The organism is Cyclobacterium roseum, assembly GCF_010119225.1.
In the GTDB taxonomy this organism is placed as follows: domain Bacteria; phylum Bacteroidota; class Bacteroidia; order Cytophagales; family Cyclobacteriaceae; genus Cyclobacterium; species Cyclobacterium roseum.
This window is the reverse complement of sequence record NZ_WNKF01000021.1, coordinates 1-88300: the sequence shown is the minus strand read 5'-3', so window position 1 is coordinate 88300 and position 88300 is coordinate 1. Positions and strand designations below refer to the sequence as shown.

General features: G+C 45.2%; 65 protein-coding genes. 20 read left to right on the top strand and 45 right to left on the bottom strand.

What is annotated here, in order from left to right:
- Positions 1-714 precede the first annotated feature (714 nt).
- The 3 genes from GJQ68_RS20920 to GJQ68_RS20910 all read right to left on the bottom strand — a co-directional run bounded on the left by GJQ68_RS20920 (position 715) and on the right by GJQ68_RS20910 (position 4107).
- On the bottom strand, positions 715-1323 hold the full coding sequence (locus GJQ68_RS20920) for a CPBP family intramembrane glutamic endopeptidase (RefSeq protein ID WP_162419217.1): 609 nt from the start codon (positions 1321-1323) through the stop codon (positions 715-717).
- 198 nt (positions 1324-1521) lie between these two features.
- Positions 1522-1959 carry an OsmC family protein gene (locus GJQ68_RS20915; protein WP_162419216.1) on the bottom strand — a complete coding sequence of 146 codons (438 nt, stop codon included), beginning with the start codon at positions 1957-1959 and terminating at the stop codon, positions 1522-1524.
- Positions 1960-2232: 273 nt separating this feature from the next.
- Entirely contained in the window at positions 2233-4107 is a 1875-nt protein-coding gene (locus GJQ68_RS20910; protein WP_162419215.1) for a TIGR00341 family protein, read from the bottom strand.
- 369 nt (positions 4108-4476) lie between these two features.
- On the opposite strand from GJQ68_RS20910, the gene dnaA reads away from it, so the two are divergent.
- The gene (dnaA, locus tag GJQ68_RS20905; protein WP_162419214.1) at positions 4477-5904 is read left to right on the top strand and encodes a chromosomal replication initiator protein DnaA; all 1428 of its coding nucleotides are present in this window, start codon (positions 4477-4479) and stop codon (positions 5902-5904) included.
- A 698-nt stretch (positions 5905-6602) separates the two neighbouring features.
- Here dnaA and GJQ68_RS20900 read toward each other — a convergent pair.
- The 14 genes from GJQ68_RS20900 to GJQ68_RS20835 form a co-directional block, all read right to left on the bottom strand.
- On the bottom strand, positions 6603-8615 hold the full coding sequence (locus tag GJQ68_RS20900; RefSeq protein WP_162419213.1) for an FAD-dependent oxidoreductase: 2013 nt from the start codon (positions 8613-8615) through the stop codon (positions 6603-6605).
- 15 nt (positions 8616-8630) lie between these two features.
- Entirely contained in the window at positions 8631-10409 is a 1779-nt protein-coding gene (locus GJQ68_RS20895; RefSeq protein WP_202927987.1) for an arylsulfatase, read from the bottom strand.
- A 5-nt stretch (positions 10410-10414) separates the two neighbouring features.
- Positions 10415-12103, bottom strand: coding sequence for an FAD-dependent oxidoreductase (locus GJQ68_RS20890; RefSeq protein ID WP_394351333.1), 1689 nt, complete (start codon positions 12101-12103; stop codon positions 10415-10417).
- 34 nt (positions 12104-12137) lie between these two features.
- Positions 12138-12407, bottom strand: a complete 270-nt coding sequence (locus GJQ68_RS20885) for a family 16 glycoside hydrolase (RefSeq protein WP_162419212.1) — start codon at positions 12405-12407, stop codon at positions 12138-12140.
- A gap of 39 nt (positions 12408-12446) precedes the next feature.
- Positions 12447-13844: a Gfo/Idh/MocA family protein gene (locus GJQ68_RS20880; RefSeq protein ID WP_162419211.1), complete on the bottom strand. Its 1398-nt coding sequence runs from the start codon at positions 13842-13844 to the stop codon at positions 12447-12449.
- Between the two features lie 11 nt (positions 13845-13855).
- Entirely contained in the window at positions 13856-14092 is a 237-nt protein-coding gene (locus GJQ68_RS20875; protein ID WP_163379804.1) for an FAD-dependent oxidoreductase, read from the bottom strand.
- Complete coding sequence (locus tag GJQ68_RS20870; protein WP_162419209.1) at positions 14067-14309, bottom strand: hypothetical protein; 243 nt, start codon at positions 14307-14309, stop codon at positions 14067-14069. The genes GJQ68_RS20875 and GJQ68_RS20870 overlap by 26 nt, the downstream gene beginning before the upstream one ends.
- Before the next feature lie 66 nt (positions 14310-14375).
- The gene (locus GJQ68_RS20865; protein ID WP_162419208.1) at positions 14376-16085 is read right to left on the bottom strand and encodes an FAD-dependent oxidoreductase; all 1710 of its coding nucleotides are present in this window, start codon (positions 16083-16085) and stop codon (positions 14376-14378) included.
- Positions 16086-16860: 775 nt separating this feature from the next.
- Positions 16861-18441 carry a RagB/SusD family nutrient uptake outer membrane protein gene (locus tag GJQ68_RS20860; protein WP_162419207.1) on the bottom strand — a complete coding sequence of 527 codons (1581 nt, stop codon included), beginning with the start codon at positions 18439-18441 and terminating at the stop codon, positions 16861-16863.
- 12 nt (positions 18442-18453) lie between these two features.
- Positions 18454-21861, bottom strand: coding sequence for a SusC/RagA family TonB-linked outer membrane protein (locus tag GJQ68_RS20855; protein WP_235941826.1), 3408 nt, complete (start codon positions 21859-21861; stop codon positions 18454-18456).
- A gap of 91 nt (positions 21862-21952) precedes the next feature.
- Entirely contained in the window at positions 21953-22948 is a 996-nt protein-coding gene (locus GJQ68_RS20850) for a FecR family protein (RefSeq protein WP_162419206.1), read from the bottom strand.
- 137 nt (positions 22949-23085) lie between these two features.
- Complete coding sequence (locus tag GJQ68_RS20845; RefSeq protein WP_162419205.1) at positions 23086-23682, bottom strand: RNA polymerase sigma factor; 597 nt, start codon at positions 23680-23682, stop codon at positions 23086-23088.
- Positions 23683-23825: 143 nt separating this feature from the next.
- Positions 23826-24602 carry a cupin domain-containing protein gene (locus tag GJQ68_RS20840; RefSeq protein WP_162419204.1) on the bottom strand — a complete coding sequence of 259 codons (777 nt, stop codon included), beginning with the start codon at positions 24600-24602 and terminating at the stop codon, positions 23826-23828.
- An 87-nt stretch (positions 24603-24689) separates the two neighbouring features.
- Positions 24690-25862: a glycosyltransferase family 2 protein gene (locus GJQ68_RS20835; RefSeq protein ID WP_162419203.1), complete on the bottom strand. Its 1173-nt coding sequence runs from the start codon at positions 25860-25862 to the stop codon at positions 24690-24692.
- Between the two features lie 211 nt (positions 25863-26073).
- Between GJQ68_RS20835 and GJQ68_RS20830 the strand changes: the two genes are divergently transcribed.
- Positions 26074-30204: a response regulator gene (locus GJQ68_RS20830; RefSeq protein WP_162419202.1), complete on the top strand. Its 4131-nt coding sequence runs from the start codon at positions 26074-26076 to the stop codon at positions 30202-30204.
- A gap of 60 nt (positions 30205-30264) precedes the next feature.
- Here GJQ68_RS20830 and GJQ68_RS20825 read toward each other — a convergent pair whose 3' ends face one another.
- Both GJQ68_RS20825 and GJQ68_RS20820 read right to left on the bottom strand, forming a co-directional pair.
- Positions 30265-30963 (bottom strand): LytR/AlgR family response regulator transcription factor, encoded by a 699-nt coding sequence (locus GJQ68_RS20825; protein WP_162419201.1) that lies wholly within the window; start codon positions 30961-30963, stop codon positions 30265-30267.
- Between the two features lie 51 nt (positions 30964-31014).
- Positions 31015-31671, bottom strand: coding sequence for an acyltransferase (locus GJQ68_RS20820; RefSeq protein ID WP_162419200.1), 657 nt, complete (start codon positions 31669-31671; stop codon positions 31015-31017).
- Between the two features lie 162 nt (positions 31672-31833).
- Between GJQ68_RS20820 and GJQ68_RS20815 the strand changes: the two genes are divergently transcribed.
- The 6 genes from GJQ68_RS20815 to GJQ68_RS20790 are packed head-to-tail and all read left to right on the top strand — an operon-like array spanning position 31834 to position 39522.
- Positions 31834-32592, top strand: a complete 759-nt coding sequence (locus tag GJQ68_RS20815) for a TolC family protein (RefSeq protein ID WP_162419199.1) — start codon at positions 31834-31836, stop codon at positions 32590-32592.
- On the top strand, positions 32592-34730 hold the full coding sequence (locus GJQ68_RS20810) for a GumC family protein (protein WP_162419198.1): 2139 nt from the start codon (positions 32592-32594) through the stop codon (positions 34728-34730). The genes GJQ68_RS20815 and GJQ68_RS20810 overlap by 1 nt, the downstream gene beginning before the upstream one ends.
- A 3-nt stretch (positions 34731-34733) precedes the next feature.
- Complete coding sequence (locus tag GJQ68_RS20805; RefSeq protein ID WP_162419197.1) at positions 34734-36161, top strand: O-antigen ligase family protein; 1428 nt, start codon at positions 34734-34736, stop codon at positions 36159-36161.
- Complete coding sequence (locus tag GJQ68_RS20800; protein ID WP_162419196.1) at positions 36154-37077, top strand: glycosyltransferase family 2 protein; 924 nt, start codon at positions 36154-36156, stop codon at positions 37075-37077. The genes GJQ68_RS20805 and GJQ68_RS20800 overlap by 8 nt, the downstream gene beginning before the upstream one ends.
- Complete coding sequence (locus GJQ68_RS20795; RefSeq protein WP_162419195.1) at positions 37061-38194, top strand: glycosyltransferase family 4 protein; 1134 nt, start codon at positions 37061-37063, stop codon at positions 38192-38194. Before GJQ68_RS20800 ends, GJQ68_RS20795 begins: the two co-directional genes overlap by 17 nt.
- Positions 38191-39522 carry an oligosaccharide flippase family protein gene (locus GJQ68_RS20790; RefSeq protein WP_162419194.1) on the top strand — a complete coding sequence of 444 codons (1332 nt, stop codon included), beginning with the start codon at positions 38191-38193 and terminating at the stop codon, positions 39520-39522. The genes GJQ68_RS20795 and GJQ68_RS20790 overlap by 4 nt, the downstream gene beginning before the upstream one ends.
- Before the next feature lie 17 nt (positions 39523-39539).
- On the opposite strand, the gene GJQ68_RS20785 is transcribed toward GJQ68_RS20790, so the two are convergent.
- Complete coding sequence (locus GJQ68_RS20785) at positions 39540-40769, bottom strand: glycosyltransferase (RefSeq protein ID WP_162419193.1); 1230 nt, start codon at positions 40767-40769, stop codon at positions 39540-39542.
- A gap of 89 nt (positions 40770-40858) precedes the next feature.
- Between GJQ68_RS20785 and GJQ68_RS20780 the strand changes: the two genes are divergently transcribed.
- Positions 40859-42097, top strand: coding sequence for a glycosyltransferase (locus GJQ68_RS20780; protein ID WP_235941825.1), 1239 nt, complete (start codon positions 40859-40861; stop codon positions 42095-42097).
- On the opposite strand, the gene GJQ68_RS23450 is transcribed toward GJQ68_RS20780, so the two are convergent.
- The 3 genes from GJQ68_RS23450 to GJQ68_RS20765 form a co-directional block, all read right to left on the bottom strand.
- Positions 42079-43278, bottom strand: a complete 1200-nt coding sequence (locus GJQ68_RS23450) for a sugar transferase (RefSeq protein ID WP_162419192.1) — start codon at positions 43276-43278, stop codon at positions 42079-42081. The genes GJQ68_RS20780 and GJQ68_RS23450 overlap by 19 nt on opposite strands.
- Positions 43271-43678 carry a response regulator transcription factor gene (locus GJQ68_RS20770; RefSeq protein WP_162419191.1) on the bottom strand — a complete coding sequence of 136 codons (408 nt, stop codon included), beginning with the start codon at positions 43676-43678 and terminating at the stop codon, positions 43271-43273. Before GJQ68_RS20770 ends, GJQ68_RS23450 begins: the two co-directional genes overlap by 8 nt.
- Positions 43679-43979: 301 nt before the next feature.
- Complete coding sequence (locus tag GJQ68_RS20765) at positions 43980-44927, bottom strand: UDP-glucuronic acid decarboxylase family protein (RefSeq protein ID WP_162419190.1); 948 nt, start codon at positions 44925-44927, stop codon at positions 43980-43982.
- A gap of 174 nt (positions 44928-45101) precedes the next feature.
- Here GJQ68_RS20765 and GJQ68_RS20760 point away from each other — a divergent pair, with 174 nt between their 5' ends.
- Positions 45102-45896 (top strand): NIPSNAP family protein, encoded by a 795-nt coding sequence (locus GJQ68_RS20760; RefSeq protein WP_162419189.1) that lies wholly within the window; start codon positions 45102-45104, stop codon positions 45894-45896.
- A 190-nt stretch (positions 45897-46086) separates the two neighbouring features.
- Here the strand turns inward: GJQ68_RS20760 and GJQ68_RS20755 are convergent, their stop codons facing one another.
- A complete protein-coding gene (locus tag GJQ68_RS20755; protein WP_162419188.1) occupies positions 46087-46950 on the bottom strand; it encodes a type 2 periplasmic-binding domain-containing protein in 864 nt (287 codons plus the stop codon).
- A 196-nt stretch (positions 46951-47146) separates the two neighbouring features.
- Between GJQ68_RS20755 and fbaA the strand changes: the two genes are divergently transcribed.
- The gene (fbaA, locus tag GJQ68_RS20750; RefSeq protein ID WP_162340253.1) at positions 47147-48208 is read left to right on the top strand and encodes a class II fructose-bisphosphate aldolase; all 1062 of its coding nucleotides are present in this window, start codon (positions 47147-47149) and stop codon (positions 48206-48208) included.
- 114 nt (positions 48209-48322) lie between these two features.
- Here fbaA and GJQ68_RS20745 read toward each other — a convergent pair whose 3' ends face one another.
- The 6 genes from GJQ68_RS20745 to GJQ68_RS20720 all read right to left on the bottom strand — a co-directional run bounded on the left by GJQ68_RS20745 (position 48323) and on the right by GJQ68_RS20720 (position 56772).
- Entirely contained in the window at positions 48323-50428 is a 2106-nt protein-coding gene (locus GJQ68_RS20745; protein ID WP_162419187.1) for an alpha/beta hydrolase family protein, read from the bottom strand.
- Positions 50429-50579: 151 nt separating this feature from the next.
- A complete protein-coding gene (locus GJQ68_RS20740; RefSeq protein ID WP_162419186.1) occupies positions 50580-51953 on the bottom strand; it encodes a Gfo/Idh/MocA family protein in 1374 nt (457 codons plus the stop codon).
- A gap of 29 nt (positions 51954-51982) precedes the next feature.
- Positions 51983-52855, bottom strand: coding sequence for a sugar phosphate isomerase/epimerase family protein (locus GJQ68_RS20735; protein WP_162419185.1), 873 nt, complete (start codon positions 52853-52855; stop codon positions 51983-51985).
- A 2-nt stretch (positions 52856-52857) separates the two neighbouring features.
- Complete coding sequence (locus tag GJQ68_RS20730; protein WP_235941824.1) at positions 52858-54060, bottom strand: alpha/beta hydrolase family protein; 1203 nt, start codon at positions 54058-54060, stop codon at positions 52858-52860.
- Positions 54061-54070: 10 nt separating this feature from the next.
- Positions 54071-55339, bottom strand: coding sequence for a prolyl oligopeptidase family serine peptidase (locus GJQ68_RS20725; RefSeq protein WP_162419184.1), 1269 nt, complete (start codon positions 55337-55339; stop codon positions 54071-54073).
- Positions 55340-55359: 20 nt separating this feature from the next.
- A complete protein-coding gene (locus tag GJQ68_RS20720; RefSeq protein WP_162419183.1) occupies positions 55360-56772 on the bottom strand; it encodes a putative oxidoreductase C-terminal domain-containing protein in 1413 nt (470 codons plus the stop codon).
- A 259-nt stretch (positions 56773-57031) separates the two neighbouring features.
- Between GJQ68_RS20720 and GJQ68_RS20715 the strand changes: the two genes are divergently transcribed.
- Positions 57032-58096, top strand: a complete 1065-nt coding sequence (locus GJQ68_RS20715) for a LacI family DNA-binding transcriptional regulator (protein WP_162419182.1) — start codon at positions 57032-57034, stop codon at positions 58094-58096.
- A gap of 3 nt (positions 58097-58099) precedes the next feature.
- Positions 58100-59509 (top strand): tagaturonate reductase, encoded by a 1410-nt coding sequence (locus GJQ68_RS20710; RefSeq protein WP_162419181.1) that lies wholly within the window; start codon positions 58100-58102, stop codon positions 59507-59509.
- A gap of 71 nt (positions 59510-59580) precedes the next feature.
- Here the strand turns inward: GJQ68_RS20710 and xylA are convergent, their stop codons facing one another.
- Genes xylA through GJQ68_RS20695 form a run of 3 tightly spaced genes read right to left on the bottom strand, consistent with a single transcriptional unit; the run spans position 59581 to position 64090 of the window.
- The gene (gene xylA / locus GJQ68_RS20705) at positions 59581-60894 is read right to left on the bottom strand and encodes a xylose isomerase (RefSeq protein ID WP_162419180.1); all 1314 of its coding nucleotides are present in this window, start codon (positions 60892-60894) and stop codon (positions 59581-59583) included.
- Positions 60895-60933: 39 nt separating this feature from the next.
- Positions 60934-62424 (bottom strand): xylulokinase, encoded by a 1491-nt coding sequence (locus tag GJQ68_RS20700; protein WP_162419179.1) that lies wholly within the window; start codon positions 62422-62424, stop codon positions 60934-60936.
- 22 nt (positions 62425-62446) lie between these two features.
- Positions 62447-64090, bottom strand: coding sequence for a sodium/sugar symporter (locus GJQ68_RS20695; RefSeq protein WP_162419178.1), 1644 nt, complete (start codon positions 64088-64090; stop codon positions 62447-62449).
- A 265-nt stretch (positions 64091-64355) separates the two neighbouring features.
- Here GJQ68_RS20695 and GJQ68_RS20690 point away from each other — a divergent pair, with 265 nt between their 5' ends.
- Complete coding sequence (locus GJQ68_RS20690) at positions 64356-65756, top strand: transglutaminase-like domain-containing protein (RefSeq protein ID WP_162419177.1); 1401 nt, start codon at positions 64356-64358, stop codon at positions 65754-65756.
- Between the two features lie 167 nt (positions 65757-65923).
- Here the strand turns inward: GJQ68_RS20690 and GJQ68_RS20685 are convergent, their stop codons facing one another.
- A complete protein-coding gene (locus GJQ68_RS20685) occupies positions 65924-66121 on the bottom strand; it encodes a hypothetical protein (protein ID WP_162419176.1) in 198 nt (65 codons plus the stop codon).
- 192 nt (positions 66122-66313) lie between these two features.
- On the opposite strand from GJQ68_RS20685, the gene GJQ68_RS20680 reads away from it, so the two are divergent.
- On the top strand, positions 66314-66775 hold the full coding sequence (locus GJQ68_RS20680) for a hypothetical protein (RefSeq protein ID WP_162419175.1): 462 nt from the start codon (positions 66314-66316) through the stop codon (positions 66773-66775).
- Positions 66776-66820: 45 nt separating this feature from the next.
- On the opposite strand, the gene GJQ68_RS20675 is transcribed toward GJQ68_RS20680, so the two are convergent.
- The 3 genes from GJQ68_RS20675 to GJQ68_RS20665 all read right to left on the bottom strand — a co-directional run bounded on the left by GJQ68_RS20675 (position 66821) and on the right by GJQ68_RS20665 (position 69809).
- Positions 66821-67504: a DUF2490 domain-containing protein gene (locus tag GJQ68_RS20675; RefSeq protein WP_162419174.1), complete on the bottom strand. Its 684-nt coding sequence runs from the start codon at positions 67502-67504 to the stop codon at positions 66821-66823.
- Entirely contained in the window at positions 67504-68076 is a 573-nt protein-coding gene (locus GJQ68_RS20670) for a hypothetical protein (protein WP_162419173.1), read from the bottom strand. Before GJQ68_RS20670 ends, GJQ68_RS20675 begins: the two co-directional genes overlap by 1 nt.
- A gap of 143 nt (positions 68077-68219) precedes the next feature.
- Entirely contained in the window at positions 68220-69809 is a 1590-nt protein-coding gene (locus GJQ68_RS20665) for a M81 family metallopeptidase (RefSeq protein WP_162419172.1), read from the bottom strand.
- 429 nt (positions 69810-70238) lie between these two features.
- Between GJQ68_RS20665 and GJQ68_RS20660 the strand changes: the two genes are divergently transcribed.
- Positions 70239-71303: a serine hydrolase domain-containing protein gene (locus GJQ68_RS20660; protein ID WP_162419171.1), complete on the top strand. Its 1065-nt coding sequence runs from the start codon at positions 70239-70241 to the stop codon at positions 71301-71303.
- A 23-nt stretch (positions 71304-71326) separates the two neighbouring features.
- Here GJQ68_RS20660 and GJQ68_RS20655 read toward each other — a convergent pair whose 3' ends face one another.
- On the bottom strand, positions 71327-72646 hold the full coding sequence (locus GJQ68_RS20655; protein WP_162419170.1) for an ABC1 kinase family protein: 1320 nt from the start codon (positions 72644-72646) through the stop codon (positions 71327-71329).
- A 3-nt stretch (positions 72647-72649) separates the two neighbouring features.
- A complete protein-coding gene (locus GJQ68_RS20650) occupies positions 72650-73306 on the bottom strand; it encodes a TetR/AcrR family transcriptional regulator (protein WP_162419169.1) in 657 nt (218 codons plus the stop codon).
- Positions 73307-73502: 196 nt separating this feature from the next.
- Between GJQ68_RS20650 and GJQ68_RS20645 the strand changes: the two genes are divergently transcribed.
- Together GJQ68_RS20645 and GJQ68_RS20640 are read left to right on the top strand one after the other, a co-directional pair.
- Positions 73503-74831 carry a S41 family peptidase gene (locus tag GJQ68_RS20645; RefSeq protein WP_162419168.1) on the top strand — a complete coding sequence of 443 codons (1329 nt, stop codon included), beginning with the start codon at positions 73503-73505 and terminating at the stop codon, positions 74829-74831.
- 50 nt (positions 74832-74881) lie between these two features.
- Entirely contained in the window at positions 74882-75898 is a 1017-nt protein-coding gene (locus GJQ68_RS20640) for an alkaline phosphatase D family protein (protein WP_162419167.1), read from the top strand.
- A gap of 129 nt (positions 75899-76027) precedes the next feature.
- On the opposite strand, the gene GJQ68_RS20635 is transcribed toward GJQ68_RS20640, so the two are convergent.
- The 4 genes from GJQ68_RS20635 to GJQ68_RS20620 form a co-directional block, all read right to left on the bottom strand.
- Positions 76028-77542 carry a RagB/SusD family nutrient uptake outer membrane protein gene (locus tag GJQ68_RS20635; RefSeq protein WP_162419166.1) on the bottom strand — a complete coding sequence of 505 codons (1515 nt, stop codon included), beginning with the start codon at positions 77540-77542 and terminating at the stop codon, positions 76028-76030.
- Between the two features lie 25 nt (positions 77543-77567).
- Complete coding sequence (locus GJQ68_RS20630; protein ID WP_162419165.1) at positions 77568-80879, bottom strand: SusC/RagA family TonB-linked outer membrane protein; 3312 nt, start codon at positions 80877-80879, stop codon at positions 77568-77570.
- Between the two features lie 133 nt (positions 80880-81012).
- The gene (locus tag GJQ68_RS20625) at positions 81013-82071 is read right to left on the bottom strand and encodes a FecR family protein (protein WP_162419164.1); all 1059 of its coding nucleotides are present in this window, start codon (positions 82069-82071) and stop codon (positions 81013-81015) included.
- 135 nt (positions 82072-82206) lie between these two features.
- The gene (locus GJQ68_RS20620) at positions 82207-82824 is read right to left on the bottom strand and encodes an RNA polymerase sigma factor (RefSeq protein ID WP_162419163.1); all 618 of its coding nucleotides are present in this window, start codon (positions 82822-82824) and stop codon (positions 82207-82209) included.
- 183 nt (positions 82825-83007) lie between these two features.
- Between GJQ68_RS20620 and GJQ68_RS20615 the strand changes: the two genes are divergently transcribed.
- Both GJQ68_RS20615 and GJQ68_RS20610 read left to right on the top strand, forming a co-directional pair.
- Complete coding sequence (locus GJQ68_RS20615; protein ID WP_162419162.1) at positions 83008-83760, top strand: acyl-CoA desaturase; 753 nt, start codon at positions 83008-83010, stop codon at positions 83758-83760.
- Between the two features lie 191 nt (positions 83761-83951).
- Positions 83952-84317 carry a BlaI/MecI/CopY family transcriptional regulator gene (locus GJQ68_RS20610; protein ID WP_162419161.1) on the top strand — a complete coding sequence of 122 codons (366 nt, stop codon included), beginning with the start codon at positions 83952-83954 and terminating at the stop codon, positions 84315-84317.
- A gap of 88 nt (positions 84318-84405) precedes the next feature.
- On the opposite strand, the gene GJQ68_RS20605 is transcribed toward GJQ68_RS20610, so the two are convergent.
- Together GJQ68_RS20605 and GJQ68_RS20600 are read right to left on the bottom strand one after the other, a co-directional pair.
- Positions 84406-85803, bottom strand: a complete 1398-nt coding sequence (locus GJQ68_RS20605; protein ID WP_162419160.1) for a UDP-glucose 6-dehydrogenase — start codon at positions 85801-85803, stop codon at positions 84406-84408.
- A gap of 593 nt (positions 85804-86396) precedes the next feature.
- Positions 86397-88300: malectin domain-containing carbohydrate-binding protein (locus tag GJQ68_RS20600; protein ID WP_162419159.1), on the bottom strand; the 1904-nt coding region annotated here is incomplete at its 5' end.

Here is an 88300-nt window from a genome sequence, read left to right as displayed (position 1 = left end):
AATCCTGCTGACGTGCACTTCTCGGGGATTACAAATCCCCTTTATCTGACCCACGAAATTACAAATTCCGCGGAGCGAGATGCCACGCTGTTCGGGATTTGTAATTCCGAACCCAGATAACGCAGGATTTGTAATCCTGCTGACGTACACTTCACGGAAATTAAAAATCCCCTTTATCTGACCCACGGAATTGCAAATTCCGCGGAGCGGGATGCCGCTGTTCGGAATTTGTAATTCCGAACCCAGATAACGCAGGATTTGTAATCCTGCTGACGTACACTTCACGGAAATTAAAAATCCCCTTTATCTGACCCACGGAATTGCAAATTCCGCGGAGCGGGATGCCGCTGTTCGGAATTTGTAATTCCGAACCCAGATAACGCAGGATTTGTAATCCTGCTGACGTACACTTCTCGGGGATTACAAATCCCCTTTATCTGACCCACGGAATTGTAAATTTCGCGGAGCGGGATGCCACGCTGTTCGGAATTTGTAATTCCGAACCCAGATAACACAGGATTTGCAATCCTGCTGACGTGCACTTCTCGGGGATTACAAATCCCCTTTATCTGACCCACGAAATTACAAATTTCACGGAGCGAGATGCCACGCTGTTCGGAATTTGTAATTCCGAAACCAGATAAGGCAGGATTTGTAATCCTGCTGACGTGCAGTTCTCGGAGATTACAAATCCCCTTTATCTGACCCACGAAATTACAAATTTCGCGGAGAGGGTTTGTGTCTCATCATCTCTTCGTCTCTAAGTCTCCCAGTCCCTCCATCCCCACCCGTCAACCAAAACAAAAGCACCGCATCAAAAGCCGCATGCGCCAGGATGGACGTGAGAATCCCCACCTGCTGGAACAAGTATCCGAAAAAGGCAATCAGGCCCACCATTAGGATTCCGTACACACTGATCCGCCAATTGAAGGGATTTAGGTACCCGTGCAACAGTACAAAAAGTACGGTTGTCGTCCACAGTCCCAGCAAGGGCTGCAAACCTGCCCGAAAAAACAGTTCCTCGCCAATACCGGCACAAAATGAAATAAAAACGATCCCTGCAGGTGTCCAGGACCACTGATTTATCAGATTCCGGTATTTAATCTTTTCTTTTTCAAAAAATGATCGAAGGATCAGCCACCTGGCAAAAAATCCTGAAATCAGGCCGGCCAGTAGTCCGATAAGTACCTGGATCCAAAGCGGCCCATGTCCGGCCAGCAGCGCCCAAACCGAGGTTTCCTGAAAAAAATACACCAATGCAAGTCCTGCCAGTCCAAAACCCCACAGCGTGAGCCATCCCAATAAGCGCATTTGTTGATTCATAGTTTGTTTAGATTAAGGCTCCTTTGCCTGGAATGGATTAAAAAATGGAACCCTATATCATTGTAATTATAAAAGGTATTAGGAAGAAAGGCAATATGTAAAAGCGTTTTTGAAATTCAAATACCTTGTTGCCGCGGATTTTAAACAAAAAGTGCCAGAGACAGGTCCCTGGCACGTACTATTATTCCCTGGATCAAATCAGGAACTAAAGGAAATATTCAGGCTAATAGGCACTGAGCTCAGGGCCTTGCTGACCGGGCAATTGTCTTTGGCCGCTTCGGCCAACTCCTTAAATTGCGCCTCATCCATACCCGGAACCTTGCCTTTCAAATCCAATACAATTCCGGTAATGGAAAATCCGGCATCGTCTTTTTCCAGCGAAACCGTCGCCGTGGTATTCAGTTCCTCCGGGGTTAAGTCTTTTCCTGAAATCTGAAAACTGAGTGCCATACTGAAACAACCTGCATGGGCTGCGGCAATCATTTCTTCCGGATTGGATCCCTTGGTACCATCCTCATTTTCAAATCTGGTTTTAGCACTATAGGGAGAATTATCAAAAAAACCACTAGGGGCTGATAGCGTTCCGCTACCCTCCAGGCCTGTTCCTTTCCAAATTGCTGTTGCTTTTCTTTTCATGTGTTTGTAATTTGCTTTTTAACGGTCACATGGAATCTTTGACGATTAAAATAATCATTGCCCTGTGTGTTTAATGATGATTTTAATCGTGTCGATTTCATGAATTAGTTATGTTTTTAAATGAATACCTTATCAAGGTATCAATAAATTACCAAAATACCCAAAACAGCCGGAGACAATCCATCAACAGGTATTCCATTAATCCCAGTTCATCTATCGGATACAAGTGGATTCCTCTTTACTTGCCCTCGCTCCTACTTCATCCGGATTTTCTTAAAAAACGGTCACCCCCATGGTTACCTCCAATTCCACTTCCTCACCGAGCAACTGTTCGATCTCATTTTTGATGCCTTTCAACTGGTCTTCATTTAAACTGCTTTCGGCCACAATTTTCACCGCCAACCGAACGGGTTTGATCCCGCGAACGGTAATATCCCGTAAGACCGCCCCTTCTACCCGGTAGCCATCCAGTTTGGAAATCACATCCTTTTCCCGGACCATGTCCATAAAACCAAAAAACAAGGGCAGGCTTACTATGCCAACGACGATAAGCGAATAGGCGATTCCTTTTCTGGCCAAGCGGAACGGGCTAAACCCCAACAACAAAAAGGTAAGGGCCGCTGCCATCACCATACCGGCCAGGTTGGTCATTAGTAATAATAACGCTCCCTGAAAGATGCTCCAATCCATCCAGCCCAGGCCTATTCCGGAAACTGCCAGTGGCGGCACCAGGGCCACTGCTATGGCCACTCCCGCCAGCGTTTTGGCGATCTCTTCCTTGGCACTGGCATAGGCGCCGGCAATGCCTGAGCCGACAGCTATCCCCAGATCCAGTAAATTGGGTCGGACCCGGGCCATGATTTCTTCGTTTGAAAGGTTAAGGGGCGTGAGCCAGGTGATGACCATTGCGCAAAGATACCCGAGGAGCATGCCCCAACCGATGGCTTTGGAGCTGTTGATAATCAAATTTTTATCCTGCCGCAATACGCCCATGGCCAGAGATATGATGGGAGCCATCAGGGGAGCCAGTATCATCGCGCCGATAATCACCGGAGAGGAGTTTCCAAATAGCCCCAGCGTGGCAATTAAGGTAGACAATACCATCAGCACCAAATAACTGCTGCTGGTACGTGAGCTTGCTCGTAAGCTGGAAAACAATTCCTTAAACTCCTCGGTGGAGGCGTGGTTGATTAGCGGAAGCTTTCTTTTCAGCAATTCATCCCGCACCTCGCCCCGGGGAAGTACCCGAACCTTAAAAATATCTTCATCCGAACCCTGACCTTCCAAATCCAGGAATTTCCCGGGGACCATTTTCAAGGCCTTCGGCTTGACTTCCAATTCCAGTCTTTTTGCGCTCAAAAGCGCTCCATCCAGGGAATAATTGATGGCTTCCTCACTGGAAATACACAGAGAGGAGGTTTTAATATGAGCCGCAAAAGGGGGCAGTGTACTTTTTCCCTTTTTCCGGAAAAAACTATCCAACCCAAACCACCATAAACCGGAAATGCTCTTAGGCGAAAGGACCATGGCATGCAACTTTCCATCGTTGATATAGGAATCTTCCAGCACCTTTCGGCTCAGCAAATTGCTCTTACCATGCTGAACGATGACCATCCCGATGGCGGCCGTGTCCAGTTTTTCCTTTTCATGTGCTTCCAGGCAATAGGGATGCGACTCAGCCACCCAAAATAGCTTGAAAAAATAGCTGACTTTCTTCCAGAAACGCCTCCAGCTATTGTTGGCCACAGCCCCTGTCATCAGGCTTAGCGACTCCCCTATCACGACACTATTAAAAACAGGCCGGCCATTCAGCGTAAGCATGTCTACCTTTTCCGTCTCTTCAGCTTCCAGCACCTGATCCAAACATTCTTCCAGGTTGTCATCTACTCCAAACCCTTGCCTGCCATGTAGGAGCTCCGGATGGGGCAGCAGGGCGATTCGCCAGTCCTGCTCCAGGGCCAGCGGAAATAATTCCTTCAATTGATCATCTGACAAATAGGTAACCACAAAATCCTCCTTCCCCAATTCCACCGTCAATTCATTGGTAAAGGGTAATTTGAGTTTCAGATCCGCGCCAAATCGGGGAACGATGGTGGTATCTACGGCCTCCACCATTTTTGGATCGTATAAAAGGATTATGCTTTTCATAGCCATGAGGATAAATGCGTCGGCGAAGGTTCTAGCATCAGGCACTTCGAATCCAAGGTAATGAACAATAGCCAAAGAAACCGTTCCGTATTCAAAAAGATATCGGCAAAACGGGCCGCCTATCGTTCAAAAATACATTTTAATCATTCTCAAACCAAAAACGTTCCGGGGATAAATGGGGGTATAATCAAGTCCCAATTTGATTTTTCAAATAAAAAAAAATTAAAAACCGCCTGAACCAACTTCTTTCCCACAAAGTAAAAAAGTCAAGTAAAAAGCCATTTTTTATTTAAGATAATTTTCCACATTTTTGTTTCCCCTTGTAAAGGAGTAAACACAATTTTTCCACTCTCGGTTAAAACAGATTTGATGAATTCAGAGGCGATAGCTATATGGACTGAATGTTTGCGGGTAATCGAAAAACATGTCAATGAACAGAGTTTTTCTACCTGGTTTAAGCCCATACAACCAGCAAGGATCGATGGATCTGTTCTCACCATACAGGTGCCGAGCCAGTTTTTTTATGAATGGCTGGAAGACAACTATGTGGACGTACTCAAGTTGGCCATTAAAACCGTCATTGGAGCCAATGGCCGCCTGGAATATGCCGTGGTGGTAGACAAGGGAAACTCGAACAATCAACCCTATATGGTAAGCTACCCGCAGGGGGTAAGCAATCCCGCCGCCAAAAAGAAAAAAGAGACCTTGGCGGCAGCGGCTCACAGTCCGTTTGATCTGTCAAGCCTGGATGAGCAAACCACCTTGCAGTCTAACCTCAGCTCCAGCTATACCTTTAATTCATTTATCGAAGGAGACTGTAACCGGCTGGCACGTTCGGCTGGATTTGCCGTTGCCAATAAACCCGGGATCACTTCCTTTAACCCCCTGATGGTCTATGGAGGCGTGGGATTGGGTAAAACCCATCTGGTGCAGGCCATCGGAAATGAAATCAAAAATGGCCCCGAGGACAAATTCGTATTGTACGTATCTTCGGAAAAGTTTGTGAACCAATTCATGGATGGCATCAAAGATGGCAATATCAAATCGTTCACCAATTTCTACATGCAGGTGGATGTACTCATCATTGATGACATTCAATTTCTGGCCGGGAAAGGAAGAACGCAGGAGATGTTTTTCCATATTTTTAACCACCTGCACCAAAACAAGCGGCAGATCATCATGACCTCTGATTGTTCCCCGAAAGACCTGATGGGATTGGAAGAAAGGCTGCTTTCCCGTTTTAAATGGGGATTGACGGCTGATTTGCAAATGCCGGATTTTGAAACGAGGATCGCCATTATCCGGAAAAAAATGCAATCGGAAGGCATCCACATCCCTAACAATGTCATTGAATACCTGGCCTATACCGTGGATACCAATGTCCGGGAATTGGAAGGTGTGCTCATTTCCCTCATCGCACATGCATCCCTAAACCGCGTTGAAATCAGCCTGGACCTCGCCAAGTCCATTATGAAAAACATTGTGAAGGATATTGAAACGGAGGTTAGCATTGAATACATTCAGAAATCCTGTGCTGAATTTTACGGCATAAAGGTAGAGGATCTAAAGGCCAAGACGCGAAAAAAAGAAATTGTTATCGCCCGGCAGGTGGCCATGTATTTCAGTAAGGAATTTACCAACCATTCCCTGAAATCCATCGGATATCACTTCGGAGGAAGGGATCACAGCACCGTGATTCATGCCGTCCAATCTGTAAACGACCTCATGGAGACGGATACTTCTTTCCGAAATGCCGTACAGGAGCAAAAAAAGCAGTTTAAAATCAGGTCGTATTGACCGCTTGCGTTTTTTTAAAACAGGAGACATCACCCCATCCCCAAATCACACCATCAATAACCGTCATTGCGAGCGCAGCGAAGTAATCTGATCCGAAGCGAAACCGCAAGTCCTCTGTAGAGTAACATTCAAAAATGAATGATGGATACGTACTCCGACAGACTGCCGCGGGTGCGACGAGTCATGCGATCCTCTTTTGTCTCAAAACGCACCCTCGCAGTGACGAGAACCCGTCATTGCGAGCGCAGCGAAGCAATCTGATCCGAAGCGAAACCGCAAGTCCTCTCTAGAGTAACATTCAAAAATGAATGATGGATACGTACTCCGACAGACTGTCGCGGGTGCGACGAACGGATGCGGCCATTCGTTTGGACTCCATCTGCACCCTACCGATGACGTATTTTTACCACCCCCTGTCTCCCCCTCCTGAAAACAGGAGGGGGCTGGGGGGAGGTTATTTGATATCGCTCTTTATTTTTTTTAACACGTTGATTTTTAAACAGTTAAAAACAAATACCGTCATCCCGATTTCTGCGTTTTTTAAATGTTAATACTCGCAGTGACGAGAACCCGTCATTGCGAGCGCAGCGAAGCAATCTGATTCGAAGCGAAACCGCAAGTCCTCTGTAGAAAGCAAGTAAAAAAACGAATAGCGCAAACGTACTCCGACAGCATCACATCACCGCATCATCATATCATCACCTCACCGGCACCCACAGCACCGCATCCGCCACCACATTCCCATCGGCGTTTTTATTAGACACTTCCACAAAAGGAGCGGTACCGGGTTTGAAATCAAAATCTCCCAGGTGCACCCATTCGCCGGAGGTCTGCCCCTCCACCCGGACATCTTCTTCCCTGATCACCATTTCGTGTTCCTCAAATCCATCTCCCAATACAATATGAGTTTGGGAACTGGCATCGGCTACCCTGGAAAAATAAACATATACGCTGTATTTTCCTGCATCTTTAATGCTTGGGCTAAAACGGGCGGAATTATTGCCTGCACTGCCTGCAAATAAAAAACTGGGGCCATAGCCTCCCCTACTCATCTTTTCCCAATCTCCGGACAGGCTCACTTGTGCTTCATCGTCATTGTCTACCAATATATCTGCCGTGCTCCCATCTGCCAGGGGGTTGGATTTCAGCTCTTCCTGAAGGGCTGGCACGTCTACTTCCTGGACCGCCTGTCCTGCGTCAATCGCCATACTGGCCGCCACGGCGGCCGACTGACCCAACACCATAAATACCGGCTCCATACGGATGGAACCAAAGGCAATATGACTGGCTGACATGGCTGCCGGAACAAAAAGGTTTTTGGCTTCCTCCCTTTTGGGAATAAGGGAGCGATACGCAATGGGATAGGGTCCAAAACCACCGATCTCCACATTTCCTTCATTTTTGACCATTTTCTTGCCATCCTTTTCGATCACAATCCGCTGAATATTGTGGGAGTCCATGGTATAGGCCGCCATGCCGATGCCATCCTCCACCACTTCTTCTCCTACACAATTGGCCTGAGTCATCACATATTCACCTATCATTCTCCTCACTTCCCGTACATAAAGCTGTGGGGTCCAGTGGTCGTTGTCTACGTATTCGTCTTTGGGATATCCCCATTCCTGGATCTGCTCCTGAAGCTCTTCTGGGACGCGGGGATCAGTCTTGTAGAAATAAAGCAGCGATTTGGTATAATGGGTATGGGCATCGATGATTTCTTGCCTGCGCTCGTAATCTGCCTCCGGATATTCGTGGTTCATGCCTATCATATCCGTAGAAAAACCACCCCTGTTGTTGATATCCGTTTTGTTGTTCGGCATGTGGCTCCATATAAAATAATTGCCGAGACTGCGCCGATCGGGTTGTGCCTCAAACAGCCGCACCAGCAAGTCAAACATGGAAGGATCATAGCCCTCAGGCTCGGTGATTTCTATCCTGTTGGCCGGGTCATTGGTCAGACAAATGCGGTAATTGTAAGCCTGAATCTTATCATCGCCAGAGCCATCAGGCTGCAATTCATCCTCACTGATACCCCACAACAATCCGCTGGAAGGATCACCCGGCGTTTTGTACGGATCGATGCCATCCGGAAACTGGTGCCCGGTCATCAGTTGCACGCCATTATAGGTTTCACCATACACGGAATTGGCCTCTCTTCCAATGGCATAACTTACCCCTGACAAAGCCATCAGGTCTCCCTCATAGGTAGCATCAATTACCATTTTCCCTGCCACCTGCCGGTGATCAGCGGAAGGATTGCCGGACTTTTCCAACTCAATTTCCTGGATAAATCCATCTTCTTTATTGACACCTATGACACGGTAATCATATTGGACATCTATGCCCGCCCTGTCCAGGTAATCCTGAAAGGTTTTTTTGGCCACACTGGGTTCAAAAATCCACTGCTCAAATTTGCCATAATGATCACCCAGCCTGCGGTAAAAATCCCTGGATAAGCCCGTTACGGCATATTTATTACCAATATCCGTATATCCCAATCCGCCGGTGGTCAAGCCGCCTAAATGTTGGCTGGGCTCAATCAGCACTACCGATTTCCCCATGGTTTTCGCCGTGTAGGCGGCCATGATTCCGGCTGAATTGGCTCCATATACCACCACATCATAGCTTTCCACTTCAGGTTCCTTTTCAGTAGAACAGGAAAAGGTCAGCCAAAGGAAGACAAAACAAAGGGATACAATTGGATTTTTCATGATTTTGGTTTTAGGTTAATTCATTCTTTTAAACAGCAGCAGCCTGACATCCATGACCTGGTCGCCAGGGATCTCCAGGGCTTTTAATACCATCTCGGACCTTCCTTTATTCAATTTGATCCTTCCCAGGTTCATGGGCTTAAAATCTTTCACATAGGATTCCATTCTTTCCACCCGGTCGTTTTTCATGCCCCGTATGGGAGGGTCATGCGCCTCCAATACCCGAGCTTGCACCTGGTTTCCCCCCACTGCCAACTGTATCCTGGAACCCAGATTCTGCTCGCTACAGGTGTAATACAGCTGCACCTCAAATTCACCGGCTTCCAGGACTTCCACATCCCAGGTGATTTTATCCGTTGTACTGGTCCAGTTGGTGAAAAATGAATCGTTGGGAAACCGGTTGCTGCGCTGTACATTACCATGGGCTATCCCATCCCGGGCGGGCATTTGGGTGATGGAGGCTCCCGGGTATCCCAGGGTAAATGGCCTGTCCTTCCCATCCAACTCCGCAGCCATTTCCTGGTCCCAACTTGTTTTCGCCTGAACAAGCTGTTGGGCAATTTCCGGATATTCACCAGCGATATCCGTAGTTTGTCCCGGATCATTTACCATATCATACAGCTGGTCCTCCTTGTCCAGGCGGTACTGCTGGGTACGGACACTGGTGTTTCCATTCCAATGGCTGAAAATCATCCGTTCTTCCCAGGACGGATTGTCCTCCACCATGAGCGGCAGCAGGCTTTTGCCGTCCAGTGGCTTAGGGAATGAAGGCTCTAAACCAGCCAAATCCACCAGGGTCGGCAAGAGGTCGATGGCCCCTGCTATCTCTGTAATGGTCTTTCCCTGAGGAATCCTTCCCGGCCATTGGATAAAAAAGGGGCTGCGAACACCACCCTCATCGGTAGCTCCTTTCCTGCCCTTCATGTCTCCATTCCAGCGAAAACTGTTGGGGCCATTATCGCTGAGGTAAATCACAATGGTATGCTCTTCCAGGTCCAGCTCCTTCAACTTATCCATCACCCTTCCCACATTCCAATCTATATTTTCACACATAGCAAGGGCTGCCTTGGTGAATGGAAGGTCTTCATTTCGATCTTCCGGCAAGACCATTTCCAATTCCCTTGTCTCAACTTTTTCCCACCATTGGTCGGGAACCTGCATGGGTGAATGGGGGGTATTGTAGGGAAGATAGACCAGAAATGGGGATTCCCGGTTATTTTCAATGAATTCGATGGCCTTTGTGGTAAAGTCATCCACTACATAGCCTTCTCCCTGTACCATTTTTCCGTTTTCCTCCAGTGGAGGACTGAAATAATCTCCCCAATGGCCGGAACAAAAGCCATAAAAGTAATCAAAGCCCCGCGCATTGGGATGATAGGGATGCTGCGTGCCATTGTGCCATTTACCAAAGGCACCCGTAGCATATCCTGCTTGTTGGAACAACTCAGCAAAAGTGGTTTCGTCCAAATCCAGCCTTTCCGCGCCTGCGGATGTGCCACTAACCCCTCCCCTCAGGTGGTACCTTCCGGTTAGCAATTCAGCCCGGGTTGGAGAACAAACAGGGGCCACATAAAAGCGGTAAAAATTCAGCCCGTTTTGCGCCAGCTGATCGATATTTGGCGTGGATAGGTTGGTGTTACCGCTGTGACTCAAATCCCCCCAACCCTGATCATCTGATAAAAAAATGACCACATTGGGAGCTGCGGAGCGTTCCTGCTGCACAGGCTTTTGACAGCCCATGCAGCACAGAAGGCTCAGGAAAAGAAAGAAAAAAGGCTTTCTCAGCGGGACCATAAACACTAGTTAGATGCTATCCTGTCTTCTAAGGTAAGGACTTGTCCATCCTCCAGCAATCTTGCCTTCAAATCATCATAGGAAAGGTCTTGTACGGGGATTCCCTGCTCCATGGCCATCACAGCCGCCGTAGCGGCGGATTGACCCAATATCATAAATACCGGCTCCATCCGGATGGAACCGAAAGCGATATGGCTTGCTGAAACAGCCACAGGAACCACCAGGTTTTGGATCTCCTCCTTCTTTGGCACCAGGGAACCGTAAGCAATTTCATAGGGCTGTGGCAACGGAACACCAATATCCCCTTCATTGTGTACATGACCGTTCTCATCTACATACCGCTGTATATTGTGGGAATCGATGGTATACGAACCCATTCCTACCGATTCAGGGGTGGGTTTCTTTTGCAACAATTCGTTTTCCGTCATCACGTATTTACCAATCATGCGGCGGGCCTCCCTAACATAAATCTGATGGGGCCAGTTGCCATTGTCGGTAAACTCATCTTTGGCCAATCCCCATTCCTGAAATTCCTCCTGGGTTTCCTTCGGCACCCTGGGGTCATTGGCTACAAAATACAGCAGTCCCTTTTGATAATCCTCGTGCTCTTTGATGATTTCCTTTCTGCGTTCATAGCTGGCTTCCGGATAATCGTAGTTCATGCCAATATTATCCGAACTGAAGGGACCATGGTTATTGGTATCTGTTTTGCGATTCGGGATCATGTCAAATTTCCCGAACCATTCCCTCCAGCCGGCATCAAATATGCGGACCAGGAGCTCATACTGGGCGGAATCGTAATTTTCTGGCCGGGGAAAAGGAACCCGGTTATCCGGATGGTTGGACATGCAAGTACGGAAGCAATACGCCTGTACTTTGTTGTCGCCCTCTCCTTTGATACCCGGGTCTTCTGCGCTAATCCGCGGCAACAAGCCGGAGGAAGGGTCTCCCTTTGTCCAATAGGGGTCAATGGGTTGGTCCAACACTTTGAAATGATGCCTGTGGTGGTAAACACCAGTCTGTACGCCGTTCCATTCTTCATCATAGACACTGTTGGCTTCCCTGCCTACATGGTAACTTACTCCGGCAGCCGCCATCAGGTCCCCTTCATAGGTGGCGTCAATAAACATTTTGCCTTTGAACTTTTTCCCACTAAGGGTACGGATCGCCGTAATTTTACCTTCCTCTACGGTGACACCGCTTTCCCTGTCGAGCCATTCATCCCGCAATACTTCAATACCCAGTTCTTCTACCCACTCATCGTATACTTCCTCAGCCACATGGGGTTCAAAAATCCACATGGTGCGAAATTCACCGTCGATCGCAGGGGTACCTTGCCCTTGATTTCCAAAATCAGCGCGTTCTTCCCATTTCCAGGCATCTTCTTCCTGGTATTTGTCATATACTCGCTGGTAAAATTCCCTGGAAAGCCCACCGATCACTTCCTTCTTTCCCGTATCGGTCCAACCCAAGCCGCCAGCGGTCAATCCTCCCAGGTGGGTATCCGGGGAAACCATAATCACGGTTTTTCCCATCTTCTTAGCCTGAATCGCCGCTGTTACGGCTCCGGAGGTACCTCCGTATACGATTACATCTGTGATTTCTTCCTGATTCTCCGTAGGGCTACAGGCCATAAAAGACAGCAACAGAAAAAAGGCCAGGAGAAGATTTCGTAAATTATCTAACATTTTCATCATTATTTGGGGTTTTTTGGGTACTATTTTCGTGTTATAACTTTCTGATCTTGATATTTTTAAACCATACCGGACCGCCATGACCCTGCAGGCCAATTTTTCCGGACAATTGCATGGCAGTCGAGACACCATCCAACAATACCTCCCATCCTTCCGCTTTTTCGGCATCAGTCAGCCTGTTAGGTGCTTCCGGCCTGGCTGTAAAGGCTCCCTCCGGCATCTCTTTTTCCTTTCTGTCACCTGACCCGCAAGCACTTATGGTAAGGAAGATGAGGACAATATAAATAAATTTCTCTAGTTGCATAAAGTCAAATGTATGGGTAAATGAATCCTATCCAAAGGGTTAAACCTGATGTACAAGCTCCATCTTCTCCGGGTCCCAGCCCATGATTTTTTTCTCAAAATAACTGATATTCCCTGCTTCTGTGGGTCCGGATGCACGAAGTCCGAATACCGCATCCTCTACGACTGGTTTTCCCGTCCGGATGGAGTCAAAGAAATTGACAAAGTGTTCGTATCGATCTCCCTTGTAATCGGAAGGAACCTTGAATTCAAACTCGGAGGGGCCTACCAGAGAGGCTGTAGCTGGGTATTTTTTATGGTGATCTGCTCTTATGGCTTCCTGCATGGCTTCGGGAAAACTGTTGAGGGACATCCCGGGGTCTTTGGGAAAGGGCGTTTTGCGTAAGGTAAGGCCGGTAAAGCCGATGGAAATATCCCCCTCCGACCCTACAATCCGAAATAGAAAATTATCGCCTCCTCCACTGACCAGATTGGTTCTTAATGCCAGGTTAAAAGCCGGATGTTCAGCTGATTCAGGATAGTCAAATAATCCCAGATGCAGATCCGGTACATCCCTGCCATCTTTCCAGTATCGCAGGCCGCCTGTGGCCATTACGCGGTTTGGTCCTTTAGAACCGGTTACAAAGTGAAGCATGGAAAGCATGTGTACATACAGGTCACCGGCCACCCCGGTTCCATAATCCCGGTAATTTCTCCACCGAAAAAACCGGAGTGGATCCCAGGGCCGGTCAGGTGCCTGCCCCAGATAGGTATCCCAGTCTACTGTCTGGGGAGAAGCATCCAGCGGAACGGTATATTGCCAGGCCCCTCTGGCACTGTGCCTGTCGATTTGGGCTTCCGCAAAGTTGATCTCTCCAATTTCCCCGGCGGCAATCAGCTCCTTTGCTTTGGCATGTATAATGGAACTTACGTATTGACTCCCCACCTGAAATACCTTACCGGTCTTTTTTTGCATGGCGATGATGGCATGACCGTCTTCGGATTTTTGGACCATGGGTTTTTCACAATAGACGTGCTTCCTCTTTTCCATGGCATCCAAACATATTTTTTGGTGCCAATGGTCTGTGGTGGCATTGATCACGGCATCCACATCGGATCTTTCCAGGATTTCCCGGTAATCTTTGGTGGTAAACAGGTCCTTTCCCCATAGCTCTTTTGCACGGACAAGCCTCCCATCGTAGAGGTCACAGGCAGCCACCACTTCTACACCTTCCACCATGAGTGCGGTATTCACATCCCCTATACCCATGCCACCGGTTCCGATGACCGCAATCCTAATGCGGTCATTGGCCGTCCTGTTTTTTCTTCTTCCTTTCTCCAAAATTGAAACGGCCACTTTTGGAGAGGCAGTAGCCAGGGGTACTCCTGTGGCCACCACGGCAGAGGCACTGAGTTTTTTGATAAATGATCTCCTGGTGTTATCCGTTACATACTTCATGTGTTCAACGTTTAGGTATTTTCCGGCCATTGGGTTTGGATCCCCTGAGACCGGATGAAATTTTGAAATTCAGTTAATAATTTACTGTTGGCCCTTACTTTCCTGGGGGATATTTTTTTATTTTTTGCAAATGCAATCAACAAACCGACTGCCTCCCCAATACTCCATTCTACTGGTGCCAGGCGGTAACAGCCATTGGTAATATGGGTGGTTCCAATATTTTTACTGGCAGGAATCAGGTTTTCCACCCGAATGGGTAGCAGGGCTCCCAATGGGATCTGAAAGGGAAACGGCCATGGTTGCAGCAAAACCTCCCAAGCCTCCTCCGGCGACGATTATATCTGCTTTCATTTCTCCACCTACATCATCCGATTTTACCGGATTTCCAAAAGTAGAAAACAAGGGGAAAGCGGAAGTAGCTATTCCCCCTGTTGATACAAGTCCTATAAAATCTCTCCTTTCCAATATTCCTTGTTTTATCTGCCTCCACCTTCCAGTCAGGAATGGCTTCTGATTTGGTTAACCAATGTGTTATTCATGGGCTAAAATCTGATTATCATTCAGCAGCTTATCTTTCAAATCCCCGTACGGTACTTCTTGCACCGGTATATTTTGGTCAATGGCCAGTGCGGCGGCCGTGGCAGCAGATTGGCCCAACACCATAAATACCGGTTCCATCCGGATTGACCCAAAGGCCACATGGGTGGAACTTACGCAAACGGGAACGAGTAAATTTTCTTTTTCACCTTTTTTGGGTACAATGGCGCGGTAAGGAATCGGGTAGGGTTCCGGCACATGGGCTTCAAAGTTGCCTTCATTCTGCACGTAGCCATTGTGGTCCACGTAGCGCTGCACCATATGGGAATCCATGCCATAGGCCGCCAAACCCACCACATCTTCTACCGGTGGCTCCAGTCCTTCACAATCCCGTTGGGTGACCACATAATCGCTGCGCATTCTCCTTGCTTCACGGATATAGAGTTGGGGTGTCCATCCGTTTCGTGCTTCAAACTCATCCTTTGCCATTCCCCATTTGGATACCACATCCCTAACTTTTTGAGGAATGCGGGGGTGGTAAGCCAGTGTCCACATCAGGCCTTGCTGGTATTCCAGGTGGCGCTGTGCAATGGCCTCCCGCTCTTCATAACTGGCATCAGCAAAACCGTGATTTTGACCTACAAAGTCAGTAGAAAATCCCTTTTGGTTATTGGTATCGGTCTTTCGGTTGGGCATGGGGGTATTGATCCAGGGTACCAGGGGATCACCGTAATGATACATTTCTTCCAGCGGTCCGGTGGCAGCCTCGTAATTTCTGAACAACAACTCGTATTCCAGTTCTTTGTAGTTGTCGGGCTTTTCAAAAGGAATCCGGTTGTCCGGATGATCGGTCAGGGTCATTCGGAAACAATAGGCCTGAAGTTTATCATCAGCCGAACCATCTATTCCCGGGCCTCCTTCAATGATAAAGGGCAATAAGCCACTGGAAGGGTTTCCTTTCTCCACATAGGGATCCACTCCGGGAATGAAATTATGGTGAATGGCATTGCGGGAGACATTGTTTTTCAGGGTCCGGTTGTAATAATTGGCCTGAACACCATTAAGGGTTTCTCCAAATTCGCTGTTGGCTTCTCTACCGACCATGTAACTCACCCCTGCTGCTGCCATCAGGTCTCCTTCATAGGTGGCATCCATAAAGACTTTGCCTGAAAAGGTTTCCCCACTTTCCATGGTGATGGAGCTGATCCGGTTATTTTGGCTTTTTACCCCGGCGGAACGATCCAGGCGCTTACCGGTGACAAGGGTGATTTTTTCGGCAGCCATCATTTGCTCATAAACCGCTTTGGCAGCGGAGGGCTCAAAGGTCCACATGGCATCTTCTCCTTCTTTGGACCTTCCCTGATCCGGACGGGTAAAATAGTCGGACCGCGCCTGCCAGTTCCAGTTGTCCGGATTGTCGTAGTAGCTTTTGATCCCCTGATAAAACTCCCTGGAAATTCCTCCAATGGCTTGCTTGTTTCCAATATCGGTGGCTCCCAGTCCTCCGGTGGTCAGCCCCCCCACATGAGCAGAAGGCTCGATGAGGACTACAGATTTGCCCATGCGGGAGCTTTGGATAGCAGCTGCTACTCCGGCGGAAGTGCCTCCGTAAATAACGATATCAAAAGATTGGTTTTGCGCCTGAACCGGTGGAAGGGTCAGGAAAGAAAAAACAAAACATAAGGTCAATAAGTAATTTTTCATCTGTTTATAATTTGATTTTTAATGGTCAGATGGAATCTTTGACGATTAAAATAATCATTGCCCTGTGTGTTTAATGATAATTTTAATCGTGTCGATTTCATGATTTTTTATTTTAAAGAATGGAATTTTTATTACTCCAACCGTTGCTTCTGGGCGATTAATGCTGGTTTTAATTTTTTTTAAGGTATGATATCATCGCATTTTTTTGTTTTCTAAGCAGACCCTAATTAATTATTTGAATATCTAACACAACGTCGAATCATTTTATTTTGCGAAATTTATTAAAAATACTCAGGTTAATAATAACCTGAATTAAATTAAAGATTGCTTTAATTTAATAAAAAAAACAAAGGAGGGAAAACTGATTCTCCCTCCTTTGGCATATCAAATGCATTCTATTTTATTCCCGAAAATAAAGACTTAAAACAAAAGAGTTGGGCATAATTACAAGTACTTCCCTACCAAGTAACCTATAACTCTTTCAGTTGGGGATGTGAACTTGGTAAGGGGCTATCCATGAAAGTATTTAGAGTTCACGAATAATGGACACTAGAATTATGAAAAAGACGGTTTTATTGTTGAGATTAGCTTACTGGCAGCTAATACCCTACGTTACCGTCTCATACCCCCCAAGTTGCACTGCAAGAAATGGCTTACTTGGGGCTACTGAAATTACACCTACTAGGGTCGTTATCTTTTTAATTGTCATCTGGATTTTGAAATTTCAATTCTCATAATTTGGTCAATTTTTTAGAAGTTTTCTTCCCATATCAGTTTAATAGTCCAAATGCTGTTCGACATTAGGATTACCCAGAATTTCATTCAAGGGTATTGGCAGCACATAGTCTTCTGGGGACAATTGTCTGTCCACATCATAAGTATCTATGAATTCCTGTATATAATCACCAAGATAATCCTGTTCGCCTCCATACGTACTTTTTCTTTTCAACTCTGCATAGGTTTCCTGTTCAAAAGCAAACTCCAATACCCTTTCTTCTACAATGGCATCTCTCAATTGAGATTGGTCCAAATTGGAAAGAAGGGGTAATCCAGCTCTGTTTCTTACCTCGTTAATCCCAAAATAAGGATCCCCTGTCCCACTTTCATTTGCCGCTTCAGAATGACCCAAAAGGACATCAGCGTATCGGAGATATACAATATTTTTTTCAGTAAGGGAAGGATTTGCAATACCGATTTGCACCCATTTTGAAGTCCAGGCGTTGGAATACACCAAAGTCTCTGGATCATTGGGGTCTGCGCCTGCAGAAACCAAGCCTCCAAACCGGCTCAAATTATAGGAAGTATTGCCACTCCACTTCACTATTGGGTATTCTCCTTCATCGTTCATACCCACACGGTTGCTGGGGTACTCACTGATAAAGGTGCCAGGAATTCGTTTATCATCCGGATCATATTTCATTCTAAATGCTTGTGTACCGTTTAACCAATGCCATCCCTGTCCCCCAATACTATTGGGAAGGTCAGCAGGAACAAAATGAGAATGATGATTGTGGTTTTCACTAATTCCTGCGGATGCTGAAACCTGGGCTTCAAATATCCTTTCTCCTGAATTTTCATGCGCTACATCAAAATTATGGGCAAAATCCTCGAATAGCGTAAAACCTCCCTCTTCCATGATGGTTTCCGCAGTATTTTTAGCATCCACCCATTTTTCATCCAGCAAGTAGGCTTTTACCTGTAGGGCCATCGCAGCCCACTTGGTAGCCCTTCCCAAATTGTCAGCTGAATAAATTCCAGGTAATACATCGGCAGCAAATGTCAAATCCCTTTCAATCAAGTCAAGGACATTACGTTTGCCATCCTGATTGGAAGGCAAATCCTCATCATTGACCGTCATCCTATCCGTATAAGGCACATCATCGAAATACCGGATCAGGTTAAAATAATAAAAAGCCCGTAGAAACATGGCTTCTGCTTTTACTCTTTCCAACAAACCCTGGTTGGGAATCCCTGCTTCCTGCAATTCATCCGCTTTCTCTATCAGTGCATTTGCCCTGTTGATGTTCTCATATGAAATTCTCCAGTAAGTGGCGATGTATACATCAGTGGATGTCACACTTCCATTTTGGAAATCAGAAGGTCCTTTTTCCCACCCCACTTGGTAACCTACCCTGCATTCAAACACAAACCTGTTGTAAAAGTGATTCCAGCCATCTCTTCCTCTTCCTATCCCATCATATATTGCATTTACCCCCAATTCCATCTGTTCGGCTGTGGAGAAAAAATTATCCCTAGTGATAAAATCCGGATTTTCCTCCAATTCTTCGCAGGCCATTAGCATCAGGGCAAAAAAACAGCCCATGATAATTATTGTTTTATTGTATAAATTTTTCATGATCATTTCTAATTAAAGTCCAATATTGACGCCAACGGTATACGTTTTGGAGCGTGGATAAGCATCGTAATCATCTCCTCTGTTGAGATTATTCTGTCCCAGATTATTCACCTCCGGATCAAAGCCCTTGTATTTGGTAAACAGGACTGGGTTTTGGGCACTGATAAAAAACCTGGCGTTTCGAACAAATTTGGTTACCGGCAGGGTATAACCAATCGATACATTCTGCACCCTTATAAAGCTTCCATCTTCAATAAAATAATCAGAGGCCCGGTAAGAATTGGCAAAATCCCGGTTGCCGTCAATTACCGGCCTGCTGGCATTCCGGTTTTCTGGAGTCCATGAATCTTCCAGAATATTGGCTATTTGGTTGATTTTCTGAACACCGTCGCCCAGTTCAGACTGTTGAAGATTTCTAATATCATTTCCATGAACTCCCCTGATAAACAAGTTGAAATCTATTTTTTTATAATTAAGGGTTGTAGTCAACCCCCATGTAAAATCGGGATTGGGATCTCCCATGATGGCGAAATCTTCAGGGGTGATGGTTCCGTCATCATTGGCATCCCTGTATCTAGGATAACCTGGTTTATCCCCCGATCGGGAGGGGTTATTGTCGATCTCTTCCTGGGATTGAAATAAACCCACAAAATGGTAACCTCTCCAAACCCCTATAGGGTTTCCATCCTCTACCCAGCTTCCCGGAATACCTAGATGCCCCGAACTAGTGGAACCAGAAAAGAAAGGAGTGCTGCTTCCCAAATCAGTAATCTTATTTCTCAGAAATGAAACATTACCCGTTATGTCCCATCGGAAATCTGCACGGTTGATCGCTACATAATTCAAGGAAAATTCTAACCCCCTGTTTTCCAAAGAACCGGAATTTTTCAAAATTGAATCAAAGCCCAGACTACTCGGTATGGTAACAAACAAAAGCAGGTCCTCCGTGTTGTTGTGGAAATACTCTGTGGTCAGGTTCAAACGGTTTTCCATAAAGGAAAAGTCAAGTCCCAAATTATACATGGTAGTGGTTTCCCACTTTAGGCCGGGGTTGGATAATCTGGCGTCGGCCAGACCAAGTACCAAATTCCCTCCAAATACATAATTATATTCACTTAAATTGGCTTGGGAGTTATATACTGGAATTTCTGAATTTCCGGTTATTCCCCAGCTGGTCCTGATTTTCAAATCACTGACGACATTCGATAAGGAACTGCTTTGGAAAAAACCCTCCTCTACCAAACGCCAGGCACCCGCAACCGATGGGAAGTTGGCCCATTTATTGGCTGCTCCAAACCTGGAGGATCCATCCCTTCTAAAAGAAAATGTAAGCAGGTATTTTTCCATTAGGTTATAGTTGATCCTCCCTAAAAAAGATTTCAAAAGCCATTCTCTCCGGTTTGAGGATGGTATTTGGATGTCCGTTCCGCCTCCCAAAGTTGCCTGATCCACATGGCTTGCGGATAAGCCCCTATTGGTAGCGGACATGCCTTCATTCACTTCCTTCTGAAAGGTATATCCTGCTACAATATCCAATCGGTGGTCTTCATCAAGTTGATTGGTATATGAAAGAATATTCTCGTTCAGGATGTTTAAGGAGTTTCTGTTTGCTTTGGTCAATTCACCAGCTCTGTCCCTCCCCAATCTGGAATTTTCATTGGGAAAAAAGGTAGTTCTGCCAGCTGAAAGTATATCTGCCCCTATGCTCGTTTTAAAATTAAGACCCTCAGAAATTTTATATGTAAGGCTCGTATTACCCAAAATTCTATTATTAATGTCCCGATCGGTTACATATTGCAACTCCTGCAAAGGATTGGTTAAAAACCTGCCATCATAGGAAGCCAAAGCATAGGTCCCATCCTCGTTTCTTACTGGAACAGTTGGATCCAAACCTAAAGCGGTAATTATGATTCCCCCCGGTCCTCCCCTGTCCGTAGGAGCATTATTGGACTGGGTCCTGTTAATTGACCAACTTGAATTGATAGTCAATCGATCATTTAAGGCTTTATTATCAAGATTAAGTCTGATACCATACCTTTTAAAATCGGTGTTTTCTATGATCCCTTCATTATCAAAGTAATTTCCAACCACCGCATATTGGGTTTTTTCATTACCTCCTGTAAAACTCAACTGGTGGCTACTGATCAAACCTGTTCTTGTGATTTCATCCAACCAATTGGTTCCTTCACCGATAGCTTCAATTTCAGACTGGGTATAGATAGGAGCACCACCCTGACTTTGTTCCATGGTATTCAGGTAGGTGGCATAATCCTTGCCATTCAAAACTCCGATGGGATTGGAAATATTTTGAACAGACATTGAAGCTTCGTAGTCAATTCTACTTTCACCGGATTTTCCCCGCTTCGTTGTGATTAATACCACACCATTAGATCCCCTGGAACCGTAAATTGAAGTAGCTGAAGCATCCTTTAAAATTTCAATGGATTCAATATCATTGGGATTAATTGTGGCCATGACATTGGAGGGCTGACGGCTACCTCCTACCCCATAAGCACTATTGTCTGGATAAATGGGGAACCCATCAATGACATAAAGTGGTTCGCTACCTGAATTAATGGAATTGGAACCCCTAATCCTCACTGATACTCCGCCCCCCGGAGCTGCTGAGGCCTGAGTTACCTGTACACCGGCAGCCCTTCCCTGAATGGCCTGGTCAATTGAGGTAATCGGGAACTCCTTAACTGCATCTCCCTTGATGGAAGAAATGGAACCTGTCAAATCACTTTTTTTCTGAGTTCCATAACCAACCACTACCACTTCCTCTAGGGAAGATTGGTCTTCCATTAAAGTTATGTTTAAGGAAGTTTGATTTCCCACTTCCACCCTTTGGGATTCGTATCCGATAAATGAAAAAACCAACACGCCCCCATCGGGCACATTGATCGTAAATTCCCCATCAATATTGGTGGCGGTACCGGAGGTAGTACCTTCCACCAATACAGTTACTCCAGGAATCCCCTCTCCGTTAGAGTCTATCACTTTCCCGGTGATCGGACGGTTTTCTATCAAAATTTCAATGGGTTCTTCGGGGGTTTGATTCCCCCTAGCCACGTAGATGGAGTTGTCTACCTGCTTGAATTTCAGATTGGCCCCCAAGGCTATATCCAACAGCAGCTCATTCACCGATTGCCGTTTACTCTTTAACTGAAGCCGGGCCGTATTCGTCAAAATTTCTTCGGGAAATACGAACTGATAATCAGTCTTACCTTCCACTGCCTGGAAGATTTCCTCGAGCCCCCATTCCGCCTTATTCAGCCGGATATAGGACTCGTCAATGGGCTTGATTTGCGCGTGAATCTCATGTGCCATCAATGTAGTCATAAACAAACATTGAAGAACCAGCCCGTACAATAGGTTTTTCGATACCATTTCGATTAGGTACAGTAATTTTCTTTTCATAATTTTAAAGGATTTTAATTAGTACAAATTAAGATCTGCAGGGTAAAGCATTTCATTTGCCGATGGGAGTTTTACCCTGCTTTTTGTTAGTTCATAGGCTTTCTTTTTTGATGAATACTACTTTTCCGTTTATTTCAAAATCAAATCCCATGGAAAACCCCAGTCCTGTCAACACATCGGACAGGTTCTTATTTCGAAAGGTGCCGATCACCCGTCGATTTAGGTTTAACTGCGGATCTATTTTCATTTCTACTCCATACCATGACCTCAAGTCCTCCAATAGGACCCTTAGAGGTTTGCGGTCAACCACCAATTGTCCTTCTTTCCACCCAACGATTCTGTCAAAATCAAATGAGTTGACTTTTAAGTCATTGGGATGTAACCTTGCATTCACTGTGGCCATTTGACCGGAAGTTAATTCGACGCTTTGGCTCGCTGCATCAATCGCCACCCTTCCTTCGGTTAATGCCAATGTATACTGATCTGATCGCGCATAGGCATTGAATTCGGTACCCAGTGCAGTGGTAACCATCTCATCGGTAATCACCTGGAATGGACGTAAAGAATCTTTGGCGATAATAAAATAAGCTTCTCCGGAAAGGTGTACCACTCGTTCGTTTTGCCCAAAATGGGAAGAAAAGGAAAGGGATGAATTCGCATTTAGAGTGATTTGAGTGCCATCTGGCAATTCCAGCCTCAGTTTTTCACCGTTTTGAGTTGCTTTCGTAATTGTTTTTTCAATTTTTACCGGGATGGGATGTTGGTGTTCCATGCCCTGCTTCAAAAAATAGGCAGATCCGACAACCAAAATCAGGGAAGCAGCTATGCGAAAAAATGTTGTCCAGGAAAAGATGCGTTTGACTTTTCCCTTCCCTGATCCGGGCTGCACTTTCTCATGAATCCGCTGTAAGAGGGATTCGTAATCCGTCCTATCCGCATCGGAAGGACTGGCATCCTTCCATATTTCCTTTAAATACCGGTCAAAAGTTTCCCGCGCATTCTCCTGCTCCAGCCACTTCAATACCAGGTTCTTTTCGTCCTGGCTGGCCGTTCCATTCAAAAACCGGGATAGTATTTCTTTTTTCACTGGGTTTATTGTGCTTTGGTATAGAAACCATCAGCCAGTCCATTTACTTAATGGAATTCTAAAAAACCCTCAAAAAATTTTATGAAAATCTATTTTTATGAAATTATAGAATATTATTTTGATATTATCGCACGCCTCTAACAAATACCAAAACTTATACTGAGAAACAGAAGTCCGGAAAAGGTAGGATGCTGCAGCAGGTTTTTTTTCAGTGATTTTGAGGCCAGGTAAATGTGGTGCTCAATGGTCCGTTTAGATAAATTCATCTGTGACGCTATTTGATCACTACTCATGCCGTCGAGCTTGTTCAGGCGAAACACTTCTTGTTGCACGGTCGGTAGTCGGCTAATTAACTCCATCGCCCACTCCTCTAATTCGTGGTAGGCCATGTCCTTTTCCTGACTTTGGTCCACAAACTCCGGACGGCCTGCTACCGCTTCCAGGCAACACTCCTTTTTGCGATTGCGAATGTGGTTATATACGTAGAATTTGACCGATTGAAAAAGGTAGCTCTTGAAGGATTTAGACGTATCCAGTTTTTTCCTTCGTTGCCAGATTCTGACAAAGATTTCCTGAACCGCCTCTTCGGCAAGATATTGATCTGTAAAAATAGTACGCGAAAATGCCATCAGCTTTTTAGCATACCTAAAATATAGCTCATCGAAGGCAGCCATGTCTCCCTGCCGGAGACTTGCCAGCAATTCCGTATCTGTATGTTTTTGCAAAACTCCCATGGACTCACAATTGGGGAAAGGGTTTATTACATTGGACAGTAAGCAGGATACTTCAGCAGGTTTGGCAGTTTCGGGAATACAATATACCTTATTTCATTTTAAATAAAAAAATACCTTTTTTAAAGATGCTTTTTACGAAATAGTTACTTTCCCGTTTTTGCTGTAATCCAGCGAATGGCGTAATACTCACATTCCCCCTTACCCACATTGCGAATGCCATGAGGGTCATAGGCGGATAAAAACACCAAAGAGCCCGGTCCCAGCTGGTATTCGGTGCCGTTGATATGCTCGGCTACATGACCCTGCAGCACCAGAATAATTTCTTCATCAGCGTGCACGTGAGGATCGTGACTTTTTTCACCTTCCTTTAAGGTGGTAATATGCATTTCGAGTTCTTGTAACGTTTCCGTCGCTTCTCTCATGATAGCGCGTCTGCCTCCCTTGGCAGTCTCCTGAAAGTCCATGGCTTCGTAATGGAAGATTTTTGGCTCGGGACGAACCGTTGCTGCCTCTTTAGCGCTGCCCTCAACCGCCCATCGTATCAGGTAAACAGAAGCAGTGGAATTTTGCGGAGTCATTTTAACGTTTTTATTCCGGGGCAACCAGGCGATACTCCGTTCTTCCAGGAGCTCCTTAGAACGATCTGTATCCAATTGAAGCGCCCCCTCCAATACCAATACCAGCATTTCCTTGTCGCTTTTTATTTCAATAGCATCTTCCGTTTTCAGATCAAGCTGTTCGACATGAAAATTTTCCAGCGTCTTGGTGGGCCAATCCATCAAATGCCTTTGCGCTGTCTCCTCCCGGGTTGTCACGGGTAACATTTGGTACTCAAAAACAGCCGAGGGATGGGGTTGGTAATGTTGGGCTTGTACCTGGGAAAAAGCCAGAGACAGCAGGAGTAGGGTAAGTATCTTCATAACGGTATTTGGGTTTATTTACCGGTGAAAGTAAAACTATTTCCGTTCCAATGCAACGCGTATGGCAAAGTCCCTATAAGCACCGGCTTACTGTTGTTGCCTCCGTTTGGCTTTTTCCCAGGTGCTTTTCTGACTTCCCTTCAGGAAGCGGATCAGTCCAGCCACCACCGCGTAATTCATCAGGCAAAAGTAAAAGGGGACAAAAAGTGCTTTTATCCTTAATTTTCTGTTTTCGAGAAAATAACCCAAACCGGCAGCCAGGTAAAACAGGATCTGCCCAATCATCAGCAGCTGATAGACCCAACCTTGAGTCCATAAAAACAGATTCGAAATAAAGATGAAAATAAGCAAAAACGGGGTAATGGTCCATCGAAGCACCCGGTGGGAAAGGTACTGGAAAAACAACAGCGGTTGGCTAAATGGCGTAATTTGGAAAAATAACCTTTTCATGGACTGCCAACCGCCAGCACTGATTCTGATCTTTCTTTTTAACTCCTCCGGAATGGAATCGGAGCCTGTTTCCATGGCGTAGGCTTCCGGTTCGTATACAATTTTATATCCTTTCGAGGCGATAAGCATGGATTGCATAAAGTCATCCAAAATGGTGTCTTCCGGAAGCGTCTGGTAAAGGGTAGCGCGAAAAGCTACCAGCTCACCGGCCGCTCCTACTGCGGAATAGAGGCTACTATCCAGTTTCTTAAGAAAGGATTCGTATTTCCAATACATGCCTTCACCAGCCGCACTGGCCGATTCAGCCGATTCCATGAGCACGCGTTTTTCTCCGGAAACACAACCCACTTTATCGGAAGAAAAATGACGGATGATGTTTTTCAAGGCCATTTTATTGAGAAGGGTATTGGCATCGGTAAAAACGACAAATGGGCTTTTGACTTGGGTCATGGCCCGGTTTTCAGCAGCCGTTTTTCCTGCCCTGCGGTCCTCATGCAGGATTTCCACCTGCGGGTATTCCGCTAATACTTCCCGAAAGTTATCGGTGGATCCATCGGTGATAAAAACAACTTTATAGTTGGAATTGGGATAATCCAGGGCGAGCGAGTTTTCAGCCTTAATCCGGATGACATCCGCCTCATTGAAGCAGGGGATTACCAAGCTAACTTCCGGCCAATTTTCAGGAAAAGACACTGAAGGATTGCGCGTAAAAATTCCTTTAAGCTTCACCAGCAAATACAAAATCACTCCGTAACCTAAAAATGCATACCAAACAACGACAATCGACATCCAAAATAGAACCTCTAGCATAAGATATAAATTTGCGACTGAATTTGATTTTTAAATTTTAATATCGATTTTGTAAAAGTAAGTGGAATGATTGAAATGGATTGTTGAAACAACCAATAATTTTCGTTTTTTTACCCATTGAAACGTTTGATTAACTTCTTTGCGTTTGTATTTATTTTAATAGTAACTTTAATAATAATTGATTTTACCGCCAACTTGCACCAGTCACACCATGAGTAAAGGTAGTTCTTTAAAGGGAAACAATATGACCAGCAGGGTTTCCGGATTGTACCTCGGAAAGGGCATTCCGAATAAAAATTTTGACCGGATCGTGGTTTTAGCGAAAAAACTTACAGGTTGCAAACATGCGTTTATAGGCTTTCCAGATGCAAAGGGTATTTGGTTTAAATCCAATTCTGAAAGTATACCGAAAGACAACATCGCTGCAAACGATCCCTTCTGCCATTACCTATTGGATAGCAGGGAATTTCGGGATACGAAGGAAGTTTTCAAGCCGCTGGAAGAAAGCGATTTTTTACAATCTTTTAATGGTATTGGTTACCTGGCCGTTCAGCCGGTGTTAGAGGTGGGGAGTGATGTGGTTGGCTATTTAGTAGTAGCTGATCCGGCTATTCCCGGAAATTTAGCCACCATACCGGAAAGCCTTGCGATTCTATCAGAAGCAATTTGGGAACATATCCGTATAAAAACAGAGAATTTCGAAGATCGGCTTTTAAGCAAAGCCCTCTCGCTCTCTCAAGACCTCATTACCGTAATTCGTTTTGACGGGAAATTCATCAAGGTAAATAAAGCCTTCGAAACCTTGCTAGGGTATGGGGAAGCGGAACTTTCGGAAAAACCCATGGCCGATTACATCCACCCGAAAGATGTGGAACAGACCATGGTGGAGATCAATAAACTGATCAAGGGTGAAGCGACATCCAATTTTAGTCACCGGTTGAAGACCGAAACGGGTGCCTACAAAACCTTTGCATGGACCGCTACCGGAGACCTTAAAAACAAATGGATTTTTGCAATTGGCAGGGACATTAGTCAGGAAAAAGACAAAGAGAAAAGGTTGCTCTCCAGTGAGGAAAAATTTCGGTCCTTTTTTGAAAACAGCCAGGGGCTGATGCTGACGCACGACCTCGAGGGTAACTTTTTAAGTTTTAATAATTATGGTGCCCGGCTGTTAGGGTATACGGTAGAGGAGATGCTATCCAAAAAACTTTGGGACATCATTCCTTCGAAATTCCATCCGGAAATTGATACTTATTTCCAGGAGTTAAATAAAGACGGGAAAGCCCAGGGACTGATGACCACCCGGCAGACCAATGGTAAACTAAAGGTCTGGCTGTACAGCAACACCCTGGAAAAGGATTATCAGGGCAATAGCTATGTAATCGGCAACTCCATCGATATTACGGAAAGGCTACGGTTGGAAAAAACCATCCAAAATGCCAAGGAATTGCTCAGCCAAACGCACATGATGGCAAAGATTGGTGGCTGGAAATACGACATGGAAAAAAACTCCCTTAGCTGGACCGACATTTCCAGATCCATTTTTGAAGTTGGGGAGGATTACATGCCCCGTCTGGACGAGTCTTTTCAGTTTTATAAAGAAGGATTTTACCGGGAGCGAATGCGGGAGCTTTTTTCGCTGGCCAGCGAATACGGGAAAGCCTGGGATGAAAAATTAAAAATTGTAACCGCCAAGGGCAAAGAAATTTGGATTCGTACCATTGGCGAAGCCCATATTGAAGAGGGAAAATGCCTTTACCTATTTGGAACCATACAGGATATCAACGAAGCAGTGAACAGAGAGAATCAATTGATCCAGAAAGAACAAATGCTTTCTGCTATTTCCAAAGCCACTGATGAGTTGCTTTCAAATAGAAATCTAAAAGTAGCCATTTCCAATAGCCTGGAGTTGATTGGAAAAGCGGCCGATGTGGACCGTGTTTATTATTGGGAAAACAGTAAAGCGGAGGATGGGTCTACACTGACCTCTCAGCGATTTGAGTGGAGTGCCGATGAAGTAGAACCCCAAATAAATAATCCGGATCTTCAGGATGTTCCCATCAATTTTTTTGGGGAATTTGTGGAACCCATGGAAAATAACGAGGTTTTTCAGGCCATTCTTTCCAAAATGCCAGAATCCTCTTCAACGCGGGAATTTTTGGCAGAGCAAAACATCAAATCCATCCTGGCCATTCCGATATTTACAGAGGAAGGTTTTTGGGGCTTTATTGGGTACGATGATTGTAAAATGGAGCGAGAGTGGTCACAAGCAGAGCTTTCCCTTTTAAAAAGCTTTGCTAACAGCATCTCCAATGCCATTGATCGGAATTTTTTGGAAAGAAATCTGATCGAATCAAAAGAAATTGCTGAGAAGGCCAGCCTGGCAAAGTCAGAATTTCTGGCCAACATGAGCCATGAAATCCGTACCCCCCTGAACGGTATCATTGGGTTCACGGATCTGCTGCTAAAAACCGAACTTAATGATGTTCAAGACCAGTATATTGGCATCGTCAACCAATCCGCCACGACATTATTAAATATAATCAACGACATCCTTGACTTTTCAAAAATAGAAGCGGGGAAATTAGAATTAGACATCAGCAAAACGGATATTTTTGAACTGGCGGGGCAGGCCACCGACGTGGTCTCCTATCAGGCCCAGAAAAAAGGAGTGGAGATGCTTCTAAACCTGGAAAAAGAACTCCCCCGTTTTGTGCACATTGACGATATCCGCCTCAAGCAAATCCTGATAAACCTGCTCGGAAATGCGGTTAAATTTACCAAGGAGGGAGAAATCGAGTTAAAAATTCAGCCGCTGGAAGATTTGCCGGACGGGTACAAATTGATTCGCTTCGAAGTTCGGGATACGGGTATTGGCATTTCGGAAGAAAACCAGAAAAAAATATTTGATGCCTTTTCACAGGAAGACGGCTCCACTACCAAACAATATGGGGGAACGGGATTGGGCTTGACCATTTCCAATAAACTCCTGGCCATGATGGGTTCCGAATTGAAACTAATCAGCCAGTTAGAGAAAGGGAGTAGGTTCTATTTTGACATCCCCCTGAAAACGGAAAATGGCAATTACATTAAAAAAACCGATACTGATTTTATCAAAAAAGTGTTGGTAGTGGATGATAACGAAAACAACCGTCTCATTTTAAGGGAAATGTTTTCCCTTAAAAATATACAGATGGATGAAGCGACCAATGGGTTCGATGCACTCCAGAAAATTGAAAATAATGGCGATTACGATACGGTATTGATGGATCTAAACATGCCTTACATGGATGGTTTGGAAACGGCTGCAAAAATCAGAAACAATTTTTCGCAGGAAAAAACCAATTTGCCCATCATGCTTTTACACAGCTCGGCAGACGACGATTATATCCATAAAAAATGCAAGGAATTGTCCATCCAGATAAAACTATCCAAGCCGATCAAAATCAAAGCCCTTTACGATTCCTTAGCACAGCTAAATCACCGTAAACCCGTTCAAAAGGCAACGGCTGCCTCCCCTCCTTCACAGAAATCCCTACAGGACAATTATCGCGTGCTGATCGCTGAGGACAATACGATCAATATGTTTCTGGCGAAAACCATCGTTCTTAAGGTTTCTCCCAATACCGAAATCCTGGAAGCCACCGATGGACTAGCAGCATTTGAGATGGTAAGAGATTACCATCCCGACATCATACTAATGGACATTCAAATGCCGGTGATGAGTGGCCACGAAGCGACTAAAAAAATCAAGGAATCTCCTTTACTTAAAGACATTCCCATTGTGGCCATCACTGCTGGAAATATCAAAGGGGAGCGAGAAAAATGCCTGAATTCAGGTATGGTAGATTTTGTGGCCAAACCTATTGTGGAAAAAAACATCCGTCAAATTTTTGAAAAATGGTTGCCCCCCAAGGACAAGCAGGATAAAAAAAGTCCAGCAGCCATAAGCCAGAACAAAGAGGTGGACAGTGAGAATTTGAGCCCGGCAGATCTGGAGCCTTCAGCCCATTTTAACGTGGAAAAAGTGAAAGAATACTTGGGCGATGAGGCGGAAGTAATCAAAGAAGTGCTAAAGCTTACGTTAACCGAACTGGATCACTCCGATAAGGTTTTACAAAAACACTTTTTCGATAAAAACCTGGCTGGGATCTGTACGGAGGGTCATAAACTAAAAGGCTCTGCTTTAACGGCCGGGCTGGATACGATGTACACGATTGCCTTGGAACTAGAGAACCTGACAAAATTCGACGAGTCCAGTATTAAAGCCCTGTTGGAAACGTTTTCTGCAGAAAACAAGCTTGTAAAAAAATTAATAGCCAGGCATATTGATTCGGAGTAGCCCGGTAAAAACCTACCGGCATGTCACGAACAGATTCCCATCACAAACCGTAAATTCCTGTCACAAAAAATTTACACTTTTCTTCAATTGATCTTTATACTTCGCGCCGATAGGAATGATTTTTCCATCCACGACTGCGGTGTCACTGTCGAAATCAGTCAGGTAATGTAAATTGATCACGTAGGAGCGGTGCACCTGAACAAATTCCGAGTTGGAAGCCAATTTTTCCAGAAAGTTAGAGATGGTTGACTTAATGGTGAATGTTTGGGCCTTGCATTTTAAACTGATGTAATCTCCTTTTCCCTCACAATAACTGATTTCTGAAAAGAGGATTTTTTTGTATAACCGATCGTCCTTTACAAAAATAAAATCCTTAGAATAGGAACTCGGATCGATTTTTACCTCGGCTTCTTTGCATTTTTCTATTCCTTTCAGAAATTGGGGATAAGAAAAGGGTTTGGGTAAATAAAAACAAGCATTGGTCTCAAAAGCGGAAATCGCATTTTCATGATTTGCAGAAATGACGATCAGGGATCCATCGTACTGGCTGTGTTTCAATATCTCAAAACCATTCATCTCAGGCATCTCAATGTCCAGGAAAATTAAATCGATGGTGCCTTTATTTTCGATCAAAAAGTTCAACCCGTCGATGGCATCTGTAAATTTCGCCAGCAATTCCAGCGATTTTGTTTTTGATATGTAATGCGAAAGCACTTCAATGCTGGCCGCATCATCATCTATGATTACACAACGATTCATTTCCCTATCATCAAGTTAACTATATTCATTCTCATTATTGAATCCTCCAGATCATGTGGTATAAACAGACTCCGGTTCCGGTAATTTTCTGATTAATCGGGCAGGCACACCTCCCACCAAGGTATAGGGAGCTACGTCTTTCGTTACGACGGCTCCCGCTGCCACGGTGGCCCCTTTGCCAATCCGAACTCCCTTTAGCACCATGCACCGGGTGGCGAGCCAGGCATCGTCCTCTATAAAAATAGCACCGGATTTTCCTTTTTCATCCCGATTCGCTACCCCATGGAAGTCCCCATCCATAATGATAACCTGATTGGCTACCTGACAGTTTTTTCCAATGGATATGTGCTGGCTTGCCGACAAGATACAGGCCGTATTGATAAAGGTGTCCTCCCCAATTTCCAACAAAGCTCCCCGATCGGCATACAATTGCGTGGTACCCATATGCGACCAAAGTTTACACCGATCTCCAATTCGTATGGCCCCATCACCTTCTACTCGGAGATTTCCTCTTACGGTTACCAATCTGCCCACCTGCTCACATTTTCTGAGTCTGATTTTTGCATTTAGTAAACGGATTATACCTTGGAAAACTTCCCTGAAAAAAGACAGGTAAAGACGAATTTTTTCACCTGGCGTGCGCGCTTCCCGTCCAAAAAGCGCATGGCTTTTTCCCTGTAACCTATCCGCTAATTTTTGCTGAATCATGTATCTTTTAAATAATTAATGAATATATAGGGTGAAAATTTAAATTCAAAAAAAAAGGATAAATTAAAATTTTTAGTACTTTTATTTTAAAAATAAGGCAAAAACAGTAAAATATTTTACATAAACTTATTTTTGTAATTAATATATAAATAAATGAAATTCATGGTAAAAAAACCTTTTAGGTGCATAAACCTGGGCCTGATTTACTTTTTAGGATTTTTTACGATAGGTGGATCCGTACTGGCTCAACAGGATGGAGAGGTATTGGGAGAATTGGATTTGAATATTCCCATTGAAAATCAATTACCTGCGCTGGATAGCCTCATCGACCTGGCTATTGGGCAACATCCCACCGTCCAACTCAACGAAGCCCTTGTCGGTTCTGCCGAATCGAGACTCAAACTGGCAAAAAAATCCTGGGCAAATTTATTGAGGGGCTATGTGGATTACGGCTATGGCAATCAGGCCATCGTCACCACGGGGACGCAGGGTGCTGATCTTTCCAATATTGCCAATGGATACCGGACCGGTGTCAATTTAAGCATTCCATTAGCTGAAATAGTGAATCGGGGTGATCGAATCAGGCTGCAACGAAATGAATTGGAAGCGACCTTTCACAAAACCCGGGAAATGGAGCTGGTGATATCGGAACAGGTCATTGAACAATATAATGACTTGCTACTGGCTCAGCGATTAATGAACATTCGCGCTCAAATGCAGGAAAAAGCAAGAACGAACGTGTTGCAGATGGAAATGGAATTTAATCTGGGTAACCTGGATGCCACCAGTTACATGCGTAATGCGGAGATTCATACCATCGCCCAATCGGAGTACGAAAATGCCAAAAGTAGTTTTTTTGTGGCGGTTCAAAAACTGGAATTATTAATCGGTGTCCCGCTGGGTCAACTAATTCGCAATTAATGAGTATTAAACACCTGATTCGTCTTCTCTGGAGAAACAAATTCCGGATCCTGATTCCGCCAATTTTGGTAGGACTGGCTGTGTTTTTCCTTACTCAAAACATGCCGCGCGAATACGAAAGCAAAACCATCATTTTCACCAATCCCAATACCAACCGTGGTGCTACCGACGGCGGCGTGGTACGCATGGATTTTTACACCTCCAATAACCTATTTGATAACCTTACCTTGCTGGTCAAATCAAGGGAAACCATAGAGGATGCCGTACTCCGCCTGCTGGCCATGCACCTGTCGCTTCCTGAAGTTGTCCCCAGCATTATTCAAGAAGATTCCTATCGAAACCTGCAGCAACACATTCACCCGGAGCTGTGGGAAGAACTAGCGGTCCCCGGCAACCTGGAACAAACCCTCGTTCGGGTAAAGGAACATTACCAAAACACCCCCGGCTCACCAATCGAATACCTCCTTCGGGAGCACGAGCACTATTCCATTAGAAAAGTACTGGAAAGGTTGTATGTAGGAAGAAAATCCTCCTCCGATATGATGGAAATTTCCTATCGGACAAATGACCCGGGTATTTGTTTCCATACATTAAGACTTGTTTCAGAAGCTTTTATGGAACGGTATTCGGGGATGAAAGAAATGGAAAACACCAACTCCATTGCCTACTTTCAAAATCAGCTTACCAAAGCTCAGGACAAATTGCGGGAGGCCGAAGGTAATTTGAAGGTCTTCATGACTCAGAACCGGATACTAAACTACTACGAGCAAGGGAAATACCTGGATATTGCCAAACTAGAACACGAACAAGACGAGGAAAGGTCGAAACGCCTGCTCTCCGGCACCCGCTCCAATTTGGATGAAATACAGGAGATGTTCCAGAATTTTGACAAAAGGCAGGTAATTATTCAAACCATTTCCTCCCTGCAAGATGAAATTGTTGTCCGGGATATGGAAATCCAGGGCTTACGTGCTCAGAACGGCTCGGCTGCTAAAATAGAAAGGTTAACGGCTGAAATAACAAATCTAAAATCCCAGATCGAGGAAGCCTCCACAGAACTATTCCGAAATAGCAACTCCCTTCAGGGAATCCAACGAGAGACCTTGTTAGAAGAGTGGTTAGGGCTAAAAATACTATTTGAACAGCAGAAACAATCGCTGGATGTAATGCAAAATAGAAAGGCCTACCTATCCGGAAAAATTGAAGAATTTGCGCCACTAGGTGCAGAATTAAAGAAATTGGAGCGGGAGGTAAGTGTCAATGAAGAACAGTACCTCTCCATCCTTCACGGACTAAACATGGCTTATTTGCAGAAATACGACCTGGAGATGTCTTCTTCTCAAAAACTGATCGATGAACCCTATTATCCAAAAACACCCCTTCCTTCCAAGCGCATGTTGTTTATCCTGGGAGGCAGCCTGGCCACTGGTTTCATGGGGTTTTCTCTGGTAATCTTATCTTTCTTCCTGGACCGAACCATCAAATCTGCTCCACAGGCAGAGAAAGTGACCGGATTAAAGGTTTCCGGGGCATGGATCGATGAAAAAGTCCTGAGCAAGGCCGTAAAAAAGGACATCTTATACAACCGGTTGCAGAAGCAGTTTTACAACAACATTGGAAAATACCTACCCCAACAGGGGAAAAAACTTATTCTGTTTTATAGTTTAAAGCAAGGAGAGGGTAAAACCTTTCTAATCCAGAAATTGGTGGAGGAACTAACCGACCAAAACAGAAAGTCGGTCTATTGGGGAAGCCCTGGAGATGCGTCTCAAATTTCCTGTGAAAGCCTCTCCTACCACCACGAAACAGTCATTTACGACCGGAAAGATACCTATTGGGAAGAACGAATCGCCCAAACGGAAAAGGAATTTATCCTATGGGAGCTTCCCAATATTGAAGAGCTGCCCTTAAATTACTCCCTTATTAATCAGGCAAATGTATTGGTGATGGTGTTAGATGCCGAACGTAACTGGAATTCATCCGATAGTCGCTTTCACGAAAGTCTAAAAGAAATGATAGAAATCCCGCATGTGATCTGGCTAAATAAGTTGAAAGACGATGAACTAGAGGATGTCAATGGAGAGATCCCCCGAAAAAGGTCCTTCCTACGCTCAAAAATTAAAAAAATCTTATCCTGACCTATGGATTTATCCCGAATTCAACTAACCTTTCCGCTGACAGTACTGGTCTTATCCCTGCTGGTCAGCCTGTGGGTGGTTCAGACCGGGATTTTCGGAATAGGAACTTTATTTGCTATTCCCTTGGGAGTGGGTCTTGGCATCTTCATGATGGGCCACCCTGCCCATTGCTTGTACACCGCCCTGGTTTTTGCCTTTGTGTCCATAGGGGCGAGTAGGTATGTACCTAGTCTGCCGCTGGGATTAACCGTAGACTTTGCGCTCGCAGCCGTGCTTATCAGTGCTGTTTTTCATACCCGCGTTAAGACGGATTTCTCCTATCTGAAAAACCCACTGATGGCCGTAACCCTCATTTGGATGGGATACAATGTGGCCGAAATTTTCAACCCCGAGGCCAGAAGCGTTACCGCCTGGGTGTATGCCGTCCGGGGAACGGCCCTTTACATGTTGCTGACCGTGCCCCTCACCCTACTCTACGCGAATACCCAAAAAGACCTGGACCGGTTGCTTAAAATCATCATTCTGTTTTCCATCCTGGCTTCATTCTGGGGGCTAAGGCAATATTACATTGGATTAGACTTTGCCGAAAACCGATGGCTGGACCAGGGATCCAGGTCCACCCATGTCTTATTTGGCAACCTGCGGGTTTTCAGCTTTTTTTCGGATGCGGGCCAATTTGGGGCGGGAATCGCCCATTCCGGGATGATTGCACTGGTATTGGCATTGGGGCCTTTCCGGACAAGGTACCGGATCTTTTTCGGAGGGTGCGCCTTGCTGTTTTTCTACATGATGATTATGAGCGGAACCAGAGGAGCCTTGATGGTGCCGGTAGCGGGAACCCTGGCCTACCTCTTTGCATCGAAAAACTTTAAGCTCATGGCCATGGGATTAGCGGCACTGGCCATGGTGTTTATCTTTCTAAAGTTTACCAGCATCGGGAACGAAAATTATCAGATACGAAGATTGCGCTCTGCATTGGACCCCAACGACGCTTCGCTTAATGTTCGGCTGTCCAACAAAGCGAAGTTTTCCGAATACCTGAAAAACAGGCCATTTGGGGGAGGTGTCGGCACCTCTGGTTTTTGGGGGCAACGCTTTAGTCCCGGTACTTTCCTGGCAGAGACACCCAACGACAGCTGGTTTATTAAAATCTGGGCGGAATTGGGGATTGTTGGGCTTTACCTGCATGTCTCCATACTGGCGTTTATTGGGATCATGGCACTCTTTCGGATTTGGAAAGTAAAGAGTCCCCAATTAAGGCAGAAATTACTTGCCCTGCTCGCTGGGTACGCCGGAATTGCTGCCGCTTCCATAGGGAATCCACTATTGGGGCAAATGCCCACGGGAATCATCCTGTACATGTCCTGGGCCTACTTTTATCTTTCTCCCCAACTGGAAAACAACATAACAAAATCGGATAAAAATGGATAAACCGCTGATCTCTGTCATTACCATTAATTATAATGGTTTGACACATACCCTTGATTTTCTGGCCTCGTTTCAGAAGGTCACCTATCCCCGGCTAGAAATCATTGTGGTAGACAATGCCTCAAAGGAAGACCCGACAGCGATTCTTGACCGGTACCCAAACACCATCCTGGTCCGAAACCCGGTAAACGAGGGGTTTGCGGGGGGCAACAACCGGGGAATGGAGGTGGCCAGCGGCGATTATTTTTTCCTTGTCAATAACGATACCGAGGTTGCCGAAAACATTCTGGATGTACTGCTTGAGCGCACCCTTTCAGACCCAACTATCGGGCTGGTTTGTCCAAAAATCTTGTACTACGACGAACCTGACACCATTCAATTTGCCGGATTTTCAGCCATCAATCCGATTACAGGAAGAGGCAAAGGAAAAGGGTATCAGGAAAAAGATCGGGGACAATATCAAAAAGCGGAAATCACACAGTTGGCTCATGGAGCCGCCATGTTTATTCCCAAATCGGTGGTGCGGAAGATCGGTATGATGGCCGAATTGTATTTTCTCTATTACGAAGAAATGGATTATTGCGAGCGAATCAAGGATGCGGGCTATACCCTCTGGTACGAGCCCCAGACGTATATTTTACATAAAGAGTCCATGAGTGTGGGGAAAAACTCCTTGTTGAAAACCTACTACATGAGCCGAAATCGCTGGCTATTTTTGCGCAGAAATGTCCCCTGGCCTTTATTCTTTTTTACAGCTGCCTATTATCTGGGCATCGCCTTGCCCAAAAATCTTTTTATGTATCTGCTGCAGTCAGAATGGGCCCATGCTAAAACCTATGTCAAGGGCTTTGCAGACGGCTTATTTATGCAAAATATTAATGAAAACCTAAATTTAATTCAGCATGAGGATAGGCATTGAGGCACAACGAATTTTTCGTAGAAAAAGGCACGGCATGGATATGGTGGCCGTTGCACTGATTCGCAATTTGCAGGAAATGGATACCGAAAACCAGTATTTCATCTTTGTCAATGAAACAGAAGATTCATCTCCAATTCAGCCGACTGATAATTTCACCATTATCCCGCTTCCCGCTTCTCCCTACCCCATCTGGGAACAATATCATTTGGCCCGGGCAGTAAAAAAATACGAACTTGATCTACTGCATTGCACCAGTAATACGGCTCCCGTATTTTGCCAAACAAAACTCGTCATAACCCTTCATGATATCATCTACCTGGAAAAAATAAACCTGAAAGAGGGCAGCTGGTACCAACGAATGGGCAACATTTACCGCCGGTGGAATGTACCGGCCGTGGTGAAAAAAGCGGCCGGAATTTTTACGGTATCGGCGTACGAACAGGATAGAATTACCCAGCATTTCGGATTGGATTCCTCGGCGGTAGCAGTTGTCTACAACGGTGTTGCCAGCCATTTTAAGCCCCAAAGTCTTGCCAGGCAGCAGGAGGTTCGGGAAACGTATGCACTACCGAAAACCTTCATGCTTTTTTTAGGAAATACCGATCCTAAAAAGAACCTAAAAGGGGTATTGAAAAGCCTGGCACTTTTGGAGTCGTCAGCCGAGTCGTTTCCCGATTTGGTCATGCCTGACATCGGAGAGGAAGTGCTTCGATCCATGCTTTCCGATATCGGAGCTCCTCAGCTACTTTCTAAAATCCACCTGACCGGGTACATTCCCAATGAAGACCTCTCAGCCATTTATAGCCAGGCCCTGCTGTTCCTTTATCCTTCTCTTCGTGAAAGCTTTGGGCTACCGATCCTGGAAGCCATGGCATGCGGCTGTCCGGTGATCACTTCCAACACCTCTTCCATGCCCGAGGTGGCTGGTAATGCCGCCCTGCTCATTGACCCTTTTGATCCGGAGAGTATCCGGCAGGGCATCGAACAACTTCTGAAAAATGAAGGCATCCGGGAAAAATTAATAGAAAAAGGGAAGGAAAGACCTGCTCTATTTGATTATAAAAAGGGTGCCGCCACCACATTGGCCAACTACCAGGAAATACTACAGCGGACATGAGCGATAAAAAGTATTGGCTAAAAAGCGGCTTTTTTACCATGATGCACCGCGGGGTGGATTTTTTGCTGGGGTTTGTTGGATTCATGTTATTGGTTCGTATTTTCTCCCCAGAGGATTTTGGCGTTTGGGTCCTGCTCATCACCATTACGTCCATTTTGGACATGGCCAGAAACGGCTTTATCCAAAACGGGATGATCAAATTCATTGTAGGAAAGAATCCGGCTGTAAAACGAAAGATCCAATCGGCCGCACTTTTGCTCAATGCCTTGCTTAGTTTCCTGATTCTCGCGCTTCTTGTCCTGGCTGCTCATCCAATCGCTGAACTTTTTAATGCTCCGAAACTAGCGGCGATATTAACCATCTATGCCTGGGTGCTCCCCGTCCTGGTTCTCCACACCCATAACCTGGTTTTGATGCAGGCCAGTTACGATTTTAAGGCCTATTTCCTGGCAGGAATCAGTAAAAGTTTACCCTTCTTTCTGGTAATTGTGATGGGGTACCTGAGTGACTACAAACTAACCCTGGTTCATCTTGCCTGGTACCATAATGCCGCTTTTTTGTTAGCTACCCTGATGTCAGCCTATCAGGTTCGGCGCTATTTTGGTTTTCAATGGCGGGTAAAAAAATACTGGCTGGCAAAAATATTTCACTTTGGGAAATTCGTATTCGGAACCAATCTGGTGTCCATGCTTACGAATGGCCTTGATAAATTTCTACTGGGTGCCTTGCTCTCTCCGGTGCAGGTAGCCATGGCCAATACGGCCGGGAGGGTATTGAACATGGTGGAGATCCCCGTTAATTCCATTGCCTCCATTAGCTACCCCAAGGCAGCAGAAGCTCACGACACCGGAAAAACCCAGGCGCTAGGCCAACTCTATGAAAAGACCACCGGAATGATGCTTAGCCTGACCTTCCCCTTTTGGCTATTTTGTCTGGTATTTGCGCATTACATAATTTTATTTATAGCAGGAGAAAACTACCTGGATGCAGTTCCTTTTTTACGAATCATGGCTTTTCTGGCACTGATCAAGCCTTTTGACAGGCAATCCGGAGTCTTTTTAGATGCCATAGGCAAGCCATTTATCAATATGCTAATGGTTTTTGGGACCTTGATTTATGGCGCAGGATTGAGTTGGTTTTTCATTCATTGGATAGGCTTACTGGGAGCTGCTTACGGGTTGGTCCTGGCGGTTTTTTGTACTGCTTTAATCAAACACCTGGTCCTCAGTAGATACATTAAAATGCGATTTATCCATTGCTGGGTACAGGCAGCACGTGCCTATCCAACATTAGTAGCCTCCCTTATGGAAAAAATCCAAAAACGATAAATTCATTCTTATCGCTTTTACTTCCACCATTCTTCCAAATGGCTGAATTCATGCTGCCTATTTTTCCAAATCGGCTCTATTTCAGTGATTTCCTGATGACTGGTGGCCATAAAATCCTTGCTGGCTTTCCGAATTTTCAGCATGCCGGACAATTGGCCCCAAACGAAAAGGGGAATTTTTGGGATGGCTTTGATAACTTCCCCTGGTGTATGGTTCCATGCCAGAAGCGTCAGAAAACCCAACCCAAACAAAATCAAAGAGCCCGCCAAAAGAAAAAAGTAACTTACCTTTATCCATAATGCCGCAACACTGAGCAGCAAGCTTACTCCTACCAAAATGACCATGGGGGGCATAGAGACCATTACCGCAAAGTAGATGCGGTTCCAATCCCCGGAAACCAGCCCTTTCAACAGAAGCCGGAATGATGTTGGAATCTGGCCAAAGTAACTGTTCAGCCACCGGCTCCTTTGCCTACCAATTTGGCGAGCAGCCGTGATCTTTTCATCAAAAACGATTGCCGCCGCCGCATACCCGATCCGGATGCCACTTCCCACTAGCTGCACCTGCAGGGATTTGTCCTCTGCCACTACCAACCCCTTGTCCTTGAGCACCTGCATTTCATGGGAAATGTTTTGCTGGTAAATTTCTCTCTCCAATGACATCCCCGAACCGGCAATCGTAGAGGAGGAGCCCAAACGGTAGGGGACGTTCCGGACGGCAAAATCATAGTAATACTCGCCCAAGGCATCCAGGGCAGCGTAGGTACCCGAGGTGTTTTTTGCGATCCGCTTCCCTTGTACTGCCTGAAACCCCGCAGCATGATAGCGATTGAGCACTCCCAGGAAATGGGGAGGCACCAGGTTATCCGGATCGAATATGACCACATGGCTGTGCTTCTTTTTCATTTTTTCCAAAACAAGTGCGATGGAGGCCACTTTGCTGTTTAAAAAAGGGTTGGGTTGAAAAAGGGTAAGCTTTTCATCCTGTACCTGTTTTTCTAAAGGCTCCTCGATCCCGTCCGCCACCAGGTATACCTGATAATGGGGATACTCCTGTTTCAGTAAAGCCCGTACCAATGGCCAGGCAATATCATTTTCTTTATAAACGGTGATAATACAGGCAAAATCAGCTGAAAAAGGCTTCTCCCGAAGATTTTCCCTTGGCCTGAGGACTGCCAGCAAACCGGTAAAAAGGGGAAACAGAAGATAAAAACAACAAAGCCAGACAATAATTTCAAACAAGATCAAAGCATCAAAAATTAATGGTTATTTTTATTTTAAATTTACAATTTACTCCTTAGAATACGACAGGTACAAGGCTAAAATAACGGTTTTTTATGAGCAATTTTTCGATCAATGAATTCAAGCAACTTCCCATAGTCATGACCAGCATGTCCCGATGGGATGGAGACTTTTCCTCAGCTTCCTGGTCCCTGGCAAAAACCTTTGCCCAAAATCAGATCGTCATTTATGTGGATTACCCATTTACACTAATTGATTTTATCCGGGAAAGAAAAAAAAAACATCTCAAAGCGAGAATACCTGCCTTGCTTTATGGAAAAAATTGTCTGACTCCCCTGACCGAATACCATACCAATCTTTTTGCGCTGACCCCTCCCCTGATGCTTCCCATTAATTGGCTGCCTCCCGGAAAACTATATCGCCTGCTTGCGGGATGGAATAACCGGCGATTGAGCAAAAGCATTCAAAAGGGACTCCTAAAATTAAATATTACAGATTATATTTTTTTCAATTCCTTTAACCCACTTTACCTGAGCAGCTTGCCGAAAGGGTTTACTCCCAAAGCCTTTGTTTACCAATCCCGCGACAATATAAGAGCGCTGGAGCCTTACCTCCGGAAGCATGGTTCCTACCTTGAAATTGAGGCGGTAAAAAATGCCCGGCTAAGCCTGGCTACTTCCAGATTGCTTCAAAAGGATCTGGAACAACTATCCGGAGAAAATGTGGCTTATTTTCCCAATGCCGCGGATTTCAATTTATTCAAATCAGCCTTTGAAGACGAAATTCCTTTACCGGAAGAATTGAAAACCCTTCCCAGACCCATCATTGGATACACCGGCAATATTTGCCATCGGATTGACTACGAGCTCTTAAAAGGAATTTGCGAAAACAATCCCGAAAAAAGTCTGGTCATGGTAGGACCAAGAAACCATTGGGGGCATACAGACGTGGATTTGGACAAGTTACCCAACCTGCATTTCACCGGACCAAAAAAAATAGAACAACTTCCTTCGTATCTGGCCCATTTCGATGTGCTGATCCTACCCTTTCTTTGCAACGAGGTTACCAGAAGCATTTACCCACTGAAGATCAATGAGTACCTGGCATCCGGCAAGCCTATCGTGGCCACACCATTCTCGGAAGATATTCAATCCTTTTCGCCCCTCATCCGTCTCGAAAAAGATGCCCAAGCCTTTAGCCGGACCATCACTGAGGAATTGGAATCGAATACGCCCCAAAAAGGCCTGCAAAGGTATCAGGAAGCCTCTAAAAATACCTGGGAGGGGCGCGTTACCCTGTTTTGGAAATTAATAAATCAAACGTTTTCGCTTTGAAAGAGAGCAGGAATGGTCCGAAGCAATATTTTCAGGTCAAACCAGATTGAAAAATTCTTGACATAATCGTTGTCCAGGCTTAGTCGCTTTTCCTCCGACATCTCCCCTCTTCCTCTTTTCTCTACTTGCCAGAGACCGGTTATGCCAGCTGGACCCAGGAACCGCAGGGCATATTTGTCGGTGGTGATTTTCTCCGCTTCGTATAACGGAAGGGGGCGATTTCCAACCAGAGACATGTCCCCCTTCAGTACATTCCAAAGTTGGGGCAACTCGTCTATACTGGTATTCCGAATAAACTTTCCAATGCGGGTGACTCTGGGATCATCCTTAATCTTAATAAAGGCGGCATCCTGATTGCCAGATTTTTTTGCTAACAAGAGTTTTTCACACACCATCTTATTATCGTCATACAGCGGCTGAAGACAGCCACCCCCAGCTTGTTCGCAGAATTCGCAAAGCTCTTTTACGGAACTTGACCTCGCCGCGGTTACTTCTTTCGCACTATTATCTTCTGGCTTTTGGTACTGATTCAGGTGTTTTAATTGTTGGAGCTTGGCATCTGCATCGGGATCCATTGAGCGGAATTTGTAAAATTTAAAAATGGTGTAACCGGTGCCAACCCGGTATGAATAATAAAAAACCGGTCCGCGGGATTCCAGTCTTATTAAAATCGCAATTACTAGAAACAGAGGAGACAAGGCTATTAATATCAAACCGGAAACCAGGATATCAAATAGCCGCTTAATTTTTGGAATTTTATACTGTTTTAGGGGAGTAATCTTTGATTCCTTTATTTTCTGAATCGGATGACTGATCTGAAATTGCAATCGTGTCAACAACTTTCGTCTATCAATCGGCTTGAAAATAAAATCAGAAATACCCTGCCTTACGGCTTGAAGAATGTCTTCACGACTTGCCTGGTCTACCACTAAAAAAAAAGGAATGTGGCCAAAACCCAGCTTTTCCATGGTATGCTTCAGCGGAAGCCCGTGAACCCCTTTCATAGAGGATTCGCTGATAACCATTGCAAATTCAGACTTAGCCTGAGATAGCTGGTTGTAAAAAATGATACCATTGGAATAAGTAGCAATCTCAAAAACCCCTGTCAGAGCCTGGTTCACTACCTCCACTAGCTGTTGATTTTCAGATATCAAGGCAATCTTTGGTATCGTATCACCCATTGATGGATTCCAATGCTGGTTTACCAGTCCTTCTTAAAATAGAATTTATCCGAGCTTCCAATTCTTTTGGGTTGAAGGGCTTCACCATGAAATCATCCGCTCCCAGGTTCAAAATATCGATCTTCTTTTCCGAAGATTCTGTGGCCGAAAGAACGATCAAAGGGATGGCCTCAAAAAAACCACTGGACCGGATCAACTCCACAAACTCTGTCCCGCTGATTTCCGGCATGTTCAAATCACAAATAATAATATCCGGCAAATTTCCTTCATGCATGGTGGCAATGGCATCAGCAGGCTTATTGAAAACACTGACCTCAAATTTTTCCTTGAAGTAATGTTTGATGATCAGCAATACCGAAGGCTCATCATCGATTGCAAAAATTTTATAAGTGCTTTTCATGGCAACATGTATTATGGGTGATGAATTTTTACCTAATAAAGGTAGTAACCAGAGAACAAATAAAAAAAGGTTTTACCGATTATTTTTAAATAAAAACAAATTATTATTGTTCATAAATTAATTTTTATTTTGATTTATTACAAATTACAAAATTTATAATTTAAAAAACTAAAATCAGTGTTTAAAGAAACAGTCCATTAAAATGCTACTAAACAGATTCATTCAACTGGAAAAAGCATGCATAAAAAAAGCATTGCCCTTCCGTAGAAAAACAATGCCCCTAAGCTCATAAATAGCTTGACTAATACTGTCCTTCGCTCAAAACCTGCTCAAAATACTGGATGGTTTCTACCAGGCCTTCTTTGAGATGCACCTTTGGTTCCCATCCTAATTTTTCCCTGGCCAAATCGATGTTTGGCTTCCGCTGCATGGGATCGTCTTGAGGCAAGGGAAGGAATTTCAGTTTGCTTTTGGACCCTGTCAATTGCAGTACATTTTCCGCCAGTTCCAACATGGTAAATTCCACTGGGTTGCCGATATTCACGGGTCCTATAAATTCATTTGGGCTATTCATCATCGAGTGCATCCCTCTAATCAAGTCGCTGACGTATCCGAAGCTTCGAGTTTGCATCCCGTCTCCAAAAATGGTAATGTCCTCTCCTTTCAATGCCTGCACGATGAAATTACTCACCACCCTACCATCGGAAGGATGCATGCGCGGTCCGTAGGTATTGAAAATCCGTATGACCTTTATGTTGAGTTTATGCTGCCTGTGGTAATCAAAAAACAAGGTCTCGGCACATCTTTTACCTTCATCGTAACAGGCCCTTGGGCCGGTGACACTCACACTTCCCTTATAGGATTCTGGTTGAGGGTGCACCTCCGGGTCTCCATATACCTCACTGGTGCTAGCCTGCAATATTTTTACTTTTAATCGCTTAGCAAGGCCCAGCATGTTAATGGCACCAATCACACTTGTTTTGGTCGTTTGTACCGGATCAAACTGATAATGCACGGGACTGGCGGGACAGGCCAGGTTGTAAATTTCATCTACCTCAACATACATCGGTAAGGTCACATCATGCCGTAGAAATTCGAAATTTTTGTTGTCCAGCAGGTGGTGGATATTTCTTCTTCTTCCTGTAAAAAGATTATCGGCACAAAGGACCTCATGTCCTTCACCTAAAAGTTTGTCGCAGAGATGACTGCCTAAAAACCCAGCCCCTCCGGTTACTAAAATCCGTTTCATTTCCTTAAAATAATTATTTCAAAATTTAAACCTGTCGTTCAACAGAAGCAAAAACCAAAAATAATAATTTATTTGCCATTGCTATACTTTTTTTTTAAAGTAGTTTGATTTTATTTACATTTATGTAACGAATCCCCGATAGGGGTTTTCTTAACACACAAAACTCAAGATAACATGCTAAAAAATTGCCCTCTTCTGATTGCCGGAAGCCTTTTACTACTGTTTACTTTAACCAGCTCCTCGCTTTCCCAGGCACAGGATGGAAAAAGAGATCTTTACGAATTGAAAATTTACCATATTGCCAACCAAGGCCAGGAAAAAATGGTGGATGAATACCTGAAAACAGCATTTATTCCAGCAGCGCACCGGGCTGGTCTGAGCAATGTGGGGGTATTTAAACCGCTGAGTTCTGAAGAGGATGCCGGAACAAAAATATACGTACTGCTCCCATTCAAAAATTCGAAAGCGTATTTTCAATTTCAAGTAAAATTGGATAAAGACCAGGCCTACCAGAATGCCGGCAAAGATTATATCCACGCTGCCCATGACAAAGCTCCTTTTGAGCGTCTTGAAACGGCTTTACTTCAGGCATTTACAGGTAGCCCAAGAATGGCTACACCAAATCTGACTGCCCCCATGTCAGAACGGGTGTATGAACTCAGAAGTTATGAAGCCGCCACGGAAAGGCTTTACCGCCAAAAAGTAAAAATGTTTAATAGCGGTGAAATTGACATTTTTGACAAACTTAATTTTAATCCCGTTTTCTACGCAGAAACATTGGCAGGAGCGAATATGCCAAACCTGATGTACCTGACCACCTTCGAAAACATGGAAGACCGGAATGCACATTGGGATGCCTTTCGGACCGATCCTGACTGGGATGCCATGAAAGACCTGGAAGAATATCGGAATACGGTGTCCAGAAACGATACACGCTTGCTTCAACCGACTGACTATTCGGATATTTAAATATTAAATAATTAAGGTAGTTTCTAAAATCTGCAAACCTGTCAGGTTTTTGTTGCTATTCAAGCAACAACACACTTCAAGTAGATGAAACCTGACAGGTTTCATTCTTCTTTATCAGATGTGAATAAGATCATCCAGCGAATTTAAGGTAGTTACTTAGTGCTGTTTCCGATTCGGGACAGCACTTTTTTTATGGCCTTTCCGCTGCTATAAACGCACTAACCGGGAGGGTCTTTTGAATCAAGTTTACCTCAGCCAAAATTTTCATGGTGTTCTCCAAATGCACCGGAGGAATCTCCTTTGAGGTAGCCCAGGAGGTTTGTTCCAACCATTGATTCACATCATCGGCACCCAGGTGATAGTCTTTTTGAATCGTCGGAGCAATTGCTTTTTTATCCTGCATCAGGCCCGTGTTGATGTCATAAATGGCATTCAGCAGCCTGTCGGAGAGACCCGGGTGATTCTTTAGAAAATTATCGGAGGCCACAATCACAAAACAGGGCCAGGGAGTAGGTATTTCACCGATCCTTCGGAACCAACCCTTTGATACAAGGGGCTGGGTGGTATATTTTTCCCAAAGAAAGGCTTTGGGATTGGCACTCTTAAACGATTTGATGGCACCATCCAGATTACCAATAATTTCAAAATTAATGTCCGCTGTGTCCCAGCCATGCTCTCTGGCCAGGAGAAAGGCCATCAAATGAGACCCTGACCCCATCCTGCTTACCAAAAAAGGAACGTTCTTTAATTCAGAAACCTCCTCCAATTTGGAGCTTCCAGGTACATGGATTCCCCATACAAGAGGTGATTCTACATGAAAACCAATCATTTTTCCCGGGTTTCCTTCAATTTTGTCCTTTACGAAACTTTCGGTAAGAATAATCGCCAAATCCGTATTTCCCTCCCGGATGGCTTTATTCATGGCTCCAGAGCCTTTGGATTCATTTTCCCATACAAGTTGTATCTCCTCGTCCAAAAATGGCTGCTTTTCTACTAACTTTAACCAAGGGAAATTAAAATGTTCTGGTACTCCGGTGATGGTTATCTTTTCCATAAATCAAAGATAAAAAGGAAATTTTATAGTTTCTAATAAAGATTAAAACCGTGTTTCCACTAGCATTCTTTGGCAAATCGGTTATTTTCATGCAAATCATAAGGCAATTGTTCAACGGTATTCCTATCTTTGCACTCTGATTCTTTATTTCTTCCTGAAATAGAATCCTACTATCATTCATCAAAAACCATTCCTTATGAAATTCAAACCTGGAGTAAAATACGGCGAAGAGCTGAAAGACCTGTTGGCCTATGCCAAAGAAAGTGAATTTGCAATGCCAGCTGTAAACTGTATCAACAGTAATACCGTAAATGCTGTGCTGGAAACGGCAAAAAAAGTCAATTCTCCTGTGATGATCCAGTTTTCGAATGGGGGTGCTCAATTTTTTGCTGGAAAAGGCTTGCCCAATGACAAACAACAGGCTTCTATCGCTGGTGGTGTTTCCGGAGCCATGCACGTACAAAAAATGGCGCAAGTTTACGGAGTGCCCGTAATTTTGCATACGGATCATGCGGCTAAGAAATTGCTTCCCTGGATTGACGGCTTACTGGCCGAAGGAAAAGCTTATTATGAAGCCTTTAAAAAGCCTTTGTTTAGTTCGCACATGCTGGACCTGTCAGAAGAGTCGTTGGAAGAAAATATTTCCATTTCGGTAGACTACTTCAAAGAGTTTGCAAAACTTCAAATGGCAATAGAAATAGAGCTGGGGGTAACTGGTGGAGAAGAAGATGGCGTAGACAATACCGATGTAGACAGCTCCAAACTTTACACACAGCCCGAGGAAGTCGCCTATGCTTACGAAGAGCTAAACAAGGTGGGTGACATGTTTACCATCGCTGCTGCCTTCGGAAATGTGCACGGGGTCTACAAGCCCGGCAACGTTTCACTTCGGCCAGATATCCTAAAAAACTCGCAGGATTTTATCAATAAAAAATTCGGAACTACCGGTAAGCCTGTAAACTTCGTATTTCACGGCGGGTCAGGTTCCACAGTGGAAGAGATCCGGGAAGCAAATGGATACGGCTCCATCAAGATGAATATCGATACAGATTTGCAATGGGCCTTCTGGGAAGGGGTATTGAAATATTACCACGAAAAAGAAGGATACCTTCAGACGCAACTGGGAAATCCCGAGGGCGCGGATAACCCTAATAAAAAATCCTACGATCCACGGGTTTGGCTACGTAAAGGAGAGGAAAATTTCGGAAAACGACTGGAATTGGCCTTCGACATGCTGAACGCCATTAACCGTAATTAAAACGGACAAGCGATAACCAAGTAAAAGCTACCCCTTAGAATACGGGGTAGCTTTTACTGTTTTAGGGCCAACCACCCCGATACATGGATCAAATTGATATTGTTCTTATACAAATCAAGGTTGCAGCCATTCCTTTAAATAACCGCTTCTTTCTTCAATATCACCCGTTTGAATAACCTTTATTTTTTCCATGGTTGCTCGTTCCGGCAACAGGGATTGACCCTCGGAAGGCATCCCGGCGGCACCGCTCTGCAATACCAGGGGTCTTTTGTCCGCCAGGTTTTCCAACAAATCAGGCAAATCATAATGGGATACCGAGTTGGCCACGGCAAAAGGAATCAGGGAAGGGTCGTAGTTTCGTTCTTGCACCAGCGCTCGGTAGGATACCATGGGGTCGATTAATGCAATCGATGAATAGGCCTCATTGTAATTTGCTGCATGCAGCAGAACGGCTGACATGCGTCCCTTGGCCAGGCCTTTGATGGTTTTACTTCCGGATACTTCCTGCAGCACCTTTGCCAGTCGATTGGCATCCCCGGCGTGCAGGCCCACCAGACTCCGCCCGATCAGAATGCTGCCAAACCAATGGTTATAGGAATTTCCTTTGAAATTAGAATCCCCATTAAATCCACCGCTTCCCATTTCCCCCGTATTCAACAAGTCAGGTGCCATGACCATGGCGCCTTCTTTTACCAAAGCCTCCATCTCGCCCCCGACTGAGGCATCAGCCGCTTTACCCTCGGGATGCAGGTAAAGAACCGCCTCGGTGGTAATCTCCTCCGGTACCAGTAGCAAAAAAGGAATCCAATATCCTCCCTCTCCTTTTATCAGGTGCTTTTCTACCGTATATCCGTCGCGTTGGTACCTGCCAGTCATCATACGCTCCGATGTACCCACCGGCTCCAGATATCCGGATAATTCCCTTGAATCCGCAACCCGCTCCTCCAGGGTTCCCGTAGGTGGATCCGAAAGGAATTCCAGGTTAAGTTGCTGTATGGTCTTTCCCGGGTACGTTTCCAGTAATTGTCCTTTTGGACTGACCTGGAGTTCTTCGTTGCTTAATGTATCTATCTTTTCATCTGATGACTCACCAGGTAGATTTAAATGATTTTGGAAAAAGGCATACATGGCCTCCCTGTTTTTCTGCGTTGATGCGTGGCCCGCGTCGTCTTCCACCAAGGCAAAATTACCCGGCGCATCGAAAGCCTGGTAAATCCGGCTTACCTGCTTTGCCGTTTCTCTTGCCCCTTCAATATTGAAAATATCTCTGCTCGTGGCGATAAGCAAATTGGGTTTAGGTGCTCTCACCAGCAGCAAGTCGGGTTGATCCAGCCCGGAAGCAATCCCCCGATAGAAATTTTGTTCGGCATCCTGTGGCCCGTGAGTTAACCAGAGCCGCTTAAAATTAGTCAGGTAATTCTCCGGAGCGGAAGCGTAAATACGGTCATCAAATGCAGCGATGTAAGCCGCTTGGGTCCCGCCGCCGGACCTGCCGGTGATGCCTAATCTATCCGGATCCACTTCTGAGCGGGAAATCAGGTAATCAACCGCCCTGATACCGTCCCATATCATGTATCTTGCCTGGGAGGAGCCGGCAATAAAAGCCTGTGCACCCGGAAAGGAATGCTGTTTGGTTGGTCCGCCAATGGTAGGCTTTCCCGTAGCGGAATCATAGTATTCGAGTCGTTCTCCCTGACCTACCGGATCAAAAGCCAAAACGATAAACCCCTTTTTTACCAGGTTCAAAATTACATGTTGGTAGGTAACACTTCTATAGGATTCCAGGGCATGTCCCGAACAATAAATAATGGCCGGGGCTTTTGATTCTAATCCATCCGGGATAAAAAGAGTGGCACTAACATAGAACGCGGGCTGGGACTGAAAGACCAGGTGTTCCATCCGATAGCCTGGCTTTTGAATCGTTCGGGTGATTTCTGGCCGAAGTGGGGTCTTTTCCGGGAAGGGTCCCACTACTTGCATCAATGTTTTTTTTACCTGTTTCTGCCAACCTTTCCAGTCCCCAAGGGTATGCAATTTCTCTACCGCCTCCTCCCTGGCATCCAGCATCTGAAAGGCCTGCGCTGCCTGATGCTTGTAAAGCGCATTGGGGCCATCCGTAAAACTGACCCAATGCGATTGGATGACCTTTAAATCTTCCTGAGCTTGACTTGAAAAACCAAGAAAGAAAAAAATCAATACGGTGAAGAATATGCGATTCATAAGATAATGGGTTACAGAATTGGAACTACTTGATTCATCATACTAAGCGACATTTTTCGGTATATTTCGAAAAATCCGGCAGAACCGTTAAAGCCGAAAAACAAAAGGGAATGACATCATGTCTTCCCCTTTGTTTCTATCCTGCCCGAAATTAAACCTGTTCCGGAACCACATAAGGTGGCCGGCTGGGCCTGGTCAGCATGGTATCTGCCTCTGTATCATTGGCAAACTTCTCATACTCTCCCATAAATTTCAATTCTCTTTTCAGGCGATAGGAGATATTTGCAATCAAGGGCAAGGCGGAAGAATAGTATCCCTCCCGGATATCACAATGCAAGCTTTCCTTTTTACCATCTCTGACGGCATCCAGAAAGTTAGCATAATGTTCGGATCCTCCAGGAGCAGCCAACACATTGGATCCTCCCGAGGTTTCAGCCTGCGCTTTCTGGGAGCTGGCAAAAGGCTCTTTTTCATCCTTTCGAAAGGCCTTCCAGGTACTACCATTCAGTTCGAGGTAGCCATCCGTCCCGTAAAACATGTTTCCTATTTTAATTCCAAGGCTGGATTCCCCATGGGTGTACCTGCCCCGGGTTTCGAATTCCAGCATTTTTCCATCATCGTAGGTGAAAAGGGAGGTCTGCGTATTCGGTGTTTCCTGCGAGCACTCTTGAGGAGAAATCCCGTAAATTCCACCTGCAGAATACACGGATACAGGGTGCTCATTTTTATTCAAACCCCATCTGGCGATGTCAAATTGATGAGGCCCTTGATTGCCGGTATCACCGTTGCCGGTATCCCAATGCCAGTGCCAGTTGTAGTGGCCTTTTTTCTCATTATAGGCTCTGTAAGGAGCCGGGCCCAGCCATAAATCATAGTGAAGGCCTTCCGGTGGGGCACTGTCCCTTGAAATACCAAAGGAATTTCGTGGCTTATAGCACAAGCCGCGGGCCATATACACCTCTCCAATATTGCCATCATGTAAAAATTTCATGGCTTCCATTACGTTCTGGATGGAACGATTCTGAAATCCTACCTGTACAATCCGGTTGTATTTTCGCGCTGCTTCGATCATCTTTCTCCCTTCATATACATTATGGCTGGCCGGCTTTTCCACGTAGACATTTTTACCTGCCTGGCAGGCCCATATCGTACCCAGTGCATGCCAGTGATTTGGGGTCGCAAAGGAAACCGCATCTACCTCCGGGTCCTCCAGAACCTTTCTCATATCGTATTCGGTACCCGGGGTATCTCCAACGCTATCCTTTACCAGTTTTACTTTTTCGGCCCAGGTATTCTCATCCGCATCACATAAGGTTTTAATTACTACGTTCCGGCTTTCTTTCAGTTTACAAAATTGGTTGATATGATTGGTTCCCTGTCCCCGGATTCCGATAACAGCCAGATGCATCCGATCATTGGCTCCCATAATGCTAGCGTAGGACTTCGCACTCATACTCATTCCCGCTATGGCAATACCCGCACTACCCAGCAGGCTTTTTTTAATAAATTCTCTTCTTTCTGACATACTTAGTTTTAGGTTTCTTTTTTTAAAAATCAGATATTTTTCATGAACACTTCGAAAAGCTCTTTTTGCTCTTGCATGGAAGCGATTTTATCTGCGGGATCGCTATGTGCTTCCAACAATACCCATCCCTGATAGGCGGCGCTATCCAATAGGCGGAAAAGCTTCTGATAAGGATAGGAATTCTCATTGAAAGCCCGCACATGAGTAGTATCTCCCAACCACTTCTTTACCATGGCAAAATTCGCTTCCAATCCAGGATCCATCAGATCCGTATCGTTGCTATTCCAACAAATTTTCACATTTGAGGATGTTACCTGATCAAATATTTCCTTCATCACTGGTAATTGCTGGGTAGTTCGCCCGTGAACTTCCACCCGGATCAGTTGTCCGTGATCAGCCCCATACTCCCCTACTTCACTCAGCGATTTAGCAATTTGAGCGATGGTTTTTTCCCGGGAAATTCCCTCCGGCAAGGTATTGGGCTTTACCTTGATCCCCGTAGCACCAATGTCCCTGCAGAGTTGAATGTAGGCTTTGGTTTGCTGAATGTTTTCGATCAGGACAGCGGGCTCCGGACTGTGGTATTCAAAGTTACTGCCATACCCGATACAAGTCACCGGACTATCCGCAAACCGTTTCCGGACTTCCCTTCTTTCCGTTTTATTTAGGTGTGCCTCCACGCCATGGGCATGCTCGGTACGCAATTCGACTCCCTGATACCCCGTTTTTTCACAGTTGGCAATCAGTTCAGGTAAGGACCAGTCTTTCCCCCATAAATACGTCACCAGTCCAAATTTCATGGAAGAAGCGTTGGCGGACCAGGCTCCCAAGGTACTCAGCGCCAATCCCGATACCAGGGTCTTTTTTAGAAAATCCCTTCTGTAGGTTTGCTGTTTGTTCATTTCTAGTCCCATTTTACATTAAAAATAGAGGTAATCCCACTTTCAGGAAAGGGGTTGTTGTCATTAAAGGGATACAGGGTCTCTTGCGTTTCCAACACTACATCCGCTTCATTTAAACTCCCATCGGCATGCAAGGCTTTTGAAAGATCCAGTCCCAAATGTTTGGCCAGAAAGGGATAGACCGCTTGTCGCTTTTTGGCATCGTATCCGTGGTTATCTTCTGGTATATGTACATTTTGTACCCTTTCCGGCTTTCCCTTCAGATTGTAAATATATTGTATGTGGGGATATTCTACCACTGGAGTATTTTTGGTCCAATCCCCTCCAACAGATACCAATAACAAAGGTTTGGGGGCGATCATCGCTGCGATTTCCACGTTATTGGTTTGAAAATTTTTGGATTTATGAATGGGCATGCCACTTTCACACACACATCCACCAAAAAAATGAGCCGAGACCATTACCACCGGTGCAGCCACGTCAATTCGATCGTCCACTGCTGCCAGCAAAAACGATTGGGTGGCCCCACCGGAAGCTCCGGTAACGGCCAGCCTTTCCGGATCCGCGCCCAGGGAAAGGATAAAATCAACCCCTCGAATGCTGTTCCACAGCTGCAGCTTGAGCACTTCTCCATCGGCACGGTGCTCCCAACCCAGCTCCTTTTGCTGCCCGTAGCCCACGGCATCGTACGCAAAGACCATGGCTCCCATTCGTGCCATGGAAGCGAATCGTTTTTGGGCATCGGCCCGGTAGCGTCCGACATCCCCTTCCTGATCCCAATGTCCATGCGGACTCAAGATGCCCGGCAGTTTTCCGGAATTTTCGAGGGGCATGTAAATGCTTCCCGTCACATATACCCCTGGCAGGCTCTCAAAGGCTACATTTTGAACTTGATAACCCTCATGTACGCGCACCTCTCCCAGAATAGGATTCAGGGCCGTTTTTTCAGGCATCCGCTGTAGCTCCGTTCCCTTCAGAATCTGTTTTCGAATGGCTTTGGCCCGTTTATCCCAGGCCCTTTCACTTTTGTATTCTTCCCGCATCATTTGAAGGAATGCGGCTCCTTCCTCTTCGGTCCAGTGCGCCCCCACACAAAGCATCTCATCTGGCTCTTTTTGGGCCTCGGCGGCAGTGATGGATAGCAGTAGCCAACAAAAGGGAACCAGCAGGGCACTCGCCATTTGGGTAATAGGATTATTTTTCATGAAATTATTTTTATGTTTTCAGCCATTTGTCCCACCAGGAAAAGGCTTCCTGCTGCATGGCCTGATCAAATTTATGTGGGCCCGGATAATAGGAGGCCTTGTAACGATCCGCTGCTCCTGCCTTTTCAAAGACCTCCTGCAAAATCAGATCGGCCTTTTTCATTTCGGGTAAGGTGTACAATTGATCCTGCTCGTCATTTAACACCAAGGTTGGTAGTGGAGCCCGCAGCCCCAGGATTTCTGGAAAATCCAATTCCTCCGGCAAGCGGGGAATATAAGTCATCCAGGTATGGGTATAGGCTTTATTTAGCATAAAGTCAGTCCAGGTACTCATAAATCCCACACAAACGGCACATTTGATTCGGTGATCCAAACCGGCCATCATTACGGTACGTAGACCGCCCCCGGATAATCCGCCACAGCCTACGTTCTCTTCGTCCACATCCGGACGGGACAAAAGCAGATCCAGGGCTATCTGATCTTCCGCAAAAAACACCCCCGGCCAGGTAGTGCCGCCACAAAAAAGCGATTTGGCCATTACATGCTCGTGCTGACCGGCCCATTGGTTATAAGCTTCGATGGATTCAGGATTTTCCGGATCCTTGTCGGACAGTCCGGAACGTTGATCTTCGGGAACGTCTTCCATCATTACCCTTCTGCTGGCAAAGGTAAAGGCATCTGGTATCATGACCACATAGCCCCTTTTAGCCATCTCATTGGCCCAGGCTTTTCCTTCGTAATAATGATCCTGATGACTCCTCATCAGTTCGTGCTGCCCTTTTCCGGTTTTCGTAATTTTCCTAAGGCCAAAATACTTGTTCCCTCCATGGTCATGAAAAGCAAGGATCGCTGGTAATTTACCGGTAGCGCCCTCCGGTTTCAAAATAAGTGCTTTCGTAGGGTGTCCATAGGATAACTGCCAGGAAACCTCCTCTATCTGCAACCCATCGTACACCTGAGAATCATGGACCTTCATGCGGGGTAGCTCCCCCAACGCCGGTATGCCCAGCCTTTCTCTGGTACGGCTTAGAGCAAGGGATTTCCATTCGTTCAGATCGGTAAACGAATCATTACGAAATGAGAGGGATGGTAATTCCCTATTCATGACACGATCCAACCAAGGGCCGTAAGGTCCTATAATACTCTGTTCGGTACGGTTCATTTCGGTTTTGGTATGGGCCGGAGCGTTTGCGATGGCAGCGGGGAAGGGGATCCCTCCTGTCAGCCCCACCCCAACCAGGCCAGCCTTTTTGATAAACTCTCTTCTTTCATTTTCCATGTACAGATTGCTACTGCAATTTATTGAGCCAATTCAAGCCCTCTGGTGGTGACATAGTATTTTGCCAGCATGTTAGGAACTTCCCAATCGGGCAATTTCCCCTCGGTGAGGTATTGGATGTACGCTTCCGTTACCTCCCTGAAATGATCTTCATGACTCGTCCTGAATGGCTGTGGAATGACTATTCGCCAGGAATTTTTCCCTTCTACCTTCACTACATCGAGCCCGCTGAACTTACCGGACAGGTTGCTGACCTGCTCCTGAACCGTCGTTTCAAATGCTTCCGGATCCACTCCTTCCACCGGTTCCAGATATAACTCAGGTGTGTAATTTTCTTCCGCATCCTGCCGGATCACCAGATTAGATTTGGTTCCTCTCATAATGGAATAATGGGTATCGGCAGACCCTTCGGGTGCGATGTAATTCCAGATTACAGATACCTTGGCATGAATTCCATTAATCTTATAGTTTATCTCCCCGTTTCCATACACTTTTAAGGTGTCGTTTTCTACCACCCCTTGCAAGTAATCCGGGTACGCGTCCAAACCTGTGGAACGTGAAAACTGTTCCATGCTCAGGTCCGTCGTCCATCTTCTGGCCTCAAGCATTTCAATATCGGTCTCATAATTAATAACCGTTTCGGGAAAACTTTCCCATTGTACTAAGTCTACCAGGTGGGTAGTTACGTCCACTATTCCATTTCCCTGCTGGCTCACGTCGTAAAACCAGGCGGGTCGAATCAGCGGCTTGCCGGAAACCTGCTTGTAAAAATGATGCACACTTTCTTTGGTGATCGCTGGGTCTTCCAGGCTTCCTTCCACCAAGGTGCCGAATACCTCCGGAATCATGGAAAATTCCCGTTGAAGAATGGTCGAAATTTCAAACCGTTCGGTCATAATATCATAGAGCAACACGTTGTTTTCACTGGCCGAGGCGAACGCTTCTTTGAGCAATTCAAACCCGGCAACATCAATGGCCATGGGCTTGTCTGCCAACACATGAAAACCAGCATCTACGGTCGCCTTGATATTTGCGGTCTTTTCCCGGTTATTACCGGCTGTCACCATTACATTTCCCTTCTTTTCCCGGATCATTTTTTCCAGGAAATCATCCCCCGTGTATACTTCCAATTGCCAATTGGTAGGGTTTTCTTCCCGGGTATTGTAACTTTCTATGGCTTGCAGGTAAGCCTCCAACTCCGGGCCGCCTGGGGCGTAAACATGTACTTTTGGATCGACCTGCTCGTACATGGATTTTTTTACCAGGTGGGCATGAAAATGTCCCGGGTCTAAGGTTAATAACTTGATTTCGTTTTCTTCTCCGTTAAAGGTGGTTTTCACTTCTTCTTCCACATTTTTTTCGTTGGAACATGAGAGGGATAAAAGTAAAATTGAGGCTGCAACAGGTGACCAAAATTTACTATTGAATTTCATAAGTGTATTTTTAAATATTAAAGTTTAATGAGATTAAATTAATTATCACAGTACTTTCTATGGTACTCACGGCATAGGCACTTTCATTTCCTGAATAAGAATTAGGAAACGGTTTAATAAAGGATTAAATATAAAGAATATAACAAAAGAATAAAACATATAATAGCGCAATCGATTGCATTTGCTGGATTATTTCCTTAATATTCATTTTAAACAGTCTCAGGGCTGTTTTGCTATTTTTGGTTTCCTGGACTTCCTAATGAAAAAAAAAGAAAAAATTACCATTCATGACATCGCCATGGAGGTGGGTGTCACTGCCTCTACCGTTTCACGGGCATTAAACAATCACCCCAGAATAAGTCCTGCTACAAAAAAAATGGTTTTGGAAGCTGCCAGGGCGATCAATTACAAGCCCAATCGAATTGCCGCGGCCCTCCGACACGGAAAAAGCAAGCTTATTGGCATTATTGTTCCAACCATCAACCGGAATTTTTTCTCCTCCATCGTCCGTGGAATAGAAGAATATGCCAATGCCCGGGATTACAAAGTCATGATCAGCCAATCGTATGATGATTATAAAAAAGAGGTTGAAACGATCGATGCCCTGTTAGATGCCCGGGTGGATGGGATCATGGTTTCCCTGGGAAAAAACACGCATTCATTTGCGCATTTTGAGTCCGTCATTCAAAAAGGGATTCCATTGGTATTTTTTGACAGAACCACGGACGAACTGGAAGTGAATCAAGTAATAATCGACGACTATGCCGCTGCCTATCAAGCTACCAACCATCTGATTCGACAGGGATACTGCCACATTGCTCATTTTACCAGCCATATGAAAATAAAAATTTACCAGGAAAGGTTACGCGGATATACGCAAGCATTGCTGGATAATGGTATACATTTTGATGCCAAGATGGTAGTAGAAAGCAACATGCAACTGGATGGGGGGAGGAATAGTGCGCGATTTCTATTGGATCAGAGTTTTGGGTTTGATGCCATCTTTTCGGCAAGTGATTACGCCATTGTGGGTGCCCTGCAGGAATTGAAAAAAAATCAGGTAAGGATTCCACAAGAAGTGGGGCTGATTGGTTTCAGCAATGAACCCTTTACGGAGTTTACTGAACCTGCGCTGAGCACAGTCGATCAGAAAGCCATTTCCATCGGCGAAAATACAGCCGCCCTGTTTTTTGAAATGATCAACGGAGATTCCAGACCAAAACCCAGGATTAAAAAAGTCCTGGACGCGAACCTGATCATTCGTACCTCCTCCAGCAGAATTCCAAATATCCAACTTAATACTAACTCAACTAATCCTGAATAATTTATGAAACCTTTACACAGAAAAAACATTCCCTCCGACCAAAGCAGACCGTTAAAAATAGTCCAGTTTGGTACCGGAAATTTTTTGAGGGGATTCGCCGATTGGATGGTGGACCTGCTGAATGAGAAAACGGATTTTAATGGTGACATTCAAATGGTACAGGTACACAGTCGCCAACCGGCCGCCGGGATCAATGCCCAGGGTGGCCTGTATCACCTGCTTACAAGGGGCTTCCAAAAAGGCCAAACCGTCGAAGAAGACCGGTTGATTCAATGCGTCAGGGGGGCTATTAACCCTTATATCGATTACCCCGCATTTTTGGCGTTGGGTAACGAGCCGGAATTGGAGTTTGTCTTTTCCAATACTACCGAAGCTGGGATTTATTTTGAAGAAAAAGACATGGACCGCACGCTGACCCCCGATGCTTTTCCCGGAAAACTGGCAGCAATGCTCTACCAGCGTTTTACTCATTTTAACGGAGACCCTGAGAAAGGACTGGTAATCCTTCCTTGTGAACTGGTGGAATCCAACGGAGATAAACTCAAAGAAAACGTCCTCAGGTATGCCAATCTTTGGAACCTTCCCGGTTCTTTTGAAGATTGGCTGGTGAAGTATAATTCTTTTTGCAATACCTTGGTGGATCGTATCGTGCCCGGATTCCCGGTAGAGACAGCCCCAAAAATCCAGCAGCAACTTGGGTTTAGAGACGAGCAGCTGGTTATAGCCGAGCCATTTCACTTTTGGGCCATAGAAGGACCCGAATGGCTTCCAGAGGCTTTTCCGGTAGCGAAACTGGGACTGAATGTGAAATTTGTAGACGATTTAAGTCCTTTCCGCACACGGAAAGTAAGGATATTAAACGGTGCCCATACCAGTATGGTACCGGTAGCTTATCTAAATGGACAGCGTTTAGTCAAGGAAGCGATGGACGACTCCGAAACCAGTGAATTTGTGGAGAAAACCATTTTTGAAGAAATCATCCCTTCCATGGATTTGTCTCCCGAACTGTTAGAACCTTTTGCTGCCGATGTGCTGGATCGATTCAGAAATCCGTTTATCAAACACAAGCTGATGGACATATCCTTGAATTCCATCGCCAAATGGAAGGTACGGGTGCTCCCCTCGCTGTTGGAGTATATCCAAAAAAAGGATCGGTTGCCTTCGAACCTGTGTAAAGCCTTTGCTGCACTGCTGGTTTTCTACCGGGGTCATTACAAAGGAGAACCCATTCCCCTGCGGGATAAGGAGGAAAACCTGCATTATTTCGATCAATTATGGAAGATCAAAACGACGGAAGACCTGGTTGGCAGTGTACTTTCCAGAATTGATTTTTGGGACGAGGACCTGAATCTGGTTCCAGGGCTCAGCGAAGTCCTGATCAAGGAAATAAATGCCTTGCTAGCCCAGGAATAAAGGACAACCAAAAACGGCTTCTCATCTAAAGAAGCCGTTTTTGGTTTTACTATTTATATGGTTTTTACGTATTATATGTACTGATTGAGGATATTTTCGTACATCTCTTGTTTCCCACTGATCATCTCTGGCTCACCGATTTCCAATGCATGGGATCTCAGATCTTCCAGACTGAGTTTTCCTTCTTCAAAATCCTTTCCCTTACCACCGTCGTAGGAAGCATACCTTCTTTTGCGGAGCAATTGATAATCGGATTTTTCCATGATATCAGTGGCAATGAGTAAACTTCTGGCAAATGCATCCATGCTTCCTACATGGGCGTGAACCAGATCGTCCAGGTCGGTGGAATTTCGCCTGATTTTGGCATCAAAATTTACCCCTCCGGTAGTGAATCCAGGCCCCTGTAACAATACCAGCATGGCTTCGGTCAGTTCCTGAAGATTGATGGCAAACTGGTCGGTGTCCCATCCATTTTGATAATCTCCCCTGTTGGCATCTATGCTGCCCAACAAACCGGCATCCTGAGCAACTTGCAACTCATGCTGAAAGGTGTGTCCAGCCAGGGTGGCATGATTCACTTCAAGGTTTAATTTGAAATCTTTATCCAGTCCGTAGTGCCTCAAAAATCCTACGACTGTTGCTGCATCGTAGTCGTATTGATGCTTGGTGGGCTCCATGGGCTTTGGTTCGATCAGGAATGTACCCTTAAATCCTTGCTTTCTGCCATAATCCCTTGCCATGCTGAGGAATTGTGCCAGGTGCTCTGTTTCCCGCTTCATATCGGTATTCAGAAGGGACATGTACCCTTCTCTTCCTCCCCAGAAAACGTAATTCTCGCCGCCAAGAGCGATGGTGGCATCAATGGCATTTTTGACCTGCGTGGCCGCCCTGGTCAAAACGTTGAAATCAGGATTGGTAGCAGCACCGTTCATGTAGCGGGGGTTGCTAAACACATTGGCCGTACCCCAAAGCAGTTTGATGCCTGTCTCCTGCTGCTTTTGTTTTGCATATTCCACTATGGCCTGCATGTGCTTTTCATAGGTAGCAATATCTTCCCCTTCATCTATCAAATCCACATCGTGAAAACAATAAAAAGGAGCACCTATTTTACTGATGAACTCAAAGGCAGCGTCCATTTTATCCTTTGCTCGCTGAATCGGGTCAGATGCTTTGTCCCATTCCCGCACCAGGGTGCCCGGACCAAAAGGATCGTTTCCTGTGCCGCAGAAGCTATGCCAATAAGCAATCGCAAACCGAAAGTGGTCTTTCATGGTTTTTCCTTGAATGATCCGGTTTTCGTCATAAAACCGGAAAGCCAGCGGATTTTTAGAATCCCGCCCCTCAAATTTGATTTTACCGATAGTTGGGAAATATGATTTTGACATGGTAATCGATTAGTTAAGGTATTTACAATTGTAATTAATTTATTTCACTTGATTGAGGTTGCTTTCCCATTGCTGGTAGACATCCTGGTAAGCCTTGATTTTTTCCATCTCCGGATCCAATACCTGAATTCGCTCCAGTCCCTCAAAAGCTTCTCTCGGACCGGCGTAAATTCCGGCTCCAATACCTGCTCCCCTTGCGGCCCCCTGGGCTCCATCGGTATCGTACAATTCCAAGGAAACCTCATTCATATTCACAAAAGCTTCCCTAAAAAGGGGGCTCAAAAACATGTTGGCTTTCCCTGCTTTCACCGTTTTTAGGTTGAGCCCCATGTCTTTCATGATTTGAAACCCATAGGTAAGGGCGGATACGATTCCTTCTTGCCCGGCACGCAGCACATGTCTGTGGTCATGCTTCAGTAAATTTAGCCGGGACAGATGCGCCCCCACCTGTTGGTTCTGCATGATTCGTTCTGCCCCGTTACCAAAAGGAATGAAACTCAAGCCTTCCGAACCAATGGGGACCTCTGCTGCAAGTTGGTTCATTTGCTCGTAGCTGTATTGGCTTCCTCCCAAGAGCTTTTTAAGCCAACTATTCAAAATACCGGTTCCGTTGACACATAGTAACACTCCGTACCGGGGATCATCAGACCGGTGATTCACATGAACAAAGGTGTTTACCCTGGAATGGGGATCAAATACCGGACGAGAGCTGACCCCATACACGGTTCCCGAGGTTCCTGCTGTCGTCGCCAATTCACCTTCTTCCAGCACATTTAACGAAAAGGCATTATTCGGCTGATCGCCGGCCCGGTAGGTGACCGGAATGCCCGGCTCCAGCCCTAATTCACGGGCAGCGGATTCCGACACCTTCCCTTGGATTCCAAAGGAAGGAACGGCCTCTGGCAAAAGCGATTTATCAATTCCGTAGTGGCTCAACAGCTGGCCTGAAACATCGTTTTCTATGAAATCCCAGAACACGCCCTCCGATAATCCGGTTTCGGAGGTTAGGATTTCATTGGTGAGCTTCATGGCAATGAAGTCTCCCGGAAGCATTATTTTGTGGATGTTGGAATACGCTGCCGGTTCGTTCTCTTTCACCCACTTGAGCTTGGACGCGGTGAAATTTCCTGGGGAATTCAACAGGTGCTTCAAGCAGTAATCCTCTCCCATTTCCTGAAAAGCCTTTCTTCCAATCGCTACGGCCCTACTGTCGCACCAGATAATGGCGGGACGGATCACTGAAAAGTTTTTATCCACCAACACCAGACCGTGCATCTGGTAGGAAATACCGATTCCTTTCATTTCGCCTGTTTTTACATCGGCTTTTCGGAGTACTTCCTGGGTCGTAGCCCGAATGTATTTCCACCAAAGCTCCGGATCCTGTTCGGCCATGTCCGGCTGAGGTGCATCGATGTTCATTTCTTCTTTGGGTAATCCTTCTGAAGCCACCACTTTGCCAGAATCCGCATCCAGCAGGGTAGTTTTAACCGAAGAACTTCCCACGTCATATCCAATCAGTAGTCGTCTCATGAAAGTGTATACTTTTTTTGAATTACCAGAATACTATGTAGAGGGCAGCAATGATTCCCGAAATTAAAATGGCACCGATCTTAAATTTTGTACTGGTAACAAAAAGATCTTTTGTGATTTCAATTCCCTTCGGATGGTCTTTGCCTTTGCCTTCAAACAAACTGATTCCGATAATCAAAGCGGAAATGATAAGGAAAACCACCCCCATCCGGTCGATAAAGGGAAGGCTCGGAGTCAGGAATTTGAAGGCTGTCGATAGCGGAATTGTCAATGCTGCAGCCGTAAGTGCGGCATTGGAAGTAGTTTTTTTCCAGAAAAAACCAAAAATGAAGATGGCAAATACGCCGGGAGAAACAAATCCCGTGTATTCCTGAATGTACTGAAACGCCTGGTCCAATTCGCTCAATGCCGGTGCGACGATGGCTGCAACAATAAAAGCAACAATTGCGGTAATTCTTCCTACCCGCACTTGCTTATTTTCCGAGGCTTTTTCATCTAAAAAGGTCTTATAGATATCCAGGGTAAATATCGTTGAAGTACTATTGGCCATGGAAGCGAGCGATGACACGATGGCAGCCGTCAACGCTGCAAAAGCAAGTCCCTTCAACCCTGAAGGCAAGAGTTGTAGCAAGGTAGGATACGCCCGGTCCGATTTTATAATACCCGAATCCGGATCGGTCATGGATTCTATGAAAGTAGCATCTAAGCCCTGATTGACGATAACAAAGGCAGCAATACCCGGGATTACCACAATCAGTGGCATCAATAATTTCAAGAATCCGGCGAAAACCATTCCTTTTTGCGCTTCATTAAGCGATTTGGCTGCGAGTGCCCGCTGGGTAATGTATTGGTTAAACCCCCAGTAATTTAGATTAATAACCCACATACCCCCAATGAGAACACTGATACCGGGAAGGTCCATATACGCATCTCTTTCTCCTCCAGAACCATCCGGAATCATCATTTCACCTTCATTAATGATCATTTGAAAGTGGGAGGGGGCCTCCTGAAGCAGGGATGCAAAACCTGCCAGTACATCGCCTGATCCCACAATGGACAAGGCCAGGTAGGTAGTTGCCAGACCACCCAAGATCAAAAAGAAAACCTGAACCACATCTGTCCAGGCCACTGCCTTTAATCCCCCATAGATGGAATATAGCATGGCAAATACGGCAAGGCCGGCAATTCCGTATACCAGCGGGACACCCAGGATGGTTTCCAGGCTTAGAGCTCCCAGGTAAAGCACGGAGGTCAGGTTTACAAAAACATACACCAAAAGCCAAAAGACGGCCATGACCGTTCTTACCCGGGAATCATATCGGCGCAGCAGAAACTGCGGCATGGTGCTGATGCCTTCTTTGAGGTAAATCGGTAAAAAGAAAATGGCGACGATTATCAGCGTGGCAGCTGCCATCCACTCGTAGGTAGATATTGCGAGCCCAAGCGCAAATCCAGATCCTGACATGCCAATAAACTGCTCTGCAGAGATATTGGAAGCGATCAGGGAAGCGCCCACCGCCCACCAGGGCAATGCTTTACTGGCTAGAAAATAATCGTTTGAATTTTTAATGTGTCCCTTTTTCTCCCGGGATACCAGGTATCCCATCAGGAGAATTAATAAACAGTAACCTATAAAGATAATGAGGTCTAAGGCGGTGAAATTCATGAACAAATGGATTAATGGGTTTGGTCTTTTGTCAATTCACTTGGCACTGTACAGAAAATTAAAGGTGCAATATAGTCAAATAAGGTTTTTATAAAATTAAAATCACCCAGAAAGTAAATCCTGCCGGAAAAGAACACCGCTACCGAATAACGGCAATCGTCCTGGTGAGCGATTCGCTACGAGGGTTTTGCACGTCTGGCCCTTGATACTTATGGGATAAACAGTATCTTTGAAATGTATAAAATCAACCAACGTAACTTAAACCATGAATCGCAACCAACTGATCCTTCGCACTGCTATCCTATCCTTCCATTCCCTTTCCCGCTTGCTAATAATTATTTTGGGACTTGCCTTTTGGGTTTCCTGCCAATCGGCTCAAAAGCAGGAGGACACCTCCATTCCATCTGCTGAAACTCCTGCACAACCCAAAGTAGCCATTGATGATATTGAGGCAGGGATCAAAGCCTATATTGATGCCAAAACCGAACAAAACGAGGGGTATTTTTTGGTAAAGGACGACGATAAACTGCTGCGATTGCGCTTGGTCCGGGTACACACGGAATACCTGTCTAATCTGGGTCCCAACAGCCATTTTGCCTGCGTGGACCTGGCAGATATCAATGGAGATGTCTACGACGTTGATTTTTTTCTGGAAGGCAAACCCGGGGCCATGGATGTGACCCAAACCACCGTGCATAAATTAAACGGAAAGCCTTTTTACAGCTGGAAACAACGGGAGGATAAAACCTGGTTTCGTTTACCCATGGAAGAAGCTACGAATGAACTCATGGGCGTGATCGAAGGTCAGGACCAGTTTCGGTTTCATTACAAAGCCACCGTCCCCAGCCTGGAGGTCCCTGCAAAAATGTGGATCCCAATAGCTGTCAGCGATCCCTTTCAAACGGTAGAACTCGAATCCATGGAAGTCCCCGGCACCCATCGTATGATCAAGGATGAAAAAAATTCCAACACCATTCTCTATATGGAACTGGCTCCCGACCATAGCGGTGACGAAATCGAGTTGACGTACAAGGTAACCCGAAAAGAAAAGGGGCCTTATGAAGATGGAGGGAATGTAGACGACCGCTACCTTGCTTCCAACAGGCTCATGCCAGTAGACAGAAGGTTTCGTGAAATCGCTTTGGAGGCCATTGGGGAGAAAAGAAACGACAGCCAGTTGATGAAGGCAAGAGCTATCTACGACTATATTATAGACAATATGCGCTATGCCAAATCAGGGGAATATGGCAAGGGTGATGCGGTTTACGCCTGCGATACCAAGACCGGCAATTGCACCGAATTTCATTCTCTGTTTATTTCACTGGCGCGCTCGGTAGGCATTCCTGCCCGCTTTTCAATCGGTGCAGCCATTCCCTCCGACCGCAACGAAGGCGGAATAGACGGGTACCATTGCTGGGCTGAATTTCATGCAGAGGGAAAATGGTGGCCACTGGATATTAGCGAAGGGAACAAGTATACCGCCCTTGCCACCTACTATTTTGGAAGGCATCCCGCCAACCGTATTGAATTTAGCAGAGGCAGGGATTTGGAGCTGAATCCGGGACCTTCCTCAGGGCCCATAAATTTTCTAGCCTATCCGCTTCTTGAAATTGGCGGTCAGCCAGCGGTAGCCCAATCTTCCTTTTCATTTACAAGGATCCTTTAATCCCTTATGGGGTTGAAATAAAAAACGAAGTGTTAAAACACAACCGATCTATTTAAAAAATAAAGCGATCAGAAGGTATTCTGATCGCTTTATTTCATCGAATCGTCTTGTACTTCAACACTTCGTTTTAGCCCTTGATTAAAAGGGGAAGCATTTCTTACTGCCGATTATTCAGGATGCTCATCCCCACCTTCCGGATGTTCAGCGTCTCCCTCAGGATGCTCGCCTTCTGCTTCCGGATGGTCTGCAGCTTGCTCGGTATCATCTGTTTTCTTGTTTCCACAGGAAGTAACGGTGGCAGAAAAGAAGAATCCCATAAGCAACATTAGTAGTGCGATGGATTTAATACTTTGTAAGAATTTCATCGTTTATTCGGTTAATGGTTATACACATTGGTAAAGATACACTTTTTGTAAAAACTTCCAAGACACCGGTACGGGGTAACAATATCAGCATCACCGGGTATTTGGACTACAGGGATTTTGTGCGTATTTTAAGATCTTCAATTGAAAATTTTTCAATTCAATACCTACTATTTTAAAACCATAACCCAAAACATGGAAAAATTAGCCTATAAAAAGAAGGTGATGGAGCAAGCCATCATTACTCAGGAAGCACTGGTAGCTGATTTTAGAAACCGCATCAAAGAACTGAGAGATGGGGAGCAACAGACACAGGATCAGCCGTTTGAATACGATCAACAAGGACAGGAAGATGAGAGTGCCATCGTAATCAATCGCATGGCGGATGAGTTAAATTTTGTCATTGAGGAATTGGATTTTCTGAAACAGATGAAAACTGCCGCCAACCTTTTCGAGGAAGTAACCCTGGGAGCAATAGTCAAAACCGATAAAATGACATTTTTCCCAAGTGTAAGTATTGAAAATTTTGAAGTGGATGGCGAGAATCTTTTTGGTATATCGCGAAAGGCGCCCATCTATGCAGAAATGGAAGGAAAAAAGAAAGGGGATTCCTTTTCTATGAATGACCGGACCTATACGATTTTGGATGTGTATTAAAAACTAATTTAATAATATATTTCAATTCTGGCAGGTAGAGTATGCCTATAAACTGAGGTACCATCCAAACTTAAACCAGGTCCGTTGTCTGAAGGCGGCATCAAAAAACCGATCGGTCCGATAATCGATTCCGGCCTGAAATTTTTGTTTTCCTTTAGATAGATGACCTAATGCAGCTACTAATCTGTTTTCCAGGCCACTCTCTCCCGATTGAAGGCTGTAAATGGGTTCATCGCTAACGACCAGATAAAATTCACCCGGATCAAGACTTTGGCCCTCTAGGGGTATTTCAATGGAGACCTGATACCTGAACCTGTATTCTATCGGATCATCCGGCGCAAAAGTCTGATCAGTACGGAACCGGTGTGCCATTTGATAAGTACCTTTTCTTTGCAAAAAGGAGATTTGTTGAATGGCCCGGTGGCTGTTGTCGCTTCCGGACTCCAGGCGATATTGATAACCACCCGTGATCGCTACAAACGGATTTAGGGATTTGCCGATGAATCCCTGAAAATCGGTTTGGTTGTGGTAGTATCTCCAATCTGCCTGTTCGTGCGCTACCTTGTCCACCATTCCAAGCTGACTTTCTATTTTTCCTGTAATTTTAAGATTTTCTGCAGCACTAAATCCAAGTTGAAATTCCGGAAATAGCCCGAAATTTGTTATCCTCCCCTGCCCCATCAACTCCATCGGCAGGGCCAATAAAATGATCCAAACAATTCTTATCATTAAAAAAATAAATTATCTGCCGGTGGAATAATTATGACTCTTTTATCTATTAAATGGCCGTCCTTGTCAAAAGTACCTTCCCATAAATTCTTACCATCATCTCCCTCTCCATAATATTCTATTTCATACCTGCTTAGGATTCCCTCCATTTCATCTTCATCGATGAGATCTTCCAGATCATCAGGGGAACCACTGAATTGCAACTGAATTTTTTCAATCCTCCATTTACGGTAATTTTCATCAAAATAGGCCTGCAGGTTTTCCCTCAGGCTATCCAATAAGTCTTCCCAATTTTTTTGTATTTCAATGTCTTCCACTTTTCCCGAAAGGTCAAACTCCACACTGTAATCTGCTTCCTCCCAATTAAATTTGGCCTCATAACTACTTTTTCCCGAGGTTTCTTCCCTAAACCACTTTACTCTTTTACGACCTTCAAAAGCATCGTTTAACCATTCCCTTGCCTCTCTGGGTGCTTCCTTCTCTTTCACACGATACTCGCGCTCTATCTTTTCCTGCCCAAAAGCAGCAATGGGAATCCATACGAAGAAAATACAAACAATTCTCCAAACCATTTTTAAATGAGTTTTACAACTAAAGGGCATATCAAACCATATGCCATGATTTTTGAACACTGCGTATCTGACGTAAGGATAGGAATACCGTTTTCCAGAGTGTTCAATGAGTTGAAATACGCAGAACCATGTTCCCTTCCAACTCAATATTCATGAGACAGGGGAACTAATCGGGCACTTAGGTCCGGGGTTTCCATGTCTTTATCGAAGGGAAACATGGGCCGGTTTATCCGCTTAAATTCCAGCCGCTCCAAATCCTGATCCACCCCTCCGGGAGTTAGGGCCATGATCCAATCGGCCCGCATATCATACAATTCGGGCACCAGGTAGCCAATTTTCACTACTACGATATCCGTTTCCCGTGGGTTTAGGCCCAGGTTGGTAAAATCCCGCTCTCTATGGTATGGTTTTCGTTTTTTGGTGACAATCACCTGAACGCTTCCAACTGCTACCACTACCTCTGTCTCTGCATTTCGATCCCCGTGCTCGATGGCCTTAACGGTGCCCGTCAAGGTTAGGGGCGGTGAAAACCGGTCGTCTACTGCAGCACCGGCTTTGGCGGATACCTCTCCTCCCACTCCGGCGGCTATGGCTGCTTCTACCAATTCAGGACCAGGAAGAGAAGCATATATTAATGAAGGGCCGTCCGGGGATTGGAACTCCGGCCTGGCCAATATCTCTCTAAGGGTCCAGGTAACGTCTCCGGCACCTCCGGCAGTGGGGTTATCTCCCATATCACTAATCATAAATGGCTTTTTGTCACTGGCAATAGCCATATCCAGACTTTCCTGTAAACTGGCAGTTGGCGCGATAAAGTCAAATTCAAATCTTTTATCCCAAAAACGTTGCGCCAGCTCTTCCGCCGTTTCCGTCACTTTGGATTCATCATCTCCTGTCACCATGACCACTGCATGGTTTCTCGGCTCATCAGCCCAGGCATAACCAACCCAGATAGCAGCATCTGTTACCCCCTCCTGCTCAGCAGCAGGATACACCTCCGCATAAAGGCTTTTTCCAGGATCCACCCGGGTACTGGTTTTTTCGCCAGGAAGCAAAATGGGAACGGGTATCCAGGCCTTGTAAGCGGGCTTTCCCGCGCCAGATTCCAGCCGTTCTAACAAATTGTCCATTGCTCTTTTTTTGGATTCCAAGGCATCTTCGTGCGGAGCCATTCGGTAACAGGTAATCAAATCTGAATGGGCTGCGAGACGCCAGGAAACGTTTCCATGCAGGTCCATGGAAGTGGAAATAAGGGTTTCTTCCCCTACTACCTCACGAACCCGATTGATAAAATCTCCTTCCGGATCATCCAAACCTACCACGCTCATGGCACCGTGAATATCAAAAAACAAGCCATCGTAAGGTAGGTTTTCTTTCAACCTGTCCAGGGTCTCTCCTACAAGGGATTCGTACGCTTCCCGCGAAACGATGCCCCCAGGAATGGAATGTCCACGCAAGGTGGGAAACCAATTTGCCCTGGAACGATTCAGAGAGTCTTCATGCATAAAGGGGTAATAATCAAATATTTCCGCGCCTCTTCGGGCAAGAAAGGCTTCCTCCTCCGTCACCGCAGGAGAAAAAGTACTCGATTCTATGGCCAATCCCGCTATCGCAACGCGAGGCAAATTTCCCGACTCATTTTCGGTGTTTTCAGTATTGTTGTTACAAGCAATTAGCAACAGGGTAATCAGGGCACAGGACAGCCCGGATAGAAGGAGATGCTTCGAAATCATAAATCAATTAGTTAGTTGAAATTTAAAAACGCAATCGCTGAGCTACTTTGGGGTGCAAGTCAAATAAAGGTAATTTCTCGGACAACTCCAGGAATTACCAGGTATTTTAAGATTTATGGATGGCTCAATTTATCCAAAATTTGCCGGAGTATTTGGTTTTGCTCCTCTTTAAGGTCGTTATGCCTTTTGGCCCATTTGAAAACAACAATAAAAATTACAACTAAAAGGATGGTGTAAAATGCGGAGAAAAAAAGCATGGTTGGCAGAAATTTAGTACGACTTTTATTGAGCTTTTAAACTACCTGTAAAAGGCTGTTTACATATTATTTATGCAATCTAAGGAAAGTAACTGGCTTTTTATGCCATTTTCTGGTTAAATTAAACCATCAAACTACAAATTACTTTTCCTGGTAACTCAACGTTTTGAACATGCTTTTAAGTGATCAAGATTCCCCTATTTTTAAACAATGGCAAAACCGGTTAGATCGGTTTTGTAAACGGGAAAAATTACCTGGAGTCATCCTCTCCCTGTATCAGGAAAAACAAGAACCCCTGGCCTGGAGTGGCGCCTCTGGAGTTCTCTCCGCAGAACAACCCTACTTCATCAGCAGCGTGGCAAAACTTCACTTAATGGCTTTGCTGGTGAAATTAAAAGTGAGGGGAAAGGTTGAACTGGACAATTCCATGGTTCATTTTCTCCCGGAAAAAGAATATTCGGGGTTATCCGTAATCCGGGATCAGGATTACACCTCTGATATTACCCTGAAACACCTGCTTTCCCACCTTTCAGGATTGCCCGATTACATGGAGTACCCATTCCAGGGAACAAAAAGTCTGAGAGAGGAGCTTCTTGCCGGAAATGACCAATCCTGGACATTCAAAGAGCTAATTAAAGCCGTCAGGAGATTAAAACCGGTTTTCAGACCAGGTAATTCCAAGAAAATTCATTATGCAGATACCAATTATCAACTGCTTGGAAAGGTGATAGAAAAGGTTACCGGCCAACGTTTAAAACAGTCCCTGGAAGAATTTCAAACCCAACCCCTTGGCTTAAGGGAAACCTATGTCTACTCCGATCTCTATGACCGTACTCCGGCACCCTTTTACCATGATGGCAAAGAACTGCACATTCCGCGCGCCATGACCTCTTTTGGCCCTGCAGGCGGAATGGTCAGCACCGCCAGGGATAGCATGCGATTTATGAAGGCACAATTTCACGGTCAGCTATTTCCGCTAACAGAACTGGAAGCCATTCAGAAATGGATCCCAATGGGACCGTCCCTTTCCTACGGCCTCGGAATTGCCCGGTATCAGAAAAGCAGGTACGGATTTACAGGAGCAAAGCTTCCTGAAATGATCGGGCACACCGGTATGTCAGGTGCTTTTGCGCTTTACGTACCGAAGCTTCACCTGATTCTAACCGGGACTGTGAGTCAATCAGACGATCCCATGCTTCCCTTCAAGCTGGCACATAAGTTTATTCAAACCCTGTAAAAATGCGGGTTCACCCCCAGCCTTCATTTTAACCAGTCTGGCTTGGTGGTATCAATTGAAGCTTGAAGCTGATTCAGTAAGTTGTACAAGCCGAAATAGGTTCTGTTGATGTACAGCCCGTGTCTTGAACCCCTTGCCTGTTTGGATTTTCGAAACATTTTATCGTTGGAGATTTTGTCTCCCAGGGCGAATATCTGCTGAAAATAACGATCGTCAGCAAAATCAAAACGATCTACGTGGAAAGGCTTTCCTAACAGGGAAATCATTTCCTTGAAGATGGATTTAAAATACTCCTTTTCTACTTCAGAATCTTTATCGCTGATAAATTCCAAATTGTAAAAGATTTGATTCAGTTCCTCTTCCCGGATTAACAAATCCTTTTTGATCAAGGAAAAATAACCCTGATAGAATTCCTCTGGTATTACTTTCACACAGCCAAAGTCAATTACCGCCAGTTTATTTTCTTCCTGAATGATGAAATTTCCCGGATGGGGATCGGCATGAACCTGCTTCAATTCGTGAACCTGGTGATGGTAAAAATTCCATAAGGCTTGCCCCACTTTATTTTTTGCAGCCTGGTCAGGTGCTGTCGCTAACCACTCTCTCAGGTGCAATCCTTCCATCCAGTCCATGGTGATAATCCGGGGACTGCTCAATTCCTCGTAATAATTGGGGAATTTCAGGTTTTCGATATGGGAACAAGCTGCCGAAATCTCTTTGCTTCTTCTCACTTCCAATTCGTAATCCGTTTCTTCCAGAAGCTTTTCTTCCACCTCTTCCATGTAATGATCCAGTTCCCGCTCGTTCATGTTGAGCAGGCGCAAGGCAAATGGCTTGACTAACTTCAGGTCCGATCGTACGCTCGATGCCACCCCGGGGTACTGAATTTTGACAGCAAATAGTTTCCCGTCTTTGGAGGCCCGATGCACCTGGCCAATGGAAGCCGCATTGACCGCCGAAGGAGTAAACGTGTCAAATAAGGTTTCCGGACCTGCTTTGAAATACTGGGCAAAGGTTTTCACCACCAGGGGATAAGATAGGGGTGGCGCGCTGTACTGGGCCATGGTAAATTTATCCTGGTAGGCCCTGGGCAGCATGTTTTTGTCCATTGCCATCATTTGCGCCACCTTCAATGCACTCCCTTTCAGTTCACTAAGGGAGTCGTAAATATCGGTGGCATTGTTCCGGTGAAGGTCATCCTTATTCATCGAAGGGTTCACTACCTTTTTGGCGTAGTGCTTCATGTAATTTCCGCCTACCCTGGCTCCGGTACTAATAAACTTAGCCGCCCGCTGCACTTTGGAAACGGGGATGTTCTGTTGTTCTTTTACTTTCTCTGTCATGGGTTACCTGGATTGGAATAGAAATTTGGCAAAATCTACGAAACTATCCACTGCGGACTTTCCCATGAGATCAAATGCCAGATTCACTGATTTTTCAATGGCTGCATCGGTCTTTTCGAAGGCTGGGGAATCGTCTTTAAGCCAAAACCGAAAAATAAACAGCACCTGCAGCCAAAGCGCTTCGTCATAGCGATCTGCCACATAAGGGCGATTAGCAATTTCTTCCGTCTCTTTTCCCTCCAAAATCAGTTCATTGACGAATTCTTTAAAGCGATGTTTAAATCCCTTTAATTCTACCGGAAAATTTCGATCTTTGAACACGTTCTGCCCGTAAACTGCCAAAAGGTAGGAACGACGACTTTTCATTTCTTCGATCCAGGTAAAATAGAATCCCAATAGTTTTTCCCGGGTACTGTAGGATTTATAGACCTCCTGGCTTTCAAGATTGGTAATAGTAGCTTCAAAAACACGCTCCCACACCGCTTTCTTGATGGCCTCAAAGTTGCTAAAATGATCGTAGAAGGATGCCTCCTGCATTTTTAACTCTTTGGTAAATTTAAAAACCGATGCCGGTTCTTTGCCGGTTTCCAACACATGATGGATGTAGGCATCGATTATTTTGTTTTTATCCGTTTTTTGTTCTTTTGATTTTTCTGTCATTGCTTTCTCTTTAATGAACTCCGAACAAACAACAACTAGAGGCAGGAAGTGGTTTGTAAAAAGGTGTAAATAATTTTTTATCATTGCCTTTTGAAAAGCCAGGGGAATTTTTTGGCAGTGCGGAATTGTTAGCATCCTGTACATCCATTTCGACTTTTTTCTCGTTAATCTTTGGTAGAAAGGGAAATTATAGGTTATGACATTGAAATTGAAAAACTATTTTATTGGCTTCTTACTGGTATTTTCATTCACCCTCACCTCGTGCAACGAGGATTTGGGAGAAACGCCTTCCAGCCAAAACCTGGTGAAAGAAGCCATTTTTGAGAGCATGAAGGAATGGTATTACTGGAATGATGAGCTGCCGGTGGCCATAAATCCCACCGAATACCGTAGCAACGATGATCTATTGTATGACTTAATGTACCTGCAACTGGATCGCTGGTCTTACCTTACCACCCGGGAAGCTTTTGACAGGGCTTTTACAGGCCAAAATGCAGGTCATGGATTTGGATTTGGATTGGGTGAAGATGGAAAATTGTATGTGTCCTTTGTTTATGAGGACTCACCGGCAGGACGAGATGGTTGGGAAAGGGGCTGGGAACTTACGAAGATCAATGGAAAGACCATCGAAGAATACCGAATAGGTAGCGGATATAACTTTGAATTAGGAGAGAATTCCCCGGGGGTCACGAATACCTTCACTTTCAAACTGCCCGATGGATCGACCACCACCCGCCAAAATACAAAAGCTGAATACCAGGCCAATTCTGTACTTTACCGGAATGTGATGGAAACTGGCGGCAAACGGGTAGGTTACTGGGTTTACAACAGTTTTAAAGTCAGCCCGGGGGTTAGTCCTAACCGAAGCGAGGAAGTAGAAGAAACCTTGTCCTATTTTGAAGACGAAGGGGTCGATGAGCTTATCTTGGATTTGAGGTATAATGGCGGTGGGTCGGTAGATGTGGCCGAACAAATCATGAATGCCTTGATCCCAGCGGCTGATGACGGAAAACTCATGTATACCAATGCGCTCAATCGGGATAAAAGCGATTTGAATGAAACCTTTCAATTCACTAAAACCGGTAGTTTGAACCTGAATCGCCTGGTGGTGATTACCTCCAGGGGTTCTGCCTCTGCCAGCGAGCTACTGATTAACTGTCTGAGCCCCTATATGGAGGTGGTATTGGTGGGTCAAAAAACCTATGGCAAACCGGTGGGATCTTTCCCCCTTTCTCAGTTTAATCAAGTACTATCGCAAAATGAAGTAGAACTGGTTCCAATCACCTTTGCCATTGCCAACGCAGAAGGAAATGCCGCTTACTACAATGGATTCCCAGTTACCATCCCCTCCGTAGACAACCCTGCTTTTAATTGGGGAGACACCCGGGAGGCAAATCTGGCCAGTGCCCTGACCTTTATTCAATATGGTAGTTCAGCGGTCGGTGCGCGGCAGAAAGTCGGCAAGGACCAGTGGCAAATGATCGATAACTTTTCCGGATTGGCCAAGGAATTTCCCGTATATTGAAGTTAGCTGCTTAGCTTTACCTACGTTAGAGAATCGCAAATCCCCCCTCTATGAAATGCATTTCATTCGAGCACCTTTCTATGTTAATGCTGAGTTTGCTCATCGCTTCCTGTTCGAGCCCATCCGCGAAAACCGCTGGAGAAAACGAAACGTTCACACTGGCCTTTGGTAGCTGCAACCGGCAGCAACTGGACCAGCCTTTATGGAAACCAATTTTAAATGATAATCCGGATGTCTGGGCCTGGCTAGGTGATAATATCTATGCAGATACGCCAGACATGCAGGAAATGGCCGCCGATTACACCATGCAATTTAACCAGCCTGATTATCAGAAATTAAGAAAATCAACTCAAGTGGTGGGTATTTGGGATGATCATGATTATGGGATCAATGATGGAGGAAAATTTTTTAGCCAAAAAGATTCCAGCCAGCAGTTATTACTGGATTTTTTAGAAGTGCCTGCCTCCAGCCCCCGAAGAGCCCGGAAAGGTGCATATTCGGTCCATACTTTTGGTGCGGAAGAGCAGCAAGTGAAGCTTTTTCTACTCGATACCCGGTATCATCGAGACACGATAACCAGGGAAAACGGACACTATATTCCTAATCAGGAGGGAACCGTTCTGGGAGAAGCTCAGTGGAAATGGCTGGAAAATGAATTGGAAAATAATGAAGCCGCGATAAACCTAATTGCTTCAAGTATACAGGTCATTCCGGAAGAACATCGATTTGAAAAATGGGCGAATTTCCCGAAAGAAAGAAAAAAATTGCTGGACCTGATCCGTAACACCGCTCCGAAGAATACGGTCCTGCTAAGCGGAGATCGACACATTTCGGAAATATCCCGAATGTCTTTGGGAAATGGAGATTCGCTATATGAGATTACCAGCAGCGGCCTGACCCATGCTTATACCGGCTATTCAGGGGAGCCAAATCGGTATCGGATAGGAAAGGTCATACACCAACTTCATTATGGCCTATTACAGATCAATTGGCAGGACCAACTAATGAATTTTCAAATCAAAGGAGCAGGTGGGGTTCCTTTATTGGAACAAGAAATAGCATTTTAATCCGAGAAGAACCAGGAGTAGATTAAAAGAATAAGCTAAAAAATCAGGCAGGTCAGGTGACCATTTTGATATATAAAAGGCGGTGAGAAGCTCCCACCGCCTTTCAGTTTTTCCGTTATTAATCCAGGATCAATACCCCGGATTTTGTGGTCCCAGATTAGGGTTTACATCCAACTCAATCCTCGGCAATGGCATCAGATAGTCTCTGGCAGGATCAAAATTAGGGTGTGGCTCCAGGCTTTCACTTCCTGTAAACACCTGCGTTCCGAGCTCTCTCCTTTTGATATCGTACCATCTTTTGTACTCAAAGGAAAGTTCCAGTCTCCGCTCATTGAGTACCAAGTCAATAAAGCTTGCCTCATCCAGGCCTGCCTGGACATCTTCCGGGAAGGTATTTTGTACCCCGCCCGCATTTCTAGCCCGCTCCCGGATGGCATTGACATAGCCAATTGCCTCTGCTGTAGGGCCGTTATTAACTTCGGTCGCCGCTTCCGCAGCGATGAGTAGCACTTCTGCGTACCGCATGGCCGCATAATTATGGTCAGAATACCTTCCATCGGAATTGCTATTCCCTGGGTACATTCTGTATTTGGCGATGTGCGGCCTTTGTGTGTTGGCGAATTCCGAAAAAGGTTCCAACACCTCGTCTATCAAGGCCTCAGACTGAAAGCTAACTTCTTTACGATAATCCCTATCATCCCAGGTATTGTATACAGCCATCGAAGGAACTAAAACGCTCCAACCAAGCTGGTCCGCCCCCCGAATACCTGTCATTGGTGGCATGAGATCGTCATTGGCACCGCCGCCACCATTTTGCTGTCCCAAGAAGTCCAGCGCAAAGATGTGTTCCTCCAGGTTATCGGCCATTTCGGCCCGGAATAGGTTTTGATAATCTGCCTCCAGTGCGTAGCCAAACCTTTCCTTGTTGTCAATTACCCATTTGGCTTCTTCATAAGCCGCCGGATAATCTTCAAGTGTGAGGTGAACGGAAGCAAGGTACGAAGCTGCCGTACCCTTGGTAGGCCTAGACCGTACATTGTTTGGTTGGTTATCGGGTAACCATTGTTTGGCATATTCCAAGTCAGCCACAATACCCTGATATACTTCTGATGCGCTGGTCTTGGAAATATCCTTAACCGCTTCCGGATCATTGATAAAATAATCGATGTAAGGAATGTCGCCAAATACCCGAACCAAATGAAAATAACTAAAAGCCCGTACAAATCTGGCCTCCGCCACCAATCTGTTTCTCACTTCTTCTTCTAATTCCAGGCCTTCGGTTCCCGAAATACCTGCATTTGCCGCACTTATCACCTGGTACCAATACGGCCAGAAAGACCTGACCATCCCGTTATTATCATCCATATTGAAATCATTCACTTGCTGCCGCTCGGCAGGAGTGCCTCTATCTCCAATATCTACCATATCACCCCGAAGCATCAGGGCGGATACAAACTGCCTTCCGTACAATCTTTCGGAAGCCATCCAGCCATAAGCTCCGAAGATGGCTGTTTCCACATCTTGGGCAGAATTAAACAAACTTTCAGGTGCTAACAATCCTACCGGTCTTTCTTCCAGATCCGTACATCCGGCAAACCAACAGGCTGTGGCCAAAACCAAAGTTTTATATATTTTCGTTTTCATGGTTATTTCAATTTAGTTGGCTAATTTAAAATCCTACGTTTAATCCCACGGTATAATTTTTTGCGTTGGGATAACTTCCGTAATCCAGCCCCATATTTCGGTTACCATCGGTGGCACCGCCAGAGCGGTAATTCACCTCGGGATCATATCCTTCGTATTCGGTAAATGTCAAGACGTTTTGCGCACTGACATAAACCCTCAGCCTGGAAAGATTCAACCTGTCTACTATTCGTTGAGGGAAATTATATCCCAAGGAAAGGTTTTTCAAACGGGTAAAGGTGCCGTCATAAATCCAACGGGTAGATACCCTTCTTGTCCTTCCGTTAAAAGCCTTAGGGATATCTGTTTGTGTATTTGAAGGTGTCCATCGGTTCAATGCCGCCGTGGTGGCGTTATTGATACCTGACATTAAATCCAACTCCATAAGGGTATAACTCAGGATATCGTTTCCGAAAGAACCCTGAAAGAATATATTGAGGTCAAAATTCTTGTATCGGAAATCGTTATTCCAGCCCCAGAAGAAATCAGGATGTGGGTTGCCAATAATTTCCCTGTCATCACTGTTTAAGGTCCCATCTCCATTCAAGTCCCGGAACCTTTCTCCACCAGGAGTCTGCTCAAAACCGCCCCCCGGAAGGAAATCTTCGCCTTCCTGGTACACTCCATCATAGACCCATCCGAAGAAACTTCCTACGGGGTATCCTTCTTTCAGCAATTGCGTGGTGCCAAGGCCTACCATGTGTCCGGGTCCGGACCCGTATTGGATTTCGTTTCCTTCGGGCAATGACAAGACCGTATTTCGGTTTCTGGAGAAATTGACATCCATATCCCATTGAAAAGCCCCTACCAGATTCCGGGAACCAACGGTTAACTCTATCCCCTTATTCTCCACTTCACCTATATTTCTGAGTTGGTTGGTATACCCTGAATACTGGGGCAATTGAACGGCAAACAACAAATCTGAAGTGACCATACGGTAATATTCAGCCGATAAAGTCACCCGATCATCCCAAAAACCTATATCCGTTCCCAGGTTAAATTGAGCGGTAGTTTCCCAGGTAAGGTTATCGTTGGCTACTGTTGTTGGGCGAACGGCATTCACAGCAGCCCCGTCGATTACGGTGAATACGGGCGAAAATCTAGCCAGTGTTTGGTAAGGGGATATGGCTTGATTTCCGGTAATACCGTAGCTTACCCTCCACTTCCAGAAGCTAATCAGATCTGAAGTTTCGAGAAAGCGTTCGTTTTTCATATTCCAGGCGAAGGCACCAGAAGGGAAAAAGGCCCACTTGTTATTTCTGGAAAAAGAAGAAGACCCATCGTAACGCGCATTAAAAGTCAGCAGGTATTTGTCTCCCATCGAATAGTTCAATCGACCGTAGAAAGAAGAGATTCTCCAGTCAGAAAGTCCGGAACTAGGCCTTTGCCAGACCGCAGCAGAACCCAGGTTCCGGTATGAAAATGCATCCGTAATAAACGAAGTGCCCCTGGCTCCCCAATTTTCATTTTCTGAAGATTGGTAAGAGTACCCCGCCATGGCCGAAAAGGTTTGGTCTCCTGCAAAATTTTTGGTGTATGTCAGGTAGTTTTCATTTAGTAGCAAGGTATTTCTGGAAGCATTTATCCGGGCATCGCCTCCTACATTTCTACCTTCAGTAACAGTAGTCGGAGAATACAGGCCGGTACGACTGGTATTGGCCGTAGCACCGAAGGTAGTTCTAAACTTCAAATCCTCCAACAAGTCATACTCGGCAAAGAAATTTCCCTGAAACCGATCGTTTACATTTTCATTGATCAGTTGGGTGGCTACTGCATAGGGATTGTCATGCGGGTCGTTCAGTCGGGCTACCGTGAACGTTCCGTCCTCCCGGTAAATCGGCTGGTCTGGTTCAAACTTAAAAGCCGAGGCCACCACACCCGGAGTAAGACCTCCGGAACCTTCCTGCGTTCTCACCCCGTCACTACTGCTCCGGCGAGCAAATAAATTCAAACCGAATTTAAGTTTCTCCGAAGCCTGAATGTCCAGGTTACTGGTAATGCTAAACCGATTGAAATCCGAATTGATGATCACCCCTTTTTGATCAAAATAGGCACCGGAAACATAATAATTTACATTGTCCGTCCCTCCGCTGATCGACAGTTGGTAGTTTTGTATGCCTCCTGTCCGAAATATCTGATCTTGCCAATCTGTATCGCCCCCCGCAGGCTCAATATTCGGCCTGGCATCCGAAATGTAGTCGTTGAATTGTTCTGCATTCAACAAATCCAATCGGTTGATTTCGTTTTGCATGGAATACGAGGTATTGAACTCAACCCTCGCAGCTCCGCTTTTACCTCTTTTAGTAGTCACCATGATAACCCCATTGGCACCTCTGGAACCATAGATGGCGGTGGCCGAAGCATCTTTTAGCACCTCAATGGAAGCAATATCTTCCGGAGGGGGCATGGCTGCCCCAATGAAACCATCCACCACAAAAATCGGATCACTGCTGGCATTGATGGAAGTACCTCCTCTGATTCTAACTTTCAAACTGGACCCGGGAGCACCATTATTGGCTTGAATCTGAACCCCCGCAGCGCGGCCCTGAAGGGCTTGCACCGCATCAATGGCTGGATAAGCTGTCAATTGCTCGGCTTTTACCGAAGAAACAGCCCCCGTCAGATCACTCCGCTTTTGAGTTCCATATCCAATTACCACTACTTCTTCCAGGGATGATTCATCCATGGTCAAGGAAATGTCGATAACGGTCTGGTTTCCTACCGTAACTTCCTGTGAATCGTAACCGATGTAGGAGAATACCAACACCGAACCATCGGGTACCGTCAGGGAGTAACTTCCATCCAAGTCGGTAACCGTACCGGTAGAAGTACCCTTGACAGATACCGTGGCTCCGGGTAAGGGCTCTCCCTGATCGTCTCTGACCACACCACTCACGGTCTGATCTACCACGGTCACGCTTTCCGTTTCATCCGGGCTTACTTTCCTGACATCTATCTGATCGTTGACCTGCCGGAAACTCAGAGAAGTTTGCTGCGCAACTTCCCGAAGCATGGTCTCCACGCTGGCATTGTCGGACCCTAATTCAACCCGCACCGTCGGGTCGATATCGTTACGATCATAGGAGAATGAATAGGATGTACTGGTCTCAATTTGTCTGAAAAATTGACCCAGAGACATTTCCTGCCGGTTCAGGGTAACCCAAACCTTGTCTATCGTTTCATATTGGGCGTTAACATTACCTGCCAATACCAGGTTGAGAAACACCAACTGCAAGGTGAACCCATAAAGAAAATACCTTGACAACATGTAGATTGTCTTTTGTAAGTTAAATTTCATACTTTTAAGAGGTTTATTGATACATTCATTAAGCCTGGTTCGGTGATGGTGCATTCCCCAATGACTTTCCATGCCGAACCATTTTTTTTGAGCCGTAGCTCCATTTTTAATCCTTTGGGTTTATTTCATATTTTTAAAATTTTAAGTGAACATTTTTTCCTTTAATACGGTAATCAAACGATTCTATGTAAGCCATTCGGTTTAGCACCAGGTCCAGATTTTGATTGGTGTATCGGCCACTTAATCGCCAGGAATTATCCGGACGGCCTGAAAACGTGATCTGTACCCCATACCAGCGCTCCAGGCTATTGATTACCTCCTCAAAACCTGCGTTTGAAAATTGCAATACTCCATCTTTCCAGCCCAGTATTTTATCAACCGAAAAGGAACCCACCTCCATGCTTTGATTGGAATTTCTGTAACGAAGTTGCTCTCCGGGATTTAGTAAAACGGTTTCCCTTGTGCTGGTATGATTGATTTTTACTTTACCGCTGACCAAGGAAATTTCCAGCTTGTCCTCCACTATGTCATTAATAGCAAAGGAGGTGCCTAAGGCCTCGGTGACTATTTTTCCCGTTTCCACACGAAATGGCCGATGGCGATCAGGTATCACTTCAAAAAAGCCCTCTCCGCGGAGAATGACCCTCCGTTCCAAAGAGTCAAATTTTTCCGGAAATTCCAGTTCACTACCCGAATTCAACCAGACTGAAGATCCATCAGGAAGTTTAATATTCAATTTTTCCCCGAATTGAGTAACTTTGGTAACAAGTTCCGGTACCGGAATCACCTCTTCTTCCTGAGCGGACGGTGAAATGGTCATTTTATTAAAAAAAACCGTAGAAAATAACGTCAGGAATAAGATGGCGGCTACTTTAGTCCATTGATCAAGGGCAAACCAGAAAAAGGTTTTGGTGCGATCAATAGATTTCTCTGAAAATTGCTGATCCGATATCGTTTCACTCACTAAAATAGTTTGCAGAACCCTACTTTTGGCATCAGCATCTGGTCTAAAAGATGGTTGCCGCAAACCTGCCACCATTTCCCTCGCCCTTTTTACCGCTCCTAGACTTTCAGGATGAGCCAGCATCCAGTTTTTCCAATAGGTCTCTAGCTCTGGACTCGGCTTCTTTACCCAGCGGACAAATTCCGGATTGGTTAATAAAAATAAGAAAATATCATCTTGCTTCTGCATGTGCTATAGGCTTACATCCCTATAAGGCAGCACGACATCAAATGACATGGGAATTTGTGAAAAAAAGTTTCTTTTTCCAGACCTTACCTTAGTAGATTAAAATTTAGCGCGTACGGGAAACCCTTATTACTTGGATTATTTCAGCTCACCTTTACTGGCTTTCTTAAGCGACGAAATCGCTTGATATACCAGGTTTCTCGCCGATTTTACATGAGAAAGCCCCATCAAATCACTAATCTGCAAGTAGCTTAATCCTTCAAAATAAAAATAGTACAAGGCTTCCTTTTTTCTGCCGGAAAGTTGTTTCAAAGAAGCGTTGAGCAACGAGGCTTGTTCCTCATGAATTTGCCGGTCAATCAGTGTTTTCTCGTGCGAATAGGTAATCAGAAATTGATCGGGATAGGTAAACTCCGTGGTATTTCTGTCTTTTTTCATCTCCCGAATCAACTTCCGCTTTAGGCATTTCATCAGATAGAAATGAATGGAATTGGTGTCTCCCAACCCTGCTCGCTTTTGCCTGATTTGAATAAAAACATCCTGGATACAGTCCTCTGTTAATGCTGGCTTGCCGGAAAGTTGATTGCCATATTGAAACAATTTTTCAAAATAGCGATCGTAAATAATAATAAAAGCCGACTCACTTCCCTTTCTAAACTGATCCCACAGTTCTGTTTCATTCTCTTTCACACCTGGTGAGAGGGCGGACTGATCCGGAGCTACCGGAACGGAATGTATTATTTTGGGTTTGTGCATTATGAACCTAAATGTAACCCAATTATGTTAGAAATAAAAGAATAGGTAAATGGCCGATAGAAAAGAGGGTTTTCTCCTTTCGTTTAGATGAATTTTATCACCTTTCGTAAAAAATATTCCAAGCGATGAAATAGTAACGAAATTTGGGATTAATTTTACGCTTCTCATTAAATTTTAAAAACAGTGATCTTAATAATTTTATTCTTACTTCATTGGTATTTCTCCCTGTTTTGTCAGAGTTTTTTCCTGCACCGTTATGCGGCTCATCAGATGTTTATCATGAGTAAATTCTGGGAAAAGTTTTTCTACCTATTTACCTGGGTTGCGCAAGGAAGTTCGTACCTATCTCCGCGAGCTTATGCCATTTTACACCGGATGCACCATGCTTATAGCGATACTCCCAAAGACCCACATAGCCCACATCACACTGAAAATTTGTTTACCATGATGTGGAAAACTAAGAAAATCTACAACGAACATTTTACCTTCAAAGTACAGGCAGAGGACAGGTTTTCAAAAGATGTCCCTGATTGGAATCGTTTTGATCGCTTCGCTGACACCATGATTATACGCATCGGTTGGGTATTGGTGTATGTCCTTATTTATGTGTTGAGCATTAGCGTATTTGAATTGGCGGGAACCCATTGGTGGATGTACTTTCTACTCCCTATTCATTTCATGATGGGCCCGGTACACGGTGCCATCGTCAACTGGAGCGGTCATAAATATGGTTATGCGAATTTTGACAATAACGACCATTCTAAAAATTCCTTGTTTCTGGATTTTTTGATGCTGGGAGAACTATTCCAAAACAACCATCACCGGTTACCTATGAGGGTAAATTTTGCTGTGAAATGGTTTGAATTCGACCCTACCTACCCCATCGTAAAATTATTGCACGCTACCGGGATTATTAAATTGAAACAGGCGCGTTAGGCTCAATGTAACAGCTTTTGACGCGTGCCGTTCCTTTTTTCTGAGAGGCCAGTTATTTTTGGCCAGTGTATTTCATTTTTAGTAGTATTTTTTGAATAATTCCTTTTATCACATATTTTTTTTAAAAAAGCTTTGCAATTAAAAAACTAAATGGTTAAGTTCATGCAAAATCACCTACTTTATTAAAAATTATGAGAGAATTAACAAGAGCAGAAGAGCAGATCATGCAGATTCTATGGGACATTGAGAAAGGATTTGTCAAAGATGTCCTGGAAAAAATGAAAGCACCAAAACCGGCGTATAACACGGTATCCACCATAATACGCATACTGGAACGGAAGGGTTTTGTCAAGCACCGGGCGTATGGAAAATCACACGAGTATTATCCCATCGTTTCGAAAGATGAATACCGGAGCTTCACTATAAAAAACCTGCTTTCAGGTTACTTTAGTGGTTCATTTGCTAAGTTGGCTTCTTTTTTCGCAAAAGATGAACAGCTTGATGTCAAAGCCTTAGAAAAGATTATGAATGAGGTAAAAGACGATGTAAAGAAGTAACCGGTATTTCCATTAACTAAAAATAAAAAAGGGTGACGAAGCATGCACCCTTTTTTTTATTACTGATATACCAACAAGATTCCATTTTTCAATCAGCCGTCCCGATGGCATGAACCTGAAATCCAATCGATTTTAATGCTTCTTTATCCAATAAATTCCTGCCATCAAACACGTGCGCTGGTTTCAGCATACTATCATATATTCGTTGCCAGTCATAGGATTTAAATTCATCCCACTCGGTCAGTATGGCTACGGCATGAGCTCCTTCACAAATTTTATAGGGATCGGAACCCACTGAAAGGTTCGCCCGGTTTTCTTCTGGGGATCTTGATCCTAAATAGTCCAGATCGGTATATATTTGTTCCTTTTTTACTTTTGGATCATATATTTCGATGGCCGATTGTTCGTTCAAAAGGTGGTCTGCCACATATATCGCAGCTGATTCCCGGGTATCGTTGGTGTCCTTTTTAAAAGCCCATCCCAAAAAAGCGATCTTTTTCCCACTCACCGTGTTGTACAAGCTGTTAATAATTTTCTTGGCAAACCTTCTTTTCTGGTGGTCATTCATGATGATCACTTGCTCCCAGTAATCCGCCACTTCCTGTAAACCGTAGGTTCTGGAAATATATACCAGGTTCAAGATGTCCTTTTGAAAACAAGAACCCCCAAAACCAACAGAAGACTTTAAAAATTTTGGTCCAATCCGTGAGTCAGTTCCTATCGCCCTGGCCACTTCATTGATATCCGCTTCGGTATGTTCGCACAATTCGGATAGGGAGTTGATGGAAGAAACCCGCTGCGCTAAAAAAGCATTGGCAGTCAGTTTAGAAAGCTCCGAGGACCAAACGTTTGTCGTCAGTATTTTTTCATTCGGAACCCAATGAGCATAAACATCCACCAGTGCCTGTATGGCCACTAACCCTTCTTCTGTCTGATCTCCGCCGATCAATACCCGATCTGGTTTCATCAAATCGTCAACAGCCGTGCCCTCTGCCAAAAACTCAGGATTAGATAGAATCTGAAAACTCAATCCATTTCCCGTATGAGTCAAAATATCTTTGAGTGTGCTGGCGGTTCGGACCGGTAAAGTGGACTTTTCTACTACAATTTTATCTCCTTTTGCCACCCGAGCAATCTGGCGAGCACATAATTCGATCCATTTCAGGTCCGCTGCCTGCCCTTTACCCTCTCCGTAGGTCTTGGTAGGGGTGTTCACGGAAATAAAAATCATTTCAGCCTCGTCAATAGCCTTGTCCACATCATTCGAAAAAAACAAATTTCTTCCCCTTGCCTCGGCCACAACGGCAGGTAGACCCGGTTCATACACGGGGATATTCTCCACATTTTGATCGTTCCAGGCAGCAATTCGCGCCTCGTTGATATCCACTACGGTAACCTTAATATTGGGACATTTTTTAGCGATTACGGCCATGGTAGGACCTCCTACGTATCCTGCCCCAATACAACAAATGTTTTGTATTTTCATTATCTATGGTTTAAAAACTACACGAGCATGCTGCTACTATAAAATTGATTATCTTCTCCCTGAATAAAAATTAATTCTGAGTTTCAGAAAGAAAAATTTCTTTCAGAATTCAAAAATAAAGCATTCCCTGAATTATCAAAAATAAAGCACTCATTTTCATCAAAGAAAGCTCCGCAATTAGCTTCAGGGCCTCAATTTACAATCAATTAAATCCTGTTTAATAATTGTTCTTTACCGATCCCAACCCGTTCCCTGCCGAAAAGTCGGAGTAACCTGATCTGAACAGCGTTTAAGAAAATATCGCTTGTTTTCCCAATTGATCGGGACATCCTACCTGGTGTGGTTAGCGTCATACCCGTCTGGCTCAAGTTCGATTACCTATCTAGAAATGCAGCGTCGTTACCCATAAATTGGCTAATCCGAGAAATTAGGATTTCTTGCCTTATTTCAAATTACAATTCCAGCTACAACCTGGGAATAAATGCCGGCAAGCGATGAACCGGGTGACGCATTGATAACAGACCACTGGATAATTCGAATCAAAAAAGGGAGCCCGAAATCGGACTCCCTTTCATTAACTCCTTACTCACCTTTTAGCGGACTACAATTAGTCGCTGCATGTCCCGGTGACCCGAATGGGTGATGGTACTCACAAAGTACACCCCTGCAGGCAGGTCATTTACGGAGATTTCGTAGGACTTGCTCAATGAGCTATCACCTGGCACGAAGGTATTTACCAACCTACCTCTCAGATCAAATATTCTGACTTCGGCGATCTGCTCCGTCTCATGATCCAAGCTAAGTTTCAGGAAGGTAGATGCCGGATTCGGATACATTTCTATCGTTACCGGACTAGCTGTTGATGAATCAACTTCCAAGTTTGCAACGTCTTCAAAAACCGTAATCTGTAGCGTTTCGGTATAAAGTGGTACACCGTATTTACTGATTCGAGCCTTGACTTCGTATACCCCAGGTTCGGTATAAATCGAAACCGGATTCTTTTCCTTCGAAGCATTACCATTTCCAAAATCCCAGTAGTAACCCAATTCCGGATCAGCAGTTCCTAGTAAATCTCCTGAGAATTTCACCATCAATGGTCCCGTTCCCTCCATGGGACTGGCTACCAGCATGGGCGCACTTTCCTCAGTGGTACGCAACCCAAGGTCAGTGGCGATGGATCCACCGCTTACACTGATTACCTCGAACGCTGATAGTTTTGGCTGATTTACTCCGGATAAGGAGGACAAGTCCATGTTTAACTCCCCGTCACTCACCGTTACTTCAACGCTTTGCGTCAGGACGGTCTGTGTTCCTACTTCTGCATTGATATCCAAGCCATCCAGTACTTGCTCGCCCTCAAGGCTTACATCAAATACCCGCTTGCCTGTGCCACCGGCACCGCCAGCGTTTGCCCCCCAGTAGATCTCCGCAAAGTGGAGAATCACCTGGTAGGTTCCGTTCGCAACAGGTACTGCATAATCAAACACTTGCGCTGGTGAACTTCGCTCCGTCTGATAAAGAGCCGGTACCGTCGCACTGCTATTGGTGTAGCTTTGTCCGCCGATAAAGTAATTATCCGCTTCGAAGGCCTTACCATCGTGGCTCAGCGCCGGACCACCGGCATTGATCCGCAGCTCGAAAGGATCATCCGGTATCACTACCGCTTCTTCCACAGCGATCTGAATGCTGGCATTATCCGTTACGCCCTGGGCATCTGTCACCGTCAAGGTCACTTCGTAATCCCCTGCTTCTGTGAAGGTATATGCCGGATTCGCTTCCGTGGAAGTAGCTCCCGTACCGAATTCCCAGAAGTAGCTCACCGCACCTTCCGCATCGCTGCTGTTCTCTCCAGTGAAGTTAACCGTCAGCGGAGCAGTTCCCGAAGTTTTATCCGCAGATGCTTCGGCTACAGGTGGCTCATTAATTCCGAGGATTTCAAAAGCTGATAGCTTCGGCTGGTCCACTCCCGGTAACGAGGTGAAATTCATGCTCAACTCACCATCAGTCACCGTCACTTCAAAGCTTCGCGTCAGTACGGTCTGTGTTCCTACTTCCGCATTGATATCCAAGCCATCCAGTACTTGTTCGCCCTCAAGGCTCACATCAAATACCCGCTTGCCAATTCCGTCAGCACCGCCTCCGTTAGCTCCCCAGAAAATCTCAGCAAAGTGGAGAATTACCTGGAATGTACCATTTGGCACGGGCACCGCATAGTCAAAGACTTTAGGTGTCGAGCTCCTTTCAGTCTGGTAAAGTGACGGTACCGTCGCACTGCTATTGGTGTAGCTTTTTCCACCGATAAAGTAATTATCCGCTTCAAAGGCCTTACCATCGTGACTCAGCGCCGGGCCACCGGCATTGATGCGTAGCTCGAAGGAAGGATCTACTGGTATTACTACCGCTTCCTCCACGGCTATCTGAATGCTGGCATTATCCGTTACGCCCTGGGCATCCGTCACCGTCAAGGTCACTTCGTAATCCCCTGCTTCTGTGAAGG

What these genes read in the sequence shown, in the direction of transcription:
- GJQ68_RS20920 (WP_162419217.1), bottom strand. Translation starts at nt 1,323, where the DNA reads ATGAATCAACAAATGCGCTTATTGGGATGGCTCACGCTGTGGGGTTTT.
- GJQ68_RS20915 (WP_162419216.1), bottom strand. Translation starts at nt 1,959, where the DNA reads ATGAAAAGAAAAGCAACAGCAATTTGGAAAGGAACAGGCCTGGAGGGT.
- GJQ68_RS20910 (WP_162419215.1), bottom strand. Translation starts at nt 4,107, where the DNA reads ATGAAAAGCATAATCCTTTTATACGATCCAAAAATGGTGGAGGCCGTA.
- dnaA (WP_162419214.1), top strand. Translation starts at nt 4,477, where the DNA reads ATGAATTCAGAGGCGATAGCTATATGGACTGAATGTTTGCGGGTAATC.
- GJQ68_RS20900 (WP_162419213.1), bottom strand. Translation starts at nt 8,615, where the DNA reads ATGAAAAATCCAATTGTATCCCTTTGTTTTGTCTTCCTTTGGCTGACC.
- GJQ68_RS20895 (WP_202927987.1), bottom strand. Translation starts at nt 10,409, where the DNA reads ATGGTCCCGCTGAGAAAGCCTTTTTTCTTTCTTTTCCTGAGCCTTCTG.
- GJQ68_RS20890 (WP_394351333.1), bottom strand. Translation starts at nt 12,103, where the DNA reads ATGAAAATGTTAGATAATTTACGAAATCTTCTCCTGGCCTTTTTTCTG.
- GJQ68_RS20885 (WP_162419212.1), bottom strand. Translation starts at nt 12,407, where the DNA reads ATGCAACTAGAGAAATTTATTTATATTGTCCTCATCTTCCTTACCATA.
- GJQ68_RS20880 (WP_162419211.1), bottom strand. Translation starts at nt 13,844, where the DNA reads ATGAAGTATGTAACGGATAACACCAGGAGATCATTTATCAAAAAACTC.
- GJQ68_RS20865 (WP_162419208.1), bottom strand. Translation starts at nt 16,085, where the DNA reads ATGAAAAATTACTTATTGACCTTATGTTTTGTTTTTTCTTTCCTGACC.
- GJQ68_RS20860 (WP_162419207.1), bottom strand. Translation starts at nt 18,441, where the DNA reads ATGAAAAATTTATACAATAAAACAATAATTATCATGGGCTGTTTTTTT.
- GJQ68_RS20855 (WP_235941826.1), bottom strand. Translation starts at nt 21,861, where the DNA reads ATGAAAAGAAAATTACTGTACCTAATCGAAATGGTATCGAAAAACCTA.
- GJQ68_RS20845 (WP_162419205.1), bottom strand. Translation starts at nt 23,682, where the DNA reads ATGGGAGTTTTGCAAAAACATACAGATACGGAATTGCTGGCAAGTCTC.
- GJQ68_RS20840 (WP_162419204.1), bottom strand. Translation starts at nt 24,602, where the DNA reads ATGAAGATACTTACCCTACTCCTGCTGTCTCTGGCTTTTTCCCAGGTA.
- GJQ68_RS20835 (WP_162419203.1), bottom strand. Translation starts at nt 25,862, where the DNA reads ATGCTAGAGGTTCTATTTTGGATGTCGATTGTCGTTGTTTGGTATGCA.
- GJQ68_RS20830 (WP_162419202.1), top strand. Translation starts at nt 26,074, where the DNA reads ATGAGTAAAGGTAGTTCTTTAAAGGGAAACAATATGACCAGCAGGGTT.
- GJQ68_RS20825 (WP_162419201.1), bottom strand. Translation starts at nt 30,963, where the DNA reads ATGAATCGTTGTGTAATCATAGATGATGATGCGGCCAGCATTGAAGTG.
- GJQ68_RS20820 (WP_162419200.1), bottom strand. Translation starts at nt 31,671, where the DNA reads ATGATTCAGCAAAAATTAGCGGATAGGTTACAGGGAAAAAGCCATGCG.
- GJQ68_RS20815 (WP_162419199.1), top strand. Translation starts at nt 31,834, where the DNA reads ATGGTAAAAAAACCTTTTAGGTGCATAAACCTGGGCCTGATTTACTTT.
- GJQ68_RS20810 (WP_162419198.1), top strand. Translation starts at nt 32,592, where the DNA reads ATGAGTATTAAACACCTGATTCGTCTTCTCTGGAGAAACAAATTCCGG.
- GJQ68_RS20805 (WP_162419197.1), top strand. Translation starts at nt 34,734, where the DNA reads ATGGATTTATCCCGAATTCAACTAACCTTTCCGCTGACAGTACTGGTC.
- GJQ68_RS20800 (WP_162419196.1), top strand. Translation starts at nt 36,154, where the DNA reads ATGGATAAACCGCTGATCTCTGTCATTACCATTAATTATAATGGTTTG.
- GJQ68_RS20795 (WP_162419195.1), top strand. Translation starts at nt 37,061, where the DNA reads ATGAGGATAGGCATTGAGGCACAACGAATTTTTCGTAGAAAAAGGCAC.
- GJQ68_RS20790 (WP_162419194.1), top strand. Translation starts at nt 38,191, where the DNA reads ATGAGCGATAAAAAGTATTGGCTAAAAAGCGGCTTTTTTACCATGATG.
- GJQ68_RS20780 (WP_235941825.1), top strand. Translation starts at nt 40,859, where the DNA reads ATGAGCAATTTTTCGATCAATGAATTCAAGCAACTTCCCATAGTCATG.
- GJQ68_RS23450 (WP_162419192.1), bottom strand. Translation starts at nt 43,278, where the DNA reads ATGGGTGATACGATACCAAAGATTGCCTTGATATCTGAAAATCAACAG.
- GJQ68_RS20770 (WP_162419191.1), bottom strand. Translation starts at nt 43,678, where the DNA reads ATGAAAAGCACTTATAAAATTTTTGCAATCGATGATGAGCCTTCGGTA.
- GJQ68_RS20765 (WP_162419190.1), bottom strand. Translation starts at nt 44,927, where the DNA reads ATGAAACGGATTTTAGTAACCGGAGGGGCTGGGTTTTTAGGCAGTCAT.
- GJQ68_RS20760 (WP_162419189.1), top strand. Translation starts at nt 45,102, where the DNA reads ATGCTAAAAAATTGCCCTCTTCTGATTGCCGGAAGCCTTTTACTACTG.
- GJQ68_RS20755 (WP_162419188.1), bottom strand. Translation starts at nt 46,950, where the DNA reads ATGGAAAAGATAACCATCACCGGAGTACCAGAACATTTTAATTTCCCT.
- fbaA (WP_162340253.1), top strand. Translation starts at nt 47,147, where the DNA reads ATGAAATTCAAACCTGGAGTAAAATACGGCGAAGAGCTGAAAGACCTG.
- GJQ68_RS20745 (WP_162419187.1), bottom strand. Translation starts at nt 50,428, where the DNA reads ATGAATCGCATATTCTTCACCGTATTGATTTTTTTCTTTCTTGGTTTT.
- GJQ68_RS20740 (WP_162419186.1), bottom strand. Translation starts at nt 51,953, where the DNA reads ATGTCAGAAAGAAGAGAATTTATTAAAAAAAGCCTGCTGGGTAGTGCG.
- GJQ68_RS20735 (WP_162419185.1), bottom strand. Translation starts at nt 52,855, where the DNA reads ATGAACAAACAGCAAACCTACAGAAGGGATTTTCTAAAAAAGACCCTG.
- GJQ68_RS20730 (WP_235941824.1), bottom strand. Translation starts at nt 54,060, where the DNA reads ATGAAAAATAATCCTATTACCCAAATGGCGAGTGCCCTGCTGGTTCCC.
- GJQ68_RS20725 (WP_162419184.1), bottom strand. Translation starts at nt 55,339, where the DNA reads ATGGAAAATGAAAGAAGAGAGTTTATCAAAAAGGCTGGCCTGGTTGGG.
- GJQ68_RS20720 (WP_162419183.1), bottom strand. Translation starts at nt 56,772, where the DNA reads ATGAAATTCAATAGTAAATTTTGGTCACCTGTTGCAGCCTCAATTTTA.
- GJQ68_RS20715 (WP_162419182.1), top strand. Translation starts at nt 57,032, where the DNA reads ATGAAAAAAAAAGAAAAAATTACCATTCATGACATCGCCATGGAGGTG.
- GJQ68_RS20710 (WP_162419181.1), top strand. Translation starts at nt 58,100, where the DNA reads ATGAAACCTTTACACAGAAAAAACATTCCCTCCGACCAAAGCAGACCG.
- xylA (WP_162419180.1), bottom strand. Translation starts at nt 60,894, where the DNA reads ATGTCAAAATCATATTTCCCAACTATCGGTAAAATCAAATTTGAGGGG.
- GJQ68_RS20700 (WP_162419179.1), bottom strand. Translation starts at nt 62,424, where the DNA reads ATGAGACGACTACTGATTGGATATGACGTGGGAAGTTCTTCGGTTAAA.
- GJQ68_RS20695 (WP_162419178.1), bottom strand. Translation starts at nt 64,090, where the DNA reads ATGAATTTCACCGCCTTAGACCTCATTATCTTTATAGGTTACTGTTTA.
- GJQ68_RS20690 (WP_162419177.1), top strand. Translation starts at nt 64,356, where the DNA reads ATGAATCGCAACCAACTGATCCTTCGCACTGCTATCCTATCCTTCCAT.
- GJQ68_RS20685 (WP_162419176.1), bottom strand. Translation starts at nt 66,121, where the DNA reads ATGAAATTCTTACAAAGTATTAAATCCATCGCACTACTAATGTTGCTT.
- GJQ68_RS20680 (WP_162419175.1), top strand. Translation starts at nt 66,314, where the DNA reads ATGGAAAAATTAGCCTATAAAAAGAAGGTGATGGAGCAAGCCATCATT.
- GJQ68_RS20675 (WP_162419174.1), bottom strand. Translation starts at nt 67,504, where the DNA reads ATGATAAGAATTGTTTGGATCATTTTATTGGCCCTGCCGATGGAGTTG.
- GJQ68_RS20670 (WP_162419173.1), bottom strand. Translation starts at nt 68,076, where the DNA reads ATGGTTTGGAGAATTGTTTGTATTTTCTTCGTATGGATTCCCATTGCT.
- GJQ68_RS20665 (WP_162419172.1), bottom strand. Translation starts at nt 69,809, where the DNA reads ATGATTTCGAAGCATCTCCTTCTATCCGGGCTGTCCTGTGCCCTGATT.
- GJQ68_RS20660 (WP_162419171.1), top strand. Translation starts at nt 70,239, where the DNA reads ATGCTTTTAAGTGATCAAGATTCCCCTATTTTTAAACAATGGCAAAAC.
- GJQ68_RS20655 (WP_162419170.1), bottom strand. Translation starts at nt 72,646, where the DNA reads ATGACAGAGAAAGTAAAAGAACAACAGAACATCCCCGTTTCCAAAGTG.
- GJQ68_RS20650 (WP_162419169.1), bottom strand. Translation starts at nt 73,306, where the DNA reads ATGACAGAAAAATCAAAAGAACAAAAAACGGATAAAAACAAAATAATC.
- GJQ68_RS20645 (WP_162419168.1), top strand. Translation starts at nt 73,503, where the DNA reads ATGACATTGAAATTGAAAAACTATTTTATTGGCTTCTTACTGGTATTT.
- GJQ68_RS20640 (WP_162419167.1), top strand. Translation starts at nt 74,882, where the DNA reads ATGAAATGCATTTCATTCGAGCACCTTTCTATGTTAATGCTGAGTTTG.
- GJQ68_RS20635 (WP_162419166.1), bottom strand. Translation starts at nt 77,542, where the DNA reads ATGAAAACGAAAATATATAAAACTTTGGTTTTGGCCACAGCCTGTTGG.
- GJQ68_RS20630 (WP_162419165.1), bottom strand. Translation starts at nt 80,879, where the DNA reads ATGAAATTTAACTTACAAAAGACAATCTACATGTTGTCAAGGTATTTT.
- GJQ68_RS20625 (WP_162419164.1), bottom strand. Translation starts at nt 82,071, where the DNA reads ATGCAGAAGCAAGATGATATTTTCTTATTTTTATTAACCAATCCGGAA.
- GJQ68_RS20620 (WP_162419163.1), bottom strand. Translation starts at nt 82,824, where the DNA reads ATGCACAAACCCAAAATAATACATTCCGTTCCGGTAGCTCCGGATCAG.
- GJQ68_RS20610 (WP_162419161.1), top strand. Translation starts at nt 83,952, where the DNA reads ATGAGAGAATTAACAAGAGCAGAAGAGCAGATCATGCAGATTCTATGG.
- GJQ68_RS20605 (WP_162419160.1), bottom strand. Translation starts at nt 85,803, where the DNA reads ATGAAAATACAAAACATTTGTTGTATTGGGGCAGGATACGTAGGAGGT.